The 113442-nt window shown below is 67.2% G+C and carries 104 protein-coding genes and 1 pseudogene (2 of these 105 running past the window's edge); 46 read left to right on the top strand and 59 right to left on the bottom strand.

Going from position 1 to position 113442, the window contains the following annotated elements; all coding sequences use genetic code 11:
* Positions 1-473: the 5' portion of a glutamate synthase subunit beta gene (locus INF26_RS02685; RefSeq protein WP_193529175.1), read on the bottom strand. It extends 997 nt beyond the left edge of the window; only the first 473 of its 1470 coding nucleotides appear in the window; it begins with the start codon at positions 471-473; the stop codon falls past the left edge of the window.
* 1 nt (position 474) lies between these two features.
* Positions 475-5130 carry a glutamate synthase large subunit gene (gene gltB, locus INF26_RS02680; protein WP_193529174.1) on the bottom strand — a complete coding sequence of 1552 codons (4656 nt, stop codon included), beginning with the start codon at positions 5128-5130 and terminating at the stop codon, positions 475-477.
* A gap of 317 nt (positions 5131-5447) precedes the next feature.
* Here gltB and polA point away from each other — a divergent pair, with 317 nt between their 5' ends.
* Together polA and rnhA are read left to right on the top strand one after the other, a co-directional pair.
* Positions 5448-8129, top strand: coding sequence for a DNA polymerase I (gene polA, locus INF26_RS02675; RefSeq protein WP_193529173.1), 2682 nt, complete (start codon positions 5448-5450; stop codon positions 8127-8129).
* 65 nt (positions 8130-8194) lie between these two features.
* On the top strand, positions 8195-8671 hold the full coding sequence (rnhA, locus tag INF26_RS02670; RefSeq protein WP_193529440.1) for a ribonuclease HI: 477 nt from the start codon (positions 8195-8197) through the stop codon (positions 8669-8671).
* 187 nt (positions 8672-8858) lie between these two features.
* On the opposite strand, the gene INF26_RS02665 is transcribed toward rnhA, so the two are convergent.
* The 3 genes from INF26_RS02665 to INF26_RS02655 all read right to left on the bottom strand — a co-directional run bounded on the left by INF26_RS02665 (position 8859) and on the right by INF26_RS02655 (position 12910).
* Positions 8859-9935 carry an ABC transporter ATP-binding protein gene (locus tag INF26_RS02665; RefSeq protein ID WP_193529172.1) on the bottom strand — a complete coding sequence of 359 codons (1077 nt, stop codon included), beginning with the start codon at positions 9933-9935 and terminating at the stop codon, positions 8859-8861.
* 4 nt (positions 9936-9939) lie between these two features.
* Positions 9940-11649: an ABC transporter permease gene (locus INF26_RS02660; protein WP_193529171.1), complete on the bottom strand. Its 1710-nt coding sequence runs from the start codon at positions 11647-11649 to the stop codon at positions 9940-9942.
* A gap of 118 nt (positions 11650-11767) precedes the next feature.
* Positions 11768-12910 carry an ABC transporter substrate-binding protein gene (locus INF26_RS02655; RefSeq protein ID WP_193529170.1) on the bottom strand — a complete coding sequence of 381 codons (1143 nt, stop codon included), beginning with the start codon at positions 12908-12910 and terminating at the stop codon, positions 11768-11770.
* 251 nt (positions 12911-13161) lie between these two features.
* Here INF26_RS02655 and INF26_RS02650 point away from each other — a divergent pair, with 251 nt between their 5' ends.
* A complete protein-coding gene (locus tag INF26_RS02650; RefSeq protein ID WP_193529169.1) occupies positions 13162-14094 on the top strand; it encodes a zinc dependent phospholipase C family protein in 933 nt (310 codons plus the stop codon).
* 180 nt (positions 14095-14274) lie between these two features.
* Here INF26_RS02650 and INF26_RS02645 read toward each other — a convergent pair whose 3' ends face one another.
* The 7 genes from INF26_RS02645 to INF26_RS02615 all read right to left on the bottom strand — a co-directional run bounded on the left by INF26_RS02645 (position 14275) and on the right by INF26_RS02615 (position 25952).
* Complete coding sequence (locus INF26_RS02645; RefSeq protein ID WP_193529168.1) at positions 14275-16113, bottom strand: ABC transporter ATP-binding protein; 1839 nt, start codon at positions 16111-16113, stop codon at positions 14275-14277.
* Positions 16114-17853 (bottom strand): ABC transporter ATP-binding protein, encoded by a 1740-nt coding sequence (locus tag INF26_RS02640; RefSeq protein WP_193529167.1) that lies wholly within the window; start codon positions 17851-17853, stop codon positions 16114-16116. It abuts the gene before it with no gap.
* A gap of 114 nt (positions 17854-17967) precedes the next feature.
* Positions 17968-19737, bottom strand: coding sequence for an aspartate--tRNA ligase (gene aspS, locus INF26_RS02635; RefSeq protein WP_193529166.1), 1770 nt, complete (start codon positions 19735-19737; stop codon positions 17968-17970).
* Between the two features lie 350 nt (positions 19738-20087).
* Positions 20088-20771, bottom strand: a complete 684-nt coding sequence (locus tag INF26_RS02630) for a DUF3800 domain-containing protein (RefSeq protein ID WP_193529165.1) — start codon at positions 20769-20771, stop codon at positions 20088-20090.
* Positions 20772-20894: 123 nt separating this feature from the next.
* A complete protein-coding gene (locus INF26_RS02625) occupies positions 20895-23693 on the bottom strand; it encodes a DEAD/DEAH box helicase (protein ID WP_226371811.1) in 2799 nt (932 codons plus the stop codon).
* Entirely contained in the window at positions 23693-25285 is a 1593-nt protein-coding gene (locus INF26_RS02620) for an Eco57I restriction-modification methylase domain-containing protein (protein ID WP_193529163.1), read from the bottom strand. Before INF26_RS02620 ends, INF26_RS02625 begins: the two co-directional genes overlap by 1 nt.
* On the bottom strand, positions 25278-25952 hold the full coding sequence (locus INF26_RS02615) for an SAM-dependent DNA methyltransferase (RefSeq protein WP_193529162.1): 675 nt from the start codon (positions 25950-25952) through the stop codon (positions 25278-25280). Before INF26_RS02615 ends, INF26_RS02620 begins: the two co-directional genes overlap by 8 nt.
* A gap of 109 nt (positions 25953-26061) precedes the next feature.
* On the opposite strand from INF26_RS02615, the gene INF26_RS02610 reads away from it, so the two are divergent.
* The 3 genes from INF26_RS02610 to INF26_RS02600 all read left to right on the top strand — a co-directional run bounded on the left by INF26_RS02610 (position 26062) and on the right by INF26_RS02600 (position 27958).
* Positions 26062-26364 carry a helix-turn-helix domain-containing protein gene (locus INF26_RS02610; RefSeq protein ID WP_193529161.1) on the top strand — a complete coding sequence of 101 codons (303 nt, stop codon included), beginning with the start codon at positions 26062-26064 and terminating at the stop codon, positions 26362-26364.
* Between the two features lie 484 nt (positions 26365-26848).
* Positions 26849-27517, top strand: coding sequence for an HAD family hydrolase (locus INF26_RS02605; protein ID WP_193529160.1), 669 nt, complete (start codon positions 26849-26851; stop codon positions 27515-27517).
* 132 nt (positions 27518-27649) lie between these two features.
* Entirely contained in the window at positions 27650-27958 is a 309-nt protein-coding gene (locus INF26_RS02600; RefSeq protein WP_087226183.1) for a CDP-alcohol phosphatidyltransferase, read from the top strand.
* An 89-nt stretch (positions 27959-28047) separates the two neighbouring features.
* Here the strand turns inward: INF26_RS02600 and INF26_RS02595 are convergent, their stop codons facing one another.
* The 5 genes from INF26_RS02595 to INF26_RS02575 form a co-directional block, all read right to left on the bottom strand.
* Positions 28048-29142, bottom strand: a complete 1095-nt coding sequence (locus INF26_RS02595) for a glycerol dehydrogenase (protein ID WP_193529159.1) — start codon at positions 29140-29142, stop codon at positions 28048-28050.
* A gap of 76 nt (positions 29143-29218) precedes the next feature.
* Positions 29219-31330 (bottom strand): FtsX-like permease family protein, encoded by a 2112-nt coding sequence (locus INF26_RS02590; RefSeq protein ID WP_193529158.1) that lies wholly within the window; start codon positions 31328-31330, stop codon positions 29219-29221.
* The gene (locus INF26_RS02585; RefSeq protein WP_193529157.1) at positions 31320-32108 is read right to left on the bottom strand and encodes an ABC transporter ATP-binding protein; all 789 of its coding nucleotides are present in this window, start codon (positions 32106-32108) and stop codon (positions 31320-31322) included. Before INF26_RS02585 ends, INF26_RS02590 begins: the two co-directional genes overlap by 11 nt.
* Before the next feature lie 189 nt (positions 32109-32297).
* Positions 32298-33323 carry a sensor histidine kinase gene (locus tag INF26_RS08570; RefSeq protein WP_332307288.1) on the bottom strand — a complete coding sequence of 342 codons (1026 nt, stop codon included), beginning with the start codon at positions 33321-33323 and terminating at the stop codon, positions 32298-32300.
* 14 nt (positions 33324-33337) lie between these two features.
* Positions 33338-34009 carry a response regulator transcription factor gene (locus INF26_RS02575; RefSeq protein WP_193529156.1) on the bottom strand — a complete coding sequence of 224 codons (672 nt, stop codon included), beginning with the start codon at positions 34007-34009 and terminating at the stop codon, positions 33338-33340.
* A gap of 325 nt (positions 34010-34334) precedes the next feature.
* Between INF26_RS02575 and INF26_RS02570 the strand changes: the two genes are divergently transcribed.
* The 9 genes from INF26_RS02570 to INF26_RS02530 all read left to right on the top strand — a co-directional run bounded on the left by INF26_RS02570 (position 34335) and on the right by INF26_RS02530 (position 43271).
* Positions 34335-35969 (top strand): class I adenylate-forming enzyme family protein, encoded by a 1635-nt coding sequence (locus tag INF26_RS02570; RefSeq protein ID WP_193529155.1) that lies wholly within the window; start codon positions 34335-34337, stop codon positions 35967-35969.
* 64 nt (positions 35970-36033) lie between these two features.
* Positions 36034-37803, top strand: coding sequence for a thiamine pyrophosphate-dependent enzyme (locus INF26_RS02565; RefSeq protein WP_193529154.1), 1770 nt, complete (start codon positions 36034-36036; stop codon positions 37801-37803).
* Positions 37804-37806: 3 nt separating this feature from the next.
* Entirely contained in the window at positions 37807-38439 is a 633-nt protein-coding gene (locus INF26_RS02560; RefSeq protein ID WP_193529153.1) for an indolepyruvate oxidoreductase subunit beta, read from the top strand.
* 415 nt (positions 38440-38854) lie between these two features.
* Positions 38855-39226 (top strand): YegP family protein, encoded by a 372-nt coding sequence (locus INF26_RS02555; RefSeq protein WP_193529152.1) that lies wholly within the window; start codon positions 38855-38857, stop codon positions 39224-39226.
* 314 nt (positions 39227-39540) lie between these two features.
* Complete coding sequence (selD, locus tag INF26_RS02550) at positions 39541-40581, top strand: selenide, water dikinase SelD (protein ID WP_193529438.1); 1041 nt, start codon at positions 39541-39543, stop codon at positions 40579-40581.
* A 30-nt stretch (positions 40582-40611) separates the two neighbouring features.
* Complete coding sequence (gene deoC, locus INF26_RS02545; protein WP_193529151.1) at positions 40612-41343, top strand: deoxyribose-phosphate aldolase; 732 nt, start codon at positions 40612-40614, stop codon at positions 41341-41343.
* 64 nt (positions 41344-41407) lie between these two features.
* Positions 41408-42277: a tetratricopeptide repeat protein gene (locus INF26_RS02540; RefSeq protein WP_193529150.1), complete on the top strand. Its 870-nt coding sequence runs from the start codon at positions 41408-41410 to the stop codon at positions 42275-42277.
* A gap of 40 nt (positions 42278-42317) precedes the next feature.
* Positions 42318-42668: a hypothetical protein gene (locus INF26_RS02535; protein ID WP_193529149.1), complete on the top strand. Its 351-nt coding sequence runs from the start codon at positions 42318-42320 to the stop codon at positions 42666-42668.
* Between the two features lie 87 nt (positions 42669-42755).
* Positions 42756-43271 (top strand): nitroreductase family protein, encoded by a 516-nt coding sequence (locus INF26_RS02530; protein WP_193529148.1) that lies wholly within the window; start codon positions 42756-42758, stop codon positions 43269-43271.
* Positions 43272-43358: 87 nt separating this feature from the next.
* On the opposite strand, the gene INF26_RS02525 is transcribed toward INF26_RS02530, so the two are convergent.
* The 7 genes from INF26_RS02525 to INF26_RS02495 form a co-directional block, all read right to left on the bottom strand.
* Positions 43359-46163: a hypothetical protein gene (locus INF26_RS02525; RefSeq protein ID WP_193529147.1), complete on the bottom strand. Its 2805-nt coding sequence runs from the start codon at positions 46161-46163 to the stop codon at positions 43359-43361.
* 186 nt (positions 46164-46349) lie between these two features.
* On the bottom strand, positions 46350-46718 hold the full coding sequence (locus INF26_RS02520) for a YccF domain-containing protein (RefSeq protein ID WP_332307287.1): 369 nt from the start codon (positions 46716-46718) through the stop codon (positions 46350-46352).
* Between the two features lie 75 nt (positions 46719-46793).
* Entirely contained in the window at positions 46794-47834 is a 1041-nt protein-coding gene (locus INF26_RS02515) for an acyltransferase family protein (RefSeq protein WP_193529146.1), read from the bottom strand.
* Positions 47835-48086: 252 nt separating this feature from the next.
* The gene (locus INF26_RS02510) at positions 48087-49115 is read right to left on the bottom strand and encodes an aldo/keto reductase (RefSeq protein ID WP_226371809.1); all 1029 of its coding nucleotides are present in this window, start codon (positions 49113-49115) and stop codon (positions 48087-48089) included.
* A gap of 9 nt (positions 49116-49124) precedes the next feature.
* Positions 49125-49544, bottom strand: coding sequence for a cupin domain-containing protein (locus INF26_RS02505; RefSeq protein WP_193529145.1), 420 nt, complete (start codon positions 49542-49544; stop codon positions 49125-49127).
* Positions 49545-49598: 54 nt separating this feature from the next.
* Positions 49599-50321 carry a carboxymuconolactone decarboxylase family protein gene (locus tag INF26_RS02500; protein WP_226371808.1) on the bottom strand — a complete coding sequence of 241 codons (723 nt, stop codon included), beginning with the start codon at positions 50319-50321 and terminating at the stop codon, positions 49599-49601.
* Between the two features lie 10 nt (positions 50322-50331).
* Complete coding sequence (locus tag INF26_RS02495) at positions 50332-50691, bottom strand: cyclophilin-like fold protein (RefSeq protein WP_193529144.1); 360 nt, start codon at positions 50689-50691, stop codon at positions 50332-50334.
* A 116-nt stretch (positions 50692-50807) separates the two neighbouring features.
* On the opposite strand from INF26_RS02495, the gene INF26_RS02490 reads away from it, so the two are divergent.
* From INF26_RS02490 to INF26_RS02480, 3 genes are all read left to right on the top strand, one after another.
* A complete protein-coding gene (locus tag INF26_RS02490; protein ID WP_193529143.1) occupies positions 50808-51815 on the top strand; it encodes a LysR family transcriptional regulator in 1008 nt (335 codons plus the stop codon).
* Positions 51816-51899: 84 nt separating this feature from the next.
* Positions 51900-52535, top strand: coding sequence for a flavodoxin family protein (locus tag INF26_RS02485; protein WP_193529142.1), 636 nt, complete (start codon positions 51900-51902; stop codon positions 52533-52535).
* A gap of 128 nt (positions 52536-52663) precedes the next feature.
* Complete coding sequence (locus tag INF26_RS02480; RefSeq protein ID WP_193529141.1) at positions 52664-53212, top strand: flavodoxin domain-containing protein; 549 nt, start codon at positions 52664-52666, stop codon at positions 53210-53212.
* Between the two features lie 38 nt (positions 53213-53250).
* Here the strand turns inward: INF26_RS02480 and INF26_RS08450 are convergent, their stop codons facing one another.
* The 4 genes from INF26_RS08450 to INF26_RS02460 form a co-directional block, all read right to left on the bottom strand.
* On the bottom strand, positions 53251-53439 hold the full coding sequence (locus INF26_RS08450; protein ID WP_087227019.1) for a hypothetical protein: 189 nt from the start codon (positions 53437-53439) through the stop codon (positions 53251-53253).
* Positions 53440-53516: 77 nt separating this feature from the next.
* Complete coding sequence (locus tag INF26_RS02470; RefSeq protein ID WP_193529140.1) at positions 53517-54056, bottom strand: flavodoxin family protein; 540 nt, start codon at positions 54054-54056, stop codon at positions 53517-53519.
* Positions 54057-54103: 47 nt separating this feature from the next.
* Positions 54104-54673 carry a flavodoxin gene (locus tag INF26_RS02465; RefSeq protein ID WP_332307286.1) on the bottom strand — a complete coding sequence of 190 codons (570 nt, stop codon included), beginning with the start codon at positions 54671-54673 and terminating at the stop codon, positions 54104-54106.
* A gap of 97 nt (positions 54674-54770) precedes the next feature.
* Entirely contained in the window at positions 54771-55952 is a 1182-nt protein-coding gene (locus INF26_RS02460; protein ID WP_193529139.1) for an iron-containing alcohol dehydrogenase, read from the bottom strand.
* A 133-nt stretch (positions 55953-56085) separates the two neighbouring features.
* Between INF26_RS02460 and INF26_RS02455 the strand changes: the two genes are divergently transcribed.
* Together INF26_RS02455 and INF26_RS02450 are read left to right on the top strand one after the other, a co-directional pair.
* A complete protein-coding gene (locus INF26_RS02455) occupies positions 56086-56736 on the top strand; it encodes a TetR family transcriptional regulator (protein ID WP_193529138.1) in 651 nt (216 codons plus the stop codon).
* 291 nt (positions 56737-57027) lie between these two features.
* Complete coding sequence (locus tag INF26_RS02450) at positions 57028-57426, top strand: pyridoxamine 5'-phosphate oxidase family protein (protein WP_193529137.1); 399 nt, start codon at positions 57028-57030, stop codon at positions 57424-57426.
* Between the two features lie 36 nt (positions 57427-57462).
* On the opposite strand, the gene INF26_RS02445 is transcribed toward INF26_RS02450, so the two are convergent.
* Genes INF26_RS02445 through INF26_RS02435 form a run of 3 tightly spaced genes read right to left on the bottom strand, consistent with a single transcriptional unit; the run spans position 57463 to position 59064 of the window.
* Positions 57463-57966, bottom strand: a complete 504-nt coding sequence (locus tag INF26_RS02445) for an NUDIX hydrolase (RefSeq protein ID WP_193529136.1) — start codon at positions 57964-57966, stop codon at positions 57463-57465.
* 9 nt (positions 57967-57975) lie between these two features.
* Positions 57976-58179 carry a hypothetical protein gene (locus tag INF26_RS02440; protein WP_193529135.1) on the bottom strand — a complete coding sequence of 68 codons (204 nt, stop codon included), beginning with the start codon at positions 58177-58179 and terminating at the stop codon, positions 57976-57978.
* Between the two features lie 45 nt (positions 58180-58224).
* Positions 58225-59064, bottom strand: a complete 840-nt coding sequence (locus INF26_RS02435) for an MBL fold metallo-hydrolase (RefSeq protein WP_193529134.1) — start codon at positions 59062-59064, stop codon at positions 58225-58227.
* Between the two features lie 142 nt (positions 59065-59206).
* On the opposite strand from INF26_RS02435, the gene INF26_RS02430 reads away from it, so the two are divergent.
* From INF26_RS02430 to INF26_RS02415, 4 genes are all read left to right on the top strand, one after another.
* Positions 59207-59683 carry a universal stress protein gene (locus tag INF26_RS02430; RefSeq protein WP_193529133.1) on the top strand — a complete coding sequence of 159 codons (477 nt, stop codon included), beginning with the start codon at positions 59207-59209 and terminating at the stop codon, positions 59681-59683.
* A 166-nt stretch (positions 59684-59849) separates the two neighbouring features.
* Positions 59850-60989 (top strand): ABC transporter substrate-binding protein, encoded by a 1140-nt coding sequence (locus tag INF26_RS02425; RefSeq protein WP_193529132.1) that lies wholly within the window; start codon positions 59850-59852, stop codon positions 60987-60989.
* Between the two features lie 33 nt (positions 60990-61022).
* Positions 61023-62024, top strand: a complete 1002-nt coding sequence (locus INF26_RS02420; protein WP_193529131.1) for a FecCD family ABC transporter permease — start codon at positions 61023-61025, stop codon at positions 62022-62024.
* On the top strand, positions 62021-63124 hold the full coding sequence (locus tag INF26_RS02415) for an ABC transporter ATP-binding protein (RefSeq protein ID WP_193529130.1): 1104 nt from the start codon (positions 62021-62023) through the stop codon (positions 63122-63124). Before INF26_RS02420 ends, INF26_RS02415 begins: the two co-directional genes overlap by 4 nt.
* A gap of 16 nt (positions 63125-63140) precedes the next feature.
* On the opposite strand, the gene INF26_RS02410 is transcribed toward INF26_RS02415, so the two are convergent.
* From INF26_RS02410 to INF26_RS02395, 4 genes are read right to left on the bottom strand one after another with little or no spacing between them, the layout of a single operon-like run.
* Positions 63141-63950: a CHAD domain-containing protein gene (locus tag INF26_RS02410; protein ID WP_193529129.1), complete on the bottom strand. Its 810-nt coding sequence runs from the start codon at positions 63948-63950 to the stop codon at positions 63141-63143.
* A gap of 43 nt (positions 63951-63993) precedes the next feature.
* Positions 63994-65349 (bottom strand): lipase family protein, encoded by a 1356-nt coding sequence (locus INF26_RS02405; protein ID WP_193529128.1) that lies wholly within the window; start codon positions 65347-65349, stop codon positions 63994-63996.
* On the bottom strand, positions 65349-65753 hold the full coding sequence (locus INF26_RS02400; protein WP_193529127.1) for a tetraspanin family protein: 405 nt from the start codon (positions 65751-65753) through the stop codon (positions 65349-65351). Before INF26_RS02400 ends, INF26_RS02405 begins: the two co-directional genes overlap by 1 nt.
* A 59-nt stretch (positions 65754-65812) precedes the next feature.
* Positions 65813-67120, bottom strand: a complete 1308-nt coding sequence (locus INF26_RS02395; RefSeq protein ID WP_193529126.1) for a putative ABC transporter permease — start codon at positions 67118-67120, stop codon at positions 65813-65815.
* 204 nt (positions 67121-67324) lie between these two features.
* Here INF26_RS02395 and INF26_RS02390 point away from each other — a divergent pair, with 204 nt between their 5' ends.
* Positions 67325-68257 (top strand): LysR family transcriptional regulator, encoded by a 933-nt coding sequence (locus INF26_RS02390; protein ID WP_193529125.1) that lies wholly within the window; start codon positions 67325-67327, stop codon positions 68255-68257.
* Positions 68258-68339: 82 nt separating this feature from the next.
* Here the strand turns inward: INF26_RS02390 and INF26_RS02385 are convergent, their stop codons facing one another.
* Positions 68340-69338, bottom strand: a complete 999-nt coding sequence (locus INF26_RS02385) for a hypothetical protein (protein ID WP_193529124.1) — start codon at positions 69336-69338, stop codon at positions 68340-68342.
* A gap of 79 nt (positions 69339-69417) precedes the next feature.
* On the opposite strand from INF26_RS02385, the gene INF26_RS02380 reads away from it, so the two are divergent.
* Positions 69418-70452 (top strand): Gfo/Idh/MocA family protein, encoded by a 1035-nt coding sequence (locus tag INF26_RS02380; RefSeq protein ID WP_193529123.1) that lies wholly within the window; start codon positions 69418-69420, stop codon positions 70450-70452.
* Positions 70453-70549: 97 nt separating this feature from the next.
* Positions 70550-70825 (top strand): hypothetical protein, encoded by a 276-nt coding sequence (locus INF26_RS02375; RefSeq protein ID WP_193529122.1) that lies wholly within the window; start codon positions 70550-70552, stop codon positions 70823-70825.
* Positions 70826-70882: 57 nt separating this feature from the next.
* Here INF26_RS02375 and INF26_RS02370 read toward each other — a convergent pair whose 3' ends face one another.
* Complete coding sequence (locus INF26_RS02370; RefSeq protein ID WP_193529121.1) at positions 70883-71410, bottom strand: flavin reductase family protein; 528 nt, start codon at positions 71408-71410, stop codon at positions 70883-70885.
* Positions 71411-71467: 57 nt separating this feature from the next.
* On the opposite strand from INF26_RS02370, the gene INF26_RS02365 reads away from it, so the two are divergent.
* The gene (locus INF26_RS02365) at positions 71468-72130 is read left to right on the top strand and encodes an MBL fold metallo-hydrolase (RefSeq protein WP_193529120.1); all 663 of its coding nucleotides are present in this window, start codon (positions 71468-71470) and stop codon (positions 72128-72130) included.
* Here the strand turns inward: INF26_RS02365 and INF26_RS02360 are convergent, their stop codons facing one another.
* The gene (locus INF26_RS02360; RefSeq protein ID WP_193529119.1) at positions 72131-73624 is read right to left on the bottom strand and encodes a S10 family peptidase; all 1494 of its coding nucleotides are present in this window, start codon (positions 73622-73624) and stop codon (positions 72131-72133) included. It abuts the gene before it with no gap.
* Between the two features lie 57 nt (positions 73625-73681).
* On the opposite strand from INF26_RS02360, the gene INF26_RS02355 reads away from it, so the two are divergent.
* On the top strand, positions 73682-74170 hold the full coding sequence (locus INF26_RS02355) for a prolyl-tRNA synthetase associated domain-containing protein (protein WP_193529118.1): 489 nt from the start codon (positions 73682-73684) through the stop codon (positions 74168-74170).
* Between the two features lie 155 nt (positions 74171-74325).
* Here the strand turns inward: INF26_RS02355 and INF26_RS02350 are convergent, their stop codons facing one another.
* On the bottom strand, positions 74326-74946 hold the full coding sequence (locus INF26_RS02350; RefSeq protein WP_193529117.1) for a DNA-3-methyladenine glycosylase I: 621 nt from the start codon (positions 74944-74946) through the stop codon (positions 74326-74328).
* Between the two features lie 63 nt (positions 74947-75009).
* Between INF26_RS02350 and INF26_RS02345 the strand changes: the two genes are divergently transcribed.
* Positions 75010-75456 (top strand): DUF1810 domain-containing protein, encoded by a 447-nt coding sequence (locus INF26_RS02345; protein WP_193529116.1) that lies wholly within the window; start codon positions 75010-75012, stop codon positions 75454-75456.
* Between the two features lie 285 nt (positions 75457-75741).
* Here INF26_RS02345 and INF26_RS02340 read toward each other — a convergent pair whose 3' ends face one another.
* From INF26_RS02340 to INF26_RS02315, 6 genes are read right to left on the bottom strand one after another with little or no spacing between them, the layout of a single operon-like run.
* The gene (locus tag INF26_RS02340; RefSeq protein ID WP_193529115.1) at positions 75742-76992 is read right to left on the bottom strand and encodes an MFS transporter; all 1251 of its coding nucleotides are present in this window, start codon (positions 76990-76992) and stop codon (positions 75742-75744) included.
* Entirely contained in the window at positions 76989-77627 is a 639-nt protein-coding gene (locus INF26_RS02335; RefSeq protein WP_193529114.1) for a response regulator transcription factor, read from the bottom strand. The genes INF26_RS02340 and INF26_RS02335 overlap by 4 nt, the downstream gene beginning before the upstream one ends.
* The gene (locus INF26_RS02330; RefSeq protein ID WP_193529113.1) at positions 77624-78754 is read right to left on the bottom strand and encodes a sensor histidine kinase; all 1131 of its coding nucleotides are present in this window, start codon (positions 78752-78754) and stop codon (positions 77624-77626) included. The genes INF26_RS02335 and INF26_RS02330 overlap by 4 nt, the downstream gene beginning before the upstream one ends.
* A gap of 48 nt (positions 78755-78802) precedes the next feature.
* Entirely contained in the window at positions 78803-80008 is a 1206-nt protein-coding gene (locus tag INF26_RS02325) for an ABC transporter permease (protein ID WP_193529112.1), read from the bottom strand.
* A complete protein-coding gene (locus tag INF26_RS02320) occupies positions 79995-81197 on the bottom strand; it encodes an ABC transporter permease (RefSeq protein ID WP_193529111.1) in 1203 nt (400 codons plus the stop codon). The genes INF26_RS02325 and INF26_RS02320 overlap by 14 nt, the downstream gene beginning before the upstream one ends.
* 9 nt (positions 81198-81206) lie before the next feature.
* Positions 81207-82166, bottom strand: coding sequence for an ABC transporter ATP-binding protein (locus tag INF26_RS02315; protein WP_193529110.1), 960 nt, complete (start codon positions 82164-82166; stop codon positions 81207-81209).
* Positions 82167-82553: 387 nt separating this feature from the next.
* On the opposite strand from INF26_RS02315, the gene INF26_RS02310 reads away from it, so the two are divergent.
* Positions 82554-83987 carry a DUF2252 domain-containing protein gene (locus tag INF26_RS02310; RefSeq protein ID WP_226371805.1) on the top strand — a complete coding sequence of 478 codons (1434 nt, stop codon included), beginning with the start codon at positions 82554-82556 and terminating at the stop codon, positions 83985-83987.
* Positions 83988-83994: 7 nt separating this feature from the next.
* Here INF26_RS02310 and INF26_RS02305 read toward each other — a convergent pair whose 3' ends face one another.
* From INF26_RS02305 to INF26_RS02290, 4 genes are all read right to left on the bottom strand, one after another.
* Positions 83995-84369 carry an XRE family transcriptional regulator gene (locus INF26_RS02305; RefSeq protein WP_193529108.1) on the bottom strand — a complete coding sequence of 125 codons (375 nt, stop codon included), beginning with the start codon at positions 84367-84369 and terminating at the stop codon, positions 83995-83997.
* Positions 84370-84643: 274 nt separating this feature from the next.
* Positions 84644-85072 (bottom strand): type II toxin-antitoxin system VapC family toxin, encoded by a 429-nt coding sequence (locus INF26_RS02300; RefSeq protein WP_193529107.1) that lies wholly within the window; start codon positions 85070-85072, stop codon positions 84644-84646.
* Complete coding sequence (locus tag INF26_RS02295; RefSeq protein ID WP_087226947.1) at positions 85065-85346, bottom strand: type II toxin-antitoxin system RelB/DinJ family antitoxin; 282 nt, start codon at positions 85344-85346, stop codon at positions 85065-85067. Before INF26_RS02295 ends, INF26_RS02300 begins: the two co-directional genes overlap by 8 nt.
* 61 nt (positions 85347-85407) lie before the next feature.
* The gene (locus INF26_RS02290; protein WP_193529106.1) at positions 85408-86439 is read right to left on the bottom strand and encodes a helix-turn-helix transcriptional regulator; all 1032 of its coding nucleotides are present in this window, start codon (positions 86437-86439) and stop codon (positions 85408-85410) included.
* Positions 86440-86723: 284 nt separating this feature from the next.
* Between INF26_RS02290 and INF26_RS02285 the strand changes: the two genes are divergently transcribed.
* On the top strand, positions 86724-87872 hold the full coding sequence (locus tag INF26_RS02285; protein ID WP_193529105.1) for a hypothetical protein: 1149 nt from the start codon (positions 86724-86726) through the stop codon (positions 87870-87872).
* A 9-nt stretch (positions 87873-87881) separates the two neighbouring features.
* Here the strand turns inward: INF26_RS02285 and INF26_RS08565 are convergent, their stop codons facing one another.
* Positions 87882-88013, bottom strand: coding sequence for a hypothetical protein (locus tag INF26_RS08565; RefSeq protein ID WP_269747145.1), 132 nt, complete (start codon positions 88011-88013; stop codon positions 87882-87884).
* A 108-nt stretch (positions 88014-88121) separates the two neighbouring features.
* Positions 88122-89444, bottom strand: coding sequence for an ATP-binding protein (locus INF26_RS02275; RefSeq protein ID WP_158094452.1), 1323 nt, complete (start codon positions 89442-89444; stop codon positions 88122-88124).
* Positions 89445-89921: 477 nt separating this feature from the next.
* Here INF26_RS02275 and INF26_RS02270 point away from each other — a divergent pair, with 477 nt between their 5' ends.
* From INF26_RS02270 to INF26_RS08645, 3 genes are all read left to right on the top strand, one after another.
* Positions 89922-90131, top strand: a complete 210-nt coding sequence (locus tag INF26_RS02270) for a helix-turn-helix transcriptional regulator (protein ID WP_087216979.1) — start codon at positions 89922-89924, stop codon at positions 90129-90131.
* 5 nt (positions 90132-90136) lie between these two features.
* On the top strand, positions 90137-90628 hold the full coding sequence (locus tag INF26_RS02265) for a hypothetical protein (protein ID WP_193529104.1): 492 nt from the start codon (positions 90137-90139) through the stop codon (positions 90626-90628).
* Between the two features lie 87 nt (positions 90629-90715).
* Positions 90716-91306 carry a DUF4143 domain-containing protein gene (locus INF26_RS08645; RefSeq protein WP_408647510.1) on the top strand — a complete coding sequence of 197 codons (591 nt, stop codon included), beginning with the start codon at positions 90716-90718 and terminating at the stop codon, positions 91304-91306.
* Positions 91307-91708: 402 nt separating this feature from the next.
* Here the strand turns inward: INF26_RS08645 and INF26_RS02255 are convergent, their stop codons facing one another.
* The gene (locus INF26_RS02255) at positions 91709-92569 is read right to left on the bottom strand and encodes an AraC family transcriptional regulator (protein WP_193529102.1); all 861 of its coding nucleotides are present in this window, start codon (positions 92567-92569) and stop codon (positions 91709-91711) included.
* Positions 92570-92713: 144 nt separating this feature from the next.
* Between INF26_RS02255 and INF26_RS02250 the strand changes: the two genes are divergently transcribed.
* Positions 92714-93100, top strand: a complete 387-nt coding sequence (locus INF26_RS02250; RefSeq protein ID WP_193529101.1) for a hypothetical protein — start codon at positions 92714-92716, stop codon at positions 93098-93100.
* Positions 93101-93130: 30 nt separating this feature from the next.
* Here the strand turns inward: INF26_RS02250 and INF26_RS02245 are convergent, their stop codons facing one another.
* Positions 93131-94744 carry a peptide chain release factor 3 gene (locus INF26_RS02245; RefSeq protein ID WP_193529100.1) on the bottom strand — a complete coding sequence of 538 codons (1614 nt, stop codon included), beginning with the start codon at positions 94742-94744 and terminating at the stop codon, positions 93131-93133.
* A gap of 385 nt (positions 94745-95129) precedes the next feature.
* Here INF26_RS02245 and INF26_RS02240 point away from each other — a divergent pair, with 385 nt between their 5' ends.
* Positions 95130-95732: a CBS domain-containing protein gene (locus tag INF26_RS02240; protein WP_193529099.1), complete on the top strand. Its 603-nt coding sequence runs from the start codon at positions 95130-95132 to the stop codon at positions 95730-95732.
* A 72-nt stretch (positions 95733-95804) separates the two neighbouring features.
* Here INF26_RS02240 and INF26_RS02235 read toward each other — a convergent pair whose 3' ends face one another.
* The 4 genes and pseudogenes from INF26_RS02235 to INF26_RS02220 all read right to left on the bottom strand — a co-directional run bounded on the left by INF26_RS02235 (position 95805) and on the right by INF26_RS02220 (position 100473).
* Positions 95805-96554 (bottom strand): energy-coupled thiamine transporter ThiT, encoded by a 750-nt coding sequence (locus INF26_RS02235; RefSeq protein ID WP_193529098.1) that lies wholly within the window; start codon positions 96552-96554, stop codon positions 95805-95807.
* Between the two features lie 9 nt (positions 96555-96563).
* On the bottom strand, positions 96564-98426 hold the full coding sequence (locus tag INF26_RS02230; RefSeq protein WP_193529097.1) for a hypothetical protein: 1863 nt from the start codon (positions 98424-98426) through the stop codon (positions 96564-96566).
* Positions 98427-99207: 781 nt separating this feature from the next.
* Positions 99208-100155, bottom strand: a pseudogene (locus INF26_RS02225) (IS481 family transposase); the annotation flags it as partial.
* A 63-nt stretch (positions 100156-100218) separates the two neighbouring features.
* Positions 100219-100473, bottom strand: a complete 255-nt coding sequence (locus tag INF26_RS02220; protein WP_193529096.1) for a PIN domain-containing protein — start codon at positions 100471-100473, stop codon at positions 100219-100221.
* Positions 100474-100689: 216 nt separating this feature from the next.
* Here INF26_RS02220 and INF26_RS02215 point away from each other — a divergent pair, with 216 nt between their 5' ends.
* Positions 100690-102036 carry an ATP-binding protein gene (locus INF26_RS02215; protein WP_193529095.1) on the top strand — a complete coding sequence of 449 codons (1347 nt, stop codon included), beginning with the start codon at positions 100690-100692 and terminating at the stop codon, positions 102034-102036.
* A gap of 95 nt (positions 102037-102131) precedes the next feature.
* Here the strand turns inward: INF26_RS02215 and INF26_RS02210 are convergent, their stop codons facing one another.
* Positions 102132-103124: a helix-turn-helix transcriptional regulator gene (locus tag INF26_RS02210; RefSeq protein WP_226371804.1), complete on the bottom strand. Its 993-nt coding sequence runs from the start codon at positions 103122-103124 to the stop codon at positions 102132-102134.
* Between the two features lie 134 nt (positions 103125-103258).
* Between INF26_RS02210 and INF26_RS02205 the strand changes: the two genes are divergently transcribed.
* From INF26_RS02205 to INF26_RS02170, 8 genes are all read left to right on the top strand, one after another.
* Positions 103259-105094, top strand: a complete 1836-nt coding sequence (locus INF26_RS02205) for an ABC transporter ATP-binding protein (protein WP_193529093.1) — start codon at positions 103259-103261, stop codon at positions 105092-105094.
* Positions 105095-106828: an ABC transporter ATP-binding protein gene (locus INF26_RS02200; RefSeq protein ID WP_193529092.1), complete on the top strand. Its 1734-nt coding sequence runs from the start codon at positions 105095-105097 to the stop codon at positions 106826-106828. It begins immediately after the preceding gene.
* A gap of 177 nt (positions 106829-107005) precedes the next feature.
* Entirely contained in the window at positions 107006-107596 is a 591-nt protein-coding gene (locus tag INF26_RS02195; protein ID WP_193529091.1) for a DUF3793 family protein, read from the top strand.
* A 38-nt stretch (positions 107597-107634) separates the two neighbouring features.
* Positions 107635-108063 (top strand): flavodoxin, encoded by a 429-nt coding sequence (locus INF26_RS02190; RefSeq protein WP_193529090.1) that lies wholly within the window; start codon positions 107635-107637, stop codon positions 108061-108063.
* Positions 108064-108134: 71 nt separating this feature from the next.
* Complete coding sequence (locus INF26_RS02185) at positions 108135-108770, top strand: DUF6796 family protein (RefSeq protein WP_193529089.1); 636 nt, start codon at positions 108135-108137, stop codon at positions 108768-108770.
* Positions 108771-108921: 151 nt separating this feature from the next.
* Complete coding sequence (locus INF26_RS02180; protein ID WP_193529088.1) at positions 108922-109239, top strand: DUF6110 family protein; 318 nt, start codon at positions 108922-108924, stop codon at positions 109237-109239.
* 8 nt (positions 109240-109247) lie between these two features.
* Complete coding sequence (locus INF26_RS02175) at positions 109248-111323, top strand: heavy metal translocating P-type ATPase (RefSeq protein WP_193529087.1); 2076 nt, start codon at positions 109248-109250, stop codon at positions 111321-111323.
* Between the two features lie 48 nt (positions 111324-111371).
* Positions 111372-112253: an acyl-CoA thioester hydrolase/BAAT C-terminal domain-containing protein gene (locus INF26_RS02170; protein WP_193529086.1), complete on the top strand. Its 882-nt coding sequence runs from the start codon at positions 111372-111374 to the stop codon at positions 112251-112253.
* Positions 112254-112330: 77 nt separating this feature from the next.
* On the opposite strand, the gene INF26_RS02165 is transcribed toward INF26_RS02170, so the two are convergent.
* A protein-coding gene (locus INF26_RS02165) for a heavy metal translocating P-type ATPase (protein ID WP_193529085.1) crosses the window boundary here: on the bottom strand, positions 112331-113442 show its 3' portion. It continues 796 nt past the right edge of the window; only the last 1112 of its 1908 coding nucleotides appear in the window; its start codon lies off the right edge, out of view — the gene reads right to left on this strand; it ends in the stop codon at positions 112331-112333.

Genomic DNA, 113442 nt, shown 5'->3' with positions numbered 1-113442 from the left:
ACCGCCACGCGCGGGGCATCCGGGGCGGCGGGCGAGAAGCGCCGTGGCCCGCCGTGCGCCCACTCCCAGTCCGAGATCGCGCGCTCGTTGTCGTGGATCGTCTCGGGCTCTCCGTGGCACCCCAGGTTGCAGGCAGCCTCGCAGAGCGCCGGGCACACGCGGCTCGTGAACTCCGGCAGCGGGGAGGTGAGCGCCAGCCGCTCCGCCGCCTCGCGCCAGAGCCCCCGGTAGACGAGGTCGTTCCACTCGGGGATGAGGTTGTGGAGCGGGCAGCCGCTCGGGCGCGCCCCGCCGAACGAGACGCCCGCCTGGCAGAACGCGACGCCGCAGTGCATGCAGCGGCTCGCCTGCGCGCGCCGGACGTCCGCACCCGGCTCCTCGTAGAGCTCCTCGTAGTCGCGCACCCGCTCCTCGATCGGGCGCAGCTCGTGGGCGCGCCGGCCCACCGTCAGAAACGCTCCCGGCCTGCCCATGCTAGCCCTCCCTCATGACGTCGAACGCGCGCTCGAGCGCGGCCTCGTGGGTCTCCCCCGCCGCCTCCGCCTCGGCCACCAGGCCGAGGACCCGCTCGTAGTCGCGCGGGATCACCTTCACGAAGCTCCGTCGGACCTCGTCGAACTGGTAGAGCAGCTTGATGCCGCGCGGGCTCGCCGTGCGGCGCACGTGCTCCTCCACGAGCGCGCGCACGAGCTCGAGGTCCTTCTCGCCCGGCGCCTCGAGGTTCACGAGCTCGGGGTTGCAGCGGCCCGGGAGCGTGCCGAAGCGGTCGTAGACGTAGGCCACGCCGCCCGACATGCCGGCCGCGAAGTTGGGCCCGACCTCGCCGAGCACGACCACGCAGCCGCCGGTCATGTACTCGCACCCGTGCGCGCCCACGCCCTCCACCACCACGGTGGCGCCGGAGTTGCGCACGCAGAAGCGCTGGCCCGCGAGGCCGTTCACGAAGGCGCGACCGCCCGTGGCGCCGTAGAGGGCGACGTTGCCCACGATCACGTTCTCGTCGAACTTGTAGGTGGCGCCGTCGGCCGGCCGCACGGAGAGCACGCCGCCCGAGAGCCCCTTGCCGAAGTAGTCGTTGGCGTCGCCGGCCACGTTGAGCGTGACGCCCGCCGGCAGGAAGGCACCGAAGCTCTGGCCCGCGGAGCCCTCGCAGTCCACGGTGACGGAGCCCTCCGGCAGGCCCTCGGGGTGGGCCGCCGTGACGCGGCTGCCCAGGAGCGTCCCCACGCAGCGGTTGACGTTGTCCACGTCCGCGCGCAGCCGGATCGGCTCGAGGTGCTCGCGGGCATGCGCCGTGTAGGGCACGAGCAGCGTGGCGTCGAGCGTGCGGCCGAGCTCGGGGTCGGCGGCCATCTCCGGCAGGAAGCGGAGCGCGTCGGCGCCGGGGATCTTCCGCCCGTACTCGCAGACGGGCTCGGCGAGAAGGTCGGCGAGGTCCAGGCGGTTGGCCTTCCAGTTGGCCTCGCCGGCGACGGGCACCTGGCGCAGGCAGTCCACGCGACCCACCATCTCGTCCACCGTCCTAAAGCCCAGCGACGCCATGATCTCGCGCAGCTCCTCGGCGACGAACGTCATGAAGTTGACCACGTGCTCGGGCCTGCCCGCGAAGCGACAGCGCAGGCGCTCGTCCTGCGTGGCCACGCCCGCCGGGCAGGTGTCGCGCTGGCAGTCGCGCTGCATGAGGCAGCCGCAGGCGACGAGCGGCATTGTGGCGAAGCCGAACTCCTCGGCACCCAGAAGCGCCGCGATCGCCACGTCGCGCCCGCTCATGAGCTTGCCGTCGGTCTCGAGCACCACGCGCGAGCGCAGGCCGTTGCGCACGAGCGTCTGCTGCGTCTCGGCGAGGCCGATCTCGAACGGGATGCCGGCGTGGTAGATCGAGTCGCGCGGCGCGGCCCCGGTGCCGCCGTTGTGTCCCGAGACGAGGATCTTGTCGGCCCCGCCCTTGGCCACGCCCGTGGCGATGGTGCCCACGCCCGCGAGCGAGCAGAGCTTGACCGAGACGCGGGCCTCGGGGTTGGCGCACTTGAGGTCGAAGATCAGCTCGGCGAGGTCCTCGATCGAGTAGATGTCGTGGTGCGGCGGGGGCGAGATGAGGCTCACGCCCGGCGTGGACTGGCGCACCTCGGCGATCCAGGGATAGACCTTGCGCCCGGGCAGGTGGCCGCCCTCGCCCGGCTTGGCGCCCTGGGCCATCTTGATCTGGATCTCCGTCGCGGAGACCAGGTAGCGGCTCGTCACGCCAAAGCGGCCGGACGCGACCTGCTTGATCGCGGAGCGGGCGGAGTCGCCGCTTGCGCGCGGCGTCTCGCGCGCGGGGTCCTCCCCGCCCTCGCCGGAGTTGGAGCGGCCGTGCAGGCGGTTCATCGCGATGGCCAGGCACTCGTGCTGCTCGCGGCTGATGGAGCCGTAGCTCATGGCGCCGGTGTTGAAGCGGCGCACGATCTCGCTCGCGGGCTCGACCTCTTCGAGCGGGACGGGGTCGGCGGCGGGCGAGAAGCCCATGAGGTCGCGCAGGGTCACGGCGCGCCCGGGGCGGTGCACCCAGGCGGCGTACTCCTTGAAGAGGCCGTAGTCTCCCTCGCGGCAGGCGCGCTGCAGCAGGTAGATGGCCTTGGGGTCGATGAGGTGCTCCTCCGCGCCGGGACGCCACTTGGTGAGGCCGAGCGTGGGGAGCTGGCCCGGCGCCGGTATGCGCCCGAGCGCGAGCGCCGCGGAGTGACGCTCGTCGAGCAGACGCTGGAGGTCGTCCACCGTGAGGCCGCCAACGCGCGTGGCGGTGTAGGTGAAGCAGCGGTCCACGAGCTCCTCGGAGAGGCCCACGACCTCGAAGATCTGCGCGGAGTGGTAGCCCTGCATCGTGGAGATGCCCATCTTGGACATGATCGAGACGATGCCGGCCGTGACCGCGCGGTCGTAGCGACCGCAGGCCTCCTCGGGGTCGAGGTCGAGCTCGCCGCGCGCGCAGAGGTCGCGGACGCAGTCGTGGGCCAGGTAGGGGTGGATGCCGGAGGCCGAGAAGGACACGAGGCACGCGAAGTCGTGGGCGCAGATCGCGTCGCCCGTCTCCACCACGAGGTCGACGAGGGTGCGCAGGCCGCAGCGAATGAGGTGGCTGTGCACGCAGCCGAGGGCGAGCAGCGAGGGGATCGCCACCTCGCCGGCGGTGGCGCGATCCGAGATTACCACGATGTTGGCCCCCGAGCGCACGTCCTTCTCGACCTGCGCGGCCAGCGCGGCGAGGGCGCCGTCAAGCGCATGGGGACCACCCGCCGCCGGGTAGGTCGCGCAGGCGCTCGCCACGCGGAAGCCCGCGCGGTCGATCGCACAGATGCGGCGGAAGTCCTCGTCGGAGAGGATCGGGGCGTCCAGGCGCACGAGGCGGCAGCTGTCGCGACAGTCCTCGAGCAGGTTGCCGTGGTTGCCGAGGTAGAGCTTCGTGCTTGTGACGATGCTCTCGCGCAGCGCGTCGATCGGCGGGTTGGTGACCTGCGCGAAGAGCTGGTGGAAGTAGTCGAAGAACGAGCGGTCGCGCGTGGAGAGGCACGCGAGCGGCGCGTCCACGCCCATGGAGGCCAGGGGCACGGAGCCCCTCTCGGCCATGGGTCGCACGACCTCGTCCACGTCGTCGTAGTGCCAGCCGTGACTCGCGAGCCGCGCGGCGAGCGACTCGTCGGGCGCCGCCACGGGACCTGCCGAGGCCCGGCGCTCGGACAGCTTCGGCGCACAGGGCGCGCCTGCAGAACTCGCGGCGGACCTCGGCAGGTCCCGCGCCGGCGCGGGCAGGTCCGTAAGGTCGATCGTCTCCTCGTCGATCCAGTCGCGATAGGGCTTCTCGCCCGCCAGGCGGTCGCGTATCTCGTCGTTGCCGATCACGCGCCCGGCGACCGGGTCGACCTCGAGCATCTCGCCGGGGCCGAGGCAGCCGGCGCGCAGGATGTTGGCGGGGTCGACGTCGATGGTCCCCACCTCGGAGGCCAGTATCAGGCGGTCGTCGCGCGTCACGTAGTAGCGCGCGGGGCGCAGGCCGTTGCGGTCGAGCGCGGCGCCCAGCGTGCGGCCGTCCGTGAACACGATCGCCGCCGGGCCGTCCCAGGGCTCCATGAGCATGGCCTGGTACTCGTCGTAGGCGCGGCGCTTCTCGCCGAGCGCGGGGTTGTGGTCCCACGGCTCCGGCATCATGAGCGTGACCGCGCGGTCGAGCGGGCGCCCGTTCATGACGAGGAACTCGAGCACGTTGTCCAGGATCGCGGAGTCCGAGCCCTCGCGGTTGATGATCGGCATCACGCGCTCGAGGTCGGCGCCCAAGGCGGGCGAGTAGAGGCGCGGCTCGCGGGCGCGGATCCAGCTCACGTTGCCGCGCAGGGTGTTGATCTCGCCGTTGTGGATGAGATAGCGGTTGGGGTGGGCGCGCTCCCAGCTCGGGGTCGTGTTGGTCGAGTAGCGCGAGTGCACGAGGGCGAGCGCCGTCTCCACCGCGGCGTCGTTCAGGTCCAGGTAGAAGCGGCGCATCTGCGTGGCCACGAGCATGCCCTTGTAGACAATCGTGCGGGCGGACATGCTGCAGACGTAGAAGATCTTGCCGGCGAGCGCGGGCTCGGCGTCGGCCGCGCGCTCGATGGTGCGGCGGCAGACGTAGAGACGGCGCTCGAAGCCCTGGCCGCGGGACACGTCCTCCGGTCGGCGCAGGAACGCCTGATAGATGGTGGGCATGCAGGCGCGGGCCGTGGAGCCCAGGTCGTGCGGGTCCACCGGGACCTCGCGCCAGAACATGAGCGGCACGCCGCACTCCGCGCACCCCCGCTCGAAGACCTGGCGCGCGGTAGTGACGCCCGCCGGGTCGTCGTGCGGCAGGAAGAGCATGGCCACGCCGTAGTCACCCTCGTCAGGCAGGATGTGGCCCTCCTTCTGCGCCTCCTTGCGGAAGAAGCGATGCGGGACCTGGAAGAGCACGCCCGCGCCGTCACCGGTGTTGCGCTCGAGGCCCTTGCCGCCTCGGTGCTCCAGGTTCACGAGCACCGAGAGCGCGTCGTCGAGCGTCTGATGGCTGCGCCTCCCGTGCAGGTGCGCGATCGCACCGATGCCGCAGGCGTCGTGTTCGTAGCTCTCTCGATAGAGACCGCGGTCCATGGGACTCCCCTCGTTCGACTCCAAGGGGCAGTCTACGGCCGTGAGGGCGGGCACCGGGAAAAGCGAGACGAACTCGCTACGCGCTCGCCACGCGCCCGTTTCTCGCCCGCCATCCGCGCGACGCGCGCCGGAAACGGTCGCGAAACGCACGGCTCGCCCCGCCGCCGGCGGCAAGGTCCGGCGCTCAGACATCTTGGCGCAGAGGACGCGCCAAGAACTCGCGGCGGACCTTGCCGCCGGCGACGACGCAACTCCGCCTCACAGGTTTCCGTCGCCCTTCTCGCCTACAATCGAGGGGCAACCACAAGGAGGCCCCCATGTCTGACGCCACCCGCACCATCGCCGTCATCGACGGCAACTCGCTCATGCACCGCGCGTTCCACGCGATCCGCCAGCCAATGAACGCGCCGGACGGGCGCTCCACGAACGCCCTCTTCGGCTTCTTCAACATGTTCATCAAGATGGTGGACACCTTCCACCCCGATGGCGTGATCTGCGCCTTCGACAAGGGCAAGCCGCGCGTGCGCATGGAGATGCTGCCGCAGTACAAGGCCCAGCGCCCGCCGATGGACCCGGCGCTGCACGAGCAGTTCCCCATGGTGAAGGACCTGCTGCGCACGCTCGACGTCCCCGTGGCCGAGCTCGAGGGCTGGGAGGGCGACGACATCCTCGGCACCCTGGCGCGCCGCGGCGAGGCGGCCGGCTACGAGATGCTGCTGTTCACCGGCGACCGCGACATGTACCAGCTCTCCACCGAGCACGTCAAGATCGTCTCCACCCAGAAGGGCGTGAGCGAGGTCATGATCATGGACCCCGCCACGGTCGAGGACCTCTACCACGGCATCACGCCGGAGCTCGTGCCGGACTTCTACGGCCTCAAGGGCGACACCTCCGACAACATCCCCGGCGTTCCCGGCATCGGCCCCAAGAAGGCCGCGGCGCTGATCGTGCAGTACGGCAGTCTCGACGAGGTCATCGCCCACGCGGACGAGGTCAAGGGCAAGATGGGCGAGAACCTCCGCGCCCACATCGACGACGCCCTGCTCAGCCGCCGCGTGGCCACGATCCGCACCGACGCGCCGATCGATCTTGACCTCTCCGACGCGCGCTTCCCCACCTTCGACCCGGCCGAGGTGGCCCGCGCCTTCTCCGCCCTGGGCTTCACCGGCATGACCACGCGCCTCGTTCGCCTGGCCGGCTCGGACGCCGTGGCCGCGGCGAACGAAGCGCTCGGCGCGGGCACGACGCCCTCCGCAACCGCGGAGCTCCCCGCGCCCCTCGCCGGCGACGACGCCGTCGCGGCCCTGGAGGCGGCCCTCTCCGCCGGGGCGTGGGTCGGCTGCGCCGTCGACGACGACCGCGCCGAGGGGGCGCTCTTCGGCCTCTCCCACGTGCTCTGGTGCGCGACGGACGAGAAGGTCATGCGCGTCGAGGGCGACGCCGCGGACGCCCTTCTCGCCCGCCTCTTCCGCGAGGGGCGCGTGGTCTCGGGCGACGTCAAGGCGCTGCTCCACGTGGTCTGCCCCGCGGACTCCTCCGAGCCCGCCGCCGTGGACCCGCACGAGGTCGACCCCGCGCGGATCTTCGACGTCGCCGTCGCGGCCTACCTGCTTGACTCCGAGCGGAGCAGCTTCGAGCTCCCCGAGCTCGGCGAGGCCTTCCTGACCGAGCCCCTCCCCGCCCCCACCGACGAGCTCCCCACGGCCGCACTCGACGCGGTCTGCGCGCTGCGCCTCATGGGCGTGCTGCGCGAGCGCCTCGAGAAGGACGGCTCCGCCGGCCTGTTCGACGACATGGAGATGCCGCTGCTGCCGGTACTGGCGCAGATGGAGCGCGCGGGCCTCGGCGTGGACACGAGCGTGCTCGCCGCGCAGTCGGCCGAGCTCGGCGGCGAGATCGCCGGCATGGTCGAGAAGATCCACGCGGCCGCCGGCGAAAAGTTCAACATCGACTCCCCCATGCAGCTCTCCCACGTCCTCTTCGACGTGCTGGGCCTGCCCACCTACGGGCTCAAGCGCACCAAGCGCGGCTACTACTCCACCAACGCCAAAGTCCTCGCCGACCTCGCCGCGGAGCACGAGATCGTGGCCGACGTGCTGGAGTACCGCGAGCGCTCCAAGATCAAGAGCACCTACCTCGACGCCCTGCCCGCGCTCGTGCGCGGCGACGGCCGCATCCACACCACGCTCAACCAGACGGTCACCGCCACCGGGCGCCTCTCGAGCTCCGACCCCAACCTGCAGAACATCCCCACGCGCTCGGAGCTCGGCCACCGCGTGCGCCAGGCGTTCACGGTGCCCGAGGGCCACGTGTTTCTCGCCTGCGACTACTCGCAGATCGAGCTGCGCCTGCTCGCGCACCTCTCCGGCGACGAGCACCTGATCGCGGCCTTCTGCGAGGGCGCGGACTTCCACGCCGCCACCGCGGCGCGCGTCTTCGGCGTGGCCATCGACGAGGTCACGCCGCAGCTGCGCAGCCGCGCCAAGGCCGTGAACTTCGGCATCGTCTACGGCCAGCAGGCCTTCGGCCTGGCGAGCTCGCTCAAGATCGGCCGCGCCGAGGCGCAGGAGATGATCGACCGCTACTTTGCCGCCTACCCCGGCGTGCGCGCCTTCCTCGACGAGGCCGTTCGCGTGGCCCACGAGCGCGGCTACGCCGAGACGCTCTACGGGCGCAAGCGCCACATCCGCGAGTTCCAGCAGCGCAACCGCCAGCTCGTGGCCTTCGGCGAGCGCACGGCGATGAACCACCCCATGCAGGGCACCGCCGCCGACATCATCAAGCTCGCCATGGTCCAGGTGGAGCGGCGCCTGCACGAGGAGGGCCTGGCGTCCAAGCTCGTGCTGCAGATCCACGACGAGCTGGACCTCGAGGTCCCCGAGTCCGAGGTCGAGGCCGTGAGCGCGCTCGTACGCGAGACAATGGAGGGCGTGGTCACGCTCTCCGTGCCGCTGGTGGCCGAGGTCTCCTACGGCGCCAACTGGGCGGAGGCAAAGTAGTGGCAAGCTGGGCAGAGTTCGCTGCCGCCGGCGGAGCTGGCGAGAAGGGCGCGGATGGCGCGCTCATGCGCGTGGAGGCGTGGTCGGACGGCTCGTCGCGCGGCAACCCGGGGCCGGGCGGCTACGGCGCGGTCCTGCGCTACACCGGTCCCGACGGCGTCGCGCACGAGCGCGAGCTCTCCGCCGGCTACCGGCGCACGACCAACAACCGCATGGAGCTCCTGGGCGCGATCGTCGCGCTCGAGGCGCTGCGCCGCCCGTGCGCGGTCACGATGACGACGGACTCGCAGTACGTGGTCAACGCCTTCAACCAGCACTGGATCGCGGGCTGGCAGCGGCGCGGCTGGAAGACCGCGAGCAAGCAGCCCGTGAAGAACGTGGACCTCTGGCAGCGCCTGATCGCGGCCTGCGAGCCGCACGAGGTCGCGTGGGTCTGGGTGAAGGGCCACGCCGGCCACCCCGAGAACGAGCGCTGCGACGAGCTGGCCACGGCCGCCGCCGACGGCGCGGACCTGCTGGAGGACGCCGGCTTCGAGGGATAGTTCTTCTCGCCTCCCCGCGCCCCGGTCACGCCGAGAAAGACAACCTGACCAAAATCGGGCCCCCAGGGGCCTCGTTTTGGGCGAAATGTCTTTCTCGGCGCCTTTTTCGCCCGGCGAGAAGAACGGGCCGCCCCGGACGCTTCCGGGACGGCCCGCTGCCGCACGCTCTTCTCGCCTGACGCGGTGCCTAGAGCACGTGCACGTCGTCGGCCGTGAAGTTCACGAAGGCCTCGTCGCCGACCTCGTAGATCTTGTGGTTCTTGGGGTTGAAGTCGGTGATCTTGACCAGCGTGTCGCCGACCATGACCTGGTAGTTCTGGTAGTTGCCCATGAAGCGCGAGAGCGTCACCTTGCACGGGAGCACGCCCTCGTCGGTGAGGTGCGCCGCCTCGGGGCGCAGCACGAGCACGCAGTTGTTGCCCACGGAGAGGTGGCCGACGCTGGCGACCTCGACAGAGTGCCCCTCGATCGTGGCCACGCCGGACTCGCCGTCCTTCTCGGAGAGCGTGCCGCGCAGGAAGTTGGACTCGCCGATGAAGTCGGCCACGAACTCGTCCACGGGGTGGTAGTAGACCGTGTGCGGGTCGCCGATCTGGTCGACGACGCCCTTCTTCATGATGATGATGTTGTCGGAGAGCGCCATGGCCTCGGACTGGTCGTGCGTGACGTAGATGGCGGTGATGCCGGCCGCCTGCTGGATGCGGCGGATCTCGTTGCGCATGTCAACGCGGAGCTTGGCGTCGAGGTTGGAGAGCGGCTCGTCGAAGAGCAGCACGCCCGGCTCGATCACCAGCGCGCGGGCGAGCGCGACGCGCTGCTGCTGGCCGCCGGAGAGCTGGTTGGTCATGCGGTCCTCCATGCCCTCCAGGCCGACGAGCTTGAGGATCGCGTGGACCTTCTCGGAGATCTCCTCCTTGGGCAGCTTGCGGAGCTTCAGGCCGTAGGCCACGTTGTCGAAGATGTTGTAGTGCGGGAGCAGCGCGTAGCTCTGGAAGACCATCGCGGTGTCGCGCTTGTTGGGCGTGAGCTCGTTGATGGGCTCGCCGCCGAGGTAGATCTCGCCCTCGTCCGGGCTCTCGAAGCCGGCGATCATGCGCAGGATCGTGGTCTTGCCGCAGCCGGAGGGGCCGAGCAGCGTCACGAACTCGCCCGGGGCGATGTCGATGTTGGCGTCGTGGACCGCGTAGAAGTCCTTCTTGGTCTTGGGGTCCTGGTAGATCTTGGAGACGTGCTCCAGGCGCACGCCCTTCTTCTCCTTGGCCATGACGTTATGCCTCCTCGGTGTACTTGCTGGTTCCAAAGTGCTTGATGGCGAGGTTCATGAGCAGAACCGAGCCGTAGGTGATGGCGATAAGAATCGTGGCGAACGCGCACGCGATGCCGTAGGAGCCCTTCTCGGCGAACTCGTTGATCTGCACCGTAATGAGGAAGAACTGCGGGGTCACGAGCAGGATGATCGCGGAGATGGCCGTGATCGAGCGCACGAACGCGGTCACGAGGCCGGAGAGGAACGAGTCCTTGATGAGCGGCAGCGTCACCGTGCGGAAGACCGTGAAGCTGTCCGCGCCCATGTCGTAGGCGCTCTCCTCGATCGACTTGTCGATCTGGCGCAGCGCCGAGATGCCCGAGCGCGTGCCCGTGGGCAGGGAGCGCACGATGAAGACGATCACCAGGATGGCCGCCGAGCCGTAGAGGCCCTGGAGGAACCCGGTGCGGAAGACGCCAGCGGAGAAGCCGCGGATGAAGCCGACGCCCAGGACCGTGCCGGGGACGGCCATCGCGAGCATCGAGACGAACTCGATGAAGCCCTTGCTGCGGAAGTTCCGCTTGACCACCAGGTAGGAGATAATCATCGAGAGCAGCGCCGTGAGCGGCGAGGCTATGAGCGACAGCACGAAGGAGTCGCGGAACGCCTCGAGGCCGTGGTAGCGCTCGAAGACCTGGATGAACCACTTGGGCGTGAGCGTGAAGTCGTAGCCCCAGGTCTTGAACAGGGCGCCGAAGGGCACGCAGATGTACATGATCACGACGAACAGGGCGATGACGCCGCACAGGATGGTGAGCGGCAGCGTCACGGAGCGGTCGGTAATCAGCATGCGGGCGCGCGAGGCCTTGCCGGTGAGGGTGGCCGTGCTCTTGGCCTCGAGCACGTACTTCTGCACGATGAACATGAGCAGCGTGATGCACAGGAGCACGACGGCCATCGCGGCCGCGCCCTCCTTGTCGTAGGCGCCCGTGATCTGCAGGTAGATCGTCGTGGCGAGCGTGTCGTAGGAGCCGCCGATGATCATGGGGTTGGCGAAGTCGGCGATCGACTCGATGAAGGTGACGAGAAACGCGTTGCCCAGGCCCGGGAGCACGAGCGGCAGCGTGACGGACGTGAAGACCTTCCAGCGGGAGGCGCCCATGTCGCGCGCCGCCTCCTCGAGCGACGGGTCGATGTTCTTGAGCAGGCCGCGCAGCATCATGTAGCACACGGGGAAGAACGTGAGCGTCTGGACCACGAAGATGCCCCAGAAGCCGTAGACCGAGTTGTCGTAGATGCCAAGCAGGTAGCGCGTGATGATGCCGGCCTTGCCGAAGAGCATGATCACCGAGAGGGAGAGCACGAACGGCGGCGAGACCACCGGCAGCATCGAGACGACCTTGAAGAGGCCCGAGAGGAAGCGCGTGCGCAGCTTCACGTAGACCTCGACGTAGGCGAACAGCAGGCCCACCAGCGCAGAGGCTACGCTCACGAGCAGGCCGACGGAGAGCGTGTTGGTGATGGCCGTGGTGAAGGTGTGCATCTCGAAGATGCGCTGGAAGACCTCCAGGCTCGGCCCGCGCTCGGTGATGAAGCTGTCCACCAGAAGGATCGCCAGCGGGTAGAGGATGAACAGCGTGAGGAACGCGATCAGCACCACGATCGTGGTGACCATGATGGGATCTGCCAGGAGCTTCTTCCTGTCAAGAGAGGCACTTTGCGATCTTGCCATAAGCGGGCCTTCCTCGTGTGGTTCCGACGTGCGAGCGCCGGGCGGATGATTGTGCACCCGCCCGGCGCGCTGTTGCTCACGTGACCGCGTCAACGTGGGACGAGAAGAACCTCAGGCCTTACGCGTCCTCGGTCTCGAAGCGGTCGTCGCCGCCGCCGAGGGCCTCCATGACCTCAGCGACGTAGGTGTCGGTGTTGGCCTTGGCATCCTCGAAGTCGTAGTCCATCGTGTTGTTCGGGTCGAGGCCGAACTCAGTGGCGATCTCGGGCTGCTCGGCGTTGTCGATGACCAGGAACTGGTAGGAGCCGTTCTGGGCCGCGAGCTCGACGCACTCGGGCGAGAGGGCGTACTCGATCCAGAGCTTGGCGGCGTTGGGGTGCTTGCAGCCCTTGAAGATGGCCGTGGCGCCGACCTCGCAGGAGGTGCCGGAGGACGGGACGACGAGCTCGATGTTCTCGTAGCCCTGGTCCACGATCTGGAAGATGCCGTCGTGGAGGAAGCCGAGGCCGATCGTGCACTCGCCGGTGCCGATGTTCTTGGACGGGCCGGAGCCGGACTTGGTGTAGACCTGGACGTTCTTGTCGAGGTCGACGAGGAACTGGATGCCCTCGTCGTGGCCGTACTTCTGGATCATCGTGTTGACGATCAGCTTAGCGGTGCCGGCAGTGTTGTAGTTGGAGGACCAGATCAGACCCTTGTACTGCGGGTCGGTGAGGTCCGCGAAGTCAGCCGGCGGGGTGACGCCCAGGCGCTCGACCTCGTCCTTGTTGTACATGATGCCCAGCAGGCCGGTGTAGATGCCGTACCAGTTGCCGTCGGCGTCCTGGTACTTGGGGTCGGTGATGTGGCTGGCGTTGGCGGCGGCGTAGGGCTCGAGCAGGCCCTCGGCGGTCACGACGTTGTACGGGTCGGTGGTGCCGCCGAACCAGACGTCGCCGGAGGGGTTGCCGTTCTCCTCCTCGATCTTGGCCTGGACCTCGCCCGTCGAGAGGCGCTGCTGTTGGACCTCGATGCCGAAGAGCTCGCTGAAGTGGTTGCAGGCGGCCGCGAGGTAGTCCTCCTCGCAGGAGCCGTAGACGACGAGGGTGCCCTCCTCCTGGGCGGCCTTGATGAGGTCCTCGGAGGCACCGACGCTGTTCTCGGCGACCTGGCCGTCGGCGGCCTGCTGCTCGCCGCCGCCACCGCCGCAGCCGACGAGGCCCAGACCGGCGACCGTGGCAGCGCTTGCGGCGATGAAGTTCCTACGAGAGACGTTAGCCATAGCTTGTTCCTTCCCTTCGAGCCGCCCCGCGGACGCGGGGCTCATTCCCGTCTTTCTTTATAGTGCGCTTACGGATTGCTTACACAACGTTTCCGGCAAGCGGCGGATGTAATGGGCGGACGGTGCGCCTCACGTGGGCATCGTTGCCCGTGCGGACCGCGGGGCGCGGCCCTTCTCGGCGCTCCCCCAACCCGGCGATGCGCTACCCTAGTGGTACTGCCGAGAAGCACCGCGCGTCGGAAGGGAAGCCCATGCCCGCGCTCATCACGCACCACATATTCGGCGAGGACATCGCCTCCGAGCTGCCCGCCGGCCTCGTCACCGGCGAGGAGGAGCTGATCGCGTTTTTGCTGGGCAACCAGGGGCCCGACCCGCTCTTCGCGCGCTTCTCGACGCTGCCCGGCCGCGTCGCCGCGTGCCGCGAGCTCGCGGAGAGGATCCAGTCGGGTCGCGTCACGAGGACGTTTCTCGCCGTGCGCGAGGGCGTCGGCCACCTCCCCGTCACCGACGGGCGGATCGGGCGGGCATTCGCGCTCGGCCTGCTGGGGCACTACGCGCTCGACCGCGCGACGCACCCCTTCGTGATCGCGCAGGAGCGGGCGATCGCGGCGGCCGGGACTGGCCTCGCGGGCAGCGAGCGCGAGGTGCACGCGGTGATCGAGTCCGACCTGGACTCCTGGATCCTGTGGGAGAAGCGCCGCGCCACGACCGAGGAGCGGCCCGCCGCCGGCAACCTCATGCGCACGCCGCGCACCGAGCGCGTCGCCGGGGCCCTGCTCTCGCAGGTCGCGCTGTCGGTGTACGGCACGGTCGTCGGGCCGCGCGAGTACGGCGCGGCGGTGCGCGACTACGAGCTCCTCTACCGCGCGGTCGAGCCGGCGGGCTCGGTGCGCGCGCGGCTCCTGGGCGCGGCCGAGCGGCTCGTGCGCCCGCACTCCCTCCTGGAGGCGTCGGCCCACTACGTGCGCCGCACGGACGAGTGCGCCGCCGCCAACCTCGAGCGCCGCGCGTGGCGCCACCCCTTCACGGGCGAGGCCCGCACCGACACCTTCGCCGACCTCTTCGACGAGGCGCGCCTCGCCTACCCGGCGCTCGCCGAGGCGTTCGTGCGCGGCGACGAGGCCCGGCTGCGCGAGCTCGTGGGCGGCGTCAACTACGAGGGGCGCCCCGGCTCCGACGACTGACGCGGCGCGCGTGGGTTAAAACGACCGCATCGTCCCCGTTCTTCTCGGCGTGCGGGTTAAAACGACCGCATCGTCCCCCTTTTTTGAGACGTTTGGAGGGGGACGACGCGGTATTTCTAACCCGAACGGGCTCCCAGAGGGGGGCGACGCGGTATTTCTAACCAGAGCCGCCGCCCGCACCTAGTCCAGCTCCTTGGCGCCGGTCCAGAGCTGCCAGTACTCGCCGCGGGCGGCGAGAAGCTCCTCGTGCGTGCCGCGCTCCACGATCCGCCCGTGCTCCAGCACCATAATCGCATCGGCGTTGCGGACCGTGCTCAGCCGGTGCGCGATCACGAAGACCGTGCGTCCCGCCATGAGCGCGTCCATGCCGCGCTGGATGAGCGCCTCGGTGCGCGTGTCGATGCTGGAGGTGGCCTCGTCGAGGATCAGCACCGGCGGGTCCGCCACGGCCGCCCGCGCGATGGCCAGGAGCTGCCGCTGTCCCTGGGAGAGGTTGGCGCCGTCCGCCACCACGGGCGTGTCATAGCCGCGCGGCAGGCGCGAGATGAAGCCGTCCGCGCAGGCAAGCCGGGCCGCCGCGCGCACCTGCTCGTCGGTGGCGTCCAGCTTGCCGAAGCGGATGTTGTCCGCGATCGTCCCCGCAAAGAGGTGCGTGTCCTGCAGCACGATGCCGAGCGAGCGGCGCAGGGACGCCTTCTCGATGTCGCGCACGTCGATGCCGTCGTAGGTGATCACGCCGGAGCGCACCTCGTAGAAGCGGTTGATGAGGTTGGTGATCGTGGTCTTGCCCGCGCCCGTCGAGCCCACGAAGGCGATCTTCTGGCCCGGCTTGGCGTAGAGCGAGAGGTCCGCGAGCACGGTCTGCCCCTCCTCATAGCCAAAGTCCACGTGGTAGAACTGCACGTCTCCCTGGAGCGGCACGTGCTCGCCGCAGATCTCCCACGCCCAGCCCGCGGCACCGGCGGCGGCGCGGGCGGCCTCCACGTCGTCGGCGTGCACGAGGCGCACCTCGCCCTCGTCCACCTCGGGCGCAAGGCGCATGACCGAGAAGATCCGCTCCGCACCCGCGAGCGCCGTGAGCAGGAAGTTCCCCTGCTGGGTGAACTGGTTGAGCGGAGCGGCCGCCTGCCGCACGAAGACCAGGTAGCTCGCGAGCGAGCCCACGTCCGTAAGCCCGCGCACGGCGAGAAGAGCGCCCAGCACGCACACGATCGCGTAGTTCACGTAGCCCACGCAGACCGTCACCGGCACCATCGTGGCCGCGTAGGACTGCGCCGTGGTGCCTGCCGCCCGGAGGCGCTCGTTGAGCTCGGAGAAGCGCGCGACGTTGGCGTCCTCGTGGTTGAAGACCTTCACGACCTTCTGCCCGGCGATCATCTCCTCCACGTAGCCGTCGAGCCCGGCGAGCTCGGCCTGCTGGCGCGAGAAGAACCGGCTGCTGCGCCCGCCCGAGAACCGCACGTAGAGCGCGATCGCCGCGTCGCACGCAATCGTCACCAGCGTGAGGCGCCAGTCCAGCACGAGCAGCAGCACAAGCGTGCCCACGATCTGCACCGCCGCCTGCACGAGGTTGGCGAAGCTGTTGTTGAGGGCCTCGGAGACCGTGTCCACGTCGTTGGTGAAGTAGCTCATCACGTCGCCGTGGCGCGCCCGGTCGAAGAACGAGAGCGGCAGCCGCTCGATGTGCGCGAAGAGGTCGCGCCGGACGTCAAAGACCACGCGCTGCGCCGCGCGCACCATGAGCTGCGTGTAGCCCGCGGCCGACGCCACGCCCACCACGTAGATCACGGCGGCCACCGCCACGCCGCGGGCAAACGCCGCCTGGTCGCCCTCCCCCACGGCGTTCACGACGGGCTTGATCATGTACGTGCCGAGCAGGTTGGCAAGACCGGCCAGCGTGACGAGCACGGCCACCGCGAGCATAAGCCAGCGGGCGTGGCTCATGTAGGACAGGAGCTCGCGCAGCGTGGCGAGAAGGTCGTGCGGCCGCGAGGGAGCTGCGTTTCCGCGAGCGGGCATCTAGGACACCTCCCCGCTGATCCCGGAGCCGACCTGCGACTCGTAGATCTCCTGGTAGATGGGGTCGGTGGCGAGAAGCTCCTCGTGCGTGCCGCACGCGTGGACGCGCCCGTCGTCGAGCACCACGATCTTGTCGGCGTCCATCACGGACGCCACGCGCTGCGCGATCACGATCTTGGTGACCCCCGCGAGGCGCGCCAGGTTCTCGCGGATCGCGGCGTCCGTGGCCATGTCCACGGCGCTCGTGGAGTCGTCCAGGATGAGCACGCGCGGGTGCTTGAGCAGGGCGCGCGCGATGCACAGGCGCTGGCGCTGCCCGCCCGAGACGCCGGCGCCGCCCTGGCCGAGCACCCCGTCCAGCCCGCCGATGCGCTCCAGGAACTCGTCCGCGCGGGCGAGCCGGCACGCCTCGAGCATCTGCTCGTCGGTGGCGTCCGCGTCGCCCCAGGCCAGGTTCTCGCGAACCGTGCCGGAGAACAGCACGTTCTTCTGCAGCACCACCGCCACGGCATCGCGCAGCGCCGCGAGGTCGTAGGCACGCACGTCGTGACCACCCACGCGCACCGCGCCCGCAGTCACGTCGTAGAGCCGCGCCACGAGCTGCACGAGCGTGGTCTTGCCCGAGCCCGTGCCGCCGAGCACGCCCACGGTGGAGCCGGCGGAAATGTCCAGGCAGACGTCCGAGAGCACGTCCTTCTCGGCGTCCTGGGCATACTTGAAGCAGACGTGGTCAAAGACGACCGAGCCGTCCGGCACGTCCGTAAGCGCGCCCGGCGGCGAGACGAGCGTGGGCTCCTCGGCCAGCACCTCGCTCACGCGCTCCACGCTGGTCACGGCGCGGGCGAGCATGAGGAAGACGTTGGAGATCATCATCAGCGAGTTCACGATCTGCAGGACGTAGCTCATGAAGCCCGTGAACGCGCCCACGGTGAGCGTGCCGGCGAGGATCATCTGCCCGCCGAAGAGCAGGATGGCCACGCTGGTCGCGTACATGGCGCCCTGGAGGATCGGGACGTTCAGGACCGCGGTGCGGAAGGTGCGCGTGGCCGTGTCTGCCAGGTGCTCGTTCACGGCGGCAAAGCGCTCGGCGACGTGACCCTCGCGCACGTAGGCCTTGATCACGCGGATGGCGGCGAGGTCCTCCTGCAGAGCGTCGTTCAGCTGGTCCATCGCGCGCTGCAGCACGCGGTAGCGCGGCGCCACGCGCGCGACCACGGAGAACATGGCGACAGCAAGCAGCGGCACGACCACGCAGAACACTACGGCGAGCTCCGGCGACATCACGAAGGCGTAGACGATGCCCGCCACCAGCGCCGACGGACCGCGCACGAGCGGGCGCGTGCCCGTGACGAGCGCGTTCTGCACGACGGTGACGTCCGTGGTGAGGCGGGTCACGAGCGAGGAGCCCTCGAAGTCGTCGATGTTGGCGAAGGAGAAGGTCTGCAGGTGCGCGTACTCCGCCGCGCGCAGGTTGGCGCCCAGGCCCATCGCGGCGCGGGCCGAGAAGCGCGCGTAGGCCAGCCCCAGCGCGAGCGCGGCCGCCGCACAGAGGAGCATGAGGGCGCCGTTGGCGAGAACCACGTGCAGGTCAGCGGCCATGATGCCCTGGTCCACGACCTGCGCCATGAGAATCGGGATGAAGAGCTCGAGCGAGGTCTCGGCGGCCACACACAACACGGCCAGCAGGAAGTCCCGCCGATACGGCCCCAGGAACCGCGCTATGAGGCGCACGCCGTCCAAGCCGCCCCCTTACCGTCGCCTTACACCGTTATAGCGCAACGGGCGGACGAGAAGAACGGGCCCGCCGCCGCGATCGCGCGGAGACGGGCCCGGAGCGGACGTTCTTGTCGCTTGCTACAGGAGGCGCAGGCCGACCTCCTTGAGCTGCTTCGAGGAGACCTCGCTCGGCGCGTCGGACATGAGGTCGCTGCCGGAGCTCGTCTTGGGGAACGCCATGACGTCGCGGATGGAGTCCTCGCCGGCGAGCAGCATGCACACGCGGTCGAGGCCGAGCGCGAAGCCGCCCATCGGGGGCGCGCCGTACTCGAGGGCGTCCATCAGGAAGCCGAACTGCTCGCGGGCGCGCTCCACCGTGAAGCCCATGAGCTCGAGCATGTCGAGCTGCATCTGGGAGTTGTGGATACGCATGCCGCCGCCGCCCGCCTCGCAGCCGTCCATGACGAAGTCGTACGTCGCGGAGCCGATGGCCAGCGGGTCGGCCTTGATCTTCTCGACGTCGAGCTCGGTGGGCAGGGTGAAGGGCTGGTGCTCGGCCTCGTAGCGCTTGGTCTCGTCGTCCCAGTGGAAGAGCGGGAAGTTGACCACCCAGAGGAAGTCGTGGCCCTCCCGCGGCACGTCGAGCGCGTTTGCCATGTGCAGGCGCATGCCGCCCAGGATCTCGTCGGAGGTCTTGCGGTCGGCCACGGCGAACATCACGAGGTCGCCCAGCTCGACGCCCATCTCGGCCTTGAGGGCCTCCATCTCCTCGTCGGAGAAGAACTTGACGATGGGGCTGTTCACGGAACCGTCCTCGCGGAACGCGATCCACGCGAGGCCCTTGGCGCCGAACTCGGCGGCGACGTTGGCCAGCTTGTCGATCTGCGCGCGCGGCCAGGCGCCGGCGCCCTTGGCGTTGATGGCCTTGACGTACTGGCCGTCGGTCGCTGCGGCGCTCGCGAAGAGCTTGAACTTGGAGGCCGAGAAGATCGACGTCACGTCGTGGAGCTCCATGCCAAAACGGGTGTCCGGCTTGTCGGAGCCGTAGGTGTCCATCGCGTCCCAGTAGTCCAGGCGGCGCAGCGGACGCGGCATCTCGACGCCCATCTTGGCGAAGGCGTCGGACAGCACGTCCTCGAGCGCGCCCATGACGTCATCCTGCTCGACGAAGCTCATCTCGATGTCCACCTGCGTGAACTCGGGCTGGCGGTCGGCGCGCAGGTCCTCGTCGCGGAAGCACTTGGCGACCTGGTAGTAGCGCTCCACGCCGCCGACCATGAGGAGCTGCTTCAGGAGCTGCGGGGACTGCGGCAGCGCGTAGAGGTGACCGGGCTGGGTGCGGGACGGCACGAGGAAGTCGCGCGCGCCCTCGGGGGTGGACTTGAAGAGCGCCGGGGTCTCCACCTCGAGGAACTCGCGGTCGTGCAGCGCCTGGCGCAGCGCGAAGGTGAAGTCGGAGCGCATCTTGAGGTTGGCCGTCATGCGCGGGCGGCGGAGGTCCAGGTAGCGGTAGCGCAGGCGGACGTCCTCGGAGGTGTCCACGTGGTCCTCGATCTGGAAGGGCGGCGTCTTGGAGGAGTTGAGGACCTCGATCTGGTCGATGAGGACCTCGACCTCGCCGGTGGCGAGCTTGGGGTTGTCCATCCCCTCGGGGCGCTCGCGGACGACGCCGGTGACCTTGATCGGCCACTCGGAGCGGATGGTCTCGGCCGCGTGGAACGCCTCGCCGCCGGAGTGCTCCGGGTCAAAGGAGACCTGCGTCACGCCGTCGCGGTCGCGCAGGTCAACAAAGATGAGGCCGCCGTGGTCGCGGCGGTGCCAGACCCAGCCGGTCAGCGTGACCGTCTGGCCGATGTGGTCGCGGCGCAGCTCGCCGCAGGTGTGGGTGTGCATGGTGTGGGAGTCCATCTGCAATGCCTTTCTCGTCCTGCCGCCCCGTGCCGTACGGGCGGCGCCTTCCGGATGGCCGCGACGCACGTAGACGGCGCACGTCGCAGCGGGGGTGATTGTACTACGGGCAGGCGGGGCGGGGCGCGGGCGTAACCGAAGCACAATAATCGCGCCGGGCGCACGGCCCTTCTCACCGTCGGAGTTAGAAATACCGCGTCGTCCCCCTCCGAGAGCCCGTCCGGGTTAGAAATACCGCGTCGTCCCCGTCGAAACCGCGCGGGAAGGGGGGACGAGCCGGTATTTCTAACCCAAGCGCCGAGAAGAACGGGGACAATGAGGTAGTTTTAACCCGCGCGGCGAGAAGGACCCTACGGAGTGCTCGCAAACGCCTTCTTGCGCACCGTCTTGAGGACGTTTCTCCTGAACGTTCCCCACGAGCCGAAGAAGCGACGGTCGGTGGCGGTCTCCTCGTGAGCCTGGTACTTGAGCGCCGTCAGCTCGACCGCGCAGGCGTAGTCGGCCGCCTGCGAGAGTCGGTACTCGGAAGGCGTGGCGGCTCGATACACCACCGCCTCGCGCGCGAGCGCGTATTCGAGCGCATCGTGGATCGCCTGCGTCACCGCGTGCTGACCGCCGTCATAGTAGACCTTCACCCGGTCGAACTGCTGCAGGTAGTCGAGATTGTCAAAGAGGAAGTTGACCACGTCCCGACGCATCCGCTCAGAGAGGTGCTCGGCATCCGCAAACTCACGCTTTCGGTACGAGAAGGTCTTGTAGCGGATGGGGAGATATCGGAACAGAACGCGAAACGCCGCAAGAAGCCGCAGCCTATCTTCCACGCTCATAAAGGAGTAGTCGTCGTGTCCGTTCATCAAGGGTGAGGCATGAAAGGGCAGATTGGGAAGTCCGCGCGCCGCGAGGCTCTGCTCATACCGAGAAACACCGTCGGCCAATGGCACACTCTGGTCATGGAACACAAGCGTCAGGAGGTAGTAGTCCGAGTCCAAGCCGTCGGCTCCAGACTCATCCACGAAGACGCTCTGCTCTCGCAACTCGGCCCCTCTCGATATAAAAAATGCCGGGGGAAACGCCCCCGGCGCTTGGAAGACCCCGAAGGGCCCACTTCTCTTATACCACACTGGGCGCACTTCAAACGCGCGACCGCCGTAGATGGTCTACAGCCCCAGGAACCCCTGCTCGAACGCTCCAGGGAACGGGAACATGCGGTCTTTGCCGCCCAGGTGGACGACGATGTGACCCTCGTCGAGGCTCACCACCGTGCCCTCGCCGAACGCCTTGTGACGCACGACGTCGCCGACCTCGACCGAGTCAAGCTGCTGGCGAGAAGGGCGGGCGGGCATCGCAACGGACGGCGCAATGGAAGCCTCCGCCGCGGGCTCGGGCGCGCTCTTCTCGACGACGATCGTCGGCTCCACCAGCTGAGGAACCGCGACCTCCGGCTCCACCCGCGAGTCGCGCCGCTTCATCTCCTCGTAGTCCTCGCGCGAGAGCGCCGTGTCGAAGAGGCCCACGCTCGCGTCGTAGGAGTGGCGCTCGATGCCCGTGTAGGACAGGCTCGCGTCCTCGTAGCGACGGAACTTGTAGACGGCGTCGTTCATGACCGCATCGTTGAACACGCCGAGCGAGACCAGCAGCTCGAAGTCGCGCACCTCCAGACCCGTCACCTTCTTGAACAGCCCCGGCTCGAGCTGCGTGATGACGTCCTTCAGGCACTGCTCGCGATAGTCCGTGAGGTACATGAACACGGGGATGCGCGTCGCGAACTTGATGAGCTTCTCCTGGATCTCCTTGCGCTTGCTCTTGAACTCCTTCTCCTCCTCGGAGAGCTGCTTCTTCTCCTTGGGGGTGAGCGACTCCTTCTCCTTCTTGGCCTTCTTCACGGCCTCGGACTTGTTGATGATGGTCTCGATGTCGGAGTTGAGGCTGCGGAAGCCTTCGATGCTCATGAGGGCGCGCATGGCCTCCGGGCTGCCGAGCAGGCGGCGCAGCGTGTCGTTGTCCACGTTGACGAGAAGCGCGCTCTCCCAGCGGCGCGCCAGCAGCGTCGCGGAGGACCCGACCGTGATGGTGTCGAGGATGTCGGCGGCGTTGACCTCGCGCATGGTGGAGCCGTCATAGGCGAGCACCGGCAGGAACTTGATGAACTCCCCCACCTTGCGCTCGGGGCTCGTCTCGTCGACCGAGAGCCGGCAGCTGTAGTCGGAGACCATGACCAGCGCACGGTCGAGGGCGAAGTCGAAGACGTAGCACTGCTGCTTGAGAATCTGCGTCTCGCCCTTCTCGGTGACCGTGGTCCAGGGGCTCTGCACGCGAAACGCCGTCTGGAAGTAGGTCTCGGGGCTCTTGAGGTTGCGCAGCATAAGCACGCCGCTCCAGGGCTTGATGGTCACGCCCGTGGTGAGCTTGCCGCACGAGAGCGTGATCGTCTTGGTGGCGAGCGGGTCACCCATGGCGTGCCGCACGGGCCAGACCGCGCCCACGCCCATGCCCGCCTTGTTCCCAGCCGCAACGATTACCTGGTAGTCGTGGAAGAACGTGTTCTGCCGCTGGGCGAGGAGGTTGGCCATCGCCTCGCAGGACGCCACGTTGGGCAGAAACCACAGCGTGTGCGTGAGCGTGGAGAGCAAGGTCACGTCCGAGAAGGGCATCGGGGGCTTCTCGGCGCCCCTCTTGAGGTCGTCGACCGCCGTCTCCTTGAACGACCCGCGGATGAGGTCGAGCCACTTCTGCACGTACTCCTCGTACTTGAAGCGCGCCGCCGCGCCGCGCCCCTCCGCCGAGAAGAACACGTTGAGGTCGAACTCGTCGAACTCGCCCTGGCGGGCGATGCGTGTGATGGAGTCCGGCATCTGATAGGTCATGAGGACCATGCGCGGCAGCGTCTCGTAGGGGTTGTCCGCCCCGACCCAGCTCTCCTTGTGGGACTGCTCGTCTGAGTAGGTCCAGTTGAAGACCTGGTCTTCGATGAACTCGCCCGAGTTGAGCGCGCGGAACGGTGTTCCAGAGAGATAGAGGTAGAAGCGTGACTGGATGGGCAGCCAGGTCTCGTTGAGCGCGTTGCCGTCACTCGCCGCCATGGCGTCGTCCGCGTCGTCCACGCGGTCGTCGTCCTGCTCCGAGAAGAGCTTCTTCGCAGAATCGCGCCACGCGCCGAAGTGGTATTCGTCAAAGACGACGAGGTCCCAGTCCTCGTCGTGCACCCACTGGTTGCGGGCCTTGATGCCGCCCGTCTCGCGGTTCACGCCGAGGTAGTCCTGGAACGAGCCGAAGCACACGATGGGCCGCGAGAGGTCGCACTCCTCGTAGGTGCGCACGTCGCGCGCGACGAACTGCCAGCCGTCGAAGTCGATGTGGCACTCGAGGTCCTCCTGCCAGGCGGCCTCGACCGCCGGCTTGAACGTGAGCACGAGCACGCGCTTCATGCCCATGTCCTTGGCGAGCTCGTAGGTGGCGAACGTCTTGCCAAAGCGCATCTTCGCGTTCCAGAGGAACTTGGGCGCGTTGTGGGAGCCGGGGATCTCGCAGCTCCTGAAGTAGGCCTCGGTCTTCTCCACCGCGGCGCGCTGCTCGGGGCGCATGGAGAAGCTCTCCGTGCGACGGCTCTCGTAGTCCTTGCGGTCGCGCACCTCGAGCCAGGCGTTGCGCACCTGCTCCACCGTGCAGCGGAACCACTCGCCGCCCACGGGCTCCACGCCGTTTGCGACCAGCCGCTTGTGGACGTCATGGTCCGTGAAGGAGGTTCCGTCGTCGCGCATGGACGACTCGGAGAAGACGATCTCGTAGGGCTTGACCTCGCCGGGCTGAATCACCGGGAACTGCTGCGCCACGCGCCGCTCGACGTCATGCTGCGTGAAACCGACCTTGAGGAGACCGTCATGCTCGCTATAGAGGTCGCGATAGGCATAGACCTGCGGATGGACGTCGGGGCGCTGGGGGAAGAAGGAGGAAGCCATCATCCCTCCAAGTCCATCGGAGAAATCGTCTCTTCAATCAGAGCTATATCGTCACTGCTTAGCTTGTACTTCTCATAAAGCTCTTCATCACTCCAAGAGCGCGTGAAATCCTGAAGCGGCACAAATTGGTAAACCCCTCGCGGTCCATTTTGAGTCTTCTTTTTCACACTAACAAGAAATCGGAATAGCCGAGTTGAGATATAGCTCATTACATTTCTGCACTCGGTTTCCGATGAAAGAGCCTTCTCTGGTCTGTAACCAATCACGAGATATGTCTGCGAGCAAACGCTGTTGACTTCACCGAAAACAGGATGGCCAAGTACTTGGCTATCGGTTCCCGAACCACCTGCAGCTGGGATATAGACCTTATGAAGAGGAATCACCTCATGGTGCTTCGGCACCTGTTCTTCTGATATCCATCCAGAAGAAGAACCTGTAACTGACTTGCTAATTACGTACTTAATCGCGTGCTCAGTATCAGGCTCAGAAGCATAGCCTCTCCAATTGGAGGTCAGCACCTTTCCATCATCAAAAAAGTGCTTTGGGCTAACCAGGCCGGAAAAGTTATTGTCAGGATTGATATAGTATTCGCCTTCGACAGCAGCAATCTTTTGAATGATGGAAATCGCCCGTGGATCACGGATTACTATCCCGGCATTTAAGGAGTCGAGATAGTCAATTCTTTCATTGATTTTTGCACCATTAGGCTCATGGTAGTAGTAGTGGCATTTTCCACTGTAGCTTCGGTTCCATAGAAAGTAACTAACGCCGCCCTTGACCTCTACGCCTGGAAAGCACGCGCTGGCATCTGGAAAATCATGGATTACTTCAAAGTGATGATCTTTCAGCATCGAATCAGTCCAACTCTCCGGAATACCCTGAGCTGTTTTCGTCATCCACCTGCTTGGGGTAATCATGCAGAGATATCGGGGGTTCAAGCTGAGCGCTTGGCTAACGAACAGATTGTAAATCGATTTTGAGTTCGCGCTATTCCCACCTTCAAGTCCAAAACTCATTTGATAGGGCGGATTGCCAATAATAACGTCAAATTTCATACCAAATAGCGTCTCCGGATTCCTAACGTGAATGAACTCATATGCATATGACTCCAGTGACGGATCCCTGCGAAACACCTTCTCCAATGCGCCGCAGTAGACGCACTTTCCGCCCGACCACGTGTGCTGGATGTTGCGGTAGCGGATGTTGCCCTCTTCCCCGTCGAACTCGCTGACGGAGAAGCGGCCGTTGGGGAACTTGGAGCAGTAGAGGCTCCGCCTCGAGAGCAGCGACGTCAGCTCCGTGATGGCGATGCCAAAGAGCTGCTCGTGCATGATGTGGTCGACGCGCTCCTGCAGGTCGGGGTAGATCGGCTCGAGCCCCTTGATGAAGCGCTTGGCCGCCTCGCGCAGAAAGACGCCCGACTTGCAGAACGGGTCCAGGATCTTGACGCTCGGGTCGCTCCACAGCTCCTTCGGCAGCAGGTCGAGCACCTGGTTCGCCAGCTCCGGCGGCGTAAAGACCTCGTCGTTGGAGAGGTTGGCCAGACACGTGAGGACGTCCGGGTTGTACGCGCGCCTTAGAAGGTTAGCCAACGCGGCTCACCTCCCGATAGTCCGTGGGTGGGTACTCGCGTATAGCTGCGGGGATGTAGGCCTGGGTCTCCTCGTCGAACTCCCACAGGGCGTTGGCCTCACCGAAGAGCGACGCCTGCCCGCCCTTCTCGACGTTGCCCTCAAGAAGCTCGCTCAGCAGGAAGTCGCGCCGCTTGACCAGGTCGCCCGTCACGAGCGACCACTCCGCGAAGGTGATGGGCTCGCCGTTTGCGTCCTTGAGGGTCAGGGCGTCGCCGCAGAGGATGTTCTTCTCCAGCGCGTAGCGGACGGCGTCGAGGAACGCGAGCTCGACGGCCCCCTTGATCGCCGAGCGCGCGTCCTTCTCGACGATGTCGTAGAGGCGCTCTCGGCACTCCTGCGCGTTGTCCGGCTGGATCTCCACGCCGTAGATGCTCGAGACGGCGAGGAACGCATAGCGCTGGTACTCCCCCGGACTCCTGCGGTAGCGCGACCGGACCACGGCAAGCTTGCGGCGCAGCACCTCGGCGATGAAGTTGCCGTTTCCGCAGGCAGGTTCCAGGAAGCGCGACTCGATGCGCTCGGTCTCCTGCTTCACGAGGTCGAGCATCGCGTTGACCTCGCGCTCGTTGGTGAAGACCTCGCCGAAGTCCGTCACACGCTGTCTTGATTTGACCTGCCCTGCCATGCGCTTCGCCTCAACTGTTGGATATGTTCAACAGTTAGGCTATATCAGATTGGCTAGCTGTGGTCTATAGCCAACAGCGCGGATGGCAGGGGTCGGTAGCCTTGAGCGCATGGATACCGGAGAGGCCTGCAAACTCGTTCGCACACGCGTCGGCAAGAACGTCGACGGGCTTCTTGGCGCCAAGGGCCTGAGTCAGTCCAAGCTCGCCGCCATGATCGGCGTCGACCGCTCGCATCTGAACCAGCTCATCGGCGGCAAGAGCAACGTCACGCTGGACGTTCTCGTGAAGATCGCTGACGGGCTGGGCGTGCCGCTGACGGAGCTCTTCTTCGGTCTGGACAGCAAGACGCCGTGCGAGCTCACCCCACGCGACCTCAAGATCGACTACGACAAAGGGAACGCGCGGCCGTAGGGCATGTGCGGCGGCGTAGGCGCGCGCTTAAGAATCTGGGGTAGTTGCAGGTCGGTGCGGAATCTGTGCTTACGGTTTGGGGGTTGTTGTAGGTTGGTGCGGTCTCCGGCCTGGTGCTGCCTTCACACCAACAGGCGTTTTGTCAGCGAGAAGGTTTTCTCGCCGTCGCGTGACCTACAACGATCCCAGTTTCTTAAGCGCCGCCGAACGGGAGAGCTGCAACAACCCCGTTTTCGTAAGCACGCGCGTCCCCTCTCGGCGCACGGGTTAGAAATACCGCGTCGTCCCCGTCCGCCGGGCCGTTCGGGTTAGAAATACCGCGTCGTCCCCGTCGAAACCGCGCGGGAAAGGGGGACGAGCCGGTATTTCTAACCCAAGCGCCGAGAAGAACGGGGACGAGCCGGTATTTCTAACCCGCGCGGCGAGAAGAACCTCGCGGCGGCGCACGTGCTACCCTCTTCAGCGGCCAACCGAAGGAGCACCCATGCCTGCCTACGAAACCGTGGTCTTCGACCTCGACGGAACTTTGCTGAACACCATCGAGGACCTGCATCTCTCCACCAACGCCGCGCTCGCGGCGCACGGGATGCCGAAGCACACGCTCGACGACGTCCGGCGCTTCGTGGGCAACGGCATCCGCAAGCTCATCGAGCGCGCCGTCCCCGCCGGCACCAGCGCTGCGGAACAGGACGCCGTCTACGAGGACTTCTGCACTCACTACGCCGCCCACTGCGAGGACCACACCGGCCCCTACCCCGGCATCCCGGAGATGCTGGCCCACCTGCGCGCGGCCGGCGTGCGCCTGGCGGTGGTCTCCAACAAGGGCGACTTCGCCGTGCAGGAGCTCATCGCGCGCCAGTTCCCGGGCGCCTTCGACGCCGTCCTCGGCGAGTGCGAGGAGCGCGGCATCCGCAAGAAGCCCGCGCCGGACATGGTGAACGCCGCCCTCGAGCGCATGGGCGCGGACCGCGCGGGCATGGCCTACGTCGGCGACTCCGAGGTCGACGTCCAGACCGCCGCCAACGTGGGCTGCCCCTGCGTCACCTGCTCCTGGGGATTCCGCACGCACGAGGAGCTTCTCGCCGCCGGCGCCACCACCTTCGTGGACACGCCCGCCGAGCTGGAGCGCGTTCTTCTCGGCACCGCCGACTGAGGGCGCGGCGCGCCGCCCGCTGGCCGCTCGGCAGACGCTCGCCTAACAATCTGCAAACGTGCGCATAACCGTCGGCGCCGCGGGTTATAGTCTTGCTAACGTCCGTTTGGCCTCCGACGAAAGGGGATCGCCATGGGAAAGAAGGCAGCCGAGGCTCTCGATATCGACTACGAGGGTCTGGTCGAGTACCTGCACTGCAACCACTCCGTCTACATGAAGATCGGCTCCAGCGTCTATTACCTCACGGATTGCAACTACGAGTCCTGGCGCGCGCAGGACACCAGCCGTCGCAACGAGAAGAACCACTTCGTCGACTGCTCCGAGCTCGTCCCCACGGTTGACGAGTTCCTCGCGCTCCCCTTCGTCAACGGCCAGACCATCAAGGACGTCTTCGACCACGCCACGTTCTACGCCTCGCTCGAGGGCGAGAAGGACGCGTAGGTCCAAGCTCACACGCACATGCTGCGGGGCCGGCTCCCATCTGGGCGCCGGCCCCGCTTTTGTTTGCGGCGCATCCCGGGCGCCGGGAGCTACTCCTCGCCGAGGGCGGCGCGACCGTAGGCGTCGGCGGCGAGCATGGCCGCCGCGACCTTCTCGGGCGTGACCTCGAAGGGCATGTTGCCGAGGGTGTCGGTGGGCGCGCAGGCGAGCCTGGCCACCTCGAGCACGCGCTCGTAGCTCGCGTCCTTGACGCCGAGCTGCGCGAACGTCACCGGCAGGCCGACCTCCACGCAGAAGTCGAGCACCTCGTAGAGCTCGTCGGCGTTCTCCAGGACGAGCTGCGTCAGCGTACCGAAGGCGACCTTCTCGCCGTGGTAGTAGGCGTGGGTCTCGGGCATGGCGGTCATGCCGTTGTGGATGGCGTGCGCGCCGGCCAGGCCCGCGGACTCGAAGCCCAGGCCGGAGAGCAGCGTGTTGGCCTCGATGACCTTCTCGACGGACTCGGTGCAGGCACCGGCCTCGAGCGCGAGCTTGGCCTTCACGCCGTCGGAGATGAGCGTCTCGTAGCAGAGCTGGGCGAGCGCCATGGCCGCCTCGGTCACGTGGCCGCCGGCGCAGGTGGTGGCGTCGGAGCGCTTGCAGGCGCGGGCCTCGAAGTAGGTGGCCAGCGCGTCGCCCATGCCGGAGACCGTCAGGCGCACCGGGCTCTTGGCGATGACGTCGGTGTCCATGAGGACGAGGTTCGGGTTCTGCTTGAAGAACTGGTACTCCTTGAACTGGCCGTCATCGGTGTAGATGACGGAGAGCGCCGAGCACGGGGCGTCCGTGGCGGCGATCGTGGGCACGATCACCACGGGCACGTCCACGGCCGCGGCCACGGCCTTGGCGGTGTCGAAGATCTTGCCGCCGCCCACGCCCACGACGACGTCGGCGCCGCACCCGCGCAGCACCTCGACGAGGCGGTCGATCTCGGCCTGGGAGCACTCGCCGTTGAAGTTGTCGTAGGTGCAGGCAACGCCCGCGTCCTCCAGGCTCTTGGAGACCACGTCGCCGAAGCGGCGCAGGCCACCGGCGGAGATGACCACGAGCGCGTGGGCGCCGTAGGCCTTGGTGTAGTCGCCGAGGCGGGCGAGCTCGCCGGGACCCTGGACGTACCTGCTCGGGCTGATGAAGACGCGTGCCATGAGGAACTCCTCTCGCTTGGTTGCGGACGATGAGATGGTACCCCGCGGCGGGAGGCACGTTGCACGGGGCGTGAAACTACGCCCGGGAGAGCATGGAGCGTGACGTGAGGTAGGTCACGAGGAAGTAGCCGCCGTAGAGCGCCACGACGAAGGCGACCGTCCCCGCGAGCGCCGTGCCGATCTGGAAGCCCGTGAGCAGCGCCACGATGTCGTTCACCACGGAGAGCGCCACTGCCGCGTGCGCCATGGCCACCACCAGCGGGAAGAGGAAGTACACGCCGATCTGGGCGAGAAGGGCGTGGTCGATCATGCGCTTCTCGGCTCCCAGCTCAGAAAGCACGCGGTAGCGGCCCACGTTGTCCGCCGCCTCGGAGAGCTGCTGCAGGGCGAGCACCGTCGCGCAGCACACGAGCAGGACCACGCCGATGTAGATGGCCAGGTAGGTGACCACGACGGTGGTGCCGGAGGACTGGTCGAGCAGCCCCTGCGCGGTCGTGAGGTTCCAGACCGGCCAGGCGTCGAGCGTGGATCCCTGGCCAATGATGTCGCCATAGGCCTCGTCGATTGCGGCGACGGCAGCGGGCTCCACCTTGGTGCGCTCGCCGTTGTACATGAGGTCAACCACGGTGACGCTGGGGCCGGCGCCCGCGGGCACCATGTCGTCCGGGACCACGAGCGCGCCGGAGACCGTGCCGCCGGCGGTCGTGTCCGAGAAGAGCAGGTGCACGAGCGGCTCGGCGGCAAAGCGCAGTGTCTTGCCGCCGACCTCGACCTCCGGGTTCTGCTCAGTCACGGCGTCCCAGAGCTCGTCGAGGGACGAGAGGTCGTTCCACAGCAGGCACTCCCCCGCCGCGAGCTCCACGGTCTTCTCGCCCGCCATCTTGGCCAGGGCGTTGTACTCGGAGACGGGCACCACAGTGAGGCGCTGGTCGGTGTTGCCCTGCATCATGGTCTGCACGGTGGCGTTGCCGGTGAAGTCCGTGTTGGCAAAGAGCTCCTCCACGGTGGTGTCCACGATCGGGTTGCCGTCGGCGTCGTAGGTGTACTGGTTGACCTGGACGGCGTCGCGGAAGAGCTCGTCGTAGTCGGGGATGTCCGCGCGCAGGCGGGCGATGGCGTCGTAGCCGTCCGCCGCGGCCGGGCCGTCCTTCTCGTACGGCGCGGCATCCTGCACGGCCATGCCCATGGGGTAGCTTATGAGTGACATGTCGTAGGCCGTGCCCACGCGCAGGCTCTCGTTCATGCCCGTTGCCACCGAAAAGCCCGTGCACACGCCGCAGATGGCGAGGAAGAGCATCGCGCACACCAGGGAGATGGAGAGCCACGCGGTGTTGATGCGGCTGTTGAGCTGGCGCATCACGAACATGTTGAGGCCGGAGAGGTAGGTGCGCGGGCTCGCCTGGAGCGCGCGCAGGGCAAAGCCGGAGATCGAGAAGAAGAAGAGCAGCGTGCCCACCGTGACCAGCCCCGTGGCGATCGCGAAGTACGGGCCCTCCTCCATCATGCCGTGCTCGAGCAGGACCTTGTACGCCACGCCGATGAGCGCGAGCGACGCGAGGAAGAGCACCACCGAGAGCGGCAGGCTGCGCAGACGGACCTTCTCGCTCACCTTGTCCGCGTTGATGAGGTCGATGAGCTTATAGCGGCTGACCGTGGACACGTTGAAGACGAGCGTCACGAGGAAGATGCCCGCGAAGCACGCCACCGTGGAGAGCGCCGCGGCCGGCGAGAACGCGAAGACGAAGCCCCTGATCGTGGCCTCGAAGAGCCCCGCCGTGACGTACATCATGACCTGCGAGAGCCCGAGGCCCAGAAGCAGGCCCACGCCGAGCGCGACCACGCCCACGACGAGCGTCTCTATGACGATGATCCAGGAGACGTGGCGGATGTCCATGCCGAGCGTGAGGTAGATGCCGAACTCGCGCTTGCGCCGCCGGATGAGGAAGCGGTTGGCGTAGACCACGAGAAACCCGAGGATGATCACGACAAACACGGAGAGGCCGGAGAGGAGGTCGGCGAGCGCCTGCACCATGCGGCGCTGGTCGGCGGCCATCTGGATGACGGCGGCCTGGTCGGTGATGGAGCCGAAGGCGTAGAAGACGCAGACGCCAAAGGCCAGCGTGAGGAAGAAGACCGAGAAGTCCCTGAAGGACTTGCGGACGTTGCCGAGGGCGATCCTAGCGTACATCTGCGCCCTCCCCTCCCAGGAAGGACACGACGTCCATGATCTCGTTGAAGAAGGTCTTGCGCGTCTTGGTGCCGCGGACGAGCTCGTTCCAGACGCGACCGTCCTTGAGGAAGAGGGCGCGGCGGGCGTAGCTCGCGGCAAAGGAGTCGTGCGTGACCATGATGATCGTGGCGCCGGCGTCGTTGAGCTCCTCGAGGCTCTCCAGGAGCAGGCGCGAGTTGCGCGAGTCGAGCGCGCCGGTGGGCTCGTCGGCCAGGACCAGCGACGGATCGGTCACGATGGCGCGGGCCGCGGCGACGCGCTGCTTCTGGCCACCGGACATCTCGTGCGGAAACTTGTCGAGCACGTCGGCGACGCCCAGGCGACGGGCCACGCCGCCCACGCGGGCCGCGACCTCCTTGGCGGGCGTGTGGTTGATCGTGAGCGCCAGCGCGATGTTCTCGCGCGCGGTGAGGGTGTCGAGCAGGTTGGAGTCCTGGAAGACGAAGCCCAGGCGCTCGCGGCGGAAGCGGGAGAGCTGGCCCGGGCGCAGGGCGGTGATGTCCTGGCCGTCCACGTAGATGTGGCCGGAGGTGGGGCGATCGATCGTGGAGACGCAGTTCAGGAGCGTGGTCTTGCCCGAGCCGGACGGGCCCATGATAGCGACGTACTCGCCGGCGGCGACGTCGAAGGACACGCCGTCGAGGGCGCGCGTGACGTTGTCGCGGGTTCCGTAGAGCTTCTCGACGTCCCGGCAGGACAGGACGGGCTGCGCGGGCTGGGCGTGCGAAGGTGCCATTGCGATTCCTCTCGGTTGGCCTTCTGGTACACGACCATACTCGCCCGGCGAGCAGGACGGTGCCATCGAACGGGCTTATCGCTCCCTTACGCTTTCGCAAGGTTGGCCGTGCAAAAGTGACTGTCCCCTTTGCACGCTTCCCTTCGTAGCGTGCAAAAGTGACTGTCCCCTTTGCACGGCCCCTTTGGCTCACTGCCGCGCGCTGTCGGGGAAGGCAAGAAAGACCGTGGTGCCGACGCCCTCCTCGGACTCGAGCCACGCGCGCACGCCCATCTTGTCGCAGAGCTCGCGCACGAGGTAGAGGCCCATGCCGGTGGAGCGCGCGAAGCGACGGCCGTTCTCGCCGGTGAAGCCCTTGTCGAAGACGCGGCCCACGTCCGCGGCCGGGATGCCGATCCCGTCGTCGGCTATCGCGAGCACCGTCTCCCAGGCGTCGAGGCCGGTCTCACGGCGCTCGGCCCAGATGCGGACGCGACCCTCGCCGTCCTTCTCGCCCCGGTACTTGGCGGCGTTCACGAGCACCTGGCCGATCACGAACGACAGCCACTTGGGGTCGGCGCGCACCGTGTAGTCGAGCTCACCCAGCTCGGGCGCCACGTGCGCGTCGATCAGCGTGCGGGCCTTGTGGCGCAGCGCGTCGCGCACCACCTCCGCCAGCACGACCTGGCGAATCTGGAAGTCGCGGTCGAGCGAGGTGCCGCGCGAGTAGTAGAGCGCCTGCTCCACGTAGCCCTCGATCTGGTCCAGCTCGGCGTCCATGGACTCCGTGGCCGGCGAGGGGTTGTTGCGGGCCACGAGCCGCGCGGCCGCGATCGGCGTCTTGATCTCGTGCACCCAGGTCTCCACGTACTCGCGGTACTCGCGCGAGCGGCGGCGCGCCGCGGCGATGCGGTCGCGCATGGCGCGGGACTCGCGGTCGAGGGCGTCGTAGAGGAGCTGGCCCTCGGGAAAGGAGGGGCGCTCGGTGAGCTCCGTGGCGAGGTAGGTCTCGTCCAGCGAGCTCAGCATGTCCTCGAGCCGCCGGTAGAACGCGCGACGGTGCAGCCAGTCCAGCACGAGCGCCGCGGCCGCTGCGAGCGCGAGCACGCCGCAGACAAAGGCCACCGCCGCCGCGTCCAGCCCGTACACGACCATGACCAGCGCGGCAAACGCGAGCGCCACCGCGCCCACAGCGAGCGGCACCAGCCGGTCGGCGATGTAGGCGCCAAAGCCCACGTTCTTCTCGCCCCCTACTCCACCAGGTAGCCCATGCCGCGCTTGGTGCGCACGAAGTCCTCCACGCCGATCTTGGCGAGCGTGGAGCGCAGGTGGCTCACGTTCACCGTGAGCGTGTTGTCGTCCACGAACTCGTCGGAGGCCCAGAGCTCCTCCTGGATGCGCTGGCGGCTCACGACCGCGCCGACGTTGCGCATGAGCAGCGCGAGGATGCGCAGCTCGTTCTTGGTGAGCTCGGCCGTACGGCCCTGGTAACTCACGCTGCAGCGCGCCGTGTCGAGCGTGACGCCGGCGTGCGTGAGCTCCGCGGAGGCGGCGCCCTCGCCGTAGCTGCGCTTGAGGACCGTCGCCACGTGGGCGAGAAGGACCTGGTCGTTGTAGGGCTTGGGCACGAAGTCGTCCGCGCCGAACGAGAGCGTGAGCAGCTCGTCCATGTCGTTGTCGCGGGAGGTCACCACGACGATGGGCACGGCGCTACGGCGGCGCACCTCGCGGCAGACGTAGGTGCCGTCGACGCCGGGCAGGTTGAGGTCGAGAAGCACCAGGTCGGGCGCCGCGGCCAGGATCTGCTCGGCGACGTCGTCGAAGGTGGTGAGCGCCGTGGCCTCGTAGCCGTTGCGCGCGAGCAGCACGCAGAGCTCGTCGCGCAGGCGCGCGTCGTCCTCAACCACGAGCAGCCGTCGCATATGACCTCCCGGGTCCGCGGTTCTTCTCGCCACGAGGGTAGCACACGGCTCGGGCCGCATTCCGGGATACAAATACGCGACTTCCAACGTTTTGGACGGTTAAAACGTTGGAAGTCGCGTACTGGCAACGCTCAATACGCGATTTCGCACGGAATCGGGCCTCGAAACGTTGAAAGTCGCGTATTGGCGGACACGCGCACAGGGCGAGAAGAACATCGCGCCGGCACGTCACGGTCGCGTTACGCGCGCGGCACGCACGTCCTTCTCGCCCGCGGCGGCGGGCTATGATGTGGGGACCGTGTGACAAGACCCGAAAGGCCAGAACATGACCATCGTCGACATGCTGCGCGCCAACGCCGAGAAGTACCCGAGCGAGGTCGCCCTCGTGGAGGTCAACCCCGAGCGGCGCGAGAACCGCCACATCACCTGGCGCGACTACGACCTGGTGGAGACCACCGACGACGAGCCGTTCCGCCGCGAGATGACCTGGTCTGTCTTTGACGAGAAGGCCAACCGCTTTGCCAACCTGCTGCTGTCCCGCGGCGTGCACAAGGACGACAAGGTGGCCATCCTGCTCTACAACTGCATCGAGTGGCTGCCGCTCTACTTTGGCGTGCTCAAGTCGGGCGCCACGGTGGTACCGCTGAACTTCCGCTACTCCGCGGACGAGATCGAGTACTGCCTGGACAAGGCGGACGTGGACATCCTCGTCTTTGGACCGGAGTTCATCGGCCGCGTGGAGGAGATCGTGGACCGCATCCAGGCGGGCCGCCTGCTCTTCTTCGTGGGCGACGACTGCCCCACCTGGGCGGAGAGCTACCGCGAGCTGGCAAGCCTGTGCTCATCGGCGGACCCGCGCGTCCCGCTCTCCGAGGACGAGGACGCCGCCATCTACTTCTCCTCCGGCACCACGGGCTTCCCCAAGGCCATCCTGCACCACCACCAGAGCCTCACGCAGGCGGCCGAGATGGAGCAGACGCACCACCACCAGACCCACGACGACGTGTTCCTGTGCATCCCGCCGCTCTACCACACGGGCGCGTGCATGCACTGGCTGGGCAGCCTCATGGTGGGCGGCCGCGGCGTGCTCCTGCGCGGCGTCTCACCCAAGACCGTGCTGGAGACCGTCTCCAACGAGGGCTGCACGATCGTGTGGCTGCTCGTGCCCTGGGCGCAGGACATCCTCGTGGCGCTCGAGGAGGGCACGGTGCGGCTGGACAACTACCACCTGGACCAGTGGCGCCTCATGCACATCGGCGCGCAGCCCGTCCCGGAGAGCCTGATCCGCCGCTGGCGCGAGGTCTTCCCGCACCACGACTACGACACCAACTACGGCCTCTCGGAGTCGATGGGCCCGGGCTGCGTGCACCTGGGGCTCGAGAACATCGACCACGTGGGCGCGATCGGCGTGCCCGGCTACCGCTGGAGCTGCAAGATCGTGGGCGAGGACGGCGCCGAGGTCGCGCCCGGCGAGGTCGGCGAGCTCTGTGTGCAGGGCCCCGGCCTCATGGAGTGCTACTACAAGGACCCCGAGGCCACGGCCGAGACGCTCGTGGACGGGTGGCTGCACACCGGCGACATGGCGCGCCAGGACGAGGACGGCTTCTACTGGCTGGTGGACCGCAAGAAGGACGTCGTCATCATGGGCGGCGAGAACATCTACCCCGTGGAGATCGAGGACTTCCTCATGGGTCACCCCGCGATCAAGGACGTGGCCGTGATCGGTCTGCCCGACGAGCGCCTGGGCGAGATCCCGGCCGCGGTCATCGAGCTCAAGGCGGGCGCCACGCTCACCGAGGACGACGTCACGACGTTCTGCAAGAGGCTGCCGCGCTACAAGCGGCCGCGCACGGTCATCTTTGCGCCCGTGCCGAGAAACCCGACGGGCAAGATAGAGAAGCCGGCGCTGCGCGCCAAGTACGGGGCCGACGCCCTCGTCGCGCGCGAGACGCGCCGCTAGGAGAGAGTGACAGTGATTCAATTGGGGACAGACCCCTTTTGAATCATCCCAGGAGAGGAGAGACATGGACAAGCACCTCATGTCCGGCAACGAGGCCATCGCCCAGGGCGCTTGGGAGGCCGGCGTGGCCGTGGGCGTGGGCTACCCCGGCACCCCGTCCACCGAGACGCTCGAGGCCCTCGTGCGCAAGGACGACGTCTACTGCGAGTGGTCCCCCAACGAGAAGGTCGCCTTCGAGGTCGGCCTCGGCGCCGCCATCGCCGGCGTCCGCTCGCTCGTCACGATGAAGCACGTGGGCGTCAACGTGGCAGCCGACCCCTTCATGGCCGCCGCGGCCACCGGCGTGAACGCCGGCCTCGTCCTTCTCGCCGCAGACGACCCGTCCTGCTACTCGTCCCAGAACGAGCAGGACTCGCGCTTCTACGCCGCCTTCGGCCGCATCCCCTGCCTCGACGTCGCCGACTCGCAGGACTGCTACGAGATGGCCCGTGCCGCCTTCGAGCTCTCCGAGCGCTTCGACACACCGGTCATGCTGCACGAGACCATGCGCATCGCGCACACCCGCACGCTCGTCTCGGCGTCCGGCGCGCGCGAGGCCGTGGCCCCGCGCGACTACGCGGACGACATCCCCAAGTACGTCATGATGCCGGCCAACGCGGTCAAGCGCCGCGTGGTCGTGGATGAGCGCCAGGCCGAGCTCGAGGCGTACGCCGAGGCCTGCCCGTTCAACAAGACGGAGATGCGCAGCGAGAAGATCGGCGTCATCTGCGCCGGTGCCGTCTACCAGCACGTCCGCGAGGCGCTGCCCGAGGCCTCCACGTTCAAGCTCGGCCTCGCCTGGCCGCTACCCGCCCGCGCGCTCGCCGACTTTGCCGCATCCGTCGACGCGTGCTACGTAATTGAGGAGGCCAGCGACTACTTCTCCTCGCGCGTCCGCGCCCTCGGCATCACGCTCGCCGAGCCGCCCGTCGCGCCGCTCCCCGTCGCCGGCGAGCTCAAGCCCCAGGTCATCCGCGCCTCCTTCGGCGTGGAACAGCCCGCGCACCTCGACGCAGCCACGGACCTCCCGCCGCGCCCGCCGGCGTTCTGCCCCGGCTGCCCGCACCGCCTCGTCTTCTGCGAGCTGCGCCGTCTCAAGGCCATCGTCACCGGCGACATCGGCTGCTACACGCTCGGCGCCGTCGCACCCTACGGCGCGTGCCACACGGTCATCGACATGGGCGCCTCGCTTTCCATGGCGCACGGCATGGAACTCGCAGGCGCGCCCGAGCGCACCGGCCGTCCGGTCGTGGGCGTCATCGGTGACTCCACCTTCGCGCACTCCGGCATCACGAGCATGCTCGGCACCATCTACAACGGCGGCACCGGCACCCTCTGCATCCTGGACAACCGCACCACGGCCATGACCGGCACGCAGGGCAACCCCGTGAACGGCGTCACCCTCACGGACAGCTCGCACAAGATCGGTCCGCTGGACAACCCGAGCGGCAAGGCGCTCGACCTTCTCGCCCTGTGCCGCGCGATGGGCGTGGAGGACGTGGTCGAGGTTGACGCCCAGGACCTCCAGGCCGTGCGCGCCGCGCTCAAGGCCGCCGTGGCCAACACCGAGCAGCTCTCCGTCATCGTCTTCAAGGCGCCGTGCCGCCTCATCGACCGCAGCCGCGGCAAGCAGCCCACCATCCGCGACTGCCGCGCGTGCGGCCAGTGCATCAAGATCGGCTGCCCGGCCCTCGGGCGCGCCAAGGACGGCACCGCGGCCATCGACCCCACGCAGTGCGTCGGGTGCGACCAGTGCGTCCAGTCCTGCCCGTTCGGCTGCATCACGAAGGAGTAAGCAATGGCTGATACCGAGAAGAACGTGCAGAGGGGACAGGCACTTTTGCACGGAACCAAGACCATCCTCCTCGTGGGCGTGGGCGGCCAGGGCACGATCCTCGCGGGCAAGCTGCTGGCGACGGTCGCCGCCGGCGCGGGCCTTGACGTCAAGGTCTCTGAGATCCACGGCATGAGCCAGCGCGGCGGCTCGGTGAGCACCGTCATCCGCCTGGGCGAGCACGTCGCCACCATGGTCTGCGACGACGGCTGCGCCGACGTGGTGGTGGCCTTCGAGGCCGTGGAGGCCCTGCGCGCCCAGCACTACCTCGCCGAGGGCGGCACCATGTTCGTAAACGACGAGGAGATCACGCCCGTCTCCGTGAACATCGGCAACTTCCAGATGCCCGAGCGCGTGGACGAGCGCCTGCGCGAGATGGGCGCCCACCTGCTGGACGCCGGCGTGATCGCACGCGGGCTGGGCACGCCCCGCTCCACCAACGTGGTGCTCGTGGGCGCGCTCTCCACGGCGCTGCCCTTCGACGCCGAGCTCTGGCGCGACGCCGTGCGCGCCTGCGTGCCGCCCGCGACGGTGGAGGCCAACCTCGCAGCCTTCGACGCCGGCCGCGACGCCGCGCTGCGCGGAGAGGCCCGCTAGACGCCACGGCGAGAGGTTCTTCTCGCCCGCCCTTCCAGCCCGGAAGCCGGAGCGCTCTCGCATATCTCAGAGTTCCAGCGGCCTTTTCCCAGTTGACGCTCTAGGAACTCTGACGTATGCGAGAGCGCTCCCGCAAAGAGGTCGTCACCCAGACACGACGAGACCCCGGCCGCCACGGCGACCGGGGTCTTTGCGTCCTGGTGGGCCGGCGCGTCCCCCGACCACGCCGACCCGTCTTTTCGGGGGATGTACAGAGATACTACCCTACTTTTCCTGCCCGTATTCCGCTGAGAAGGCGCGCCGCTCTCCTCCCCGAACAAAACCGACCGCCTGCGTACTTGTTGCCACGGTACGGGGCGTGTCACGATAGTGTAAGGAATAATCTGTTCGCTACGACCTTACGGTGGTGATACTCATGGGACAGTACGTCGTGGTTGAGAACGAGGGCCGCTACTGCTTCAACCTCTGCGCCTCCAACGGGCACATCCTCATGTCGTCGATCATCTTCCCGTCCAAGGACGAGTGCCTGCACGGCATCGAGTGCGTGCGCGCCTCCGCCGCCGACGCGGAGATCGAGGACAGCACGATCGACGCGTTCGACCGCGAGGAGACGCCCAAGTTTCGCATCTACGAGGACTTCGACGGCCACTACTTCTTCCGCTACATCACGCACGAGGCCGGCGACATCGCGCGCTCCCACACCTACGAGCACAAGGAGAGCCTCCTGCGCCGCATCGAGCGGACCCGCGCGGAGTGCGACTCCTCCCTCGCGGCTGACGAGAACTAGCGCCTCCTGCATGACCCGACTCGGCACGCCCCGGACGCCCCCGACCACGTCCGGGGCGCCCTTGTGCCGGGGCTCGCCGTGGTCGGTCGTCCCGGAATCGCCGGGTTTCTCGCCCGCGCGTCCCAAATTTCGGGAGGTTCCCGTGCCTGGACGCCATGCGCCCGGAGAAGGTTCCCGATTCCAGGACGAGAAGAACGTCGGACGCGGGAAGGTCGCCAATTCCGGGACGCACCCGACGACCGGCTGCGGAACCTCCCGGATTCCCAGACAGCGCCTTCGCTGCGGACCAGCAAAGAAACGGAGCTGACATGGACATGACAGGCGTGAGGCTCACGGAGCTCGTGGAGGCCGCCGGCTGCGCGGCTAAGATCGCGCCGGGCGAGCTCGCCGGCGTGCTGGCGGGCCTGCCGCGGCTGGACGCGCCAGAGCTCGTGGTGGGCTTCGACGCCTCCGACGACGCCTGCGTGTGGGACCTCGGCGACGGCCGCGGCCTCATCGCCACGACGGACTTCTTCCCGCCCATGGTGGACGACCCGTTCCTGTTTGGCCAGGTCGCGGCCACCAACGCGCTCTCGGACGTCTACGCGATGGGCGGGCGGCCCGCGCTCGCTCTCAACCTCCTGTGCTTCCCCAACTGCCTGGGCATCGAGGTCGCCGGGCAGATCCTGGCCGGCGGCGCCGAGACGTGCCGGCGAGCCGGGTGCGTCGTGGCGGGCGGCCACTCGATCAACGACCACGAGCCCAAGTACGGCCTCGCGGTGACGGGGTTCGTCGCGCTGGACGAGCGCCTGGAGAACGGCGGCGCGCAGGTCGGCGACACGCTCGTGCTCACCAAGGCGCTCGGCACGGGCGTCCTCACCACCGCGCACAAGGGCGGGCTTCTGGACGACGCCGGCGTGCGCGTGGCCACGGACTCCATGACCACGCTCAACGAGGCGCCGATCCGCCTGGCGCGCGAGCTGGGCTTCTGGCCGCACGCGGCCACCGACGTCACGGGCTTCTCGCTCATGGGGCATGCCTGCGAGATGGCCGAGGCCTCGGGCGTGACGCTCGAGGTCGACGCCGCCGCCGTGCCCGTCATGGCGCGCGCCCGCGAGATGGCGGCGCTCGGTCTCATCCCCGCCGGTGCCTACCGCAACCGGGACTTCTTCGGCCCGCGCGTGGCGCTCGCGGAGGCGCTGCCGCTCGACCTTACCGACGTGCTCTTTGACCCGCAGACCTCCGGCGGCCTGCTTGTGGCGCTGGGCGAGAAGGACGCGGGGCGGCTCGTGGGGGCCCTGCGCGACGAGGGCCTTCCCGCCGCCGTCATCGGCCGCGCCGTCCCGCGCGGCGAGAAGAGCGTGGTCGTGCGCTAGCCGCGCGCGGCTCGAACGAGAGGAGACCCCATGGCCAGGACCTACACCCTCGACGACCTCGCCCGGCTCGTCGACCACACCAACCTCCGCCCCGACGCGACCGTCGCCGACATGGAGCGCCTCTGCAACGAGGCGAGGCGCCATCACTTCAGGATGGTCGCAATCAACTCCGGCCAGTCCGCGCGCTGCGCCGCGCTTCTCGCCGGCACCGACGTCCACGTGGGCGCCGCGATCGGCTTCCCCCTCGGTCAGCAGAGCGTCGCGACGAAGGAGTTCGAGACGCGCGACGCCCTGGCCAGCGGGGCCGACGAGATCGACTACGTGGTCAACCTCACCGAGGTCAAGGCCGGAAACTGGGACTACGTCGAGGACGAGATGAGGCGGATCGTCGAGGCGTGCCGCGAGGCGGGGGCAAGCCGCCCCGAGCCCGTCCCCTCGAAGGTGATCTTTGAGAACTGCCTGCTCACGGATGACGAGAAGGTCGCCCTGTGCGAGGTCGCCAACCGGGTCGGCCCCACGTTCGTGAAGACGAGCACCGGCTTCTCCACCGGCGGCGCGACCGTCGCGGACGTCCGTCTCATGCGCGCGCACGTCGCCCCCGATATCCAGGTCAAGGCGGCCGGCGGCATCCGCACGGCCGACCAGTTCCTCGACATGGTCCGGGCGGGCGCAACGCGCATCGGGTGCAGCGCCGGCGTCGCGATCATCGAGGAGCTCGGCCGCCGCTTCGAGGCCGAGGGGATCAGCGCCGTGGAGCTGTAGCCCAATTGTTGTCCGGTCGGACGGCTACGCTGCGAGAAAGGCAGACCTCGACAAAGGAGCCCACATGAGCGAGGCAGAGTATCTCCCTACGAAACGCGACCTCGAGCGACTGGCGGAGCTCACGAGCACCGAGCTCACGATTCACGAGTCGAACGAGCACTATCGCGACGAGGCGGAGGCCCAGAACGCGGAAGACCTGCTCAGGGAGCTGGGCCAGGTTCTCTTCTCAGGGGACGGGGACGTCTTCGCCCACTTCGTCGCCCAGAACTCCGCGCGCATCCGCGATGCCGCGCGCTACGACGAGCATGTCACGGAGGTGCTGGCCCTCGGATACAAGCTGGGCATCAGCGCGGGCAGCGGCGCCTGCATGAACGACCTCGGCGCCCTCTACTACATGGGAGAGCTCGCGGAGCAGGACTACGCCAGGGCGGCGGAGCTCTACGAGATGGCCATGGCGCACGGCTGCTACCAGTCCATCGTCAACCTCGGCTACATCTACGAGTACGGACGCACGGGCGAGAAGGACCTCGGGAAGGCCTATCGCTACTATGCGCTGGCGGCCGCCCTCGCGCCCTCCAGCGAGGCCGTCTACAAGCTGGGGGACATATACAGCCGCGGCGTCACGGGAGAGCGCGACGTCATGAAGGCCAAGGCGCTCTGGGAGCGGAGCCTCGAGCTCGCGCAGGGCCTCGCGGAGTTCGCCCAGCCCGCGATACGCATCGCCAATCTGCTCATCGACGCAGAGGCGGTCGCGCAGGGCGTCAAGCGCGACCCGCTGCGGGCGCTCCACCTCTTCCAGCAGGCGGAGATCGGCCTGAGGATAGACATCACCGAGAACGGCATGACCTACTACCAGAGGCGCCTCGAGGAGGCCATCGAGGGTCAGGAGCGCGCCCGCGCGCTGGTCGAGCTGAACGACGCCGTACTGCGCTAGGCTGCCCCGAGCAGTCCCATCCCGCCCGAAGGGAGTGACGATGCGAGTCACCTACCGATACAACGACGTCATCGAGCGGACCGTCAACGAGTTCTGCGCACGAGCGCTCCCGGGAGAGATACTCCCGGACGTCGCCACCTACCGCATCTTCGAACAGCCCACGCTCGACGCGACGTGCGAGGATGTCACATGCCACATCGAGACGGAGCGTGGCCTCGTCACGCTGTCGCTGCAGGTCCACGAGTCGTCCTGGGCGTTTCTCGGATACGGAGAGCAGGCCTCCGCGAGTCTCGTCGAGGCCACACGCACGATAGAGAGCGAGGACGGCAGCGTGACCGAGCTGTCCTGGGACTTCGAGGAGGGCGCCTGGAAGCCCCGGAGGGACTCATAGCCCTCCATAGCGCCCCGTTCTCCAGAATGCTCGGCTCCCGGCGTCGTATGATTGCGTCAAGAAAATCGAGACAGGGAGTGATGGACCATGGAGTTCGGCGAGGTCATTGCCAAGCGCTACTCGTGCAAGAAGTACGACGGGTCCCGTCAGGTTGCGCCTGAGACCCTCACGCAGATCCTCGAGGCGGGCAGGCTCGCCCCCACGGCCAAGAACCTACAGGAGCAGCACGTCTACGTGCTGCAGGGCGCCGAGTCGCTTGAAGTCATCGACGGGCTCACGCCCTGCCGCTACGGCGCGCCGACCGTCCTTGTCGTCGCCTTCGACGCGACGAACGTCTACTCCTATCCCGGCGGCAATCGCGACTCCGGCATCGAGGACGCGGCCATCGTGGCAACGCACATGGTCCTCGCCGCGCGTGACGCGGGCGTCGACAGCTGCTGGGTGAACAACTTCGACCCCGACCTCGCCAAGGAGCGCTTGGACCTGCCCGAGAACGAGGAGATCCTCATGCTGCTCGACCTCGGCTACGCCGCCGAGGGCGTGGGCCCGCTCCCCAACCACGAGAGCCGCAAGCCGCTCTCCGACACGGTGACGTATCGGTAGGAGGCCAGCGAGAAGAGCCTGGCGTCACCCGCCCGAACATCCGAGCCGACGTCAGATCTTCAGCCCCTCAACCCCGGCGCCCACAGATCAGTTGTTGCTCAAAACAAACCGGGCAAACTGACGGAGCTCGCTTAGGGGGTGAAGGGGGAACTTCTCGTCAAGGTCTCTGAGCTCGGACAGGTTCATAGGGAAGGGGTCAATCGGCGAATCCTCGAATGGATCGACCGCCCAACCCTCCAAATTTGGGCCCACAAGATTGTTGCGCCGACATTCGGAGAAGACCGAGCTATCTCTCAGGCCAGTCACGCCGTTCTCCTGTCCGAAAACCGTAAGCGACACGACTCTGCCAGAGAGCAGGACCTGCATGGCGAGCGAGTATTGAACTCCGGAATCAATTCGAGTTTTCACTATGGACGACCTGCAAGGACGACCAGACGAAGTGTCTTCGTCCCACACGTCAATCAGACCCTGCGAGGGCGCGAGGCAGTCGCGCACCCCAGAAACGACATCGTCGACGGGAAACAGGGATTCCTCGTAGCTTATCGTTCCCACAACGGCGAGGGCCACCGTGCCCTCATCCTCCCTTTCGAACCCAACAGAGTCATCCGCGGTCATGGGAAACTCGTCAGCTGGCTCGAATCCTTCGGGGATCAGGAGCCGCTCCTCCCCCACCTCGACGACGACGCCCACAGAATCGTTCTGCTCCGCCATGTCCTCAATTGCGGTCTCGATAACCTCTGCGCTAGGCAGATGGAATTCCTCTCGTTTTGAGATGGCAGCGTCAAATAGAGGGGTAAGGAACTCCCGAATGAGCGCCTCTTGCTCATCCGTCGACCTCAGATCCTCAAACAGCGACTTGAACTCCTGCTGGCTAATCCCGTTGAGGCTTGCCACCACCTCGTCAAGTTCGCCCCCCGAGAGCATGTACTCCGAGGCCATAACAGGAATCATCGCATTGAACAGGCGGCTTGCCGTCTCCGTGTCGTCCTCGTGAAGCACGCCGCCCACGGCGCCTGCAGCCAACGATCCGGCCGCACCGCCAATGAAGCCCCCGGCCGCCCCAACAACTGTGCCCACACCAGGCGTGACCGCCGTCCCGAGCGCACCTGCGATCTTTCCCGCCGCAACACCGGCGGCGACAGCGCCGGCCGCGCCACCCGCTACCGAGGAGGCGAGGACGGCCATGTTCTTGGCATACTGCGCCCCGGAGATTTTGTTGTTCGCAACACGATACGTCTCGGGGACAGAGAGGACGGCCAGCGTGACGGCCGATGTAAGGACATTGCCCCTCAGAACCTTTGACAGATGGCTCGAGGCCGCCGCCCCACTAAGCATTGACTTGCCAGAGATCGTCCGCAGGCCGTTGACGATAGTCTGAGTCGCCTTATAGCCCATCTTCTGGACAAGGGCCTGGCTCGGACCTATCAACGCGTCTGACAGACCCGTTCTTGAGAGCTGCGAGGCAAGCATGTACTGCACAAACGTCGTGCCAAACACCTGCGTACCCGCAACCGCGCCGGCCTGGGCCGACTTTCGCATGTCGCCCGTCTGTCTATACGTCGAGTACGCCGTCGCGACAAAGCTGAGTCCAAATGCGCAGGTGCACACAACCGCCCCAGTCGCAGCATCATAGGAAAGCGACTCGAGCGTCCCCGGCTTGGTCAGGTTGCGAGCCTGCTGATACGTAAGTTTCCCCTCACGTATCACGCTGCCCGCCTGCTCCGGATCGCTCAGCCCGGGTACCTTGCCATCAGCAATTTTTCTCTTGAAGCCCTCCAGGACCTTTTGGTACTGGTCCTTGGGCACTTCGAGCTGCATGAGAGAACCGTTGTCAATATAGCGGTACTCTCCGGTGACACTATCAAATGCGGACTCTAGCGTCCCGCGGGCAGTATTGAAATACTTCGTCTGGATCTTAATGCCGTCCACGATGCGGTCGGGGCCGTTCTTTTGGTTCGACGGCCCGCTCCACTCGACCGAGCGGCCGCGAAGTCGATCCAGCGTATTATGCGCTCGCTCGACCATCTCTCCATGACCGGCCTGATTGTGAATCTCTGCATGCCGGTCGGCATACCAGGCATCTTTTGCAATCGGCACAGCCATGCTAACGGAGACCGCATCGTTCAGAGCGCTTGCGCCATCAATATCCCGACCTGCCCCGAAGCCGAATCCACTGAGCAGGGAGATATTTGAGGTAGCCCCTCTTCTGCATGCTTCGATGAAGGGGCGGGACAGTTCCTGGGGGATGGGAAGAGACGAGCTGCCATCCTCATCCCCGCTAAACCACATGGGGTCGAATTCATCCCACCGGTAGTACGTGAGGACGGACTTTCCGTCGCCCGGAACGTCCCCTCTTATTGCGTCAAACACTCCAACGTCGGATTTGACGAAGACGCCTTTGTTGGTTACGGCCACGCCACTGGGGCGCAGGTCAAACTCTGCGGCGGCCCAAAGAACGCACTGCTCAATCGGAATGGGGAACGTCTTCTTCACTTTGGCGACGTTGTCGTTCGTCAGCGGCAGAGGCGACTCGCCCAGCACCTCGAAGAACCCGAGAACCCCGTAGTCCGCCAGCTCTTCTCGGGCCTTCGAGACTTCCGCCTTGCGCCTGTCCTCCTCTTCCTGCCGTTTCTTCTCCGCAGCCTCGTCGATGGAGGCCTTGGTCTCAGATAGCCAGTTGGCAGCAGAAGACGCCGCGCCCGCCATCGCCTCCGAAATTGTTCCGGCGGCCTCAGAAGTCATGTCGAAAGCGTTCTTCGCCACATTTTTCATTTCATCAACGGAAGGAGCTTTCTCTGCCGCAGCATCCCTAAGGTTATCAGCGACATCTTTCAAATTCTTGCCCGCATCCTTGGCATGACCGAGAAACGAAGAGAAGTCCGGTGATTTCATCGCCACTCCATCTGACGAAACTTATCTCTGCTTCTGCACTAGTCCATTCTCGTCGCGCATGGCGCAGATGCTCAGCCTATATCAGCAGACGGCACTCGCTATTCGGCCTATGCGGGCATGAGAGACAGAGAGCAATGTGTACGAAGGGATATCGACGCGCACTCGAGACATTCCGTCCCTCTCGGCCTACCACACCGTGGCGCCGAAGGGACAGAGCGCGAGCTTGGCCATCTTGAAGAGCTGCAGGCCAAACGGGATGCCAACGATGGTGCAGCAGAATAGCGCACCCTCGAGCGCGTAGCCGATCGCCGTCCACAGCCCCACGAGGACCACCCAGAACACGTTGGCGACGAGCGAGGGCGTGCCGCCGCCGTACGTGATCGTCTTGCCGAACGGCGCAAGCGTGAGCGACGCCATCTTGAACGCCTGCCGACCGAGGGGGATGCCGATGATCGTGAGGTAACAGAGCACGCCGGCGAGAAGGAACGCAAGCGCCGTCATCCAGCCGCCCGTGAGAATCCAGATGATGTTGAAGACGACACTCAGACAGCCCACCGCTCTCCCCCTTCGGTCTCGATATGGCAAATCGTAGCGCATGGCGTCGCGCCGGGAGGGCGCGGGGCTTCTCGGCTAGCCCCTCTCCCGGCCCGCCTCCGGCAGCCAGCGATGGCGGAGGATGCGGTTGAGCGCGTCAGTCAGGACGGGCGCGGCGCACACGACGGTGACGGCCGCCGAGAGCGCCAGGATCATGAGGGTGCCCCAGAGCGGGTCGAGAAGGACGGGCTGCTCGTAGAGGGGCGTGCGGAACGTGAGCCAGGCGCGGACGAGTCGATGGCCCACGTAGATGCCGAGCGTGCGCCGACCGAGTGTGGCGAGCCGGGTGGGGCGAGACGGTACGAGCCTCAGCACCGCAGCGGAGAGCACGAGCGCAAGGACGTCGGACACCGTCTTGCCGAGGAGGTCGAGCGGCAGCGCGCGGTAGGGGTTGTCGCCGTAGACCATCTGGAAGAACCAGTCATAGGCGTGGGCGTCGAGCACGCGCGCGAGGACCACGGCCGCAGAGACGACAACGGCGACGGCGAGCGTCGCGCGGACGGCGCGCGAGCGGCTCTCCTTGAGGGCGACGACGCTCTCGACGGGACAGTAGAGGCCGGCAGCGAACCACGGCAGGAACGCGAGCGCGCGGCTGATCGCCAGCAGGCCGTCGGAAAGGTCGACGAAGCCGCTTGCGTACGAGAGTGCGAGCGCGAGCACCATCCCCCGCCTCCAGCCAAGGCGTGCGAGCAGGGGCGCCGCCGCATACCAGTACGCCATCGCGAGCAGGTACCACGGGGCGGACGTGAACTGCAGGAATGACTCCAGGGTGACGTCAACCTCGTTGATGAGCAGGAGCGCGAGCTGGAAGAGCGCGGCGAGAAGGGCGAACGAGATGATGCGATTTGGGTTAACCCCCCCCCGTTCGTTTTTGGCGTGTTTGGCAAAAAGGCCCGAGACAAAGACGAACAGCGGCATGTGGAAGAGGTAGATGACGTCGAAGAGGCAGCTTATGGCCGGGTTTTCGTTGTGGACGGGGTGCGCCACGTGCCCCACCACCACAAGGATGATGAGCAGCCCCTTGATGTTGTCGAAGAGCGCGATGCGGCCCGCGCCCGCCTGGTCCCGTTGCTGCATTGCGCCCCCGCGCCGCCCGGCAAAACGACAGCATTCTAGCGCTTGGGCCTGCGGGCGACGCGGTCCTTCTCGCCGTCTTTCGGAGGGTATGTACACTGTTGTGAAATTGATGTCTTTCTCGCCAAGCCGTCTACCTGCGAAAAGACAACCTCGGGACACTGTATTAAATATACAACAGTGTACATACCCTAGGGGGCGCATGCCCTCGGGGTGGGATGCGCCCGCTCGTGAGGGCGAGGCCGCCCCTCCCGACTAGCTCTTTGCGTTGGGGTTCGTGGTGCCCGCGAGAGGCTTCTCACCCGGGCGAGCCGCCGGGCCCACGAGCTCGTGCGCCGTGTAGGGCTCCTCGAGGTAGGCGACCTCGTCGGCGGTGAGCGTCACATCGAGCGAGGTCACCGCGTCGTCCACGCGCTCGGGCTTGGAGCAGCCCACGATGGGCGCTTCCACGCCGCGCGCCCAGTGCCAGGCGAGTGCGATGCGCGACATGGGAACACCGCGCTTCTCGGCCAGCTCGGCCACGCGCGCGACGATGGGCATGTCTCGTTCGCGGTCGGCATCGTACTTGTTGCGCATCGTGGCGTCGGTCGTCGAGCGCTTGGACGCGGAGTCCCACGTGGGGCGGCACAAGTGCCCGGACGCGAGCGGGCTGTAGGGCGTGAGCGCTATGCCGAACTGACGGCACACGGGAATCATCTCGCGCTCGTCCTCGCGGTAGAGCAGGTTGTAGTGACACTGCATGGACGAGAAGGGCGTCCAGCCGTTCTGGGCTGCCACGACCTGCATGTTGTGGAGCTGGTACGCGTACATCGCACTCGCGCCGAGGGCGCGGACCTTGCCAGCGCGCACGAGGGAGTCGAGAGCCTCCATGGTCTCCTCGATCGGGGTGGCGTAGTCAAAGCGGTGGACGATGTAGAGGTCCAGGTAGTCGGCCTGGAGGCGCCGGAGCGTGCCGTCAATCTCCCGGTTAATCGCCTCGCGTGAGAGGCCGCCCTCGTTGAAGAAGACCTTGCTAGCGAGAACCACCTGGTCGCGCGGCACGCCCAGCTCGCGCAGGGCGGTACCGATGTACTCCTCGCTCGTGCCGTGCGCGTAGCAGTTGGCCGTGTCGATGAAGTTCACGCCCAGCTCGAGGGCACGGGCGATCACCGCGCGCGTCTCGTCCGGGCCGATCGTCCACTGGTGAAAGTCCGCCGAGGGCGCACCGAAGCTCATGCCACCCAGGCAGAGCCGCGGGATCTTGATGCCGGAGTGTCCGAGCGTCGTGTAGTTCATGTCTGTCATATAGCTCACCTACGCCGGGTACTGCTCGTCCGTGACGGGCTCGAGCCACTCGTTGCTGCAGTTCTCGCCCGGCGCCTCGAAGGCGATGTGGCTGAACCAGCTGTCGCGCGCGGCGCCGTGCCAGTGCTTAACGCCCTCGGGGATCACCACGACGGTGCCGGGCGTGAGCTCCTGGGGATCCTTGCCCCACTCCTGGTACCAGCCGCGACCGTCGGTGCAGATGAGAATCTGCCCGCCGCCCTTGTCTGCGCGGTGGATGTGCCAGTTGTTGCGGCAGCCCGGCTCGAAGGTGACGTTGGCGAGGCCGACGCCGCACTCCGCGGCGCTCGTCAGCGGCTTGAGGTACGAGTTGCCGATGAAGTACTGGGCGTACGCGTCGTTGGGGTCGCCCAGGCCGAACATGGGGGCGAAGTCGTTCTTCTCGCTCATGGTTCTTCTCCTTTGCTCGATGAATGATTCAAAAGGGGACTGTCCCCTTTTGAATCATTTGGCGGCGTTGTCGATGCAGGAAAGCGCGTTCAGACTGCGCGGGTAGCCGATGTAGGGCAGGATCTGCATGACCACGCGATAGAGGAAGTCCTTCGTACGCCCAAGGTTGAGGTTGGCCCCGGCGTGCGCGGTGGCCTGCGGCTCACAGCCACCCTGCGCCACGAGGTAGCAGAACGTGACCATCTCGCGGTCGAGGTCCGAGAGGCCACCGCGCGTGTAGTAGTCGCCGAAGCAGTTCTCTGCGAGCCACAGGTTTACGTTGGCGCGCTCTGCAGGGCAGGTCTTCCAGTTCTCGCGCATGTGCTCGCCAAAGTAGTCGATCTGCTTCTGGTTGCCCGCAGCGCCGCGCGTCTCGAGCGTCGTGGTGGCCTGTGCGGGCAGTGGGAGCTCCACGCCCTTCTCGGCAAACACCTCGTTCATGGCCGAGAAGAACGGGCGGGTCCGGCCGATGCCGAGATACGCCGTGCCCTGGTAGACAACCTCGCGTGCCTCGACGGGGGTGACAGCCTTGGTGTCGAGCGCCTCAGCCAGCGTGACGCGGAGCTGCTCTGCGCCCTGGCAGCCGAGAAGCGCCGCCAGAATCGCGAGGTACCGCTCGCGCGACGGGAGCTTGGCCGTTGGCTCGCCGGGGACCTCCTCGCCCGCGAAGTACGCGAAGCGCTCCGCGAACTCCGGGTCGGTCTGCTCGAACTCGGTCATGCCCGCAATCGCCGTCATCGTTTTCCTCCTAGTCCGCATTCTCTATCAGCACGTCGTGGGTGGCTGCGAGGTCGTGCAGCGCGTCCAGCGAGCCCGCCGCGCGGCCCAGCGTGACCTGGCCGCCATAGCGCGCGGAGTTCTTCTCGTCATCAAAGAAGAGCGCGAGCCAGTCGCCCTCGGGCTTGTAGTTGAGGTCGCCGTCGGACCAGCCGGGGTGGACGTCGGCGGCATCGCACGGCAGCGAGAAGCCCAGCTGCCCGCAGCACCCCACGCTCGAGACGCTCATGGAGAGCGTCTGCGGGAGCCGCGCCGCGAGCGCGCGAGCAGCTGCGGAGCCGTTCAGCTCCACCGGCACCGCAACCTCGCCTATCCGCAGCTCGACCCTCACGTTCGCCTCCCGCGTGCAAAAGTGCCTGTCCCCTTTGCACATTCTCCGTCGCGGGAGGGTGCGCTACAATTGCTTATATCGCATATCATGATATTCCTCGATGTAATGGGGTACACATGGAGCTCCGGACCCTTCGCTACTTCCTCGCCGTCTGCGAGCACGGCACGATGTCGCGCGCAGCAGAGGCGCTGCACGTGACGCAGCCCGCGCTCTCCCGGCAGATCGCCGCGCTGGAGCGCGAGCTCGGCGCCCCACTTCTCGAGCGCCACAGCCGCAGCGTCACGCCTACCGAACAGGGCCTCTATCTGCGGCGTCGCGCGCAGGAGATCGTGAGCCTCGCGGACCAGACCACGGCGGACCTCGCGCACAGAGAGGACATCGTGGAGGGCGACGTCTTCATCGGCGCCGGCGAGTCCGAGGGCCTGCGCGTGATCGCCCGCCACGTGCGCGACTTTCGCGAGAAGTACCCCGGCGTGCGCTTCCACCTGCACAGCGGCAACGCGCCGGACCTCATCGAGCGCCTGGAGCACGGCGTCGACGACTTCTCCGTGCTCATGAGCTACCCCGACGTTGACCGCTACGCCCACCTGCGCCTCTCCCCCACCGACGCCTGGGGCGCGCTCGTGCGTGACGACGACCCGCTGGCCGCGCGCGAGGCCGTGAGCCCCGCCGACCTTCTCGACTCGCCGCTCGTCGTGCCGGAGCGCCACGCAAAGAGCGACAAGCTCACCGGGCTTCTCGCCACATGGTTTGGGGAGCGAGCCGCCGAGGCCAACGTCGCGGCAACGTACAACCTCGCCTACAACGGCGCCCTGCTCGTGCGCGAGGGCGTGGGCCGCATGCTCTCCTTCGACGGGCTCACGACCGTAGGCCCGGGCACGGGACTGGAGTTTCGCCTGCTCTTCCCGCCGCTCGTCTCGGTCATCGACCTCGCCTGGAAGCGCGACGTCCCCCTCGGCGACGCCGCGCGGCGGTTCCTGGAGCTCGTTCGAGAAGACGACAGCACCGCTCTTGGCGTGCGCCAGCGCAATCGAAGCGAATCTGAGTATGCGAAGGAGATGGACGACCGCTATCGCTCCATGCGCGACGGAAACGAGACCGAGCATGACCTCGTAGATGCCTAAGAGTGTTGTGCTTACGGGAGCAATCAGACCTAGATAGGTAACCAGCACGCTGCTAACAGCGTCGCATCGTCGGAAGGAAAACCCATGAAGGTCATGCTCGTGAACGGGAGCCCGCACAAGGCGGGGAGCACCAACCGCGCGCTCGAGGAGGTGGCGCGCACCCTCGAGGCAGAAGACGTCGAGGCAGAGATCTTCTGGATCGGCGCACGGCCCGTGGGCGGCTGCGTGGCCTGCGGCGGCTGCGCAAAGCTCGGCCGCTGCGCGTTCGACGACGTGGTGAACGAGTTCCGCCCCAAGGCGGCCGAGGCCGACGGCTTTGTCTTTGGCGCGCCGGTTCACTACGCGCACGCTGCGGCGTCACTTCTGGGCTTCATGGACCGCCTCTTCTACAGCAACGGCCGCGCAGGCGAGAAGAACGTACTCGCGTACAAGCCCGCGGCCGCCGTGGCGAGCGCCCGACGCGGCGGCACCACCTCGGCCTTCGACGACATCAACAAGTTCTTCACCATCGCGCAGATGCCGGTCGTGAGCTCGCGCTACTGGAATAACGTCCACGGCAACGTGGCCAAGGAGACCGAACAGGACGCCGAGGGCCTCTGGACCATGCGCCAGCTCGGCCGCAACATGGCCTGGATGCTCAAGTGCCTGGAGGCCGGTCGCGCGGCAGGCGTGCCGCTGCCCATGCAGGAGGCCGGCCAGCAGACGAACTTCATCCGGTAGGGCCTGCCGCGCCGGCGGCCAGAGCCCTCCAAGCACTGCATCTCGCCGACGGCTTACCGGGAGCTGACGTCGACTCCGTAGACTGGCGAGAAGAACGTGGAATTCGCCAGCCGCCGAAAGGGGTCGCCATGGGCGCGGTCGTCGCCTTCTGCTCACAGACGGGCTCTGCCAAGAGATACGCCGACTGGCTCGCGGAGGAGCTCGGATGCCAGGCGGTCCCGCTCGAGCGAATCGAGGCCGCTGTCGCGGATGCGGACCTCGTGGTCCTCTGCAGCTGGTTCCACGCGGCATCACTCAAGGGGGCAAAACGGTTCCAGGCCTATATGGCGGCTCACGGTGAGAAGCACTATGCCGTGGTTGCCGTGGGCGCCACGCCCATGCCCTGCGAGCTCTGGCCCGCAGGCGAGCACGAGGAGGCGTTCCGTCGCTCCTTCCCCGCAGAGGCCTACCCGGACCTGCCATGGTGCTACTGCCAGGGCGGCTTTCACTTCGAACGGCTCGGCGCGTTGGATAAGATCATGATGCGCATCTACTTCAAGATGCTCGAGAGCGAGGTGCGCAAGGGGGACCAGCGCTCGGCCACTGCCCTCGCCCAAATGCGCGAGGGCTACGATGGCTGCGAGCGCAGTCACCTCGAGCCGCTGGTCGCCGAGCTCCGGACACGCGGCTGGGCGTAGGGACGACCCACGAGGTTCTTCTCGCCTACGCCTCTCCCTCACGCGGCGGCGATTGCGAGCGTGCCCGCCACCAGGAGCGCAAGGCCGCCCAGATCGCGGCGGCCCAGCCGCTCGCGCAGCACCAGCGCCGTCACTAGGTCGGAGTCCGTCTCGCGCACGCCGAGCTTGGCGAGAACCGCCGTCGCACCCGCAAAGAGCGCCGAACCGCACGCCGCCAGCAGAGCCACACGTCGCGCCTCCCTCGTCTGCCGTCCAACGAGCACCGTTGTAGCACACGACACGGCCGTGCGGGAGATCGCGGACGCTACCGCAACGAGCGTCCCAGCTCGAAGGCGCGCTGCGGGGCGTCCGTGGCGCGCGTCATGGACGGCGTGCCGCAGCCGTATCCGAGCACGCGCCCGCTGTCGCGCAGGTCGAGGTAGCGTACCAGCGCGTCATAGTGAGCCTCCAGGGCGTCGAAGGTCCAGCCGTCGGCGTTCCACGCCACGGCGAGAAGGACCGAGCGCAGGCGCCGCGCCGTGATGGCGGAGTTGGCGGCACAGAACCGGTCGATCACGGCCTTGAGCTGGGCGGACATGCCGTAGTAGTAGAGCGGCGTCGCCAGGACAAGCACGTCGGCCGCGAGGACCTTCTCGAGAATCGCGGCCATGCCGTCGCGCTGGGCGCACGGGCGCGCGCCGTAGCCGCAGGCCACGCAGCCCGTGCAGGGGCCCACGTCCGCCTGCGCCACGTCGATGCGCTCGACCTCGTGGCCCGCCTGGAGCGCCCCGCGCGCGAACTCCTCGCAGAGGATGGCGGTGGAGCCGTCTCGGTTGGGACTGCCCTGCAAGATGATAATATGCACGTTTTTCTCCTTCCCAATGATTCAAAAGGGGTCTGTCCCCTTTTGAATCACAGTCCCAGATCGGCTGCCCAGTTAGCCGCCTCATCGCCGGCGCCGGACGAGAAGCGCTCCCCCTCGCGCCAGTCACCAGAACCTGCAATCTCCGCAAGGGCATCGGCGCTGTCCCCGATGCCCGAGGACGCCGACGTACAGAACGGCACCACGGTCTTGCCGGCAAAGTCGTTGCCGGCCACGAACGTGCGCAGGGGCCACGCCGCCTCTCCCCACCAGATCGGGTAGCCGAGAAGAACCCTGTCGTAGTCTGCCCAGCCGTTGGGCATGACCTGCGTAAGCTCGGGATTGGTCCCGTCCACGCGCTCAACGCTTGTGCGGGAGGTGTCGTCGTTGTAGTTGAGGTCCGCCTCTGTGTAGGGATCGGACAGCTCGATGGCGAAGACGTCCGCGCCCAGGCGCTCGGCAATCGCAGTGGCAACGCCCTCCGTGTTGCCCGTCGCCGAGAAGTACGCCACGAGCACGTTGCCCGCAGGCGAGACATCCGCCGCGGAGGCATCCTCGACCTGCTCCGTTGCCGAATCCGCCGCGGGCGCCTCGTCCTTCTCGCCAGAGCAACCGGCCACAAACAGGCTTGTCGCCCCCACTGCGACCGTTAGGAAGCTTCTTCTCGTCAGCACGTCCTTCTCCTTCCCAGCGATCCAAAAGGGGACTGTCCCCAATTCACAGGCTGGCGTGGAGGACCTGGATGATCTCGTCGCGGGTGAGCACGTGGTAGCCGCCCTGCATGACGAGGGTGGAGTCGGCGATGGCCTCGATCATGTCCTCGGTGGCACCGAGCTCGGAGATGCTCATGACGCAGCCGATCTCGCGCATCCAGGCCTCCATGGCGTCGAGGCCGGCGGCGGCGAGCTCCTCGGTCGTGCGACCCTCCGGCGAGACGCCCCACACGTTGGTAGCGAACCGCGCGAACTTCTCCACGCCATACGGCATGACCAGGCGATAGTACGGCAGTGCCACGGCGGCGAGCGTCATGCCGTGCGTGGCGTCGGTGTGGGCGCCCACGGCCTGGCCGAGCATGTGGACCTCCCAGTCCGTGGACTTTCCGCAGGCCACGAGCGTGTTGAGCGCCCAGGTGGCGCACCACATGATGTTGGAGCGCGCCTCGTAGTCCTCCGGGTTTGCCACGGCGGCGCGGCTGGCGACCACGAGCGAGCGCATCAGGCCCTCAGAGAGGTAGTCGGAGGTGTTGTCGTCGGTGCCCGAGAAGTACTGCTCGGTGATGTGGTTCATGATGTCAAAGATGCCGGCCACCATCTGGTACGTGGGCAGCGAGTAGGTGAACTCGGGGTTCAGCACGGCAAAGCGCGGGAACACGCGCTCGTCTGCGAAGACGTGGCCGACCTTCATCTTGGCCTCGTGGTTGGTGATGACCGAGCCGCAGTTCATCTCGGAGCCGGTGCCCACCATCGTAAGGACCGAGCCCACAGGGATGACGTCGAGGTCGGCCGCCGGCTCGTCGAAGTCCACCCAGTACTTCTGCCAGGGGTCAACGTCCGCCGGCAGGTTGGCCGAGACGGCGAGGCCCTTGGCGTAGTCGATGCAGGAGCCGCCGCCCACCGCAAGGATGAGGTCGACGTGATTCTCGCGCGCGATGGCCACGCCCTCGTAGAGCTTCTCGACCGTGGGGTTGGGCATGACGCCCGCATCCTCGACGACGGTCTTGCCCGCCGCCGCGAGCGCGGCGACCACCTGGTCGTAGATGCCATTCCTCTTGATGGAGCCGCCACCGTAGACGAGCTGGACGGTGGGGCCATAGGCCGCGAGCTCCGCCGCGAGGGCCTCCATGGCGTCCTTGCCAAAGATGAGCTTGGTGGGGTTGTGATAGGTGAAGTTGCCGAGCATGTCCGCTCCCTTCCTCGTAGGTTGGCCTCATCATAAGTGACGTTACGTCACTTGTAAAGATATAAGTGACGCGATTTCGCTTGTTTTCGGTTTGGCTGCGGTATACTTTGCGCAGCGACCGTACGGAGGAGTCATGGCCGAGTTCATCAGGGCGAGAAGCCCCGAGCAGAAGGGGCAGCGTCTCGACGAGATCAAGGGCGCCGTTCGCCGTCAGTTCGCGGAGCGTCCCTATCACGAGATCACGCTCACCACGATCGCCGAGGAGCTCGGCTGGTCGCGCGCCAACCTCTACAAGTACGTGACCACCAAGGAGGAGATCTTCCTCCTGCTCACGGCAGACGAGCTCGACGCCTACTTCGAGGCGCTTCTCGCCGCCCTGCCCGAGGGGCACGAGCTCGTCCCCGCTGAGGCCGCTGATGCCTGGGCAGACGTCGCAACCGCCCACCAGGAGTACTTCCGCCTGGGCGATCTGCTCACCACGATTGTGGAGACCAACGTCACCGTCGAGCGCCTCATGGACTTCAAGCGCGACTACTACGCGCACGTCGACGAGATGCGCGAGCGCCTGCCGCAGGTCCTGGGCATCGAGCCCGAACGCGTGGAGCCGCTGCTGCTGGCCATCTACTACCACGCCACGGGCATCGTCAGCTCCTGCTGGAGCAACCCGCTCATCGCTGAGGCGCTGAGGCGCCTGGAGATCGGGCGCCCCGAGACCGACTTCCGCGCCGAGATGCGCGATTTCGTGGGCATGTGCCTCAAGCACTACGCGCGCCGTCAGGCCTAGCGCCGGCAGTTTCCCGCCGGAAGGCCTCCACGGGGCGCTCAAGGCGGAATTTCGGACGCCCTGTGTCACTTTTTGCGTCGTCTGTGGGGACTAATCGCAAGCCCTCGAGATGTGAGCATAGATTCGCTCCGCTGAGCAGGCATTTTCCTGACGCCAAACGCCCGGATTCATCTCGTCCCTCCCCGGAGCCCCACAGACGAGCCAAAAAGTGACACAGGGCTTGCCCCAAACTGCCTTTGGCAGCCAAAGCAGGGTAAAGTAGCATCAACGACGCCCGCGAAAGGAGCGCCCATGGACGAGGTCCTCGCCTACCTCAAGGCCAATCCCACGTACTTCCTGGCGACCGTGGACGAGAAGGGCGACCCGCAGGTGCGCCCCTTCGGCACCATCGCCAAGTTCGAGGGCAAGCTCTACATCCAGACCGGCAGGGTCAAGGCGGTCTCCTACCAGATGCTCGCCCACCCGCGCGTGGCGATCTGCGCGACGGGCGCCGACGGCTCGTGGCTGCGCGTCGAGGCGGACGCCGTGCTCGACGACCGCCTGGAGGCCCGCGAGGCCGTGCTTGCCGAGTATCCCGAGCTGCAGTCCATGTACGCCGCGGACGACGGCAACTGCGAGGTCTTTGCCCTGGAGAACGTCACCGCCACGTTCTGCTCGTTCACCAAGGACCCCTACACGATCCGCTGGTAAACGGTACGGATGATACGAAGGGACTGTCCCTACGTATCATTCCCCAAACGAGAAGAGCGCCCTGCTCGCGCCCGCCTCGCGCCATGCGGCGAGCGCGGCGAGGCGCTCGATCGTCGAGGCCGCGAGCGGCTCCGGCAGCGCGTCCGGAGCGAACCAGCCCACCTCGAGGCTCTCGTCGTCGGCAACGCGCGGCTCGGCGCTTCCGCCCTCGGCGAGCCGGCAGACGAACATGAGGTCCAGGTACTGCGTCCGGTCGCCGTTGGCGTAGACGGTCTCGTGACGCTGGGCGCGCACGCGCACCAGGCCCGTGGGCACCACGTCCACGCCCGTCTCCTCCGCGACCTCGCGGATCACGGTGTCCGCCGGCTCCTCGCCCGGCTCGTTGATGCCGTAGACGAGCGCCCACTCCCCCGTGTCAGAGCGCCGACCGAGAAGCACGCGCCCCTCGCCGTCCTCCACGTAGGCGGTCACGCCGATGAGCCACAGCAGGTCGTGGCCGATCTTCTCGCGCAGGCGGAGGATGAACTCGGGCGTCGCCATGGCGCCCCCCTAGTTCAGGCGATCGCGGTCGCGACGGTCGGGGAACTCGACGTGGATCTTGCCGCCGCGCACGAAGAACCAGATGGCCACGATCACGAAGATCGCGGGCAGCATGGAGAGCGCACCGGCGACGATGTTCACCAGGAACGAGATGACGAGCGAGACGACAAACGCGACGATGAGCAGCGCGACGAGCGCACCGATGATCTGCATAGGAACCTCCCGGGACGACTGGGGCAATTGTACCCCGTCGGCGCGTCACACCTCGGCGCGGCTGCCAACGTGCAGGTAGCGCACGCGACCGCCGAGCTCGTCGCGCAGCAGCGCGAAGGCGTCAGTCCCGGTGCAGTGGAACGTGTGGTAGGTCGCCCGGCGCGACGCCATCTCCCGGGCCAGGTCGCGCGTGAGCCCCGCGTCCTCGACGGTGCCGCCGCTCGGGTCCATGAGGTGGAAGCCCGCGACGACCGCGTCGAGCGGCGCGCCCGCGAGCGCCTCCGCCGCGTCCATGAGGTTGAGGATGCCGCCGTGCGAGCAGCCGGAGACCAGGGTGCGGCGCCCTCCCTCCTCGACCAGCAGGCACTGCTCGTGCGCGAACGAGTCCGGCACGAGCGCGTCGCCCGGGCCCCGCATGAGCAGGCGACCGTTCGAGCGCGCCACGGGATGGGCGCGACGCGCGGTCGAGAAGAGCGTGAGCCCGCCGCCCAGGTCCAAGCGCTCGCCCACCACGCGCACGCGAGCGTCCGCGGCGAGGGCCGGGTCGAGGCCGATTGTGTGATGACGCTCCGGCGTACCGGAGACATGCTCCTCGAAGGCTCGCTCCCGCACGTAGACGGGCACGTCGCGACCAGCTGCCGTGCACGCGGCGAGAAACGCGGTCAGCCCGCCGCCGTGGTCGTAGTGCCCGTGGCTGAGCACCGCCAGGTCCGCCGACGTCACGTCCACGCCGAGCGCCCGCGCGTTGGCGAGAAACGCGTCGTCGGGCCCCATGTCAAAGAGGACGCGACGGCCGTCCTCGAGCTCCAGCCACAGGCTGAGCCCGTGCCGCGCCGCTAGACGGCTCGACGGCGTGCTGTTCTCCATGAGCACCGTGACGCGCATGACAGCCCCCCAAATCCGGCCCGCCACGCGCGCGGACCCCCTTTAGGCAAGTTTTCGCCAACGCTCGCCGAGCGCACGCCCTTCTCGCCGAACGAGGGGTATAACGCAGGTAGACGGCAGCTTCGAGACGAGGGAGGCAACCATGTACTTTAGAAACATCCTGGTTCCCTACGACGAGTCCGAGCACGCGCGGAGCGCCCTGCACATCGCGCTGGGCCTGGCCGGGCCCTACCCCGAGGCACGGGTCAGCGTGGTGACCGTCATACCCTCCTCGACCCTGCCCGACCCCACGCTCATGTCCAGCGCCGCCTTCGACACGCCCTACGCGATCGGCGACCCCGAGACCTACGAGCGGATCATGGAGTCCGTGGCAGAGAACGCGCGCAACGACGCGCGCGAGGTGATCGAGGAGTCGCGCGACGACGCCCAGTGCCAGATCGTGGCGGACGCCGTGATCGCCTCGTCGCCGACGGAGGGCATCGCGGAGTACGTGACCAGCCATGACATCGACCTCGTGGTCATGGGCAGGCGCGGCCTCGGCGCCCTGCGCGGCATGATCGGCAGCGTGAGCTTCGGCGTGCTGCGCTCCGTCGACGTGCCGGTGCTCACGGTCAAGTAACCCCCTACGACAGAAGGCCCATCGGCCCGCGGCGCCCCTCCCCCAGGCGCCGCGGGCAGTGCCGTGAGATGCCGTGGCGTCGGCGGGCGCCCAAGGCCGAGGGGAGTGCATGGCCAGCCCCCTGGACGTATCATGATGGGGTCGCGTCCCGTCGAACTGGAGGGCCATGGGCTCGTCACTCACCCGCAGATCCGCCGTATGCCTCGGGCTTCTCGCGCCCCTAGCGCTCGTCGGTTGCGCGGGCGAGAAGGACGACGGCTCGGGGCTCGACGCGCTCGGCGAGGCGACGCCCGTCGCCCTGGAGCACGCCACGCAGTTCACGCTCGACGCCTACGAGGGCGGCTTCCGGCTCGCGAGCCTCGCCAGCGGCGACCGCCTGCTCGTCGTGCCCGAGGGTGCGGAGCCGCCGACGGGCCTGCCCGCCGACGTGGCCGTGATCCGCCAGCCGCTCGCCAACGTCTACCTGGTCTCCACCGGCATGATCTGCCTTGTGGACGCCATCGGCGCGCTCGACGCGGTCTCCGTCTCGTCCGTGCGCGCGGAGGACTCCCCCGTCGAGGCGTTCACCGCGCGCCTGGAAGACAGGACCATCACCTACGGCGGCCTCTACCGCGCCCCCGACTACGAGCTCATCGCCGCCAGGGGCTGCCCGCTCGCCATCGAGAACACCAACATCGACCACGTGCCCGAGGTCCGCGCCAAGCTGGAGGAGCTGGGCGTGACCGTCCTCATGGAGCAGTCGAGCCGCGAGGAGGACATGCTCGGGCGCCTGGAGTGGATCAAGCTCATGGGCGCGGTCTTCGGCCGCGAGGACGAGGCCGCGGAGGCGTTCGACGACGTGGCCGCCCGCGTGGAGAAGGCCGCCGCCGAGGGACCGCTCGGCAAGACCGTCGCCTTCTTCTACGTCAACGAGGACGGTGCCGCCGTGACGCGCCGCGCCGGCGACTACTTCTGCCAGATGATCGAGGCCGCGGGCGGCGAGTACGTGAGCTTTGCCGAGGAGGGCGCCACCGACTCCTCCCCCACCACCGTCACCGTGGAGATGGAGCGCTTCTACGAGGGGGCGCGCGACGCCGACGTCATCGTCTACAACGGCACGATCGACGACGGCGTGACCGGCCTCGATCAGCTCGTCGAGAAGAACGCGCTGCTCGCCGACTTCCGCGCCGTGCGCGAGGGCAACGTCTGGGCCTGCGACTCCAACCTCTACCAGCAGATCACCAGCATGGCCGACATCATCCGCGACCTGCGCGCCGCGATCTCCAGCTCCGGCGAGCCCACGAGCTACGTCTGGAGGCTGGGGTAGGTGGCGCGCGCGACGGGCGACAAGGGCGGGCGCATGCGCAGGGCGCTGACGTTCGACCTCGCGGTCCTTCTCGGCCTGGGCGCGCTCTTCGTGGCGAGCCTGTGCCTGGGCAGCGTGGAGACCACACCGGCGGAGGTGGCCCGCATCCTCGCCGCGGGCCCGGGCGACCCCTCCACCGCCACGCAGGTCATCTGGCAGATCCGCCTGCCGCGCGTCATCGAGGCGGTGCTCCTGGGCGGGGCGCTCTCGCTCTCCGGCTTCCTGCTGCAGACGTTCTTCAACAACCCCATCGCCGACCCCTTCGTGCTGGGCGTCTCCTCCGGAGCCAAGCTCGTGGTGGCACTGGTGATGATCGTGGCCCTGGGAGCGGGACAGGTCATGAGCCCCGCGCTGTCCGTGGGCGCTGCCGCCGCGGGATCGCTCGTCACGATAGGCTTCGTGCTGCTCATCTCGCGACGCGTGCGCTCCCAGAGCATGCTCATCGTGGCCGGCGTGATGGTGGGCTACATCTGCTCGGCCGTCACCAACTTCCTGATCGCCTTCGCCGACGACCAGTCGATCGTCAACCTGGACAACTGGTCGCGCGGGAGCTTCTCGGGCGCCACGTGGTCAGACGTGGGGCTGGTCGCGGTGGTCGTGCTCGCCATGAGCGCGGCGGTCTTCGCGCTCTCCAAGCCGCTCGGCGCCTACCAGCTCGGCGAGCCGTACGCGCAGAGCGTGGGCGTCAACGTGGGTCGGCTGCGCATGCTCATCGTGCTCGTCTCGAGCCTGCTCTCCGCGTGCGTCGCGGCCTTCGCGGGACCGGTCTCGTTCGTGGGCATCGCAGCGCCGCACCTGGCCAAGCGCGGCGTGGGGTCGTCGCGACCGCTCTACGTGACCCCCGCGTGCCTGCTCACGGGCGCGGCCTTCTGCTGCGGGTGCGACCTCATCGCACGCACGCTCTTCTCGCCGGTCGAGCTCTCCGTGAGCGCCGTCACCGCCGTCTTTGGCGCGCCGATCGTCATCGCCCTCATGCTCCGCGGGAGGCCGCGATGATCGAGGGCAGCAACATGCTTGAGCTCCGGGGGCTGAATGTGGGGCACGGCGCGCGAGCGCTCGTGCGCGACATCTGCCTCGCGGTGCGCCCCGGTCAGGTCGTGGCGCTCATCGGGCCCAACGGCTCAGGCAAGACCACGATCCTGCGCACCGTGGCCGGGCAGCTCCGCGCACTCGGCGGAACCGTCGAGCTCCTTGGGCAGGAGCTGGGCGACGTCCCCGCGACGGAGCGCGCCCGCACCATGGCCGTCATGCTCACCGGACGACCCCAGACCGAGCTTCTCACCTGCCGGGACGTGGTGGAGGCGGGCCGCCACCCGTTCACCGGGCGCCTGGGCGTCCTGGGCGAGAAGGACGACGAGGCCGTCACCGCGGCCATGGAGGCGACGGGCGTGCTCCCGCTCGCAAGTCGCGACTTTGCCCACGTGAGCGACGGGCAGCGACAGCGCGTTCTTCTCGCCCGCGCGCTCTGCCAGGAGCCGCAGGTATTGCTGCTCGACGAGCCCACCTCGTACCTGGATGTTCGCTCGCAGCTGGACGTGCTGTGCCTCCTGCGCCACGAGGCACGCGAGCGCGGCATCGCCGTGGTGGCATCGCTGCACGAGGTCGACCTCGCGCAGAAGGCGGCCGACCACGTGATCTGCATCAAGGACGGGCGCGCGGCGTTTCAGGGGACGCCCGACGAGGTCTTCACCGCCGAGCGCGTCGCCGAGCTCTACGACCTGGCGCCGGGCGCCTACGACCCGGCCTTCGGCAGCGTCGAGCTCGCGCGGCCGGAGGGCGATCCGGAGGTCTTCGTCATCGCGGGCGGCGGCACGGGCGCGGCGTGCTTCCGGCGGCTCGCGCGCGAGGGCACACCGTTCGCCACGGGCGTGCTACACGAGCACGACGCGGACGGCCTGCTCGCGCGCAGCCTCGCGAGCCGCGCGGTCTTCGAGCGCGACTTCGAGCCCGTGAGCGCGGAGTCAGTGGAACGCGCCCGCGAGGTCCTTCTCGCCTGCCGCGAGGTCGTCTGTTGCGTGAGCGAGTTCGGCACGATGAACGCCCGCAACGCCGAGCTGCTCGACGCCGCCCGCGCCGCCGGCATCCCCGTCTGTTAATTGGGGCTGTCCCCAATTAACAGACGGGCCGCACACCCGTCACAAACGCGTCAACGAGCGCTTGGTTGCGCGCGACGAGCTCCTCCAGCGCGGCGCGCGCCTCGGCGGAGAGCCCCTCGGCCGGGAACTCGCGCGCCATCATGACGTTTACGCGCGCGTCGCAGATGTCGCCGAGCTCATCCTGAACGCCCTTCATGCGCGCGGCCTCGGCCGCGGCGCCCTCCCCTAGCAGGGAACCAAAGCGCTCCGCGACATAGCGTGCGCGCTTGGCCCGCTTGCGCAGGGTGTGGACGGCATCGGCATCCGCACGGTCCGCGGTGGCAGACCCCTCGTCCACGACACGCACCAGCTCGCGGAAGAGCGCGCGGACGTCGGCCCGCGCGACGCCCTCCTCGCGCACGCGGTCGCGCCACGGGACTCGCCCCACGCCCCTGCGCACGCGACGGAGCGCCCGACGCGTATGACGTCCGCGCATCACGTCCACCACGTGGTTGCGCTCGAGCTCGCGCAGGCAAACGACCCTCTCGTCCAGCTCAGCGCATGGGACGTCCAGCTCGCGCAGCTGCCGAAGCAGCACATCGTACTCGCGCAGGCGCGACGTCTCGACGACCACAGATCGCAGGTCGTCTTGGAGCAGTCGGTGGCGACGGCGCTTGAGCAGCGGGGAGACAAACGTCAGCAGGCTCCTCAGCGTGCGAATGGAGATGCGCAGCTTGTGGACGGTCTCGACGTCGTCCGGATTGGCGAGAAACGCACCCAGCCGCCGGTCGACCTCGTCACAGGCGTCCTCGAGAACCCTCGCGAGCTCCTTGCGAACGTCAGCCATCGCAGCCTCCCTTGCCGTGGCAGAGCCAGCCCTTGAGGGAAGTCTACCCGAGCGTGTCGAGAGACTGCATCCAGGCGATGTAAACGCTCGGGTAGTGGCCGTAGAGGACCTGCATGGGGTTCACGTCGGCGATGAGGTCCTTCACGACGGTGGCGCCGCCCTTGACCGTGGCAAGGTCGTCAGCCGTGGGGATCTCACGCCCGAGGTCCTCCACGAGCTTGTCCACGCGCTCGCGGTCCTCGGGGACGTAGGGGCTCTCCACGCCCGTGTTGGCCTCGAAGACCTCGCACATGGCCTCGTGCGCCTCGTCGAAGCCCTCGTCGCCGTAGCCGGGCAGCCACAGGTCATGCCCGTAGCGCTCGTAGCCCCAGGACGTGAGCGGTAGGCGCGGCACCAGGTCGCTCGGGTTCATGACGTTGAAGATGTTGTCGTAGAGCGCGTCGTGCGCGGTATCGAAGGTCGTGACCGTGGGCGTGGCGAAGGTGTAGCAGTAGATGCTCGAGAGCGGTGCGAGCACCCGCAGGCCCTGGCTCATCTCGTCGGCGTACGCCGCGGCGATGTTGGCCGTGGCCGCGCCGCGCGAGTGGCCGGTGAAGAGCAGGCAGATGTCCTCGGTGCCGTCGAGGCCCGCCTCCTCGGTGATGCGCGCCGCGAGCTCGTCCACGATCTCGCGCGCGGCCTCGGAGAAGCCCTCGTGCGTGATCTCCTCCATGTCGTAGGTCGCAGCGCTACCCATGTTGAGGTCGCTCAGCCACTCCGAGCCGTAGCTGCCGCGGATCGACACCAGGAAGAGGGTCTTCTCGGCCCCGCTCGCGCTGGTCACGCGCTTGGTGGCCACCGAGTAGGCAACGACGTCGTCCGTGCCGGTGATGAAGTCCACGACCTCGTCGAAGATCTCGCTGCGGTACTGGTAGGACGCCGTGGAGATCTCCTCGAAGCCCAGCTCGGCCAGCGCCTGCTCCATGTAGGCCGGCGAGCTCGAGCCTGCCTGGTAGTACGCGGACTCCGAGTTGGCCACGGCCGAGAGCACCGAGCACGTGGTGGCGAGCTCGTGGTTGTAGACCGTGGGGTCCTGGAAGAACCACTCGTCGTCCCAGGCGACCTCGGTGGAGATGGTCTCGGCGCCCGTTGCCATGCTCGTGAAGTCGATGCTCGCGGTGAAGGCACCGGTGCGGCCGGTCGAGTTCTCCAGCGCGGCGAACTCGCTCGGGGCCTGGACCACGCCCTCGCCGCGGCTGCGCTGGTCGAGCCGGTGCTGCACCGCCACGAACAGCGCGATGCCCGCCACGACGAGAAGGACGAGCAGGCCGAGAAGGACGCGCAGCCCCCAGCGAGGACGGCGCCGGGCCTCCGGCGCGAGGTCCTTCTCGGCTCCCGTGTTCTTGTCCACTGCCGTCATTAGCGGTCCAGCGCGGCCTTCTTGGCGCGAGACGCGTTGAAGACGGCGGTGAGCGCGGCGGCGACGTAGATGGCGTTCATCCAGACCGTGCCCTGGCCGCCCGTGACGATCAGCGCGATCTCGGCGACGTTCACGATCGCGATGATGCTGGCAAAGACGATGAAGCCACCGAGGTGGGCGGGGTTGTTCGCGCCGCGCGCGCCCATCACGCCGGTCACGAACTCGAAGACGCCGGCCACGATCATGATGACGGCGGCGGTCTGGGCGCTAATCGGACCGCCCTCCAACTGCGCGGCGACATCGCCCGCGTTCATGAACATGACGACGCCCATCGCTACGGCGGCGAGGCCGATGAGCATGATGAGCCAGCTGAGGCCCTTGACGATCTTGCACTCTGCGGACATGGAAACTCCTTTCGGGCGCATAGCGCCAACGATGGACAAAGTCCTCTTACGTACCCCTATCAAGCGACGCTCTCGAACGTCTCGTCGGCGTCCTTCTCGATCACGGACTCGTCGGCCTCGGCCGCGTCGGTGCGCCCGGCGCCGTCCACACGGGCGGAGTCGTCCGGCGTGATGGTCATGGACTCGAAGCGGTGCGCCATGTAGTCGTTGTCGTAGTGCTCGGCGTAGAACTGCTCGATGGGCGTGGTCTGCGGGATGCCCGAGAGTCGCTCGAACCAGCAGTCCAGCGCCTCGAGCGTCATGACGCCGTTCACGAGCATGAGGACCGCGCAGAGCGTGGTGAACGAGTAGCGGACCTTCCACGGGATGAGGTTGATGAGCTTGAGCATCCACGGCAGGCAGAGCTTGATCCACACGAAGCCGAGCACGCCCCACATGCACATGAAGAGCGTGCTCGTGCGCCCGGCAAAGATCACGGCGATCGGGTCGGGGAAGAGCCCGAAGATCGTGGAGCCCGAGTAGTCCCAGGCCACCGCACCAAAGCCGAGCTCCATGAAGAGCGAGGTCGCCGCCTCGAACAGGCCGCCGATCACGGCGGAGACCACGAAGATGATCGCCGGGTTGGCCTTGTAGAAGCGGTTGAGCGCCACGGTCATGAGCACGGCGCCAAAGCCGTAGATCGGCGAGAACGGGCCAAAGAGCAGGCCCGCGCGGTCCTGGATCTCTCCGGGGACCACGACGGCGAAGTGGTAGACGGTCTCGATGATGAGGCCGAGGAAGCAGCAGATCACGAAGACCCAGAACAGGTTGAAGAAGTTGAGCTCGATATAGCCCTTGCCCTCGTAGTCGCGGCCGAGCATGCCCTCCTCGGCGGCCTCGCGCTCCACCATGTCGCGCGCGCGGCGCTGGAGCGCACGCTCCTGCTTGAGCGACGGGTCAACGGTGACCGAGACCGCGATCAGCAGGAAGAGCTGGATGGCGTCGGGGATGAGCGAGAGGTCGACGCCCTGCAGCATCAGCTTGAACAGGATCTGCACCACGGACGTCGCGATGAGCACGTGGGAGATGAGCACGGCGTTGCGCCGGCTGCCCTTGCGCAGCATGCGGCCAAAGACGATGAGTGCGATGCCGTCCGCGAAGGTAATCAGGTACGAGATGACGAGAAGGACCACGGGCAGCGTGGGGTCGGTGCCAACGATGATCATCGACGGGTCGGTCTGGAGCGCCCAGGTCATGAGCGCGGCGAACATCACCACGGTGAAGAGCGTGAAGATGCCGAGCAGGATGCAGAACAGGCCATAGAGCCGGTAGGCAAGCGGCATCTTCTGCTGGGCGTTGCCGGATTCCGGCTGCGTCTCTGGGATCATGCGGGCTCCTTGGCTGGGGGTACACAGACAGGCATACAGGTTAAACGATACCTGACTTACAGGAACCTCAAACCTCGGCATTCACGGGTACAGGATAATCAAGCAGTGGTTGATATTTGGGGCGCGCGTCCTTCTCGCCAGCTCATGCTCCCCCGGTCCCGCCCTACACTGCTCCTGGACCCACACCCATCCACAGGGGCGACCATGAACATCCGGCAGCTTCAGTTCTTCTATCGCGCGGCGTGCACGGGGAACTTCTCCCTCACCGCACGCGAGCACGGCGTCACGGTCCAGGCAGTCTCGAAGTCGATGCACGAGCTCGAGGAGGAGCTCGGGGGCACGCTGTTCGTCCGGGAGGGACGGGGCATGCGTCTCACGCCCCTGGGGGAGACGCTGTTCGAGCCCGCGCGCAGGGTGGCCGAGGGCGTCACCTCGATCGAGCAGGCAGCCGCCTCGTGGCAGGACGGTACTGTGACCAGGGGTGACCTCAGGCTGGCGCTCGTCACGCCGCCCTTCTCCAAGCACGAGTTCATCTGCGGCATCGTCGCGCACCTCATGGCACGCTCCCTCGGGGTCGAGACGAGCCTCTCCGTACGCGTGGGGGACGACGCGCTCGCGAGCCTGCGGGCCGGCGCGCTCGACGCCCTCTTCACGATCGGGCGCCTGGACGCCCCCGGGTGCGTCTGCACCCAGATCGGGACGGTCACGCCCGGCGTCTTCCTAGGTCGGCACCACCCGCTGCGAGGCAGGAGACGGATTACCTTCGCCGACCTCGCCCCCTACCCCGTGCTCTGGAACGACCGAATCGACGGCTTCAACGAGACGGTGGTCGTCACCTGCCGGAAGGCCGGGCTGACCTCTCCGCTCGTTCACGTCGACACCAACGAGGAGGTCGTCGACTTCCTGGAGAACCGCGACGGCTGCATCATGGGCGTCTACCTCAAGGCGCTCAGCATCCTGCCCTTTGCCACGATGCATGACCTGGACCCGGCCGACGCGCCCGCGGTCCCGGTGTGCCTCACGCTGCTCGAGGGCACGCGCCGACCCGAGGTCGAGCGCCTCGACCAGTTCTGCCGCAACGAGTTCTCGCTCCTGAAGAGGCTCCTGAGCTCCGAGGGCTCCGTCACCGGCTACTAGTGAGACAAAGGGGACAGGTTCATTTGTCTCATTCGAAAACTAATGAGACAAATGAACCTGTCCCCTTTGTCTCACGACGCGGCTACGCGGCGGAGGGAGCCTCCTCGCCGGCGCGGTCGAGGGCCTTCTTGAAGCCCTTGGACATGCCGGAGAGCTTCTCGTAGACGTCGACCTGCGGCGTGTCCGCACGACCGGCCTCGATGTAGCGGCGCATGACGGAGACGAGGATGTAGGGCTTCACGAAGGCGCCGTGGATGCCGCTCCAGAGCACGAGCGCGATGACAGCACAGAGCACGATGAGCGAGGTGCCGGCGGGCACGGCGGAGCCGTCCTCGAGCGTGGCGGTGGCGTCGATCTGGGAGAGGACGGCCGTCAGCGGCTCGATGGAACCCAGCACGAGGTACGCGACGCCGAAGAACGCGCCGCCGATGAGCGCGAGCGAGACGACGGTGATCGCGATCACCTTGGCGGAGTTCTTCATGAGGGTCTTCCAGTTCTGGAAGTAGACGACGGCACCGTCGCAGGTGCTCTTGAACGCGGACTGCTCGCCGTGGAGGAAGACCCAGCCCAGGCTGCAGTAGTTGAGGTACTCGAGCACCACACTCACGACGGCCGAGATGATGCCCGCGATGACGGAGGCGGCGCCGTTCTGGTTGTCGCCGTCGATCCCGCGGGCGATCGCGTTCATGCCGGCGGAGATCTCGTTGGTGATGGCCTTGGTGATCGACCACAGGCCGTAGTAGACGCTCGCCGTGGCAAAGCGGCTCTTCACGGCGCGCTTGCCCGCCTCGTAGGTGTCCTCGGGGAGCTGACCGGTGGCGACGCCCTCGGTGATCATGGCGACCTGGCCGGCCGTGAGCAGGTAGCCGCCGTAGTGCGCCACGACGTAGAAGACGATGAGCGCGATGATGAACGCAACGCCCGTGGCGGCGAGCTGCGCCATCTCGTCCAGGCCGGCCATGCCCGTGGCGACGAAGGCAACGAGCGGCAGGGCGGCGAGCAGAACGAGGCACAGCACGGTCCGCACGAGGCGCATGACGGAGAACTTCAGCGTACGGCGGTAGATCTCGGAGTTCTTCACGATGACCCTTTCGAGTTTCAGCAACAAAAACTTAGGTATATTACCAATCGACCCTTCGGTCGTGGGCTAGGAGAGACAAATGTCATCCACTGGTGGAGTATCTGCCGAGAAGAGCGTGCGCTGGGGAATCGTCGGCGCGGGCAGGATCGCGCAGCGCTTCGCGCGCAGCCTCGCGCACGAGCCGCACTCCGAGCTCGTCGCCATCAGCTGCCGAAGCGCCGAGAAGGCGGCCGCGTTCGCGGCGGCGCACGGCGTGGACGAGGAGGCGGCCCTCTCCGACGACGCGCTCGGTGGCGTGGCCGGCTCCGCGCACGCCGCCCTTCTCGCCCGCCCGGACGTGGACGCGGTCTACGTGGCACTGCCGCCCGCCCTGCACCTCGAGTGGTCGCTCGCGGCCCTGCGCGCCGGCAAGGCCGTGCTCTGCGAGAAGCCGCTCTGCGCGAGCCTCGAGGAGACGGTTCTTCTCGCCCGCGCGGCGCGCTCCGAGAACCTGCTGCTCATGGAGGCCACCAAGACCCGCTTTGAGCCGCTTTACCTGCGCGTTCGCGAACTCGTGGAGAACGGCGCTATCGGACGGCTGACGCGCGTGGAGACCGGGCTCTGCAGCGACATGGGTGAGCGCGTGGCCAGCGGCGCGGACTATATGTCCGACCCCGTGGGCGGCGGCAACCTGCTCGACTCCGGAATATACTGCGCCGCCTGGCTGACCGACTACCTGACGGAACCGATCGAGGTCCTCGGCGCCCGCGCGCGCTGGGTGCGCGGCGTGGACACGTTCACGGACGCCGAGCTGCGCGCCGGCGACGTGAGCGCGCGCCTGGTCACCGCCTGCGACCAGGGAAACCCGCGCGAGGCCGTCCTTGCGGGAACCGAGGGGCGCATCGTCGTCGAGGAAATGCACCGGCCACAGCGCGCCCGGCTTGAGCGCGTGGGCGAGAAGCCCGTGGAGCTGGAGGTCCCCTACCCCGTGGACGATCTCTACGCCGAGGTCGCGCACTTTGTGGGGCTTTTGCTCGCGGGCGAGACGGAGTCGCCCGTCATGCCGCTCGCGACCTCGCTGCGCTGCGCCGAGCTGCTCGCCGCCGTGCGCAGGCAGCTGGGTTCGGGCCGGTAGCCCTCTCCGACTGTTTGAACCCCTCCGCCCCGAGCCCCGACCCGCTACCCTAGAGGGGCAGGCGCGCCGACCGTCGGCGCACGACGAAAGGAAGCACATGGACGTTCAGGCAATCATCGCGCAGGTCTCCGCCGCCCTCGCGGACGCACCCGAGAAGCTGCAGGAGCTCATCTCCGACCCCAAGGGCACCATCGAGGGCATCACCGGCATCGAGCTCGGCGAGGGCGACCTCTCCCAGATCGTCGACGGCGTCAAGAGCGGCATCGCCGACGGCAGCCTCGACCTGGGCGGATTTGACCTGGGAGGTCTCGACCTGGGCGGCATCGCCGGCAACCTCGGCGGCATGCTCGGCGGCCTCTTTGGCAAGAAGTAGGACGGCCGACAGCCTGGCCCACAGACCGGGGCCGCCCTCGTGGCGGCCCCGGTTTTGCTACCTCAGGAGGTAGGCAGAGACGATCTGGGCGTAGTAAGCGGTGTGCGGCGCATCCGTGGCGTAGTAGCGCTCGCGCAGGTCCTCCGGCAGGCGCGCCTCGTCCTGCTCGTCCTTGTAGAGCACGCGGCACTCCAGCGTGAGGGGCAGCTCCTGGATGGCCGGCGCGGCCACCTCCTCGCCCTCCACGAGCGTGAGGCCGAGCTCGGCCACCTTGTCGATGTCGCGGCCGCTCTTGGAGCCGCAGACCGCCAGGATCCGGTTGATGCGCTGGTCGAGGTCCTTCTCGCCCGTGCGCATGGGCACGCTGACCGTGAACTCGCCGCTCTCCTCGATGAGGCCGTACGTGAAGCGGCTGCTGCGGACGTACGCCACGAAGAGCTCCCTGCCCCACTCGATGCCCAGCGTGCCCCAGCCGATGGTCATGGGGTTGGCGCGGCCGTCCGCGCTCGCGGTCAGCAGCACGCCCCTGGGCAGCTCGCGCAGGATGGTGGGTGCGTACTCGGTGACGTCGATCTTCTCGCGCATGATGGCCTCCGGCTCAACGTAGAATCTGGTTGACCCGATTATAGGAGGGGAGCCGTCATGAGCAGCCTCGAGAACGTCCGCGTGTTCACCCAGAGCGCCATCCGGATCGAGGGGGCGGGCGGCACCGTCGCCTACTTCGACCCCTTTGCGCTGACCGACGCCGAGGCCGCGCACGACGCGGACTACGTGCTGATCACCCACGCCCACTACGACCACCTCTCGCCCGAGGACTACGCGCGCGTGGCGGGCGAGAAGACCGTGGTCGTAGCGCCGGCGAGCATGGCGGGCGAGGTCGCGGGGCTGGGCGCTGCCGAGACGCACCTCATGGCCGCGGGCGAGAAGGTCGATCTGCCGGGGATCTGCGTGGAGGCGGTGAGCGCCTACAACGTGGAGCCCGAGCGCCTGGCGATGCACCCGCGCGAGAACGGCTGGCTCGGCTACGTGGTCACGCTCGACGGCGAGCCCACGCGCTACTACGTCTCGGGCGACACGGACCAGAACCCGGACAACGAGACCGTGAGCTGCGACGTCGCGCTCGTGCCGATCGGCGGGACCTACACCTGCGATCCGCGCCAGGCCGCGGCCTTCGTGAACGCGCTGAGCCCGCGCGCCGTGGTGCCCACCCACTACGGCAGCATCGTCGGCACCTACGCCAACTTCGACGCCTTCGCCACCGCGGTGGACCCCGCGATCGAGGTCGTCAAGAAGCTCGAGCGCTAGCTAGAGCGCGTAGAACTCCGCGAGGTCGGCGCCCATCGCCTCGAGCGTGGGCACGTCGACGTAGGCCATGTGGCCGCAGCCGTAGAGCCTGTAGCTCACGCGCTCCTTGAGGGCTGGGGGCAGGAACAGGCAGGACATGTCGTGCACCACGTTCCAGTAGGTGGTCGCCGCGTCGTAGCGGCCGCCGAGGATGAGCAGGCGCATCGTGGGGTTGCGCTTCATGGCCACGGCGATGTCGTAGGTGACGTTGGGCGCGGTGGCGGGCTCCTCCGTGCCGGGCTCCTCGTGCGTCCAGTTCCACGCCACGCCCACCTTGCTGTAGTTACTCACCAGGTAGGTAGGCGCGCCGGCAAAGCCGATCTCGTCGAGGTGCGCGCGGAAGGCAGCATGCCAGACGCCCTCCACCGCGTCGTCGGCCGGGTCCTCCGCGGCGAAGAAGGACGTGGAGCCCTGCACCGGCAGCGGCGCGACCGAGGTGAAGCGCATGTCCAGGCGGCCGGTGACCAGGCCCTCGTCGGCGAGCAGGCTTCGGCGGAAGGTGTCGAGGTCAACGCGCAGGTTGCAGCGCTCGATCTGCTCGGCGGGAAGACCGATCAGCTTGGAGATGCGCCGCGCCACGGAGGCCTTCTCGCGGGCGGGCAGGCGGTCGCCGCGCAGCAGCGCCGGGGCGTAGAAGCGCTCGGTGAAGTCCATCGCGTCCTCGAACCACTGGACCTCGTCGGTGCCCTTGCCGGCACGGCCAAAGTAGCGGGCCGTCGCGGCAAAGGTCGGCAGCATGCCCAGAAAGTAGAGGTCCTCGCCGGGCAGGGTCTGCACCCAGTCGAAGATCGCGGAGAGCATGACGACGCCGCGGACGGGCACGCTCTTCTCGCCCAGCACGCGCATGAGGACGGCGTTGCGAATCGTGCCATACGACTCGCCGAAGAGGTAGACCGGCGAGCCCCAGCGGTGGTTGGCCGTGAGCCACGCGACGATGGCGCGGGCGAAGGCGTCCGCGTCGCCGTCCACGCCCCAGACGGTCTTGGGGTCCACGCCCTCGGCGATGGCGGAGTAGCCGGTGCCGAGCGCATCCAGAAAGACGAGGTCGCTCTGACGCAGCAGCGTGTGGGGGTTGTCCTCAACGCGCGCGGGCAGCGAGAGGTGCGCGGTGCCGTCGGTGGCCACGCGACGCGGGCCGATGCCGCCGAGGTTCACGGGGACCGACGAGCTTCCCGGGCCGCCGTTGTAGCAGAAGGTCACGGGGCGGTCGGCGTTCTCGCCCTCAGGCTTGGCCACGTAGGAGAGGCTGAACATCTTGCCGATGAGCGAGCCGGTGTCCGTGCGGACGTCGAGGTGGGCGGCCGTGGCGGTGTAGTCGATGCGCTGGCCGCCCGCCTCCCACGTGAGGTCCTTGCTCGCGGCCTCCGGGAGGTCCAGGCGCTTCTCGGCCGGGGCCGTGATCACCTCGTCCGTCGCCTGGTTGGTCTGCTGCTGGACGCTCTGCTCGTCTGCCATACTACCTCCTGACGCCGTGTGCCTGGCCACATGGTAGCGCTATCGCGGGAGGCCATCATGTACGGAAAAGCCGAGACGCTGGAGCTGCTGGACCGCGAGGGAATCGCCTACGAGCTCTACGAGCACGTGGCGGTCTACACCGTCGCGGAGGCCGTGGCCGCGGGCATCCCCCATCGCGAGCTCGGCGCCAAGAACCTCTTTCTGCGGGACGACAAGCACCGCGCGTACTACCTCGTCTGCCTTCCGGACGAGAAGAACGTCTCGCTGCGGGAGATCCAGGAGCGTCTGGGCTCGCGGCGGCTCTCGTTTGCGAGCGAGCAGGACCTGCGCGAGATGCTCGGTCTCATCCCGGGCGCCGTCACGCCGCTCGGCGCGCTGAACGACACCGAGGGGCGCGTGGAGGTCGTGCTCGACCAGGCGCTCGTCGACGCCGGGCACCTGACCGTTCACCCGTGCGACAACACCGCAACCGTCCTTCTCGCCACGACGGACCTGATTGCGCTGCTGTGTCGGCACGACCACGACATCCGCGTGGTTGACCTGTAGCGCTCCGTCAATTCAAGACACAGTGTGTCAAGAATCTCCGAGCCAAGGATTCGGCACACGGCGTGTGCCGAATCTGAATTGTGAACGCGCTGGGTTCACTATCGCTCGCCGCAAACTTTTCGTTCGGATTCAAAAGGGGTCTGTCCCCTTTTGGATCACTCGTAGTGGCGGATGTCCTTCTCGAGGTGGCGGCGCTTCTCGACCGTGGGGCCCAGGGAGTTGACCACCGCGTAGCGCAGGCAGTCGCGACCGTGGTCGTTGATGATGCCGCAGGCCTGGAGGTGCGAGTAGACCGTCGTGGGACCCAGGTACTTGAAGCCGCGCTTTCGCAGGTCCGCCGCCACGCGCGCCGAGAGGCCGTTGCTCACGGGGATCCACCCGTCGGCGTGCTTGTTGTAGAGGATCGTCTTGCCGTCCGAGAAGCCCCAGAGATACGCGTCGAAGCTGCCAAACTCCTCGCGCACCCGCTGGAAGCAGCGCGCGTTGTTGATGATGGCCTCGACCTTGCGCCGGGAGCGAATCATCCCCGGCGTCTCCAGGATGCGCCCGACGTCATCCGGGCCAAACGCCGCCACGGCGTCGAAGTCAAAGCCCGCGAAGCACGCGCGGAACACCTCGCGCTTGTGCAGCATCATGGTCCAGTTGAGCCCGCACTGCATGACCTCGAGCGAGAGGAACTCGAATTGCCCGCGGTCGTCATGCAGCGGCACGCCCCACTCCTCGTCGTGGTAGCGCAGGCAGAGCTCATCGGTGGTGTCCCAGTCGCAGTACGACATGCGGTTCCCCGTTCTTCTCGACAGGAGGCGGGTCTATTATCTGACAAACGAGAGGAGCGGCACATGACCGCAAGATTCGACATCGAGCGCTTCGTCAGCGCGCAGGGTGGCGGCACCTACGAGCAGGCGCTCGCCGAGATTCGCGCGGGACGCAAGCGGAGCCACTGGATCTGGTTCGTCTTCCCGCAGGCGCGCGGGCTCGGGCGCAGCCCCGTGGCGGAGCGCTACGGCATCGCCAGTCGCGAGGAGCTGGGCGCATACGTCAGCCATCCCCTGCTCAGGGCGCATCTGCTCGAGATTTCGCGCGCGCTTCTCGCCCTGCCCGGGAACGACCCCGTTGCCGTCCTGGGGGGCATCGACGCGCTCAAGGTCCGCTCGTCGATGACGCTCTTCGAGCTCACGGGCGTGGATCCCGTCTTCGGTGCCGTTCTGGACAAGTACTACGCCGGCAGCCGCGACGAGCTCACGCTGCGAATCGTGAGCGAGGCCTGGGGTTGTGGCAATGAGTGACGCATCCCTTGAGAGCCGCAAACGCGCCGCAGTCGACGCAAGCAATCGCGAGCTGCCCGGCTGCGCCCAGTGGCTCCGCGACGCCATCGTCGCGCACACGTAACGCAAGAGGTCGAATGGTGACCCCGAGCCCCGCATTCATCGAGTCTGTAGTTTTTCGCGTCTGACACGAATACAGACTCGACGTACAGGCGCTCTACCTGCGAGTTCCCGAGCGTTCGCCGAGTCTGTACTCCTTGGGTGCCCAAAAAAGTACAGACTCGGTGATCACGACGCCGCGAGGGGCTACCGCTCCACGTTTCGGATGGCAGGAATCGCCCAGGTCACACAGGCGAGAAGGACCATCGCGATGCCTGCGCCGAAGAACCACGCCGGCGCTCCCACCGCGTCCGCGAAGAGCGACGAGAACGCCAGCCCCAGCGGCATAGCCCAGGACATGATGGCGCCGTAGAGACCAAAGACACGCCCGAGGTACTCGGGCGGGACCTTTTCCTGCATGAGAGCGGTCTGCGGACCGGAGTAGAACGGCGAGCTCAAGCCCATGAGGAAGCTCATCACAAAGAAGAGCTGCATGCCGCCGGCGCTCGGCCCCGCGCAACCCGCAACCAATGTCGCAAAGCCGTAGAGCGCAGTGGCAAAGCAGACCGTAAGCGCGCGGTTCTTGAACCCGCCCGTCGCCGTGAGTAACGCCGAGCCCGCAATCATACCCACCGAGAACACGATCTCTGCCGTGGCGGCGTCACCCGTGGTGCCGCCGAAGTGGTCGAGCGTCATGAGCGGGAAGAGCGCCGATATGGGCGAGAAGACCAGCGTGAAGACGAAGCCGCACCACAGCAGCGCGAAGAGGCCACGGTAGCCGCGCAGGACGCGGTAGCCATCTGCGGTTTCGCCCGCAAGGGCGCGGGCCTGGGCGACAAGGCCGAGGTTCTTCTCGCCTGCCTGCGCTCCGGAGCCGCCCACGTCGAGCCGCGCCGCGAGCACCGCGACCGTGGCAAAGAGCGCGCCCGCAACGTCGAGCGCGATCATGGCCGTGAGCCCCCAGAGCGGGTAGATCACCGCCGCGATTGCCGTACCGAGGATGTAGCCGCCGGACTGGACGGCCTGCGTCACTCCTGCGAGGCGCGTGAGGTGCTCGGCCGGCGCCACCAGCGGCGTGAGCGCCTGGAAGGCCGGGGTGTGGAAGGCGCTGCCAACAGCTCGCACGAAGAGCGCCACCATGACCACCCACACGGGCAGCGTCCCCGTGAGCGAGACCACCGCCACGACGGCGCTCACCGCCGCGATGAAGAGGTCGGCGCCCACGAGCGTGACCCTGAGCGGCAAGCGGTCCACGACGGTCCCCGCGAAGGTGCCGAAGAGTGCCAGCGGCAGGAACCCCGCGAGCGACGCCAGCGAGAGCATGCTCGCAGAGTTCGTGGTAAGCGTGATGTGCCAGACGAAACCCATCTGCAGGATGGAGCTCGTGAGCACCGAGACGAGCTCGCCGCCCCACACGCACGCCAGCTTGAGCTTCCAGGAGTCCTTGCCGTCTGTCATCTGAGCGTCCTCCAGTAGGCCACGGCGATCTGGGTGCGGTTGCGCAGGCCCAGCTTGGCCAGGATCGAGCTGATGTGGTTGCGGACGGTACCCTCGCCCATGTAGGCCGCCGCAGCCACCTCACGATTGTAGAGGCCATCGGCAATGAGCGCAACAACTTCGCGCTCGCGGTCCGTGAGCTGGGGAAAGACCGTCGTGAGGTCGGGCTTCTCGGCCACCGGCGCACCCGCTCCTAGGGCGACCGCCCGCTCCAGCACCTCGCCCTCCAGCACGCTGCGCCCCGCCATCACCGCGCGCAGCGCCGGCGCGACGCCCGCCACGTCCTGCTTGATGAGGTAGCCCGCAGCGCCCAGCGCAAGGGCGCGCACGATGTACTCGTCGTCGGAGAAGGTGGTGAGAAAGACCACGCGCGGCGGCTCCGGGGAGGCGAGGATCTTCTCGGCGGCGGCAAGACCGTCCATCCCCGGCATCTGGATGTCGAGAAGAACGATGTCGGGCGCGGCGTCGGCCGCCAGGCGCACGGCGTCGGCCCCGTCCGTCCCACAGCCTGCGACCTCGATGTCGAGCTGTGCGTCCAGCACAATCTGGAGCGACTCCACCACCACGGCGTCGTCGTCTGCTATGACGACCCTCATGTGCGCCTCCTCTCTCCACCAGAGCGGGGCACGCTCGCGAAGACGGTCCAGCCTCCGCCCTCGCCGGGACCGGCGCGAAACGTCCCGCCGAGCGCGCGCACGCGCTCCTCCATCGAGGCGAGCCCCATGCCGGGGCAGCTGTCGGGCGCGCCGGTCGGGGTCGTTCCATCATCGGTCACCGTGAGCCGCCAGAGGCCCGGGTGCTCCACCAGCTCCACGCTCACGTGACGCGCGTCCGCGTGGCGCAGCACGTTGGAGACGGCCTCGCGCGCGACCGCTGTGAGGCAGCTCGCCACGGCGGCCGGCGCCTCTCCCGCCTCCACGCGTACCGCGGGCACGACTGCCGTCCCCGCACAGGCGCGTTCCACGACCGCGCGCACCTGAACCGAGAGGTCGCAGGCATCGTCGCGCAGGTCGTGCACGCTCGCGCGCACCTCGTCGAGCGCCTCGCGCAGGGTGAGCGCCACGGCGGCGAGGTCCTTCTCGGCAGGCTCGCCGCTGTGCACCACGCGGTACGCCTCGGCCTGCACCACGGCACGCGTGAGCAGGTGGCCCACGTTGTCGTGGATGTCACGCGCGATGCGGGCCCGCTCCGCGAGCGTGGCCAGGCGCACCTCGTAGTCCTGGGCGTCCAGGAGCTCGCGATTCTTCTCGACAAGGGCGAGGCGGGCGGCAGCGAGGTCGTCTCGGGTGCGGAGGGCGTCGCGGCGCCGCAGCTCGGACGCCCCAACGCGCAGGCCGAGCCAGCCGCCCACAACGATCCCGACCGCGGCGAGAAGAACCGCACGTCCGTCAGGCACGCCGCGCGCTGCGCCCCAGGCAAGCGGCACGAGCACAGCGGAGGGCGCGGCGCGCACGCATCCCCGCTCCCCGGCGCTCACGCGGCACAGGTCGTAGGCAGCCACGCCGAGAAGCGCTGCGGCCTCGGGCAGGGCGCACGCGAGGGCACAGACGGCAAGCGGCGGCACGAGGGCCACCCGGCCTCGGGCGAGCTCGCAGAGGGCCGCCAGGGCAACCGCCGCCAGCAGTGCGACCACCAGGCCGGCACCAGCCGTCCCGCCCGCCGCCGCGACGAGCGCGGGCAGGCAGGCGACGAGCACCACGAGCTTGTCGGCCAGTCTCTCCATGGGGCGATTCTAACAGCGCGGCCGGACAACAACACACACGGGCGTCGCTCACGCCGCGCCGGCGACGCGGCGGCGCGCGCGGCCGAGCGCGAGCCCCACGGCAAAGAGCGTCACCGCGAAGAGCAGAACGATCCCCAGGTTGGTCCCCAGCTCGGCGGCCAGATCAGGCGTGAGCGCCTCGGCATGCAGCACCGTCGCGACCGCCTGGCTCACCCAGTACGAGGGCGAGAGGCGCGCCGCCGCCTGCACGGCCTCCGGCAGCATGGAGAGCGGCACCCACGCCCCTCCGAGAAACGAGAGCACCATCGCGCCGATGTTGCCGCAGGCGTTGACCGCGTCCTCGCTGAGGCCGAGCTGCGCGAGCAAAAACGCCAGCGCGAGCGGAACCAGGGCAAAGGGCAGCACGCTCCCGAGCGCGCAGGCCACGAGCGCCGGGTCCGTCCCCGCGAGCGCTCCCGCGCACGACGCGAGGGCCACGGCGCAGGTCCACGCCCACATGGCCACCACGAGCACGAGGCAAGCCGCGACCTGCCCCGCGGAGAGACATGCGGGCGAGACGGGACCCGCCGCCGTACGACGCCGCAGCTCCGGGCGCTGGAACGCCGCAAGCGAGACCCCAGCCACCACCACGATGGAGCTCATGACGGAGTACGTCGAGAAGTTCAGGTACGTGGCGAGCCGGTCGGCACCGCCGAGCGCGCCCTCTGACTCCCGCACGTCCACCTCGGCCCGCTCGGCCACGCTGGCCTGCGCGAGGCGTGCGACCTCGGTCGCCGACGCCGTCGGCTCGAGCGCCGCAGCGCCCGCCGCGAGCGAGACCCAGCGCGACGCCGCCTGCGCCGCGAGCGCCCCCGCCTGCACGTCCTGGCCGTAGGCGACCTCGAGCGCCGGCACCTCGTCCCCCGCGCGCGCCGCCTCGAGCAGCTCCCGCTCGAAGCCCTCCGGCAGCACCACCAGGCAGTCCACCTGGCCCGTCGCCACGCCGTCCTGCAGCGCGAGCGGCTCGTCCGCAACGTCCACGAGCTCGAAGGCGTCACTCACCCACGCCGCGAGCGCGTCCGAGAGCGCCGTGCCGTCGCGGTCCACCACCGCGACACGCGCCTCGTAGGCGGCATAGCCGCCCTTCTCGCCCGAGGTCGCAACGCCCATGTCCCCCACCACGAACACGCCCATGAGGGAGAGAAACACCACGTAGAGCGCGAGGTAGATGGGGTGTCCGGCAACCACGCGCAGGGCGGTCCTAAAGGTGCTCATAGCTCTGCCTCCTAAAGATGGCGCCGGCCACGGCGAGAAGGGCGAGCGCACCCGCCACGCAGGCGGCGAGGCGCGCGGCAAACGGCGCGAGCGAGGTGTAGTAGTAGAGCGCGTAGAACGTGTCGCATACGAGCTTGGTCGGGTTCACCCAGCTCGTCCACGGGAGCGCCCGGGCGAGGTTGTCCGCGAGCTCCATCGCCGCAGTTCCGTAGAGGCCGGCAAAGAGCGAGAGCACGCAGGTCAGCGCCATGAGGATGCCCGAGCGCGCTGAGATGCCGGCCGGGATCGGCAGCGCGCCCACGCACGCGCCGAGCGCCGTGGCGAGCAGCGCGCAGACGGCAACGGCCACAAGCGCCAGCCCGTCTCGGCCGCCAAAGTCCACGCCCACCACGAGGCGCAGAAACGCGAAGGCCAACGTCAGCGCCACGGTCGAGACCGCCCATGCACCGAGCACGCAGCCGGCGAGCTGTCGCAGGCGCGAGGTGCCCGAGACCGCCCGGCGCGCCCCGAGCGCCGAAACGCCGGGCTGGGCCTGCGCCACGGCGAGCATGCCCGCCTGGGAGGCCATGAGCGCGCCCATGCCAAGAAGCGCGTAGTAGTAGCGCACAATCTCCTCCGGCCGGGCGTGCGTTATCTGCGTCTGCTCCACGTCAACCTGGGTGCCCAGGGCATCCGCCACCGCGGCGGGGTCTGCGAGCGCCGCGGAGTCGCGCTGCGCCACCTCCTCCAGAAGGGCCCGCGACTGCACGTAGGAGCTGGCGACGGTCTCCAGGATCGTGCGGTTGACCGCCGTCGCGCCGTCCGCGCTCGCGAGCGTGTAGGCCGAGCCCACCGTAAGCGCGGGCGTACCGTCGGGCGCGAGCTCAAAGTAGCCGTCGACCTCGCCGGCAGCGAGAAGGTCTTCGGCCTCGCCAGCGGTCTCCACGTGCCGCAGATCGAGCAGCTGGTCCTCCCCCGGCTCCGCGAGGACGTCCACGACCTGCTCGAACGAGCCCGCGGGCGCGCCGTCCTTCTCGGCCGCCGGCGCCACGAGCGCCACCGGCACCGGATCCAACACGCCGTCCGTGCGCATGCCGGAGAACATGAAGAGGAAGATGGCGGACATGATGAGGGGAAACGCCAGCATCCACACGATCACCGAGGGCGTGCGCACGAGGCTCTTGACGCTCACCAGAAACGAGGTTCCCATGGCCGCCCCCTAGTCGCGCAGCTCGCGGCCGCAGAGCTCGAGGAAGACGTCGTTCAAGGTGGGCGGCTCGGACCACACGCGCCCCAGGCGCACGCCGGCCGCGGTCAGCACGCCGAGCGCGTCGGTGAGGTTGTGAGCGCTCGCCTCGCAGGTCAGGCGCAACATGCCGTCCGCGCAGTCCGCCGAGAGCACGTGCGAGAGGCCGCGTAGGCGCTCGAGCGTGCCCTCGGACAGCTCGCCCACCTCGGCCGTGATCTTCTCGCCGAGGCTGATCATGCGCTTGAGCTCGTCGGCGGTGCCCTGTGCCACGGCGCGCCCGCGGTCGCAGATCATGATGCGGCCGCAGATCTGCTCGACCTCCTCCATGTAGTGGCTCGTGTAGACCACCGTGGCGCCCTCGTCGCGCAGGCGGCAGATGCCGTCCAGGATGTTCGCGCGGCTCTGCGGGTCCACGGCGACGGTGGGCTCGTCAAAGAAGATGAGCTCGGGGCGGTGCGCGATGCCGCAGGCGATGTTGAGCCGTCGCGCCAGACCGCCGGAGAGCTTGGCCGGGCGGAAGCGCGCGTAGTCACCGAGGCCCACAAAATCGATCGCCTCGTCCACGAGCTGGCGGCGTCGACGGCGGTCGCGCACATAGAGCGCGCAGAAGGCGTCCACGTTCTCGCGCACGGTGAGCTCGTCGAAGACGGCCACCTGCTGCGGGACCACGCCCACGCGCGCCTTGAGGTCGTAGCGGCCCGGCGCCATCGGCTCGCCAAAGAGCTCGATGGTGCCGCGGTCGTAGGAGAGCAGCTGGAGGATGCAGTTGATGGCCGTGGTCTTGCCCGACCCGTTGGGGCCGAGAAGCCCGAAGATCTCCCCCCGGCGGACGGCGAGGTCCAGGTGGTCAAGCGCGACGAGCTCGCGGTAGCGCTTGACGAGCCCGATGACGCGAACGACGTCGGTTGGTGCAGCTTGTGCGTGCGACATGGCGGCCCCTTTCTCTTGGCGCCATTGTCACAGGCGGCCCGCAACCGCAGAAGTGACTTTTGTCACGAGTGCGACGCGACGCGCGGGCAAGGCACCTAGGGAGGGGTGGTGTGTCACTTTAGGCGAGATTTGAGTGACCTCGCTTCCCAGTCTCGGGAATATGGCTGGACGGGCGCAAAGAAAGGCCAGGTAACTTGCTTCAACTTCTGCTTAAGTCGAGTGACACGCCGTTTCAGCCACTCATATCTCGCCTAAAGTGACACAGCCCGCGTCCCTGAGTGCCTCTGCGGGCAAAAGTCGACCGGGAGGATGCAGCCGACTCCCCAGCGCACGCATTGGAGCCGCCCGCACTCACGTATCATGATCCCGCGAGACGAGAGGAGCCCCATGTACGAGCAGACGCCGCTCGAAGAGGTCGAGAAGAACGCCGCGCCCAGCTCGCAGGCGGTGCTCTACCGGCCGGCACCCACCGTGGAGGAGCGCCGCGCCGCCGGCCTCGCCACGCGCGAGGCGTGTCCGATCGCCTCACTCGGCGCCTGGGAGCCGCGCGAATCCAGCGAGCCCGCTATCGACCTCATCGATCAGCAGTCCGTCACGCGTGATCCGGGCCTCGTGCCGCTGCGCTACGAGCGCATGGGCGTCTCGCCGTTCACGTTCTACCGCGGCAGTGCCGTCATCATGGCCGCCGACCTCGCCACGATGCCCGTCACCGGCCTCGAGGTCCAGTGCATCGGCGACGCGCACATCGGCAACTTCGGCATCTTCATGAGCCACACGCGCCACCTCGTCTTTGACGTCAACGACTTCGACGAGACCGCGCCCGGCCCCTGGGAGTGGGACGTCATGCGCCTCGTGGCGAGCATTGAGATCTGCGGGCGCGACCGCGGCTTCTCCAAAGCCGACCGCCGCGACGCCGTGCGCGCCTGCGCCAAGCAGTACCGTCGCACAATGGCGCACTTTGCGGAGATGGGTGAGCTCGACGTCTGGCACGCTCACCTCGACGTCGAGCGCGAGCTCGACGAGTTTGAGCTTGACGGCAAGACCGGCCGGACCATCCGCAAGGTCGTGGAGAAGGCGCGCGAGAAGGACAGCGTGCGCGCGGCGGATCGCCTCACCGTGCACGACGACGGACGTCTCCGCTTTGACACGCGCCCGCCCGAGCTCGTGCCGCTCGCGGAGCTCTCGTCCGCCCAGGGCTACGACGCGGCGCAGCTCTCCCATGCACTGCACGGGCTGCTCGATGCCTACTTCGAGAGCCTCCCCCGCGACTGCCGCGTCCTTCTCGGCCGCTATCGCCTGCAGGACGCCGCGCGCAAGGTCGTGGGTGTGGGCTCGGTGGGGCGGCGTGCCTGGATTGCGCTGCTCACGGGCCGCGACGAGGACGACCCGCTAGTCCTCCAGGTCAAAGAGGCAGAGGAGTCGGTCGTGGAGCGCTACTGGCGACCGAGCGGTTTTGTCAGCCATGGCGAGCGCGTGGTGGAGGGCCAGCGCCTCGTGCAGTCCACGAGCGACTTCCTGCTGGGCTGGACGAGCGTGCCCACGGCTGACGGCGGCGCGCGCAACTACTACGTGCGCCAGCTCTGGAACGGCAAGGGCTCGATCGACCTCGCAGCGGTGGGCCCGGAGAGCCTCGAGAACATTGCGCGCCTCTGCGCGTGGTCGCTCGCGCACGCGCACGCTCGCACCGGTGACGAGGTGGCCATCGCGGCCTACCTCGACGACGGTCATGCCTTCGAGGACGCCATGTGGGAGTTCGCCCGTGTCTACGCCGACCAGAACGAGGCCGACTACCAGGCGTTCATTGAGCGAGTTAACTTGTAGCTGCCTTCTATACGTCCTTGCTCAGCACAGCCACACGCTGTTGAGAGAGACCCACGAGAGAGGCAATGTCTCGCAAGGTGAGGCCCTCCTCGCGGAAGCGGCGAATCACCTCTCTGGTAAGACCAGAGGAGATGCGCTGCTTCTCCTCAGCCTCCCTGCGCGCCGCCTCAAGCTCCTCGAGCATTCTTTGAGAATCAGAGTCGAGTACCGGCAAAACTTCAACGGCCCCCACCTCAACACCAAGCAGTGACGCTGCATCACGAACCATGTTCACAACCTGATCGAGCCTACGCGCCTGAGTGAACAAGCCCGGAATCTCCTCAACGGAAATCGCCCACCAGCCCTCGCTCCGCGTCACGTGCGCCGTCACGTCCTTCGCCATGTCACTCGCCTCCAAACAGGTAGCGGAGTATCGCGCGAGAAGTAATCTCATTCACCTCAGAATGACGGGGACTTGTCGTCTGCCTGTCCCCAACACACACCTTTGTGTGGCTCGAGCCCTCTTCCCAGATCACCAAAAGCCCCTTTGACTTCGCCAACTCGGAGATTCGTCTTCTAAGAACGCGATACTTCATTAAGTACATCCCCATTGATAGCACAACTCAATAGATATTGTCTAAATAAGGTTATGGGGATTGAATTAGGCGAGTGGCTGCCTACGCAAAGAGCCCGAGGTACTCCGCACAGGTCATGGCACGGACCTTGGAGCGCTTGAACGCGTCCACGTCGCGCGTGAGGATGACGTCCACGTCGTTGAGCTCGGCGCAGGCACGGATGAGGCCGTCCTCAAAGTCCGGCTCCCCGCAGCCGAGCGAGAGCTCGCACTCCTCCGCGCCCATCGGCGCGATCACGAGCAGTTCGCGCAACCATTCCACCGATCTTCTCGCCTGCACCTCATTGTATTGGCGCTGAAGCACGTAATACGCATCCTTGAGAGACCCTACGGCAACAAGCCCCAGGTCTCCCCCGCCGTTGCAACGGCGAAGGACCTCGCATGCCTCCGCAGACTGCGGTCGCTCCTTGCAGACCGCGTCGAGAAGAACGCCGGTATCGAAGAGCAGCCTCCTGCTGTTGAAGTCACGCATAGCGGCTCGCAATCATGTCGCGCATCTGCTCCTCGGTGAGGTTCACCAGCCACGGCTCGGCCTTGGGAAGGCTCTCTCGGAACTCCATGAAGCGTTCCCAGGTACCGCGGGGCTCCTCTGCCGGCACCTCCTCCGGCACCTCGCCCGTGCGTGCGATGTTCTCCCAGACCACCTTGATGACCTCGGCCGGCGTGGACCCCGCTGCGCGGATGTAGGCGTCCGCGCGCTGGCGGACCTTCTCGTCCACCCGTCCCGACACCACCGCTGTTGCCATGCGAGCCTCCTTTGTAGACGTGTCTACATAATAGCAGAGGCGCAGGACAAAGAGTGGAGCGCTACTCCTCGCGGCTGAACGCCTCCCAGAGCAGCGTCACGATGCCGCAGACGAGGCCACCCACCGGCCAGGCCACCCAGAACCACATGGCCGAGGTGCCCTCCGGGGTCCAAGAGTCCATGTTTGGCGCCGAGAACACCGGCGCAAAGAGAAGCGCCAGGCCCACAATCGTGGCCACGATCATGATGACGCCGCACACCGCCCCGAGCTTCTTGCCGTGCCTCTTCTGGGCGAGAAGGGCCTCGCGCCGGGCCTCGTCGAGCTCTGCGGACACGATGTCCTCCACCTCGAGGTCCTCGGCAACGGACTTGTTGTACTCCTCGACGTTGACGCGACCGAGCAGCATGCCACCGCGCACGATCCACCACACGCCCAGGGCGATGAACAGCATGAGAAGGAAGAGCGCCCAGTTCTCCGCGGTCTTCTCGAGCATGAGCAGGCAGCCAATGCCCGCGAAGATGAGCGCGAGGCCAGCGATGAGCGCCGCCGAGAACTGCTTGCGCGCTGCGGCGCGGTCCTCATCAGTGTAGAAGTCCTCCACGTAGGGGTGCGCCTTCTGGAACGCCGTGTGCTCCATGCCCGCGGGGACGAGCAGCGCGAGGCCCGCGAGGATGCCCACGAGCATGATGATCACGAAGAGGCCGTCGCGCCCGTTCCAGGACGCCAGCTCGACCGAGCCCTCGAAGAGCAGGCCGAGCGCGATGCCCAGGAGGATGAGGCTCACTCCAGTGGGGACCTTGAGCGCCATCATGCGCTGGTGCTCCTCGTAGCCGCAGACGTCAGTGGGCGGGCCGGCGGGGATGGGGGCGGCCGTCGCAGGCGCGGCGCGGCCGGTGAGGTCACCCGTCACGAGCTCGTCGAGCGTGCAGTCGAAGATCTCACACATCTTGAGGAGCTTGTCCATCTCCGGCTGGCTCTTCTCGGCCTCCCATTTTGTGACGCTCTGGCGGGAGACGCCGAGCAGCATGGCCAGCTGCTCCTGGGTCATGTTGCGCTCTGCGCGCAGGTGCTGGAGGTTGTCGCGAAAGCTCATGGTCTGCCCTTCGTCGGGGTGTGCGCTGTCTGCCGGCACCTTGCATTCTGCGGGCGCGCACGGCGCAATTCTACCAACCGACGGTGCGCAATTTGTCCGATTTTGCGGCAACCAGAGGGCGCCCACCGGTTGCACGCCGCAGGCAGAGAGGCTTATCGACCATATGACAGGAGGACAGGGCGGTGACAACACCTCCGTCCCCTTGTCACGTCAGGGGTCCGTAAGGGTTTCGTGGGCGGGTCGCGCAATGGGATACCGTGAAGGCATCGAAACTGGGAGGTTTCATGGGCGAGAAGAACGTGCGAGGTCCTCGCGATGCCGTCAGGCGTGTCCTCCTCCACACGGCGGGCTACCTGCTCACGTTTGTCGCGTTGAACGCGCTCACCTTCGTCGTGCCCAGCTACGAAGTCGCGATGCTGCTCGCCGCGCTGTCGCTCGCGGCCTACCCCATTGTCGTGTGCGTCTACCACATTCTCCGGTCCTTCGCCGACTACCGTGCCGGCCTCACCGTCTCGGTCCCGCTGCCCGCGCGCCTTCTCTTCAACCTGCTCATCATCTTCGGCGTCGCCTCGAGCGACTCAGCCAGCGACGCCCTACTCAAGGGTGTCGCAGCCGACCGCGGACTGCACGCGGGGCGCTCCTACGGGCTCTCGCGTCGAGCCGCCCTCGTCGCGCGCGTCGCCGTTCTTCTCGCCTTTCTCGCCGTCTGCTGCGAGGTGATCGCCGTCTTCCTGTCCGTGGGGACACCGCTCTTTGACACCATGTGTTGGATGACGCTCGGAACCGTCGCTGTCTTCTGCCTGTCCATGCCGATTGCCTACCTCGTGCACTTCCTCGTTGGCTTCAGGCGCGAGTGGCGCACGAAGGGTGCCTCGGACGGTTGGTCGCTCGACGCGCACACGGCCGCGGCGGTGAAGCGCGGCGACGCCCTCGCGTTCCCCCGAAACGAGGAGAAGCGCCGTCCCTACGTCGCCTTTGCACGCAACTTCTGCTTTGGCATGATTGTCGTGGGGCTTGCCACTCTCGGAGCGGTCGTGCTCGTGCCCGAGGGTCCGCGTTTCGCGTTCTTCGACGCATTTCCGCTGGTGCACGGACTTGTCTCGGGTGTGATCGGCCTGGGGGTCCTTGCCTGGCCCGTCGCCGCCGGCTGGTGGGCGCACCGCTCGGGCACGAGCCTCACACAGACCATCGTGCTCGATGACGGCCATCTCTCCTACGCGCTCACCTCAGGCTCGGGCGAGCTCGCAAGCACGAGCACCTGGGACCTCGACGGCGTCACGAGCTACGAGCTGGGCCGCTGGTGCATCAAGGTCAACGGCCACGGCGCCACGCCACGCGGCACGAGAGCCTATCACCTGGACATCCCCCGAACCTTTGACGGCGAGGACCGCTTTCTGCGCGAGCTCGACCTGCGCGTGGCGCGCAACCGCTGACCCGTGACGCTACTCGGTGTGGCGGATGACGGGGATTGCCCAGGACATGATGGCACTGTAGCGGCCGGAGACGCGACCCAGATACTCGGCCGGAATCCTCTCCTGCATGGGGTCGGTCTGCGAGCCGGAGTAGAACGGCAAGCTCGACCTATGAGAAAGCTCATTGCGAGAAACGCCGCGAAGCCGCCCCGCGCGCACGAGCTTGAGCTTCCAAGCGTTTCCTTCATTCAAAATGACATGTCCATAGCACTAGTCCAGCTGAAGCATCCAGCGCCATGCGTCCCGCACTCGTATACGAACATCCTCGGGCTCGGGCACGTCTCGCGCCGACATGACCAGCAGCGTTCCCTCAGAAAGCCCCGTCTCGTCAAGAGCGGCGCTCAGAGCCCGGGCTTCGCGCGTAAACGTAGTCGCCTCCTCGGCGTGAGCGGCCACCTGGTACAGCTCCGATACCGACCGCTCTTCAACGTCTCCCACGGCAAAGTCGACCTCAAAGCCCTCCTTCGTGCGATAGAACCCGATGCCGGTCCTCCGGTCTCCCAAGCAGCGTCTCCTAAGCTCCAGGTAGACGGCGTCCTCAAGCCTCTGCCCCTCATCTGCAGAGGAGGCCGGGCCAAAGGCAAACTGCAATCCCGGGTCAATCGCGTAGAGCTTCCTCTTTCCTCGGGTGGCCTCAGTGAGATCAGCGCCAAATCGGGATACGAGAAAGAACAGATAGGCATCTTCGCAGTGCTCAGGCAGCGAGAAGGCATCGGCCTTTGACAGCGGAATCTGAGCACTGTGGAGATCGTTATAGGTTTTGCGCACAGAGAACTCTCGCCCTGAGAGGCGAAGGGCCCTCTGGACGAACTTTCTTGTTCCCAGCATGGGAAGCCTGTGCCGCTCAGCAAGGTCGCGAGCCGCTATGGTCCAGACGATATCCTGAAGGGCCGTTATGCGTGTTGCGACGTCCGCATCCTGGACCTCAGGAAAACCGCCAATGCGCAGATACCGCTCAAAGAGAAGCGAAAACTCGCGCGCCTCGTCAGGCGAGACGATTCCCTTGGGCTCGCGCGCCCGAAAGCGCAAGAATTCCCTAAACGAGAAGGGCTGCAACTCGGCGGAGATTCCCCTCCCCCTGAACTCGGTCGCCACGTCCTCCGAAAGCATCTTTGCCGACGAGCCGCTCACGCATATCTCGAAGCGTGGGTTCTGCGTGAGACGCCTCAAGGGCCTGCCCCACCCCTCGACGTTTTGTACCTCGTCGAAGAACAGATAGAGCTTCTCTGGCAGTGCGGTCCCAAGTTCGCGAAGGAACTCCTCGGCCACGTCACCTATCACGTTGTCGGAAACGCCATCGAGACGATCGTCCTCAAAGTCAACGAAGAGCATGTGGTCGCGGGGGACGCCCTTCAAGACGAGTTCCCCCATGCGCTGGAACATCCTAAACGTCTTCCCACTACGACGAACGCCCTTAATGACCGAAGCGCGCTCGGCGAGGTGCGGGATGGCAACGTCCCGCGGAACCACAGGGGGGATCGGCCTCGTCATGCCCTCGGCCACTACTTCGCGTATTACTTCACGCAGCGCCATGGCATCTCCTATCTCCTCGCAATTCGCTGTCATTATAGCAATCTATCCCGAATTCGAGACAGATTTATTCAATAGTGACCTGAATTCGGGTCATATATTATCTTGTGCTAAGCACAGCGCCCTCTAGCTGGACAGCCCCGCAGAGCAGTCAGGAGCCAGTGATCCAGCAAGAGACCATGAGCATTTCGGGCTGCCCAAGGCGCTGCGAGACCCTACGGCGACAAGAACATCTCCTCGCTCCTGAGTGCCGAGCTGTGAAGAGAGGCCGGATAGCTCATGACCCCGATTGCCCCCCTCCCCCACATGCGTGGCGATGCAGGGACCGATGGTCGCGCGACCACCGCACACGGAGCTCGGAACTCGCTCCGGTCTTTACGCGCTACTTGCAAAGCGTACTTGTCATTGTATGCAAAGCATGCTATGCTTAAATTGCAAAGCATGCTTAGCAAGATTGTTCGAGGCAAGGAAGGTGATGCCATGCGAACGCGCATCCGCGAGTTGCGCCGCGAGCGCAAGATGAGTCAGGCCGAGCTCGCTGAGGCGGTGGGCACCACGCGGCAGACCATCACCTCCATCGAGGTCGAGAAGTACACCGCCTCGCTGCCTCTCGCCTACAAGATCGCCCGCTACTTTGGCCTTGCAATCGAAGACGTCTTTGACTTTTCTGAGATAGACGAGGAGCTGTGATCGCCATGAAGAAGACCGTCGAAACCATGCGCGCCGACATCCACCTCCGCCTGCGTCGCGAGCGCATCTCGCTCGGCATCATCCTGGCCGCGATTGCCATCATCGCCGCCATGGCCGTCGCCGGCATCTTCCCCGCTGGGGGAGACGACTACGTCACGAGCTTTGCCTCGGGCTTCCTGATCGGGCTTCTTGCCTTTGCCGCAGGGTTCACTGTAAAGCAGATTCGCAAGCTCCGGAGCGCCCTCGCAGATGACGCCGCGCTGCGCGCCCTTCTTGCCGCAGAGAACGACGAGCTCGAGGCATACCTGGCACGCGAGGTCGCCCGGACCTTCGTCCATCTCATCCCGCCGCTCTCCGCCGTCATCGTGGTCGTGACCGCGCTCGTTGGCCGCGAGGCCATGCTCTCCGCCGTGGGCACGTTGCTCTTTCTGTGCACGGCGCTGCTGGTCGTGAAGTTCGTCTACAAGCGCCGCCTCATGGGCCCCGAGACGGAGTAGAGAAGCGCCACGCGCGCTGGCGGAACTTCTCGTTCTCGCGTCCGGAAACTCATCGATGAGCGACAGGACATCCAGTTTCTTTAACGTATAACTGAAACGCGAGACGTCGCCCTCCTCCAGCGCCTCATCACCTACCCTTTCTCAACTGCGGACAACCTCTTTTCAACCAACAGGGTTGTCCGCGCCCTTGCAGGCGCACGGAGAAAGACCAGCTCAGAGACTGTTGACAACTACATCGACGCGCTCGAGAAAGCCTATGTCATCTCGGAGGCGCCTCAGACGGTACTTCAGGGCAAGGAGCTGCTCTCGCCCCTGCGGAAGCTCTATCCCGTTGACCAGGGCCTTAGGAACCTCGTGACGCGCTTCTCGGCGGACAACACCGGTTTCCAGCTGGAAAACGTCATCCACAACGAACTCGTTCGACGTGGCTATTCCGTTGAGGTGGGAACACTCAGGACAGGCGAGATCGATTTTGTGGCGAGAAGGGCCGACGAGACCGTTTACGTCCAGGTTTGCGAGACGATGGTCGACCCCGCCACGCGCGAGCGCGAGCTGAGTCCGCTCCGCGCCATCACCGACGCGTTTCCCAAATGCGTGATTACCCTCGACCGATACGGCCTCGGTACCACCAGCGACGGAATCAAGGTGTTGGGCGCCATAGACTGGCTGCTCGACTAAGTGGGGACGGGCCATTCCTCTCAGGGCCTTTGGGATGAACCTAGGGTGGCAAGGGTGATGACGATCTACCCTGTCGCCTTTGTCATCACCCTTTTTTCTATCTATCCTGATATCGGGACAGATGTATTGAAAACTCATGACCCCGATTGCGCCCTCCCCCACATGCGTGGCGATACAAGGACCGATGGTCCCACGACCTCCGCACGCGGATCCCGGAACGCGCTCCCGCATGGCAGCGTCGAGGCGCTCGACGTTCTTCTCCGCCCGCGTGCGCAGCGTGAAGAAGATGAGCGTTCCACACTCTCGACGAGACCGAGCAGGGTCAGCTTCTCTAGCTAACTGGCAAGCTCGTGTCTGCCCTACGCGATGCACTGGGGCCTGACGACTCCTAGGTGCCCTCGCTCACGCCTTGCGGCGCACGGGCACCCAGATCTCGCTGTAGGCGGTGCCGTCGTCGCGAACGTCGCTGAACGAGAGCATGCGGAAGCCGTCAAGCTCGTAGGGCACCTCAGCGAGCCACTCGGCATAAATGCGGGCAGTCGTCTGCTGCATGGTCTCCGGATGGGGTCCGTCGTTGGGAAAGACCGCCCAGGTGAGCGCTGGTACATCAACAAGCTCGAGGTTCTCCCCCGCCGTACGCGCCGTAGTCGGCACGCCGATAAGGTGCGTGAGCTCGCCCGCTTCCTCCTGGAAGTTGGTGTCCGAGTTCCAAGAGGCGTTCACCACGCGACACGGCTCGGTGTCCATCAGGCGGTGCATCTCGGCGCGCTGCGCCTCCGTGATGCTGCGAGCAAGCTCCGCGATCGCAGGGTTCTCGCCCTCGAACTGCATCGGCACGCGCGCCGCGACGCCAGCAAGGCGAAACTCGCCCTTCTCGACGATTCGATACTCCATGAGATGACCTCCCTTTACGTCAACCGCAATGTGCAGAGGTGAGCGCATGTGCGAACCAAGCCGTGCGACGTCCGAGGGAAGCGTTCCGCACCAGGAGCGAAACGCCCGAGAGAAGCCCTCGACCGAATCGTATCCATAGCGAAACGCGACCTCGGTGACGGAGCCACCGGCCATGAGGTCGGACGCCGCCGCGGAGAGACGTCGTTCGCGGATGTAGCGCGATGGCGTCATGCCGGCAATCAGCAGGAAGGCCGCGCGAAGTTGTTCCACGGTGACGCCGGTCGCCTGAGCGACCTCCTCAATCGTTGGCGCCTCAGCAAGATGGCACTCGATGTAGTCAAGCGCGTACTCAAGATACGAACCCTGCATCCCCTCACCCCCTTCCGCGCAATTGTACGCAGCTGCCTCAAGTTGTGCCCGACGGTTTATCGGGAACTTTGTCGGCCGCCCTAAGGCGACTACTATTTTCTCCTGGGTAGACTAATAGCATCAGCACGACCGAGGAGGTGCCCCATGGAGAAGAGACGCCTCATCAAGCCCGCCATCATCTACGGCGCGGCCTGGCTCGCCTGCCTTGCCCTGTACTGGGGGTCCCTCGCGACGGGTGCCCTTGGCGGGGACGGCATCATGGGCTACGTGATTCTGGCGCTCTACATCGCCCTGCCGATTGCCGGAATCGCCTCGGCGTTTCTCATTGGCCGCGTGGCTGACCTCGGGTGGTGGCGCCTTGCCGCGCTGATTGCGATTGCCGTCCTCTACGTGCTCCACACCGTGGCGACGTTCAGCCTCTCAAACGCCCTCGGCCTCACCAACATCGCACCGGCAGACCTGGCCGTCTTCATGTACGGCCTCATCCCCGCCGCGATTGGCCTCGCCGTCGGCTGCGCCACCGCCAAATGATTCAAAAGGGGTCTGTCCCCTTTTGGATCACTAGAACGTGACGTTGCCGAACTCGGAGAGGTGCAGGCCATCGTTGTGCTCCTCGGCCCAGTTGAGGTTCCACGGGCTCGTGAAGAGCAGCAGCTTGCCGCCGCGCATGTCCTCCACGCGCAGGGTCTCGCGCGTGAGGTTGAGGCTGCGCATGTCGACCTCGCCGTCCTTCTCGTCAATCCAGCGGATGAGGTTGTACGGCAGCGGCGAGCGGTACACCTCAACGTGGTACTCGCTCTTGAGGCGCTGCTCGAGCACCTCAAACTGCAGCGTGCCCACCACGCCCACGATGACGCGCTCCATGCCGGCGCCGTACTCGCGGAAGATCTGGATGGCGCCCTCCTGGGCGAGCTCCTCCATGCCCTTCACGAACTGCTTGCGCTTGAGGGTGTCCACCTGCTCGATGCGCGCGAAGTGCTCCGGCGCAAAGGTGGGGATGCCCGCAAACTGCACGCGACGGCCCACCTTGCAGAGCGTGTCGCCGATCGAGAAGATCCCGGGGTCGAAGAGGCCCACGATGTCGCCGGCGCACGCCTCGTCCACCGTGGCGCGGTCGTCCGCCATCATCGCCGTGCCCGTGGCCAGCTTGATCTTGCGGTCACCTTGCACGTGGAAGGCGTCCATGCCACGCACGAACTTGCCCGAGCAGATGCGCAGGAAGGCAATGCGGTCGCGGTGGTTCTTGTCCATGTTGGCCTGGATCTTGAAGACAAAGCCCGAGAAGTCCGGGTCCGTTGCCTCCACGGGGTCGCCCGTGAGGGAGTCCGTGTGCGGGCCGGGCGCCGGCGAAAGACGCAGAAAGTCGCGCAGGAACGGCTCCACGCCGAAGTTGGTGAGCGCCGAGCCGAAGAAGACCGGCGTGAGCTTGCCCGTGCGCACGGCCTCGAGGTCGAACTCGTGGTCCGCGCCGTCGAGGAGCTCGATGTCGTCCATGAGGGTGCGGTGGTTCTCCTCGCCGATCAGCTCGTCGAGGGCGGCGTCGCCGAGCTCGGCCTCCACCTCGGCCACGCGCTTGGTGGCGTTGGCGCGACCGTCGCCCTCGAAGGCGAGCACGTGGCGGCTCGCGCGGTCAAAGACGCCGCGGAACGTGCGCCCGTTGCCGATCGGCCAGTTCATGGGGTACGTCCCGATGCCCAGGACGTTCTCGATCTCCTCCATGAGGTCAAAGGGGTCGCGCGTCTCGTGGTCGAGCTTGTTCACAAAGGTGAAGATAGGGATGCCGCGCAGCGCGCACACCTTGAAGAGCTTGACGGTCTGGGCCTCCACGCCCTTGGCGCCGTCGATCACCATGACGGCGGAGTCCGCGGCCATGAGCGTGCGGTAGGTGTCCTCGGAGAAGTCCTGGTGGCCGGGGGTGTCGAGGATGTTCACGCAGTGGCCCTCGTAGGTGAACTGCAGCACGGAGGACGTGACGGAGATGCCGCGCGCCTTCTCGATGTCCATCCAGTCGGAGACCGCGTGCTTGGCGCTGGCCTTGCCCTTGACCGAGCCGGCGCTCTGGATGGTGCCGGTGTAGAGCAGGAGCTTCTCCGTGAGCGTGGTCTTGCCCGCGTCAGGGTGCGAAATTATGGCAAAGGTGCGGCGAGAAGAGATCTCCTCCTCAAGGCTTGGCATGCGTTTCCTCCGTTGCAGACGTTTGAGCCCAGCTATTGTAGCGGATGCGCACGTGGTAGCTAGCCCACTGCCTTGCCCAAAAGCGCGCAGTCAACGAAGTTCGACGCAGTAACTAGAGGGACTTCTGCCTTCTAGACCGACTTCTGAATAGTTTTCTACGCGGCATATCCCAAAGGGGCTCCATGAGACGAATCTCAACTGGGGCTTCTTTCGCCAACGAGCCACGCAGAGCTTTCTCGCTCCAGAAATCTATTCAGAAGTCGGTTTTGAAGGCAGGTCATTCCAAAATCAGTCGCAAACCCAGCTCACGGCACGACGCTGAGCCAATTCGGCGTTCAATGCGTTGCAGTGCATATACGCAGATCAGCAACTATGTAAGGAACATTTGACAGCACGACATGGCTCTGCGGGGCCCGGTGTCGCCCACCGCGGCGTCATCTACGTCGCCTACACCGAGGGCTACTACCAGCGTCAGCGCGCCCTTGCCGACGAGGCGCCCGCCGACGAGGCGTCCCTCGCCAAGTACATGGAGCGCGACGTCTTCATGCTGCCTGCAAACGCGACCGTCCGCGAGGCCCTCGCGTACTTCGCAGAGAGGAAGATCAGCGGAGCGCCCATCGTCTCCCCCGAGGGCGCCGTCGTGGGCTACCTGAGCGACGGGGACGTCATGCGCTACCTGAGGTCCGTGGGGCACAACGTGCCGGCGGTCGGGGCGCCCGCACTCCTGTTGGACTGCCTCCGCGAGAGCGGCTCGAAGTTCGAGGCGAGGCTGACGTCAATCATGGACCAGCTGGCCCTCGACGTGGGGTCCGACCACCCCGTCACCATCCCGGTCAGCACCTCGTTCGAGGACATCTGCCGGCTCCTTAGCGAGTCGGGCGTGAAGAAGATCCCCGTGGTCTCCGACGGCCAGGTGGTGGGAATCGCCTCCCGCTCGGCGATCACGACCTACCTCGTGCGGCGCTTCCTCGACCAAGCCGGAATGTGATGCCGAACCCGTAGGACGGGGGCGTGTGACAGAGGGGACGGAGGCTTTTGTCACACGCCTGCCGCTCGCGAGTCAGAACGAGCGGAGGGTGGGGTCGACCTTCTCGGTGGTGGCAACAAAGCGCAGGTAGAGTATGGCGTCAAGCATGGGCGGCAGCAACAGGAGCAGCTCGGTGAGCACCGCCTCGATGAGGAGGTAGCTCATGTCGTACGCGACGCACGCGAGGAGGTTGGGAAGCAGGCCCTCGGCCTCGGGCGGGTAGAAGAGCAGCGCCGAGACGACGTAGCACACCCCCATCGCGAGCACGCCGACGAGGTAGCCCACACGAAGGACGAGCACGTCGCCCCTAACGTCATCGTCTTCCTCGCCCTCGTCACGGGCGCCGCTTCCACGCCCCGCCCCGCGCCCGCAACCGCACTCGCGGCCGCGCCTCGGCCCGAACCCGCGCAGGAGCAGGCCTCCCACCGCCACGGCCCCGCACGCGACCGGGTACTCGAGCACGATGGCGCCCGGCGAGAAGTTCACCCACTCGCCCACGCCGAAGATGACCGCAAGTCGGGTGAACCCGAAGACCGCGCCGGCCACGCAGCCATGGCGCGGGCCGTAGAAGTACGTGACGAGCCACAGCGGCAGCAGGCTCAGGAACGTGACCGAGCCGCCCTGCGGAAGCGTCACGAACCGAAACGCCGAGAGCAGCGCGGACAGGGCGAGAAGCGCGACGGTCCAGAACGCGCGGTTCGCCCAGAGCCAGTCGCCCGGCTCACGCCGATAGACGCGGCGGCCGTCGCCCCGCGCGCCCCCTTTGGACCCTCGCCCTCCCATGCGCACCCCCTAGATCCGGCTTCTCTGCTGGTGCCGGCGACGCCGCTGGTTGATGACAACCACGAGCACGTAAATGGCAACCCCGCCGAACAGGCCGCAGTACGTGGTGGTCTCCGCGTATGTGGCCTCGATCCCGAGCCCCTCGTACACGTCTCGGAGGAGGTCGGCGAAGAAGGGCTGCAGCTGGATGATCGCGAGGATGACGGCGGCCACGTTGATGACCATGCCCGTGCGCCCCTCGACGATGGCGCTCTTCACCGAGACGAGGTGCTCGAGGTACTCCTGGTGCTCGGTGTAGACGTCATGCAGCTCCTGGTTGAGAAACGCCTCGCGCAGGCAGGTGGCCTCGATCTGGGACGAGAGGTACTTGAAGTTCTGCGTCTCCCAGAAGCGCACCGTCCTGCCGTACTCCCGGTCGATCGCGAGCTTGGCCTTCGGCGAGATGTCGTGGTTCGCCTCGAGGACCCTCGTCACGCGCGTGTTGACCTTCTCGAGCGCGGTGTTCTGAAAAAGGACGAGCACCACGATGAAGAGGTAGTTCGCGAAGTCGCTCACGCGGTCCATGGGGAGGTCGCGGAAGCTTTTCGCCACGTAGACGACGGCCCTGCTCGAGAGGTAGAGCTCGTAGTCGTCGAACTGCGCGCGGTTGTCGAGGCTCATCGCGCGGACCTCGGTGCTGTCGATGCGGTACTCGCGCCCGTAGTTGTCGTACGTCTCGGCGGCGAGCATGTCCTGCAGCTCGCGGTCGTTGTCCGGGCGCTCCGAGAGGAACAGCGCGCACTTCGCGCGCCCGCAGCGGTGCAGTCCGAACGTCTCGAGCAGGTAGTCGTAGAGGGAGACGAAGCGGTCGGGGCCCTCCGGGCTGCGTATCTTGAGGTAGTCGTAGGAGACCTGGTCCTCCATCTGCGTGACGGAGAAGGGATACGCCGAAAGGAGCACGGCGAGCACGAACATGTGCGTCCGGCGGTGGCAGACGAGGACGGCGTGCCCGCGCGCGGTGCCCATGACGATCTCCTCGCCGGCATCGCGCGCCGGGTAGTCGTCGGTGGTGTGGAGGAAGTCGAAGCTCCCGAGGTGGGCGAGCTCGAGGTCGCGCACCACCTCGTTGCTGCACTCGTAGGAGAGGTACTCGACGAGCTCCGAGATGACGTGCTCGGCGAGCGCGCGGTCGTCGGCGGTGGCGGGCTCGGCGGGGACGCCTCTGGCACGGTCCTCGAGCAGGTTGTCGACGCGCAGGTTCGCCTCGTGCTCGGCGAGCGGGAGCAGCAGCCAGAGGTCGCTGCGGTAGGTCGCGAAGTGGGCCCCTCCCGCGAGCAGGCGGTCGAGCCGCGGGCCGTCGCAGACGAAGACCGTGTTGCCGTCCTCCAGGTGACGGAGCTCGTGGAACAGGAGGCTGCGCAGGACCTTCGTGCCGTCGCCCGAGACGGCGGTGGCGACGACGCTCGTGACGGGCAGGCCCTCGTCGCGCAGGCGCCGCAGGTAGCCGACGAAGCCGTCGGTGAGCAGCCGGATGACCTCCCCGTCCTGATAGGCGGGGTGGACGGCGATGGAGAGCACGAAGAGGTGGTTCTCGTCGGTACGGTACTGCGCGACCTCGTCGGGGGCGATGTCGTCGTCACGGATGACGGGGCTGCGCGAGACGTTGTCCTGGTGGAGGCCCAGCTCGCAGGGGAAGAAGTTGACGTAGCCGGCGAGACGCCCGCTCTCGTCGTCGACGACGAACACGAACGAGCGGCGGTTCCGCTCGTAGCGGGCGACCGTGTTGGCGGGGTCGCCCCAGTAGGCGGGCTCGTAGCAGGCGTGGTCCACGGCCACGAGGCGGTCGAGGAAGGGGACGTCGACGTCCTCCCCATAGAGCACGGTATACGTCATGGCACCCCCTCGGTCGGCCGCGCGGCAACGAGGACATTATAGGTGCCCGGCGGCGCGCCAGCCTCGCTCGCCGCAAGCGCCCTGCCTAAAGGGCCCCTTTGCCTTGCCCAGTGGTCAGCCGAACGGGCCCCTGGGACGCGAGGCGTCAGACAGAGCCGCGTGTGTCAGATAACGGCTCCATTGTGTGGCAGGAGGGATTTAGCGCCCCTTTCACGCAACTAAAGCCGCAGGATTCGGTCACGCGTACGGGGTCCCTCCCCAATTCACCCTCCCAGACGCACACAACGGAGGCCTCATCTGCCACAGAAGGCTCTCGAATCTGCCCCACGGGAGACTCGGCTCGATTGCCTCCCGAGCGGAAGCCTATGGCGCCCTCGGGCAATCCCGAGAAGGGCCGAGGAGGCCTCGGAGTCGCCCTCCGAGACGTCGGTCGTCGCCCCGTCGCACGCGTACCCCCTCATAGGCACGGGCAGGCCCCGATGTGACACAGGGACACAGGTGGGACAAACTCCTCCGTCCCTGTGTCCCAGGGTCAGAGCTTCTTGCGGGTGACGGTCTCCCAGTGCATCGGGGCGCCCCGGCGCACGAGGCTCGCGCGCATGCGGGTCACGTCGAGGACGAAGCGCAGCACGGTGATCTCGAAGACCGAGAGGAGCACGGCCCGGGCCACGTCGGCCGCGGAGAGCGTGAGGTCGCGCGTCTGGGCACGGGAGATGAACGCGGTGAGCGACATGGTCGCGCCGAACAGGGCGTTGTGTGCCAATAGGTTGTTTACGCCGACGATGCGCGACATGGGCGGCAGGCCCCCGCACGCGCTGTGCGGACGGCTCCAATTGTAGTGCTCGAGGTAGGCCGGGAGGGCGTCCGCCCTCTCGGCCTCGCCGTCCCACGCCCGCCCGTACTGCCACTCCTGCGCGAGCGTCCGGTTCATGCGCTCGACCTTGCCGTTCTGCCACGGGCTGTACGGCCTGGTGTATATGTGGCGTACGCCCTCGGCGGCGAGCAGGGCGTTGAGCTCGCGGCTGCGGTACCCCGGCCCGTTGTCCGTCATGACCCGCTCGACCGCGACCCCGAGGCCGGCGAAGAAGGCAAGGCACCGTGCCATGAACGCCGAGCAGGTGCCCCTGCGCTCGTCGGGGAGGAGCTCGGCGTAGGCCACGCGGGAGAAGTCGTCGACCGCGACGTGCAGGCAGGCCACGCGCCGCCCGCCGGAGCCCCTGCCGTGGTCGAGCTCCGAGGCGCCGCGCGCCCTCCACCCGCCGCCGTCGGGGATGCGGGCGACCTTCTTCACGTCCACGTGGAGGAGCTCGCCGGGCCTCTCGCGCTCGTAGCGCACGGGCGTGGCGGCCCCGCGGCGACGGGCCTCGCCCGTGACGCGGTCGACGTCGGCGAGCCTCGGAAGCCCCCTCCTCGCGACGATTCGCGCGCACGTCCTCGCCGGCACGCCCGTCACGGCGGCGAGCGCGAGCGGGGGGAGGAGCATGGACGAGCGCGCCTCGCAGACCGCCTCCTCGACCTCGGGAGGGGTGGACCTGGCGAGCCTGCGCGGCCTGCGCGGCCGGTCGGACAGCGGCTCGCCGCGCCGCGCGCGGGAGAGCCACTTGCTCGCGGTCTGCCTGCTCACGCCCATCTGGCGGGCGACGGCGGACACGCGCTCGCCCCCGGCGACCCGGGAGGCGAGCAGCTCCCGCCCCCTGGGCGTGAGCCTTGCGTTAGGATGCTGTGACATGGGAGGGCTCCCCTCGGCTGCAGATCTAGGCAATCCACAGCATGCGGGAGCCCTCCCTGTTTGTCACCCTCGGGGCGTAAACAACGTCTTGGCACTGAACAGCTCCCCCACCTTGCCCAGCAGCACGACGAACCTCTTGTCAAACGTCACGACGTCGCGGCCGAGCTCCTGGCGCTCTGCGGCCAGCACGCAGTCGACGAAGTCGAGCGAGCCGCCGCTGTAGAGCCCGAGCGCCGCCGCAGCCACGTTCTTGCGTCGGCACGTGACCTCGTCAAGCAGGTAGCACAGCACGGCGTTGGCATCAAGCAGGGCTTCCATGCTTAACCTCCATCGCCCGGGCAAAGGCGCCATCCTCGAGGCCAACAAGCCCCTCGTCCGCGTACTCTGCGAGATGATACGAAGGGACTGTCCCTTCGTATCATCGTTGGCGGATGCCGACTTCGGTTTCCGCCATAAGATGGTTGATGCCGAAATCGGTTTCCGCCAAAATATGGTCGATGCCGAAGTCGGTTTCCGCCAGAAATGAGGTCGGGAATGTATCGCAACGCCATGGCAAAACTCCTCTCGTGGAGCGACAGCCCCAGTCGCAAGCCGCTCATCGTCAACGGTGCCCGTCAGGTGGGAAAGACGTGGCTTGTCCTCGCGTTCGGAGAAGACCGCTACGATTCCGTGGCCCATATCGTGTTCCTGTACAACGAGGACATGAAGCGGGCCTTCGAGGGAAGCCTTGATGCGGAGCGCCTGCTCACTATCATTGGCGCGGCAACGGGGACGAATCCCCGCGACGGCAGGACGCTGGTATTCCTCGATGAGATCCAGGAGTGCCCACGCGCCATCACCGCCCTCAAGATGTTCTGCGAGCAGCGCCCCGACGTGCCCGTGGTCGCGGCGGGATCCCTTCTTGGCGTGGCCCTCAGCCGTAAACGCGGGAGGGACGGCACCGGCACGTCATGGCCCGTTGGGAAGGTCGACTATCTTGACCTGCACCCTCTCTCGTTTGACGAGTTCGTGCGCGAGGTTGGCAACCCGGCGCTTGCGGATGCGCTCTCCCAGGGCGACGCCGATCTCATCAGCGTCTTCTCCGAGCGCCTGACCGATCTCCTGCGCACCTATTACTACGTAGGGGGCATGCCCGAGGCGGTCAGACGCTACAGCGAGACCGGGGACTTTGCGGCGGCTCGATCAGTGCAGCGAGCGCTGCTCACAGATTACGAGCATGACTTCTCGAAGCACGTTGCAAGCGCTGCAGAAGTGGAGCGCATCCGCCAGACGTGGAGGTCGGTACCCGTTCAGCTTGCGCGCGAGAACGATCTTCGCAGATTTAGCTACGCCTCCGTCCGGGAGGGCGGGCGCGGGCGCGACTATCGGGATGCCGTCGCGTGGCTTGTTGATGCGGGCCTGGTCACAAAGGTCCCTCGCGTGACCAAGCCGGGAATCCCGCTCAAAGGATATACCGACGAGACGTACTTCAAGCTCTACCTACTCGACGTCGGGCTCTTGGGCGCAACAACAGGGCTTGAGCCACGCGTGCTCGTGGAGGGAGACCGTCTCTTTACCGAGTACAGGGGAGCCTACGCCGAGCAGTTCGTGTGCCAGCAGCTCGTGGCGGGTGGCCTGGCACCGTATTACTGGTCGGCAGACGGCAAGCAGAAAAAGGGAGAGGTCGACTTCTTGCTCGAGGTTGCCGGACGCCCCGTTCCCGTTGAGGTCAAGGCAAACGAGAACGTCGCCGGAGGAAGTCTCGCCGCGTTCGTACGCGACTATGGGCTCGAGCGTGCCGTGCGCTTCTCGCTCCGCGGGCTGAAGGAGCAGGACTGGCTGGTAAACGTACCGCTCTACGCCGCCAATGCCTTTCCGGGCATTCTTGATGAGCAATCATAGTTTTATCGACTGTAACCGACAGAGACCGCGTGTTGAGAGATTTCATCGGTTGTAGTCGATAAAAAAGACGCGCCTGCCATGCCTGTCGCATGGATTCAAAAGGGGCCTGTCCCCTTTTGAATCATCCACGCACGAGGGGACATGTCCGTGAAGTCGGAGAAGGCGTGGCAGAAGGCCGAGGGGCTTGGGTAGCCGAGAAGAACGGCGACCTCGGCGACGGTACAATCCCCGTCCTCGAGGAGACGGCACGCGCGCTCCATCCTCAGCCGGCGCGCATATGCGCCCACGCTCTGCCCCGTCTCGCGCCTGAACGCGTCACAGAGCCGCGACCGGCTCACGTAGAGCCTGCGCGCGAGCGCGTCGACAGAAGGCGGCACGCCGCCCTCCTCGACAGCAGCCGACAAGAGCCTCCTCGCGTGGCTCACCAGCGCGCCCTCATCTTGGTCGGCACCTCTCCCGTCCGCCGCCAGAGACGCCATGAGGGAGGTGACGGTCGAGAGAAGCCCGAGCGACCCGCCGGGGCCGAGCGGCGGGCTCGCGGGTATGTTGCCGAGCGCATAACGAATCGCCCCCTTGGCCTCGGGACCCCAGGAGCCGTCAAACGCCGAGAAGAGCCCGCTGAACTCCCCCGGATAGCTACGGTCCAGCTCGTCGAAGAAGTCGGGCAGACAGATGACTGAGCGAGAGCGGTAGACGTGGCCGGCGAGCAGGCGACTTGAGAGCGAGCGGGGGCCGCGCTCGACAAACGTGGCCACTTCGTCATGCGGACGGCGCGCGCCGCCCCCGGCGCCGACAAACCTGATCGGAAGTCCGCAGTCCCGCGAGCACGAAACCGCATCGTCCCCCATCGTGCAGGCGCAGGCATACGGCCCGAGCGACCCCTCGAAGAGCGGCATGTCCTCAAGCGGAGTGACGTCGTGACAGAGCACGAGGCAGTACGGCATAGGCGCACAAAGCCACATCGAGCCTGTCGCCACGGAGCCGCGCGTCTCGCCCACCCAGATGCCGCCCCGACGCTCGAGGCGCACGCCAAGCTGCTCGACCTGCGGCTCGAAGAGCGCAACGAGCTCGCGGGGAATGTCTCCCATGCCCGTCATCTTGAGGGTTCGTCCATCTCCCTTGAGGAATCGTCCAAGGTTAGTTAACCAAAGCTAACAAGTAACGACTCCCATGATACGGTGCGGCGGAATGCCAATCAAGACACGAGGGCAAGGAGGCTTCGATGTCTGACTCTCAAGCAACCAAGGCGAGCGGCGCCCGCGGCAAGGGCGCCGTGAGCCGCCTGCTCGCCTTCGCCGGTCCGCGTAAGGCGCTCACATACCTGGGCTGCACGCTCTCGGCCGTCTCGATGCTCGTGAGCTTTGGCCCGTACGTCTGCATCTGGCTCGTGGCGCGCGACCTTATCGCCGTGGCCCCCGACTGGGGCGCGGCCACCGGAATCGCCGCGTACGGCTGGTGGGCGTTCGGCCTTGCGGCCGCGAGCATCCTCATCTACTTCGCCGGCCTCATGTGCACGCACCTCGCGGCCTTTCGTTGTGCGTCCAACATGCGCAAGCGCACCACGGACCACCTCATGCACGCGAGCCTCGGCTACTTCGACACGCACGCGAGCGGCGCACTGCGCCGCGTCGTGGACGGCTGTGCCGCCGAGACCGAGGGGCTTCTCGCACATAAGCTCCCTGACACCGCAGGCAGCATTGCCATGATCGTCGGCATGCTGGTGCTGTTCTTCGTCTTTGACTGGCGACTCGGTCTCGCGTGCCTCGCGGCGGTCGTCATCTCCATTCTCTGCCTGATAAAGATGATGGGCGGGCGCGGTATGGACTTCATGACGCGCTACATGGAGTCGCTCGTCAAGATGAACAAGACCGGCACCGAGTACGTGCGCGGCATCCCCGTGGTCAAGGTCTTCCAGCAGACGGTCTACAGCTTCCGCGCGTTCCATGATGCCATCGAGGAGTTCACGCGGCTCGCGCAGGACTACGCCGTCAAGTGGTGCCAGACGCCGCAGTCGCTCTCGCTCACCATCATCAACGGCGTCGCGATCTTCCTCGTGCCAGCGGCGATCCTCGTTGCGCCCGGCGAGGGGGACTTCGCGCGCTTCCTGGCTAACTTCGCGTTCTACGCGATTTTCTCGGCAGTGATCCCCACCGCCATGACGCGCGTGATGTTCATGTCCGAGGCGTTCCAGTCCGCCGCGGACGCGGTCTCGCGCGTCGAGGAGGTGCTGGCCGCGCCCGTGATCTCCGCCCCCGCCGCGCCGCGTACGCCCGCGGGCAACGCCATCTGCTTCGAGAACGTGAGCTTTACCTACGAGGGCGCGGACGCTCCGGCGCTCGACCACGTGAGCTTTGAGGTGCCGGCCGGCGCGACGGTGGCGCTCGTGGGTCCCTCCGGCGGCGGCAAGACCACGGCGGCGAGCCTCGTGCCTCGCTTCTGGGACGTGGACGCCGGACGCGTGACGCTCGGCGGCGTGGACGTGCGCGAGATGGACCCGCACGACCTCATGGACCGCGTTGCCTTTGTCTTCCAGGCCAACCGGCCCTTCCGCCAGACGATCCTGGAGAACGTGCGCGCCGCGCGCCCCGAGGCCACTCGCGAGGAGGCGCTCGCCGCGCTTGAGGCAGCCCAGTGCGCGGACATCCTGGAGAAGCTGCCCCAGGGTGCCGACACGCTCGTGGGGACGGGCGGGACCCACCTCTCCGGTGGCGAGGTGCAGCGCCTCATGATCGCCCGCGCGATTCTGAAGGATGCTCCGGTGGTGGTGCTCGACGAGGCGACAGCCTTCGCCGACCCCGAGAACGAGGTCAGGATCCAGGCAGCCTTCAAGCGCCTCGCTCGCGGGCGCGACGGCTCTCCACGCACCGTCCTCATGATCGCGCACCGCCTCTCCACGGTGCGAAATGCCGACAAGATCGTGGTCCTTGACGCCGGGCGCGTAGTCGAGCAGGGCACGCACGACGAGCTGCTGGCATCGGGCGGCCTCTACGCCCGCATGTGGGCCGACTACGAGAAGTCCGTGAGCTGGCGCATCACGAGCGCCGCGGAGGTGGAATAGATGAGCATCCAGGAGAAGTACGCCCTCACCGACGAGGGCATGAAGAACGTCAAGCTCGGCGCCGTGTGGACGGCGGCGGCAAACCTCGTGGTCTTTGGCGGCGTGGGCGCCCTCTACCTGCTCATGAGCGAGCTCGTGGCGCACCTCACCGAGGGCGCGCCGCTGCCGAACCTCCTCCCGTACGCAGCTGGCCTCGTCGCCTTTGCCGTCGCGCTCTTCGTGACGGAGTACTGGGCCTACTACTACCAGTACGGCGTCATCTACAAGGAGAGCGGCCGTCAGCGCATCGGCCTCGCCGAGCGCCTGCGCAAGCTGCCCCTGGGTTTCTTCGGCCGCCGCGACCTCGCCGACCTCACCGAGACCCTCATGACCGACGTCAAGACCACCGAGCACGCCTACAGCCACGTGCTGCCCGAGCTCTACGGCGCCTACATAACGCTCGCCGTGGCAGCCGTTTGCCTGTTCTCTTTTGACTGGCGGCTCGCGCTCGCGTCGCTCTGGAGCTGTCCGGTGGGGCTCGCCATCCTCTTCGGCGCGCGGCGCGCGCTCCAGCCCATGATGGAGGCCACGCGCATGCGCGGCCTTGCCACCTCGGAGGACATCCAGGAGGCGCTCGAGTGCGTGCGCGAGGTGCGCGCGACCAACCAGGAGGAGCGCTACCTCGAGCACATTCATGCGGACGTCGACGCCGCGGAGCGCCAGGCCGCCCGCTCGGAGATCGCCTGCGGCATCGCCGTCAACGGCGCCCAGATCGTGCTGCGCCTGGGCCTTGCCACCACGGTGCTCGTGGGCGCGGCGCTCATCTTGGAAGGGTCGTGCACGTTCTTGACGCTCTTTGCCTTCCTTGTGGTGGTGAGCCGCATCTACGCGCCCTTCGACCAGTGCCTCATGCTCATCGCCGAGCTCTTCTCGGCCAAGACCGCTGCGGCGCGCATGAAGGGCTTCTACGAGGAGCCGCTCGCGCAGGGAGGCGAGACGTACGAGCCTGCAGGGCACGACGTTACCTTCGAGGACGTGTCCTTCTCCTACGATCGCGGCGAGAAGGTCCTCGACGGTGTGACGTTCACGGCGCGCGAGGGCGAGGTCACGGCGCTCGTGGGACCGTCCGGCTCCGGCAAGTCCACCTGCGCCCGTCTGGCGGCGCGTCTATGGGACGCCGACGCGGGACGCGTCGCCGTGGGCGGCGTGGACGTGGCAGCCGTGGACCCCGAGGTCCTTCTCGCGGACTTCTCCGTGGTCTTCCAGGACGTGCTGCTCTTTGACGACACGGTGATGGGCAACATCCGCCTCGGTCGGCGCGGCGCCACCGACGAGGAGGTGCTCGCCGCGGCGCGCGCGGCCAACTGCGACGAGTTCGTGAGCCGCCTGCCTGAGGGCTACGGCACGATGATCGGCGAGAACGGCGCGCGACTCTCCGGCGGCGAGCGCCAGCGCATCTCCATCGCCCGCGCCCTGCTCAAGGACGCGCCGGTCGTGCTCCTGGACGAGGCTACCGCGTCGCTCGACGTGGAGAATGAAACGCAGGTCCAGGAGGCGCTCTCGCGCCTGCTCGCCGGCAAGACCGTCATCGTGATCGCCCACCGCATGCGCACCGTCATGAGCGCGGACAAGATCGTGGTGCTCGAGGACGGCCGCGTGGCGGAGCAGGGCTCTCCGGAAGAGCTGCTCGCCGCGGGCGGCCTTTTCGCCCGCATGGTCCGCCTGCAGACCCAAAGCGCAGACTGGACGCTGTGATCCAAAAGGGGACTGTCCCCTTTTGGATCATGGACAATATGTTAGCTAAGGTTTACTCTATGCTCAACGGAGTTAGAATAGGCTAACTGTTGGAGGCGTATGGGTCAGGGGATGGACATCTGCCTTGCCGTTGACGCTGGCAGCGCCTCGCCTCAGGAGCATCTTGAGGCGAGGTTCGTGCGCTGTCTCGTCTGTCAGGCGGGCATCGTGCTTGCGGGATGCAAGCCGGCCGCAGTCTTTGGCTTCCGGATGCCGCCCGACGATGCCCCGCGTCCGACGTCCATGTGCCGCCTCCGCGTAAAGACCCTCATAGGAACCTACGCGTGGCACCTTCGGCGCTTCGGCGTGCGCGTTTCCCTGCTGGGATGGCGAGAAGGGCGGGCGATGCTGCTCGTCTGGCGTCCGCGCCGCATCCGGCGTCTTCTCTCCGACGCGGGGGCGCTCGAGTTTCTCGCCAAGAACCACCTCCCCTCTCGAAGCGGGGCGCTCATGGGAGAGCTCAGGCGTCGCCTGCGCGCCTACTACAACGACAGGACCCCCTTTCCCCATGAGATCGGCTTTGTCCTCGGCTACCCCATCGAGGACGTCGACGGCTTCATGTCGGACGGGGGCCAGGGAGCACGGGCGTGCGGACGCTGGAAGGTCTACGGAGACGTGGACGAGGCGCTGCGGCGCTTCAAGGAGCTCGAGCGCGAGGAGCTCAGGATCAAGAGGCTCTACTCCGAGGGAACGCCCCTGCGGGGGCTTCTTCGGATGGCAACGGCATGACAGGGGCGGCCGAGCCCGCACGACGGAGGGAGACTTCCATGAGCAAGAACATCGCAATCGTGTACTGGACGGGAACGGGCAACACCGAGGAGATGGCCCACGCGCTCGAGTCGGGCGTCGTCGCGGCGGGGGCCGAGGCCCGCGTCGTGCCCGTCGCGGACTTCTCGGCAGATGACGTACCCAACTATGACGCATTCGCCTTTGGCTGCCCCGCCATGGGCGCCGAGGAACTTGAGTCTGACGAGTTCGAGCCGGTCTGGGAGGCGTGCGTGGGCGCGCTGGGCGACAAGCCTGTGGCGCTGTTCGGCAGCTACGGCTGGGGCACCGGCGAGTGGATGGAAACCTGGCAGGCGGACGCCGAGGGGGCAGGCGTGAACGTGGTCTGCACCGTCATCGCCAACGAGGCCCCCGACGACGACGCCGTAGCCGCACTCGAGGCTGCCGCAAGGAGCCTCGTCGAGGCGTAAGGCTTGCCCTGAGGCCCCGGGGCCGGGCAGGCTCCGGGGCCATCTGACGCCCGCGATGGATGGGAGGCGCCATGCCAGCGACGCTCGTTCTTCTCGCCCTGGGGCTCCTGGGCTCTATCCTCATGTTTGCCGGGGACATGCTACTCTACTTCACGCCCGGCGCCTACGACATGGACGGCACCCTCCGGCCGTACATGCGCATCATGCGAGACGTGCCGGCAGGCCGCGTGCGCATCGGGGGCGCGCTGGGGCCCGTCGCCGCGTTCCTGTACGTGCTCGGATTTGCGGGGCTTGCGCTCGTCGCGCACGGCGAGCTCTCCTGGCTCGTCTGGCTGGCCGCGGCGCTGCTCGCCCTTGCCCTCATCTGCGGCGGCGCCTACCACGCCCAGTACGTCTATCTCTCCGTCATCGCCAAGGCAGGGCGAGAGGAACTGTATGACGAGGTCGCGGGCAACATCATGTTCGTCATGCGGTTTGCCACCGTGCCCATGTACCTGGGCTTTGTTGTGCTCGGCATCGCCGTCGTACTGGGGCAGACGGTCTTTCCCGCATGGTTTGTCGTCCTCACGCCGCTGGTCACGTCGCTTCTCGGCCTCGTGTGGATGCGCGTGCCGCAGCCGGCGCGCTGCGTCCTCTTCGGCGGGTGGAGCAACCTCGTCTTCACGATCATGTTCGCCGCGATGCTCGTCTGCAAGCTCGCTGGGTAACGCGCAAAAGGGATGTCCCTTTTGCGCATACGGGACAGTCCCCATTTGACCCCTTGCGGAAATCACGCCGACCATTCCTCAAATGTGAGCTACAGTTGACTTGAAACTGTTCACCAAGGCGTACTTTTGTGCGCGACGGAGGGAGTCCGACATGAGTGCTCTAGGTTTTCTCAAGGGAACGCACGGCCTGCTTTTGGGCGCGGGGGTGTTGATCGGGTCGGTCGGCGGCAAGGTGCTCACGAGCGACGCGGCCAAGCGCCTCTACGTCGAGGCCGTCGCGGCGGGCCTGCGCGCCAAGCGCGCCTGCGAGGATGCCATCGAGCGCACCCGCGCCGAGATGGATGACATCGTCGCCGAGGCCACGTACCTTAACGAGACCGTCTACGACACCGAGGATGACGAGGACCAGGAAACGTCCAAAGCAACCGACGCAGCCGCGCCCGTCGAGCCCGCTCCCGCTGAGGCGTAGGCGCGACCGTGCGATACGCCATCGAACATGAGGTGCCGGGGCGAGTGCGCCTGACGCTCATCGAGCGTCTTGTCGCATCCGACGTCATCGCTCTCGAGACGACGCTCTCCTCTTGGGCGGGCGTCGAGCGCGTGCGCGCCTATCCTCGCATCCGCTCGGTTGCCGTCTGGTATCGCGACGCTCCCGCAAGGACGGCCCTGTTTGATCGACTGGATGCGCTCGCACTCCCCCAGCTCGAAAAGACGAGCGTCCAGACGCCTGCGGCGCTCGTGCCCGTGGGCGCGCCCGTTGCGCGCAGCATCGTCCGCCTCGTGGGCAACCACCTGATCCGCCGCTGGCTCCTCCCTCCCGCGCTGCGCGCGGTATGGGCCGGGCTTCACTACCTCGGGTTCCTGCGCGCCGGCCTCGCCTCGCTCAGGCGCGGGCGTCTCGACGTGCCGGTGCTCGACGCCTCGGCCATCGGCCTCTCGTTTGCCAAGCGCGACCCAAAGACCGCGGCAAGCACCATGTTCTTGCTCGATCTGGGCGAGGCTCTCGAGGACGCCACCCGCACGCACTCCGAGCACGAGCTCATCCGCTCTCTCATGGCCATCCCCCAAAGCGCGCGTCGCCTCGAGGACGGCGAGGAGGTCACCGTGCCCGCCCAGAGCCTCCGCGCGGGCGACCTCGTCGTGGCGCGCACCGGCATGCCCGTGTGCGTCGATGGCGTGGTGGTACGCGGTGCGGCCATGGTCAACCAGGCGGCACTCACCGGCGAGCCGCTTGCCGTCGAGCGCATGGCCGGCGACGACGTCTTTGCCGGTACCGCGGTTGAAGAGGGCGAGATCGTCATCCGCGTGGGCGCCGAGCCCGCATCGACCAAGCTCCGCTCCATCGTGAATCTCGTTGAAGCCTCCGAGCAGCTCAAAAGTGAGGTCCAGACGCGCCGCGAGCACCTCGCAGACCGCTTCGTGCCGTGGAACTTCCTGCTTGCGGGGTTTGTGGCGGCGACCACGAAAAGCCTCGCAAAGACGTCGGCCGCCCTCATGGTCGACTACTCCTGCGCCCTCAGGCTCACGTCGTCCATCAGCGTGCTCGCCGCCATGAGTCAGAGCGCTCACGAGGGCATGACCGTCAAGGGTGCCAAGCATTTCGAAGCCATCGCCTCCGCCGACACCATCGTGTTCGACAAGACGGGAACGCTCACCGAGGCGACGCCCCGGGTCGCGCGCGTACTCGCCCTCGCGCCCGATTGGACCGAGGACGAGGTCCTGCGCACCTCGGCCTGTCTGGAGGAGCACTTCCCCCACCCCGTGGCACGCGCCGTGGTGGCGGCGGCCGCCGCACGCGGTCTCGAGCATCGCGAGCGCCACGCCGAGGTCTCCTATATCGTGGCGCACGGCATCGCGTCGGCGCTCGATGGCAAGAGAATCGTCATCGGAAGCCGCCACTTCGTGATGGAGGACGAGCACGTCGAGGTCACCCCCGAGGCAGAGGCGCTCATCGACGGCGAGCTCGAAGGCCTCTCGCCGCTCTACCTCGCCCAAGACGGAAAGCTGGTGGGCGCGCTCGGCATCGAGGATCCCTTAAAGGCAGGAGTGCCCGAGGCAATTGCGGCGCTTCGCTCGCAGGGCATCGACCACATCATCATGCTCACCGGCGATAACGAGCGCACCGCCGCACGCATCGCCGCCGAGGCGGGCATCACCGAGTACCGCGCTGACCTGCTCCCCGAGGACAAGCATGCCTACGTGGAGGCGCTCGTGGCCCGCGGACAACGCGTCGTCATGGTGGGCGACGGCGTCAACGACGCGCCGGCGCTCTTCGCTGCCGACGTGGGCATTGCCATGGGCACAGGTACCGCCATCGCGCAGGAGGTCGCCGACGTCACGCTCGCCGCGGGCGGGCTCGACGCCATCGTGCGCCTGCACGCGCTCAGCCGTTCTCTCATGGGGCGGCTCGACCGCTCGTTCGTCGCGGTCATGGGCATCAACTCGGCGCTTCTCGCCGCGGGAATCGCCGGCATCATCCAGCCCCAGGTCTCGGCGCTCCTGCACAACGGCACCACCATCGCGCTGGCAGCAGAAAGCGCCCGACGTCTCTAGGAGGCATCAACCAGTCCGCTGTGGAGCCTGTCGTTGGGAAGTGGAGACATGGAGCGGTTCACGGTCGAGAAGGACGGCCTCTTCGGATTCCTCCACCTTCCGGGGCGGCACGTCGAAGCGTACTCCGGCAAGGCGCTCATCGTGCTCGGCGGCAGCGAGGGCAACGAGAACATCCCGCGCAACCTCGGTGCGCGTTTCGCACGGGAGGGCATCGCGGCGCTCGGCCTGTGCTACTGGAACGTGCCGGGACTCCCCGATGAGCTCATCGAGGTGCCGATCGAGCCAATCGAACGTGCCGTCGCCTATCTCCGGCAGCGTGGCTTTGACCGCGTGGGGATCTACGGCATCTCCAAGGGCGGCGAGCTGGCGCTTCTCGCCGCCTCGCTCATGCCTCAGATCACCTGCGTCGTCGCCATCTCCCCGCTCGCCTGCGCCATGCCGGGCATCACCGGCAACAAAAGCCTTGCCGGCAAGGGTCTGAGCGACCGCTCGAGCTGGACCTGGCGCGGCGAGCCCGTGCCCTGCGCGCGGGGCGGCGGGAGGCTCCCCTACCTCGGCATCATCCGCCGTATCGTCACCGAGCGCCAGCTCGACATGCGCTTCGTCTACGAGCGGATCGTCGAGCGCGCGCCCAAGGAGGCCTGGATTGCCGTGGAGCGCATCAACGGGCCCGTCCTTCTCGCCAGCCCCTCGCATGACGCCATGTGGCCGAGCGACGAGGCCTGTCGGATCGTCGAGCAGTGCCTCGCCAAGCACGCCCATCCCTTCGAGATCACGCGACGCTCCTACGAGTACGCGAGCCACATCCTCGTGCCCATGGAGACACCCTCGCTCAAGCTCTTCCGCGTCGAGCGTGCCCACCCCGAAGCATGCCGGCAAAGCCGCGAGGACGCCTTCACCCAGACGCTCGCGTTTCTCGCCCGGTGGTAACGGACGCTTCTACAGCGACGCCTCGCAAGCGTCAATCATCAAGCTCGCCGCTAGGCCGAATACCGCCCCTAGCAGCCTTACCGAACGCGCGGCTTCCATCCCAGTAGAAGCGCGGAGTTGACGATAACGAGCACCGAGCCCGCGTTGTGCACGAGGGCGCCCACCACAGGGTTCAGGACGCCCGAGATGGCGAGCGCGATCGCGATGAAGTTGAGCGTCATCGAGAACGTGAGGTTGATCTTGATGGTCGTCATCATGCGGCGGGAGAGGCGCAGGAGGTGCGGCAGCTCGGCGATGTCATCGTTCACGAGTGCGATGTCCGCCGCGTCGACGGCGATATCGCTGCCGATGCCGCCCATGGCGATGCCCACGAGCGCGCGCTTGAGCGCAGGCGCGTCGTTGACGCCGTCGCCGACCATACAAACTCCCTTGCCCGCGCGCTCCGAGTCATCGATGAAGGAGAGCTTGTCCTCGGGCAGGCAGGCGGCCTTGTAGGTGGTGATGCCGAGTTCGGCAGCCACGTGGGCGGCCGCCGCCTCGTGGTCACCCGTGAGGAGCACCGGCTCCACGCCCGTCTCCCGCACTGCCGAAAGCGTAGAGGTGGCGTTCTCGCGCACGCGGTCGGCGAGCGCAATGAACCCCGCTGCCGCGTCGCCCCAGCCGAGATAGGTAATCGTTGCCCCCTCGGCGCGCGCAGCGTCCACGCGCCTCCCCAGCGCGTCCGGTATAGCCAGACCGTGCTCCGCCAGCAGCGCGGCGCTGCCGGCGTACACCGTGCGCCCGCCCACCTCGGCCACCACGCCGCGACCGGGCACCATGGCAAAGGACGTCGGGTCCTTCGGCGCCGCTCCGGCGCGCTCCGTGGTCGCGGCCACGATGGCGCGCCCGAGGGGGTGCTCGGATCGCTTCTCGGCCGCGCCGGCAATCGCGAGCAGGGTCTCCTCACTCACGTCCTTCTCGCCCGAGAACACAGCCACGACCTGCGGCTCCCCCGTGGTGAGCGTGCCCGTCTTGTCAAAGCACACGCGCCTGACCTGCGCCAGGCGCTCGAGCGCGTCCCCCTCACGCACCAGAAAGCCGTGCCTGGTGGCGTTGCCGATCGCCGCCATGATGGCTGTGGGCGTGGCGAGCACGAGCGCACACGGACAAAAGACGACGAGGATGGTGACCGAGCGGATTATCTCGCCCG

The sequence above is a fragment of the Thermophilibacter gallinarum genome, from assembly GCF_014982725.1.
Classification (GTDB): domain Bacteria; phylum Actinomycetota; class Coriobacteriia; order Coriobacteriales; family Atopobiaceae; genus Thermophilibacter; species Thermophilibacter gallinarum.
The sequence above is the reverse complement of the archived record's forward strand: the minus strand, read 5'-3'. Positions and strand labels throughout refer to the sequence as shown.

Bases quoted from the DNA above. Each gene is read 5' to 3' on its own strand.
- INF26_RS02460 (WP_193529139.1), bottom strand. From the start codon at position 55,952: ATGCTCGGCAACTTCACCTATCACAACCCCACCAAGCTCATCTTTGGC.
- INF26_RS02530 (WP_193529148.1), top strand. From the start codon at position 42,756: ATGGAGTTCGGCGAGGTCATTGCCAAGCGCTACTCGTGCAAGAAGTAC.
- INF26_RS02375 (WP_193529122.1), top strand. From the start codon at position 70,550: ATGGACGTTCAGGCAATCATCGCGCAGGTCTCCGCCGCCCTCGCGGAC.
- INF26_RS02600 (WP_087226183.1), top strand. From the start codon at position 27,650: ATGGGAAAGAAGGCAGCCGAGGCTCTCGATATCGACTACGAGGGTCTG.
- INF26_RS02255 (WP_193529102.1), bottom strand. From the start codon at position 92,569: ATGCAGGGTTCGTATCTTGAGTACGCGCTTGACTACATCGAGTGCCAT.
- INF26_RS02285 (WP_193529105.1), top strand. From the start codon at position 86,724: ATGGGCGAGAAGAACGTGCGAGGTCCTCGCGATGCCGTCAGGCGTGTC.
- gltB (WP_193529174.1), bottom strand. From the start codon at position 5,130: ATGGACCGCGGTCTCTATCGAGAGAGCTACGAACACGACGCCTGCGGC.
- INF26_RS02205 (WP_193529093.1), top strand. From the start codon at position 103,259: ATGTCTGACTCTCAAGCAACCAAGGCGAGCGGCGCCCGCGGCAAGGGC.
- INF26_RS02395 (WP_193529126.1), bottom strand. From the start codon at position 67,120: ATGATCCCAGAGACGCAGCCGGAATCCGGCAACGCCCAGCAGAAGATG.
- INF26_RS02440 (WP_193529135.1), bottom strand. From the start codon at position 58,179: ATGCAGATCATCGGTGCGCTCGTCGCGCTGCTCATCGTCGCGTTTGTC.
- INF26_RS02275 (WP_158094452.1), bottom strand. From the start codon at position 89,444: ATGGCGCTGCGTGAAGTAATACGCGAAGTAGTGGCCGAGGGCATGACG.
- INF26_RS02450 (WP_193529137.1), top strand. From the start codon at position 57,028: ATGGACGAGGTCCTCGCCTACCTCAAGGCCAATCCCACGTACTTCCTG.
- INF26_RS02310 (WP_226371805.1), top strand. From the start codon at position 82,554: ATGTACGAGCAGACGCCGCTCGAAGAGGTCGAGAAGAACGCCGCGCCC.
- INF26_RS02595 (WP_193529159.1), bottom strand. From the start codon at position 29,142: ATGGCACGCGTCTTCATCAGCCCGAGCAGGTACGTCCAGGGTCCCGGC.
- INF26_RS02325 (WP_193529112.1), bottom strand. From the start codon at position 80,008: ATGAGCACCTTTAGGACCGCCCTGCGCGTGGTTGCCGGACACCCCATC.
- INF26_RS02555 (WP_193529152.1), top strand. From the start codon at position 38,855: ATGGGACAGTACGTCGTGGTTGAGAACGAGGGCCGCTACTGCTTCAAC.
- INF26_RS02430 (WP_193529133.1), top strand. From the start codon at position 59,207: ATGTACTTTAGAAACATCCTGGTTCCCTACGACGAGTCCGAGCACGCG.
- INF26_RS02400 (WP_193529127.1), bottom strand. From the start codon at position 65,753: ATGTCCGCAGAGTGCAAGATCGTCAAGGGCCTCAGCTGGCTCATCATG.
- INF26_RS02250 (WP_193529101.1), top strand. From the start codon at position 92,714: ATGGAGAAGAGACGCCTCATCAAGCCCGCCATCATCTACGGCGCGGCC.
- INF26_RS02190 (WP_193529090.1), top strand. From the start codon at position 107,635: ATGAGCAAGAACATCGCAATCGTGTACTGGACGGGAACGGGCAACACC.
- aspS (WP_193529166.1), bottom strand. From the start codon at position 19,737: ATGGACTCCCACACCATGCACACCCACACCTGCGGCGAGCTGCGCCGC.
- INF26_RS02405 (WP_193529128.1), bottom strand. From the start codon at position 65,349: ATGACGGCAGTGGACAAGAACACGGGAGCCGAGAAGGACCTCGCGCCG.
- INF26_RS02235 (WP_193529098.1), bottom strand. From the start codon at position 96,554: ATGGGAGGGCGAGGGTCCAAAGGGGGCGCGCGGGGCGACGGCCGCCGC.
- INF26_RS02410 (WP_193529129.1), bottom strand. From the start codon at position 63,950: ATGGCTGACGTTCGCAAGGAGCTCGCGAGGGTTCTCGAGGACGCCTGT.
- INF26_RS02220 (WP_193529096.1), bottom strand. From the start codon at position 100,473: ATGGAAGCCCTGCTTGATGCCAACGCCGTGCTGTGCTACCTGCTTGAC.
- INF26_RS02390 (WP_193529125.1), top strand. From the start codon at position 67,325: ATGAACATCCGGCAGCTTCAGTTCTTCTATCGCGCGGCGTGCACGGGG.
- INF26_RS02295 (WP_087226947.1), bottom strand. From the start codon at position 85,346: ATGGCAACAGCGGTGGTGTCGGGACGGGTGGACGAGAAGGTCCGCCAG.
- INF26_RS02455 (WP_193529138.1), top strand. From the start codon at position 56,086: ATGGCCGAGTTCATCAGGGCGAGAAGCCCCGAGCAGAAGGGGCAGCGT.
- INF26_RS02525 (WP_193529147.1), bottom strand. From the start codon at position 46,163: ATGAAATCACCGGACTTCTCTTCGTTTCTCGGTCATGCCAAGGATGCG.
- INF26_RS02560 (WP_193529153.1), top strand. From the start codon at position 37,807: ATGGCTGATACCGAGAAGAACGTGCAGAGGGGACAGGCACTTTTGCAC.
- INF26_RS02570 (WP_193529155.1), top strand. From the start codon at position 34,335: ATGACCATCGTCGACATGCTGCGCGCCAACGCCGAGAAGTACCCGAGC.
- INF26_RS02660 (WP_193529171.1), bottom strand. From the start codon at position 11,649: ATGGCAAGATCGCAAAGTGCCTCTCTTGACAGGAAGAAGCTCCTGGCA.
- INF26_RS02585 (WP_193529157.1), bottom strand. From the start codon at position 32,108: ATGGCACCTTCGCACGCCCAGCCCGCGCAGCCCGTCCTGTCCTGCCGG.
- INF26_RS02370 (WP_193529121.1), bottom strand. From the start codon at position 71,410: ATGCGCGAGAAGATCGACGTCACCGAGTACGCACCCACCATCCTGCGC.
- INF26_RS02200 (WP_193529092.1), top strand. From the start codon at position 105,095: ATGAGCATCCAGGAGAAGTACGCCCTCACCGACGAGGGCATGAAGAAC.
- INF26_RS02335 (WP_193529114.1), bottom strand. From the start codon at position 77,627: ATGAGGGTCGTCATAGCAGACGACGACGCCGTGGTGGTGGAGTCGCTC.
- INF26_RS02245 (WP_193529100.1), bottom strand. From the start codon at position 94,744: ATGCCAAGCCTTGAGGAGGAGATCTCTTCTCGCCGCACCTTTGCCATA.
- INF26_RS02345 (WP_193529116.1), top strand. From the start codon at position 75,010: ATGACCGCAAGATTCGACATCGAGCGCTTCGTCAGCGCGCAGGGTGGC.
- INF26_RS02665 (WP_193529172.1), bottom strand. From the start codon at position 9,935: ATGGCCAAGGAGAAGAAGGGCGTGCGCCTGGAGCACGTCTCCAAGATC.
- INF26_RS02565 (WP_193529154.1), top strand. From the start codon at position 36,034: ATGGACAAGCACCTCATGTCCGGCAACGAGGCCATCGCCCAGGGCGCT.
- INF26_RS02290 (WP_193529106.1), bottom strand. From the start codon at position 86,439: ATGAGCTTTCGCGACAACCTCCAGCACCTGCGCGCAGAGCGCAACATG.
- INF26_RS02340 (WP_193529115.1), bottom strand. From the start codon at position 76,992: ATGACAGACGGCAAGGACTCCTGGAAGCTCAAGCTGGCGTGCGTGTGG.
- INF26_RS02305 (WP_193529108.1), bottom strand. From the start codon at position 84,369: ATGGCGAAGGACGTGACGGCGCACGTGACGCGGAGCGAGGGCTGGTGG.
- INF26_RS02265 (WP_193529104.1), top strand. From the start codon at position 90,137: ATGAAGAAGACCGTCGAAACCATGCGCGCCGACATCCACCTCCGCCTG.
- INF26_RS02435 (WP_193529134.1), bottom strand. From the start codon at position 59,064: ATGCGCGTCACGGTGCTCATGGAGAACAGCACGCCGTCGAGCCGTCTA.
- INF26_RS02615 (WP_193529162.1), bottom strand. From the start codon at position 25,952: ATGGCAGGGCAGGTCAAATCAAGACAGCGTGTGACGGACTTCGGCGAG.
- INF26_RS02420 (WP_193529131.1), top strand. From the start codon at position 61,023: ATGCGCAGGGCGCTGACGTTCGACCTCGCGGTCCTTCTCGGCCTGGGC.
- selD (WP_193529438.1), top strand. From the start codon at position 39,541: ATGACAGGCGTGAGGCTCACGGAGCTCGTGGAGGCCGCCGGCTGCGCG.
- INF26_RS02300 (WP_193529107.1), bottom strand. From the start codon at position 85,072: ATGCGTGACTTCAACAGCAGGAGGCTGCTCTTCGATACCGGCGTTCTT.
- INF26_RS02230 (WP_193529097.1), bottom strand. From the start codon at position 98,426: ATGACGTATACCGTGCTCTATGGGGAGGACGTCGACGTCCCCTTCCTC.
- INF26_RS02655 (WP_193529170.1), bottom strand. From the start codon at position 12,910: ATGGCTAACGTCTCTCGTAGGAACTTCATCGCCGCAAGCGCTGCCACG.
- INF26_RS02180 (WP_193529088.1), top strand. From the start codon at position 108,922: ATGAGTGCTCTAGGTTTTCTCAAGGGAACGCACGGCCTGCTTTTGGGC.
- INF26_RS02650 (WP_193529169.1), top strand. From the start codon at position 13,162: ATGCCCGCGCTCATCACGCACCACATATTCGGCGAGGACATCGCCTCC.
- INF26_RS02425 (WP_193529132.1), top strand. From the start codon at position 59,850: ATGGGCTCGTCACTCACCCGCAGATCCGCCGTATGCCTCGGGCTTCTC.
- INF26_RS02515 (WP_193529146.1), bottom strand. From the start codon at position 47,834: ATGCAGCAACGGGACCAGGCGGGCGCGGGCCGCATCGCGCTCTTCGAC.
- polA (WP_193529173.1), top strand. From the start codon at position 5,448: ATGTCTGACGCCACCCGCACCATCGCCGTCATCGACGGCAACTCGCTC.
- INF26_RS02590 (WP_193529158.1), bottom strand. From the start codon at position 31,330: ATGTACGCTAGGATCGCCCTCGGCAACGTCCGCAAGTCCTTCAGGGAC.
- INF26_RS02330 (WP_193529113.1), bottom strand. From the start codon at position 78,754: ATGGAGAGACTGGCCGACAAGCTCGTGGTGCTCGTCGCCTGCCTGCCC.
- INF26_RS02625 (WP_226371811.1), bottom strand. From the start codon at position 23,693: ATGGCTTCCTCCTTCTTCCCCCAGCGCCCCGACGTCCATCCGCAGGTC.
- INF26_RS02185 (WP_193529089.1), top strand. From the start codon at position 108,135: ATGCCAGCGACGCTCGTTCTTCTCGCCCTGGGGCTCCTGGGCTCTATC.
- INF26_RS02380 (WP_193529123.1), top strand. From the start codon at position 69,418: ATGTCATCCACTGGTGGAGTATCTGCCGAGAAGAGCGTGCGCTGGGGA.
- INF26_RS02490 (WP_193529143.1), top strand. From the start codon at position 50,808: ATGGAGCTCCGGACCCTTCGCTACTTCCTCGCCGTCTGCGAGCACGGC.
- INF26_RS02505 (WP_193529145.1), bottom strand. From the start codon at position 49,544: ATGAGCGAGAAGAACGACTTCGCCCCCATGTTCGGCCTGGGCGACCCC.
- INF26_RS02575 (WP_193529156.1), bottom strand. From the start codon at position 34,009: ATGCGACGGCTGCTCGTGGTTGAGGACGACGCGCGCCTGCGCGACGAG.
- INF26_RS02415 (WP_193529130.1), top strand. From the start codon at position 62,021: ATGATCGAGGGCAGCAACATGCTTGAGCTCCGGGGGCTGAATGTGGGG.
- INF26_RS02210 (WP_226371804.1), bottom strand. From the start codon at position 103,124: ATGGGAGACATTCCCCGCGAGCTCGTTGCGCTCTTCGAGCCGCAGGTC.
- INF26_RS02645 (WP_193529168.1), bottom strand. From the start codon at position 16,113: ATGCCCGCTCGCGGAAACGCAGCTCCCTCGCGGCCGCACGACCTTCTC.
- INF26_RS02480 (WP_193529141.1), top strand. From the start codon at position 52,664: ATGGGCGCGGTCGTCGCCTTCTGCTCACAGACGGGCTCTGCCAAGAGA.
- INF26_RS02540 (WP_193529150.1), top strand. From the start codon at position 41,408: ATGAGCGAGGCAGAGTATCTCCCTACGAAACGCGACCTCGAGCGACTG.
- INF26_RS02610 (WP_193529161.1), top strand. From the start codon at position 26,062: ATGGATACCGGAGAGGCCTGCAAACTCGTTCGCACACGCGTCGGCAAG.
- rnhA (WP_193529440.1), top strand. From the start codon at position 8,195: ATGCGCGTGGAGGCGTGGTCGGACGGCTCGTCGCGCGGCAACCCGGGG.
- INF26_RS02445 (WP_193529136.1), bottom strand. From the start codon at position 57,966: ATGGCGACGCCCGAGTTCATCCTCCGCCTGCGCGAGAAGATCGGCCAC.
- INF26_RS02350 (WP_193529117.1), bottom strand. From the start codon at position 74,946: ATGTCGTACTGCGACTGGGACACCACCGATGAGCTCTGCCTGCGCTAC.
- INF26_RS02605 (WP_193529160.1), top strand. From the start codon at position 26,849: ATGCCTGCCTACGAAACCGTGGTCTTCGACCTCGACGGAACTTTGCTG.
- INF26_RS02535 (WP_193529149.1), top strand. From the start codon at position 42,318: ATGCGAGTCACCTACCGATACAACGACGTCATCGAGCGGACCGTCAAC.
- deoC (WP_193529151.1), top strand. From the start codon at position 40,612: ATGGCCAGGACCTACACCCTCGACGACCTCGCCCGGCTCGTCGACCAC.
- INF26_RS02215 (WP_193529095.1), top strand. From the start codon at position 100,690: ATGTATCGCAACGCCATGGCAAAACTCCTCTCGTGGAGCGACAGCCCC.
- INF26_RS02485 (WP_193529142.1), top strand. From the start codon at position 51,900: ATGAAGGTCATGCTCGTGAACGGGAGCCCGCACAAGGCGGGGAGCACC.
- INF26_RS02270 (WP_087216979.1), top strand. From the start codon at position 89,922: ATGCGAACGCGCATCCGCGAGTTGCGCCGCGAGCGCAAGATGAGTCAG.
- INF26_RS02355 (WP_193529118.1), top strand. From the start codon at position 73,682: ATGTACGGAAAAGCCGAGACGCTGGAGCTGCTGGACCGCGAGGGAATC.
- INF26_RS02170 (WP_193529086.1), top strand. From the start codon at position 111,372: ATGGAGCGGTTCACGGTCGAGAAGGACGGCCTCTTCGGATTCCTCCAC.
- INF26_RS02510 (WP_226371809.1), bottom strand. From the start codon at position 49,115: ATGACAGACATGAACTACACGACGCTCGGACACTCCGGCATCAAGATC.
- INF26_RS02315 (WP_193529110.1), bottom strand. From the start codon at position 82,166: ATGTCGCACGCACAAGCTGCACCAACCGACGTCGTTCGCGTCATCGGG.
- INF26_RS02360 (WP_193529119.1), bottom strand. From the start codon at position 73,624: ATGGCAGACGAGCAGAGCGTCCAGCAGCAGACCAACCAGGCGACGGAC.
- INF26_RS02320 (WP_193529111.1), bottom strand. From the start codon at position 81,197: ATGGGAACCTCGTTTCTGGTGAGCGTCAAGAGCCTCGTGCGCACGCCC.
- INF26_RS02365 (WP_193529120.1), top strand. From the start codon at position 71,468: ATGAGCAGCCTCGAGAACGTCCGCGTGTTCACCCAGAGCGCCATCCGG.
- INF26_RS02500 (WP_226371808.1), bottom strand. From the start codon at position 50,321: ATGACGGCGATTGCGGGCATGACCGAGTTCGAGCAGACCGACCCGGAG.